Annotated in this window: 110 protein-coding genes, 1 tRNA gene, 1 other RNA gene, 1 pseudogene and 1 riboswitch (2 of these 114 running past the window's edge); of the genes and pseudogenes, 65 read left to right on the plus strand and 48 right to left on the minus strand. The window is 61.2% G+C overall.

Annotated elements, in window-relative coordinates; translation table 11 throughout:
- From ACO08A_RS14365 to ACO08A_RS14385, 5 genes are all read left to right on the plus strand, one after another.
- A protein-coding gene (locus tag ACO08A_RS14365; protein ID WP_422041678.1) for a M3 family oligoendopeptidase crosses the window boundary here: on the plus strand, positions 1-163 show its 3' end. It extends 1,664 nt beyond the left edge of the window; the window shows 163 of its 1,827 coding nt (coding positions 1,665-1,827); the start codon falls outside the window, past its left edge; it ends in the stop codon at positions 161-163.
- Positions 164-183: 20 nt separating this feature from the next.
- Positions 184-1,077 (plus strand): heme-dependent oxidative N-demethylase family protein, encoded by an 894-nt coding sequence (locus ACO08A_RS14370; RefSeq protein ID WP_422041679.1) that lies wholly within the window; start codon positions 184-186, stop codon positions 1,075-1,077.
- Positions 1,078-1,202: 125 nt separating this feature from the next.
- Complete coding sequence (locus tag ACO08A_RS14375) at positions 1,203-2,582, plus strand: ABC1 kinase family protein (protein WP_422041680.1); 1,380 nt, start codon at positions 1,203-1,205, stop codon at positions 2,580-2,582.
- A gap of 160 nt (positions 2,583-2,742) precedes the next feature.
- Positions 2,743-3,024: an aa3-type cytochrome c oxidase subunit IV gene (locus ACO08A_RS14380; RefSeq protein ID WP_421979828.1), complete on the plus strand. Its 282-nt coding sequence runs from the start codon at positions 2,743-2,745 to the stop codon at positions 3,022-3,024.
- Between the two features lie 100 nt (positions 3,025-3,124).
- Entirely contained in the window at positions 3,125-3,796 is a 672-nt protein-coding gene (locus ACO08A_RS14385) for a pseudouridine synthase (RefSeq protein WP_422041681.1), read from the plus strand.
- Here the strand turns inward: ACO08A_RS14385 and ACO08A_RS14390 are convergent.
- From ACO08A_RS14390 to rpsU, 3 genes are all read right to left on the minus strand, one after another.
- Positions 3,793-4,377, minus strand: coding sequence for an NAD(P)H-dependent oxidoreductase (locus ACO08A_RS14390; RefSeq protein ID WP_422041682.1), 585 nt, complete (start codon positions 4,375-4,377; stop codon positions 3,793-3,795). The two genes, ACO08A_RS14385 and ACO08A_RS14390, sit on opposite strands and share 4 nt — an antisense overlap.
- Before the next feature lie 111 nt (positions 4,378-4,488).
- Complete coding sequence (locus ACO08A_RS14395; protein ID WP_421979825.1) at positions 4,489-5,343, minus strand: tetratricopeptide repeat protein; 855 nt, start codon at positions 5,341-5,343, stop codon at positions 4,489-4,491.
- A gap of 169 nt (positions 5,344-5,512) precedes the next feature.
- Positions 5,513-5,740 (minus strand): 30S ribosomal protein S21, encoded by a 228-nt coding sequence (gene rpsU, locus ACO08A_RS14400; RefSeq protein ID WP_306144344.1) that lies wholly within the window; start codon positions 5,738-5,740, stop codon positions 5,513-5,515.
- Between the two features lie 388 nt (positions 5,741-6,128).
- On the opposite strand from rpsU, the gene ACO08A_RS14405 reads away from it, so the two are divergent.
- On the plus strand, positions 6,129-7,526 hold the full coding sequence (locus ACO08A_RS14405; RefSeq protein WP_422041683.1) for an MATE family efflux transporter: 1,398 nt from the start codon (positions 6,129-6,131) through the stop codon (positions 7,524-7,526).
- Here ACO08A_RS14405 and ACO08A_RS14410 read toward each other — a convergent pair.
- The 3 genes and pseudogenes from ACO08A_RS14410 to ACO08A_RS14420 all read right to left on the minus strand — a co-directional run.
- A pseudogene (locus ACO08A_RS14410) lies at positions 7,516-8,613 on the minus strand (5-(carboxyamino)imidazole ribonucleotide synthase); the annotation flags it as partial. The gene ACO08A_RS14405 and the pseudogene ACO08A_RS14410 overlap by 11 nt on opposite strands.
- Positions 8,614-8,629: 16 nt before the next feature.
- Complete coding sequence (gene purE / locus ACO08A_RS14415; protein ID WP_422041684.1) at positions 8,630-9,121, minus strand: 5-(carboxyamino)imidazole ribonucleotide mutase; 492 nt, start codon at positions 9,119-9,121, stop codon at positions 8,630-8,632.
- Between the two features lie 138 nt (positions 9,122-9,259).
- The gene (locus tag ACO08A_RS14420) at positions 9,260-9,457 is read right to left on the minus strand and encodes a YdcH family protein (protein WP_306144298.1); all 198 of its coding nucleotides are present in this window, start codon (positions 9,455-9,457) and stop codon (positions 9,260-9,262) included.
- A gap of 361 nt (positions 9,458-9,818) precedes the next feature.
- Here ACO08A_RS14420 and ACO08A_RS14425 point away from each other — a divergent pair, with 361 nt between their 5' ends.
- Positions 9,819-9,998 carry a YdcH family protein gene (locus ACO08A_RS14425; RefSeq protein WP_306144297.1) on the plus strand — a complete coding sequence of 60 codons (180 nt, stop codon included), beginning with the start codon at positions 9,819-9,821 and terminating at the stop codon, positions 9,996-9,998.
- Positions 9,999-10,062: 64 nt separating this feature from the next.
- Here the strand turns inward: ACO08A_RS14425 and ACO08A_RS14430 are convergent, their stop codons facing one another.
- The gene (locus ACO08A_RS14430) at positions 10,063-11,697 is read right to left on the minus strand and encodes an acyl-CoA synthetase (protein WP_422041685.1); all 1,635 of its coding nucleotides are present in this window, start codon (positions 11,695-11,697) and stop codon (positions 10,063-10,065) included.
- An 86-nt stretch (positions 11,698-11,783) separates the two neighbouring features.
- Positions 11,784-12,548: a sulfite exporter TauE/SafE family protein gene (locus ACO08A_RS14435; RefSeq protein ID WP_422041686.1), complete on the minus strand. Its 765-nt coding sequence runs from the start codon at positions 12,546-12,548 to the stop codon at positions 11,784-11,786.
- A gap of 171 nt (positions 12,549-12,719) precedes the next feature.
- On the opposite strand from ACO08A_RS14435, the gene ACO08A_RS14440 reads away from it, so the two are divergent.
- Together ACO08A_RS14440 and ACO08A_RS14445 are read left to right on the plus strand one after the other, a co-directional pair.
- Positions 12,720-14,627 carry a propionyl-CoA synthetase gene (locus ACO08A_RS14440; protein WP_422041687.1) on the plus strand — a complete coding sequence of 636 codons (1,908 nt, stop codon included), beginning with the start codon at positions 12,720-12,722 and terminating at the stop codon, positions 14,625-14,627.
- A gap of 125 nt (positions 14,628-14,752) precedes the next feature.
- Positions 14,753-15,544 (plus strand): 3-oxoacyl-ACP reductase family protein, encoded by a 792-nt coding sequence (locus tag ACO08A_RS14445; RefSeq protein ID WP_319384156.1) that lies wholly within the window; start codon positions 14,753-14,755, stop codon positions 15,542-15,544.
- 123 nt (positions 15,545-15,667) lie between these two features.
- Here the strand turns inward: ACO08A_RS14445 and ACO08A_RS14450 are convergent, their stop codons facing one another.
- Positions 15,668-16,513, minus strand: a complete 846-nt coding sequence (locus ACO08A_RS14450) for an enoyl-CoA hydratase/isomerase family protein (protein WP_422041688.1) — start codon at positions 16,511-16,513, stop codon at positions 15,668-15,670.
- Between the two features lie 313 nt (positions 16,514-16,826).
- Here ACO08A_RS14450 and ACO08A_RS14455 point away from each other — a divergent pair, with 313 nt between their 5' ends.
- Positions 16,827-17,738 carry a LysR family transcriptional regulator gene (locus ACO08A_RS14455; RefSeq protein ID WP_422041689.1) on the plus strand — a complete coding sequence of 304 codons (912 nt, stop codon included), beginning with the start codon at positions 16,827-16,829 and terminating at the stop codon, positions 17,736-17,738.
- A gap of 26 nt (positions 17,739-17,764) precedes the next feature.
- On the opposite strand, the gene ACO08A_RS14460 is transcribed toward ACO08A_RS14455, so the two are convergent.
- The gene (locus ACO08A_RS14460; protein ID WP_422041690.1) at positions 17,765-19,573 is read right to left on the minus strand and encodes an ABC transporter transmembrane domain-containing protein; all 1,809 of its coding nucleotides are present in this window, start codon (positions 19,571-19,573) and stop codon (positions 17,765-17,767) included.
- Between the two features lie 312 nt (positions 19,574-19,885).
- On the opposite strand from ACO08A_RS14460, the gene rpmE reads away from it, so the two are divergent.
- Positions 19,886-20,110 carry a 50S ribosomal protein L31 gene (gene rpmE / locus ACO08A_RS14465; RefSeq protein WP_008196026.1) on the plus strand — a complete coding sequence of 75 codons (225 nt, stop codon included), beginning with the start codon at positions 19,886-19,888 and terminating at the stop codon, positions 20,108-20,110.
- Between the two features lie 154 nt (positions 20,111-20,264).
- On the opposite strand, the gene ACO08A_RS14470 is transcribed toward rpmE, so the two are convergent.
- Both ACO08A_RS14470 and ACO08A_RS14475 read right to left on the minus strand, forming a co-directional pair.
- Entirely contained in the window at positions 20,265-20,810 is a 546-nt protein-coding gene (locus ACO08A_RS14470) for a DUF1465 family protein (RefSeq protein WP_421984375.1), read from the minus strand.
- Positions 20,811-21,225: 415 nt separating this feature from the next.
- Positions 21,226-21,513: a DUF1192 domain-containing protein gene (locus ACO08A_RS14475; RefSeq protein WP_422041691.1), complete on the minus strand. Its 288-nt coding sequence runs from the start codon at positions 21,511-21,513 to the stop codon at positions 21,226-21,228.
- Between the two features lie 56 nt (positions 21,514-21,569).
- Between ACO08A_RS14475 and ACO08A_RS14480 the strand changes: the two genes are divergently transcribed.
- Both ACO08A_RS14480 and ACO08A_RS14485 read left to right on the plus strand, forming a co-directional pair.
- Positions 21,570-22,574 (plus strand): NAD(P)H-quinone oxidoreductase, encoded by a 1,005-nt coding sequence (locus tag ACO08A_RS14480; protein ID WP_422041692.1) that lies wholly within the window; start codon positions 21,570-21,572, stop codon positions 22,572-22,574.
- A gap of 154 nt (positions 22,575-22,728) precedes the next feature.
- The gene (locus ACO08A_RS14485) at positions 22,729-23,499 is read left to right on the plus strand and encodes a DUF1013 domain-containing protein (protein ID WP_422041693.1); all 771 of its coding nucleotides are present in this window, start codon (positions 22,729-22,731) and stop codon (positions 23,497-23,499) included.
- Positions 23,500-23,577: 78 nt separating this feature from the next.
- Here the strand turns inward: ACO08A_RS14485 and ACO08A_RS14490 are convergent, their stop codons facing one another.
- Together ACO08A_RS14490 and ACO08A_RS14495 are read right to left on the minus strand one after the other, a co-directional pair.
- Positions 23,578-24,054, minus strand: a complete 477-nt coding sequence (locus ACO08A_RS14490; protein WP_422041694.1) for a DUF2141 domain-containing protein — start codon at positions 24,052-24,054, stop codon at positions 23,578-23,580.
- Between the two features lie 13 nt (positions 24,055-24,067).
- Complete coding sequence (locus ACO08A_RS14495) at positions 24,068-24,961, minus strand: sterol desaturase family protein (RefSeq protein ID WP_422041695.1); 894 nt, start codon at positions 24,959-24,961, stop codon at positions 24,068-24,070.
- A gap of 88 nt (positions 24,962-25,049) precedes the next feature.
- Here ACO08A_RS14495 and ACO08A_RS14500 point away from each other — a divergent pair, with 88 nt between their 5' ends.
- Complete coding sequence (locus ACO08A_RS14500; RefSeq protein WP_422041696.1) at positions 25,050-25,640, plus strand: TetR/AcrR family transcriptional regulator; 591 nt, start codon at positions 25,050-25,052, stop codon at positions 25,638-25,640.
- Positions 25,633-26,793, plus strand: coding sequence for an aromatic ring-hydroxylating oxygenase subunit alpha (locus ACO08A_RS14505; RefSeq protein WP_422041697.1), 1,161 nt, complete (start codon positions 25,633-25,635; stop codon positions 26,791-26,793). Before ACO08A_RS14500 ends, ACO08A_RS14505 begins: the two co-directional genes overlap by 8 nt.
- Positions 26,794-27,112: 319 nt before the next feature.
- Here the strand turns inward: ACO08A_RS14505 and ACO08A_RS14510 are convergent, their stop codons facing one another.
- From ACO08A_RS14510 to ACO08A_RS14520, 3 genes are all read right to left on the minus strand, one after another.
- On the minus strand, positions 27,113-27,799 hold the full coding sequence (locus tag ACO08A_RS14510) for a M50 family metallopeptidase (protein WP_422041698.1): 687 nt from the start codon (positions 27,797-27,799) through the stop codon (positions 27,113-27,115).
- A gap of 87 nt (positions 27,800-27,886) precedes the next feature.
- Positions 27,887-28,492 carry a DUF6980 family protein gene (locus ACO08A_RS14515; protein WP_422041699.1) on the minus strand — a complete coding sequence of 202 codons (606 nt, stop codon included), beginning with the start codon at positions 28,490-28,492 and terminating at the stop codon, positions 27,887-27,889.
- Positions 28,493-28,541: 49 nt separating this feature from the next.
- A complete protein-coding gene (locus tag ACO08A_RS14520; RefSeq protein WP_422041700.1) occupies positions 28,542-29,372 on the minus strand; it encodes a 3-methyl-2-oxobutanoate hydroxymethyltransferase in 831 nt (276 codons plus the stop codon).
- Positions 29,373-29,507: 135 nt separating this feature from the next.
- On the opposite strand from ACO08A_RS14520, the gene ACO08A_RS14525 reads away from it, so the two are divergent.
- Positions 29,508-30,539 carry a GlxA family transcriptional regulator gene (locus ACO08A_RS14525; protein WP_422041701.1) on the plus strand — a complete coding sequence of 344 codons (1,032 nt, stop codon included), beginning with the start codon at positions 29,508-29,510 and terminating at the stop codon, positions 30,537-30,539.
- Positions 30,540-30,618: 79 nt separating this feature from the next.
- On the opposite strand, the gene ACO08A_RS14530 is transcribed toward ACO08A_RS14525, so the two are convergent.
- Positions 30,619-31,134, minus strand: a complete 516-nt coding sequence (locus ACO08A_RS14530) for a CGNR zinc finger domain-containing protein (RefSeq protein ID WP_422041702.1) — start codon at positions 31,132-31,134, stop codon at positions 30,619-30,621.
- A gap of 60 nt (positions 31,135-31,194) precedes the next feature.
- On the opposite strand from ACO08A_RS14530, the gene ACO08A_RS14535 reads away from it, so the two are divergent.
- Both ACO08A_RS14535 and ACO08A_RS14540 read left to right on the plus strand, forming a co-directional pair.
- A complete protein-coding gene (locus ACO08A_RS14535; protein ID WP_422041703.1) occupies positions 31,195-31,899 on the plus strand; it encodes an AzlC family ABC transporter permease in 705 nt (234 codons plus the stop codon).
- Positions 31,889-32,191, plus strand: coding sequence for an AzlD domain-containing protein (locus ACO08A_RS14540; protein ID WP_422041704.1), 303 nt, complete (start codon positions 31,889-31,891; stop codon positions 32,189-32,191). The genes ACO08A_RS14535 and ACO08A_RS14540 overlap by 11 nt, the downstream gene beginning before the upstream one ends.
- Before the next feature lie 54 nt (positions 32,192-32,245).
- On the opposite strand, the gene ACO08A_RS14545 is transcribed toward ACO08A_RS14540, so the two are convergent.
- From ACO08A_RS14545 to ACO08A_RS14580, 8 genes are all read right to left on the minus strand, one after another.
- Positions 32,246-33,190: a 3-hydroxyacyl-CoA dehydrogenase NAD-binding domain-containing protein gene (locus ACO08A_RS14545; RefSeq protein WP_422041705.1), complete on the minus strand. Its 945-nt coding sequence runs from the start codon at positions 33,188-33,190 to the stop codon at positions 32,246-32,248.
- Positions 33,190-33,924 (minus strand): SDR family NAD(P)-dependent oxidoreductase, encoded by a 735-nt coding sequence (locus ACO08A_RS14550; RefSeq protein WP_422041706.1) that lies wholly within the window; start codon positions 33,922-33,924, stop codon positions 33,190-33,192. The genes ACO08A_RS14545 and ACO08A_RS14550 overlap by 1 nt, the downstream gene beginning before the upstream one ends.
- Positions 33,924-35,342, minus strand: a complete 1,419-nt coding sequence (locus ACO08A_RS14555) for an aminobutyraldehyde dehydrogenase (RefSeq protein ID WP_422041707.1) — start codon at positions 35,340-35,342, stop codon at positions 33,924-33,926. The genes ACO08A_RS14550 and ACO08A_RS14555 overlap by 1 nt, the downstream gene beginning before the upstream one ends.
- Positions 35,343-35,354: 12 nt before the next feature.
- Positions 35,355-36,290: a 3-keto-5-aminohexanoate cleavage protein gene (locus tag ACO08A_RS14560; RefSeq protein WP_422041708.1), complete on the minus strand. Its 936-nt coding sequence runs from the start codon at positions 36,288-36,290 to the stop codon at positions 35,355-35,357.
- Positions 36,287-37,081 carry an SDR family NAD(P)-dependent oxidoreductase gene (locus tag ACO08A_RS14565; RefSeq protein ID WP_422036751.1) on the minus strand — a complete coding sequence of 265 codons (795 nt, stop codon included), beginning with the start codon at positions 37,079-37,081 and terminating at the stop codon, positions 36,287-36,289. The genes ACO08A_RS14560 and ACO08A_RS14565 overlap by 4 nt, the downstream gene beginning before the upstream one ends.
- Entirely contained in the window at positions 37,071-38,612 is a 1,542-nt protein-coding gene (betC, locus tag ACO08A_RS14570) for a choline-sulfatase (RefSeq protein WP_422036752.1), read from the minus strand. The genes ACO08A_RS14565 and betC overlap by 11 nt, the downstream gene beginning before the upstream one ends.
- Complete coding sequence (locus tag ACO08A_RS14575; RefSeq protein ID WP_422036753.1) at positions 38,609-39,730, minus strand: aromatic ring-hydroxylating oxygenase subunit alpha; 1,122 nt, start codon at positions 39,728-39,730, stop codon at positions 38,609-38,611. Before ACO08A_RS14575 ends, betC begins: the two co-directional genes overlap by 4 nt.
- 128 nt (positions 39,731-39,858) lie before the next feature.
- On the minus strand, positions 39,859-40,749 hold the full coding sequence (locus ACO08A_RS14580) for a LysR family transcriptional regulator (RefSeq protein WP_422036754.1): 891 nt from the start codon (positions 40,747-40,749) through the stop codon (positions 39,859-39,861).
- A gap of 97 nt (positions 40,750-40,846) precedes the next feature.
- Between ACO08A_RS14580 and ACO08A_RS14585 the strand changes: the two genes are divergently transcribed.
- From ACO08A_RS14585 to ACO08A_RS14595, 3 genes are read left to right on the plus strand one after another with little or no spacing between them, the layout of a single operon-like run.
- On the plus strand, positions 40,847-41,713 hold the full coding sequence (locus ACO08A_RS14585) for a phytanoyl-CoA dioxygenase family protein (protein WP_422036755.1): 867 nt from the start codon (positions 40,847-40,849) through the stop codon (positions 41,711-41,713).
- On the plus strand, positions 41,710-42,324 hold the full coding sequence (locus ACO08A_RS14590; protein WP_422036756.1) for an HD domain-containing protein: 615 nt from the start codon (positions 41,710-41,712) through the stop codon (positions 42,322-42,324). Before ACO08A_RS14585 ends, ACO08A_RS14590 begins: the two co-directional genes overlap by 4 nt.
- A 26-nt stretch (positions 42,325-42,350) precedes the next feature.
- Positions 42,351-43,199 (plus strand): 3-methyl-2-oxobutanoate hydroxymethyltransferase, encoded by an 849-nt coding sequence (locus ACO08A_RS14595; RefSeq protein WP_422036757.1) that lies wholly within the window; start codon positions 42,351-42,353, stop codon positions 43,197-43,199.
- A 9-nt stretch (positions 43,200-43,208) separates the two neighbouring features.
- Here the strand turns inward: ACO08A_RS14595 and ACO08A_RS14600 are convergent, their stop codons facing one another.
- From ACO08A_RS14600 to ACO08A_RS14610, 3 genes are all read right to left on the minus strand, one after another.
- A complete protein-coding gene (locus ACO08A_RS14600; RefSeq protein ID WP_319384130.1) occupies positions 43,209-44,243 on the minus strand; it encodes a peptidoglycan -binding protein in 1,035 nt (344 codons plus the stop codon).
- Positions 44,244-44,249: 6 nt separating this feature from the next.
- Entirely contained in the window at positions 44,250-45,239 is a 990-nt protein-coding gene (locus tag ACO08A_RS14605) for a flagellar motor protein MotA (protein ID WP_421979793.1), read from the minus strand.
- A 200-nt stretch (positions 45,240-45,439) separates the two neighbouring features.
- Positions 45,440-47,101: an alpha/beta hydrolase gene (locus tag ACO08A_RS14610; RefSeq protein WP_422036758.1), complete on the minus strand. Its 1,662-nt coding sequence runs from the start codon at positions 47,099-47,101 to the stop codon at positions 45,440-45,442.
- 384 nt (positions 47,102-47,485) lie between these two features.
- Between ACO08A_RS14610 and ACO08A_RS14615 the strand changes: the two genes are divergently transcribed.
- Both ACO08A_RS14615 and ACO08A_RS14620 read left to right on the plus strand, forming a co-directional pair.
- Positions 47,486-48,841: an SWIM zinc finger family protein gene (locus tag ACO08A_RS14615; RefSeq protein ID WP_422036759.1), complete on the plus strand. Its 1,356-nt coding sequence runs from the start codon at positions 47,486-47,488 to the stop codon at positions 48,839-48,841.
- Positions 48,823-51,498 carry a DUF6493 family protein gene (locus ACO08A_RS14620; RefSeq protein WP_422036760.1) on the plus strand — a complete coding sequence of 892 codons (2,676 nt, stop codon included), beginning with the start codon at positions 48,823-48,825 and terminating at the stop codon, positions 51,496-51,498. The genes ACO08A_RS14615 and ACO08A_RS14620 overlap by 19 nt, the downstream gene beginning before the upstream one ends.
- 23 nt (positions 51,499-51,521) lie before the next feature.
- Here ACO08A_RS14620 and ACO08A_RS14625 read toward each other — a convergent pair whose 3' ends face one another.
- Positions 51,522-52,079: a TetR family transcriptional regulator gene (locus ACO08A_RS14625; RefSeq protein ID WP_422036761.1), complete on the minus strand. Its 558-nt coding sequence runs from the start codon at positions 52,077-52,079 to the stop codon at positions 51,522-51,524.
- A gap of 107 nt (positions 52,080-52,186) precedes the next feature.
- Between ACO08A_RS14625 and ACO08A_RS14630 the strand changes: the two genes are divergently transcribed.
- On the plus strand, positions 52,187-52,963 hold the full coding sequence (locus ACO08A_RS14630; RefSeq protein WP_422036762.1) for an SDR family NAD(P)-dependent oxidoreductase: 777 nt from the start codon (positions 52,187-52,189) through the stop codon (positions 52,961-52,963).
- A 295-nt stretch (positions 52,964-53,258) separates the two neighbouring features.
- Positions 53,259-53,918, plus strand: a complete 660-nt coding sequence (locus ACO08A_RS14635; RefSeq protein ID WP_422036763.1) for a hypothetical protein — start codon at positions 53,259-53,261, stop codon at positions 53,916-53,918.
- A 29-nt stretch (positions 53,919-53,947) separates the two neighbouring features.
- On the opposite strand, the gene ACO08A_RS14640 is transcribed toward ACO08A_RS14635, so the two are convergent.
- The 9 genes from ACO08A_RS14640 to tkt form a co-directional block, all read right to left on the minus strand.
- Complete coding sequence (locus ACO08A_RS14640) at positions 53,948-54,748, minus strand: inositol monophosphatase family protein (RefSeq protein WP_306144252.1); 801 nt, start codon at positions 54,746-54,748, stop codon at positions 53,948-53,950.
- 84 nt (positions 54,749-54,832) lie between these two features.
- Positions 54,833-55,396, minus strand: a complete 564-nt coding sequence (gene efp, locus ACO08A_RS14645) for an elongation factor P (RefSeq protein WP_306144251.1) — start codon at positions 55,394-55,396, stop codon at positions 54,833-54,835.
- 158 nt (positions 55,397-55,554) lie between these two features.
- Complete coding sequence (locus ACO08A_RS14650) at positions 55,555-56,658, minus strand: tetratricopeptide repeat protein (RefSeq protein WP_422036764.1); 1,104 nt, start codon at positions 56,656-56,658, stop codon at positions 55,555-55,557.
- Between the two features lie 37 nt (positions 56,659-56,695).
- A complete protein-coding gene (locus ACO08A_RS14655; RefSeq protein WP_422036765.1) occupies positions 56,696-57,337 on the minus strand; it encodes a thiamine phosphate synthase in 642 nt (213 codons plus the stop codon).
- Between the two features lie 118 nt (positions 57,338-57,455).
- Entirely contained in the window at positions 57,456-58,523 is a 1,068-nt protein-coding gene (gene fba, locus ACO08A_RS14660) for a class II fructose-bisphosphate aldolase (RefSeq protein WP_422036766.1), read from the minus strand.
- Between the two features lie 228 nt (positions 58,524-58,751).
- Positions 58,752-59,120, minus strand: coding sequence for a VOC family protein (locus tag ACO08A_RS14665; RefSeq protein ID WP_422036767.1), 369 nt, complete (start codon positions 59,118-59,120; stop codon positions 58,752-58,754).
- 20 nt (positions 59,121-59,140) lie between these two features.
- Positions 59,141-60,334: a phosphoglycerate kinase gene (locus tag ACO08A_RS14670; protein ID WP_422036768.1), complete on the minus strand. Its 1,194-nt coding sequence runs from the start codon at positions 60,332-60,334 to the stop codon at positions 59,141-59,143.
- A gap of 105 nt (positions 60,335-60,439) precedes the next feature.
- Positions 60,440-61,450 (minus strand): type I glyceraldehyde-3-phosphate dehydrogenase, encoded by a 1,011-nt coding sequence (gene gap, locus ACO08A_RS14675; protein ID WP_422036769.1) that lies wholly within the window; start codon positions 61,448-61,450, stop codon positions 60,440-60,442.
- Between the two features lie 142 nt (positions 61,451-61,592).
- Positions 61,593-63,581 (minus strand): transketolase, encoded by a 1,989-nt coding sequence (tkt, locus tag ACO08A_RS14680; RefSeq protein ID WP_422036770.1) that lies wholly within the window; start codon positions 63,579-63,581, stop codon positions 61,593-61,595.
- A gap of 420 nt (positions 63,582-64,001) precedes the next feature.
- On the opposite strand from tkt, the gene ACO08A_RS14685 reads away from it, so the two are divergent.
- The 7 genes from ACO08A_RS14685 (at position 64,002) to ACO08A_RS14715 (ending at position 68,061) form a co-directional block, all read left to right on the plus strand.
- The gene (locus ACO08A_RS14685) at positions 64,002-64,298 is read left to right on the plus strand and encodes a DUF4164 domain-containing protein (RefSeq protein ID WP_319384112.1); all 297 of its coding nucleotides are present in this window, start codon (positions 64,002-64,004) and stop codon (positions 64,296-64,298) included.
- 21 nt (positions 64,299-64,319) lie between these two features.
- Positions 64,320-64,700 carry a cell division protein ZapA gene (locus ACO08A_RS14690; protein ID WP_421979779.1) on the plus strand — a complete coding sequence of 127 codons (381 nt, stop codon included), beginning with the start codon at positions 64,320-64,322 and terminating at the stop codon, positions 64,698-64,700.
- A 91-nt stretch (positions 64,701-64,791) separates the two neighbouring features.
- A non-coding RNA gene (gene ssrS, locus ACO08A_RS14695) (6S RNA) lies at positions 64,792-64,945 on the plus strand.
- Between the two features lie 123 nt (positions 64,946-65,068).
- Positions 65,069-65,575 carry a 5-formyltetrahydrofolate cyclo-ligase gene (locus ACO08A_RS14700; RefSeq protein ID WP_422036771.1) on the plus strand — a complete coding sequence of 169 codons (507 nt, stop codon included), beginning with the start codon at positions 65,069-65,071 and terminating at the stop codon, positions 65,573-65,575.
- A gap of 14 nt (positions 65,576-65,589) precedes the next feature.
- Positions 65,590-66,420 (plus strand): TIGR00282 family metallophosphoesterase, encoded by an 831-nt coding sequence (locus ACO08A_RS14705; protein WP_422036772.1) that lies wholly within the window; start codon positions 65,590-65,592, stop codon positions 66,418-66,420.
- 99 nt (positions 66,421-66,519) lie between these two features.
- Complete coding sequence (locus ACO08A_RS14710; RefSeq protein ID WP_422036773.1) at positions 66,520-67,266, plus strand: YebC/PmpR family DNA-binding transcriptional regulator; 747 nt, start codon at positions 66,520-66,522, stop codon at positions 67,264-67,266.
- A 483-nt stretch (positions 67,267-67,749) separates the two neighbouring features.
- On the plus strand, positions 67,750-68,061 hold the full coding sequence (locus tag ACO08A_RS14715) for a MazG-like family protein (RefSeq protein WP_422036774.1): 312 nt from the start codon (positions 67,750-67,752) through the stop codon (positions 68,059-68,061).
- Here the strand turns inward: ACO08A_RS14715 and ACO08A_RS14720 are convergent.
- Positions 68,053-68,814, minus strand: coding sequence for a sulfite exporter TauE/SafE family protein (locus ACO08A_RS14720; protein ID WP_422036775.1), 762 nt, complete (start codon positions 68,812-68,814; stop codon positions 68,053-68,055). The genes ACO08A_RS14715 and ACO08A_RS14720 overlap by 9 nt on opposite strands.
- 188 nt (positions 68,815-69,002) lie before the next feature.
- On the opposite strand from ACO08A_RS14720, the gene ruvC reads away from it, so the two are divergent.
- The 18 genes from ruvC (at position 69,003) to serA (ending at position 88,776) form a co-directional block, all read left to right on the plus strand.
- Positions 69,003-69,518 (plus strand): crossover junction endodeoxyribonuclease RuvC, encoded by a 516-nt coding sequence (gene ruvC / locus ACO08A_RS14725; protein ID WP_422036776.1) that lies wholly within the window; start codon positions 69,003-69,005, stop codon positions 69,516-69,518.
- Positions 69,515-70,132, plus strand: coding sequence for a Holliday junction branch migration protein RuvA (gene ruvA, locus ACO08A_RS14730; protein WP_422036777.1), 618 nt, complete (start codon positions 69,515-69,517; stop codon positions 70,130-70,132). Before ruvC ends, ruvA begins: the two co-directional genes overlap by 4 nt.
- Complete coding sequence (locus tag ACO08A_RS14735) at positions 70,129-70,374, plus strand: endonuclease (RefSeq protein ID WP_422036778.1); 246 nt, start codon at positions 70,129-70,131, stop codon at positions 70,372-70,374. The genes ruvA and ACO08A_RS14735 overlap by 4 nt, the downstream gene beginning before the upstream one ends.
- On the plus strand, positions 70,364-71,404 hold the full coding sequence (gene ruvB, locus ACO08A_RS14740) for a Holliday junction branch migration DNA helicase RuvB (protein WP_422036779.1): 1,041 nt from the start codon (positions 70,364-70,366) through the stop codon (positions 71,402-71,404). The genes ACO08A_RS14735 and ruvB overlap by 11 nt, the downstream gene beginning before the upstream one ends.
- A gap of 117 nt (positions 71,405-71,521) precedes the next feature.
- Positions 71,522-73,633 (plus strand): methyl-accepting chemotaxis protein, encoded by a 2,112-nt coding sequence (locus ACO08A_RS14745; RefSeq protein ID WP_422036780.1) that lies wholly within the window; start codon positions 71,522-71,524, stop codon positions 73,631-73,633.
- 81 nt (positions 73,634-73,714) lie between these two features.
- The gene (ybgC, locus tag ACO08A_RS14750; protein ID WP_421979770.1) at positions 73,715-74,179 is read left to right on the plus strand and encodes a tol-pal system-associated acyl-CoA thioesterase; all 465 of its coding nucleotides are present in this window, start codon (positions 73,715-73,717) and stop codon (positions 74,177-74,179) included.
- Positions 74,180-74,445: 266 nt separating this feature from the next.
- Complete coding sequence (tolQ, locus tag ACO08A_RS14755; RefSeq protein WP_319384100.1) at positions 74,446-75,153, plus strand: protein TolQ; 708 nt, start codon at positions 74,446-74,448, stop codon at positions 75,151-75,153.
- A gap of 3 nt (positions 75,154-75,156) precedes the next feature.
- Positions 75,157-75,609 (plus strand): protein TolR, encoded by a 453-nt coding sequence (tolR, locus tag ACO08A_RS14760; protein ID WP_421979769.1) that lies wholly within the window; start codon positions 75,157-75,159, stop codon positions 75,607-75,609.
- A 6-nt stretch (positions 75,610-75,615) separates the two neighbouring features.
- A complete protein-coding gene (locus ACO08A_RS14765; RefSeq protein ID WP_422036781.1) occupies positions 75,616-76,545 on the plus strand; it encodes a cell envelope biogenesis protein TolA in 930 nt (309 codons plus the stop codon).
- Positions 76,546-76,630: 85 nt separating this feature from the next.
- A complete protein-coding gene (tolB, locus tag ACO08A_RS14770) occupies positions 76,631-77,947 on the plus strand; it encodes a Tol-Pal system beta propeller repeat protein TolB (RefSeq protein WP_422041763.1) in 1,317 nt (438 codons plus the stop codon).
- A gap of 154 nt (positions 77,948-78,101) precedes the next feature.
- Positions 78,102-78,587, plus strand: a complete 486-nt coding sequence (gene pal / locus ACO08A_RS14775) for a peptidoglycan-associated lipoprotein Pal (protein WP_421979767.1) — start codon at positions 78,102-78,104, stop codon at positions 78,585-78,587.
- A gap of 256 nt (positions 78,588-78,843) precedes the next feature.
- Positions 78,844-79,806 carry a tol-pal system protein YbgF gene (ybgF, locus tag ACO08A_RS14780; protein WP_422036782.1) on the plus strand — a complete coding sequence of 321 codons (963 nt, stop codon included), beginning with the start codon at positions 78,844-78,846 and terminating at the stop codon, positions 79,804-79,806.
- On the plus strand, positions 79,790-81,154 hold the full coding sequence (gene tilS, locus ACO08A_RS14785) for a tRNA lysidine(34) synthetase TilS (RefSeq protein ID WP_422036783.1): 1,365 nt from the start codon (positions 79,790-79,792) through the stop codon (positions 81,152-81,154). Before ybgF ends, tilS begins: the two co-directional genes overlap by 17 nt.
- A 181-nt stretch (positions 81,155-81,335) precedes the next feature.
- The gene (gene ftsH / locus ACO08A_RS14790; protein ID WP_421979764.1) at positions 81,336-83,252 is read left to right on the plus strand and encodes an ATP-dependent zinc metalloprotease FtsH; all 1,917 of its coding nucleotides are present in this window, start codon (positions 81,336-81,338) and stop codon (positions 83,250-83,252) included.
- Positions 83,253-83,426: 174 nt separating this feature from the next.
- On the plus strand, positions 83,427-84,770 hold the full coding sequence (gene glmM / locus ACO08A_RS14795) for a phosphoglucosamine mutase (RefSeq protein ID WP_422036784.1): 1,344 nt from the start codon (positions 83,427-83,429) through the stop codon (positions 84,768-84,770).
- A gap of 215 nt (positions 84,771-84,985) precedes the next feature.
- Complete coding sequence (locus tag ACO08A_RS14800) at positions 84,986-85,780, plus strand: outer membrane protein (protein ID WP_422036785.1); 795 nt, start codon at positions 84,986-84,988, stop codon at positions 85,778-85,780.
- A gap of 155 nt (positions 85,781-85,935) precedes the next feature.
- A complete protein-coding gene (locus ACO08A_RS14805) occupies positions 85,936-87,114 on the plus strand; it encodes a phosphoserine transaminase (protein WP_422036786.1) in 1,179 nt (392 codons plus the stop codon).
- Positions 87,115-87,189: 75 nt separating this feature from the next.
- Entirely contained in the window at positions 87,190-88,776 is a 1,587-nt protein-coding gene (gene serA, locus ACO08A_RS14810) for a phosphoglycerate dehydrogenase (protein WP_422036787.1), read from the plus strand.
- A gap of 116 nt (positions 88,777-88,892) precedes the next feature.
- Here serA and ACO08A_RS14815 read toward each other — a convergent pair whose 3' ends face one another.
- Positions 88,893-89,804 (minus strand): DMT family transporter, encoded by a 912-nt coding sequence (locus ACO08A_RS14815; protein WP_422036788.1) that lies wholly within the window; start codon positions 89,802-89,804, stop codon positions 88,893-88,895.
- A gap of 169 nt (positions 89,805-89,973) precedes the next feature.
- On the opposite strand from ACO08A_RS14815, the gene ACO08A_RS14820 reads away from it, so the two are divergent.
- The 5 genes from ACO08A_RS14820 (at position 89,974) to ACO08A_RS14840 (ending at position 96,900) form a co-directional block, all read left to right on the plus strand.
- Complete coding sequence (locus tag ACO08A_RS14820; protein WP_422036789.1) at positions 89,974-91,245, plus strand: MFS transporter; 1,272 nt, start codon at positions 89,974-89,976, stop codon at positions 91,243-91,245.
- A gap of 195 nt (positions 91,246-91,440) precedes the next feature.
- Positions 91,441-92,733: an adenylosuccinate synthase gene (locus ACO08A_RS14825; RefSeq protein WP_421979757.1), complete on the plus strand. Its 1,293-nt coding sequence runs from the start codon at positions 91,441-91,443 to the stop codon at positions 92,731-92,733.
- A gap of 245 nt (positions 92,734-92,978) precedes the next feature.
- Positions 92,979-94,772 (plus strand): hypothetical protein, encoded by a 1,794-nt coding sequence (locus tag ACO08A_RS14830; RefSeq protein ID WP_422036790.1) that lies wholly within the window; start codon positions 92,979-92,981, stop codon positions 94,770-94,772.
- 71 nt (positions 94,773-94,843) lie between these two features.
- Positions 94,844-94,950: riboswitch (TPP riboswitch) on the plus strand.
- A gap of 230 nt (positions 94,951-95,180) precedes the next feature.
- Entirely contained in the window at positions 95,181-95,936 is a 756-nt protein-coding gene (locus ACO08A_RS14835; RefSeq protein WP_422036791.1) for an ABC transporter permease, read from the plus strand.
- Between the two features lie 22 nt (positions 95,937-95,958).
- On the plus strand, positions 95,959-96,900 hold the full coding sequence (locus ACO08A_RS14840; RefSeq protein WP_422036792.1) for an ABC transporter substrate-binding protein: 942 nt from the start codon (positions 95,959-95,961) through the stop codon (positions 96,898-96,900).
- 117 nt (positions 96,901-97,017) lie between these two features.
- Here ACO08A_RS14840 and rpoH read toward each other — a convergent pair whose 3' ends face one another.
- Positions 97,018-97,908: an RNA polymerase sigma factor RpoH gene (gene rpoH / locus ACO08A_RS14845; RefSeq protein ID WP_422036793.1), complete on the minus strand. Its 891-nt coding sequence runs from the start codon at positions 97,906-97,908 to the stop codon at positions 97,018-97,020.
- A gap of 176 nt (positions 97,909-98,084) precedes the next feature.
- Positions 98,085-99,110 (minus strand): RluA family pseudouridine synthase, encoded by a 1,026-nt coding sequence (locus ACO08A_RS14850; protein WP_422036794.1) that lies wholly within the window; start codon positions 99,108-99,110, stop codon positions 98,085-98,087.
- Here ACO08A_RS14850 and ACO08A_RS14855 point away from each other — a divergent pair.
- Both ACO08A_RS14855 and ACO08A_RS14860 read left to right on the plus strand, forming a co-directional pair.
- Positions 99,109-99,465 (plus strand): hypothetical protein, encoded by a 357-nt coding sequence (locus ACO08A_RS14855; RefSeq protein WP_422036795.1) that lies wholly within the window; start codon positions 99,109-99,111, stop codon positions 99,463-99,465. The genes ACO08A_RS14850 and ACO08A_RS14855 overlap by 2 nt on opposite strands.
- A 152-nt stretch (positions 99,466-99,617) precedes the next feature.
- A tRNA-Glu gene (locus ACO08A_RS14860) sits at positions 99,618-99,693 on the plus strand.
- A 16-nt stretch (positions 99,694-99,709) separates the two neighbouring features.
- Here ACO08A_RS14860 and ACO08A_RS14865 read toward each other — a convergent pair.
- The 4 genes from ACO08A_RS14865 to ACO08A_RS14880 all read right to left on the minus strand — a co-directional run bounded on the left by ACO08A_RS14865 (position 99,710) and on the right by ACO08A_RS14880 (position 103,518).
- Complete coding sequence (locus tag ACO08A_RS14865; RefSeq protein ID WP_422036796.1) at positions 99,710-100,525, minus strand: sulfotransferase family protein; 816 nt, start codon at positions 100,523-100,525, stop codon at positions 99,710-99,712.
- Positions 100,526-100,674: 149 nt separating this feature from the next.
- Complete coding sequence (locus ACO08A_RS14870) at positions 100,675-101,445, minus strand: DeoR/GlpR family DNA-binding transcription regulator (RefSeq protein ID WP_421979750.1); 771 nt, start codon at positions 101,443-101,445, stop codon at positions 100,675-100,677.
- A gap of 57 nt (positions 101,446-101,502) precedes the next feature.
- The gene (locus ACO08A_RS14875; protein WP_422036797.1) at positions 101,503-102,855 is read right to left on the minus strand and encodes a hypothetical protein; all 1,353 of its coding nucleotides are present in this window, start codon (positions 102,853-102,855) and stop codon (positions 101,503-101,505) included.
- A 141-nt stretch (positions 102,856-102,996) separates the two neighbouring features.
- A complete protein-coding gene (locus ACO08A_RS14880; RefSeq protein WP_422036798.1) occupies positions 102,997-103,518 on the minus strand; it encodes a DUF1134 domain-containing protein in 522 nt (173 codons plus the stop codon).
- A gap of 268 nt (positions 103,519-103,786) precedes the next feature.
- Between ACO08A_RS14880 and ACO08A_RS14885 the strand changes: the two genes are divergently transcribed.
- From ACO08A_RS14885 to ACO08A_RS14915, 7 genes are all read left to right on the plus strand, one after another.
- Entirely contained in the window at positions 103,787-104,212 is a 426-nt protein-coding gene (locus tag ACO08A_RS14885; protein WP_422036799.1) for a YHS domain-containing (seleno)protein, read from the plus strand.
- 209 nt (positions 104,213-104,421) lie between these two features.
- Positions 104,422-105,066, plus strand: coding sequence for a histidine phosphotransferase ChpT (chpT, locus tag ACO08A_RS14890; RefSeq protein ID WP_421979746.1), 645 nt, complete (start codon positions 104,422-104,424; stop codon positions 105,064-105,066).
- Positions 105,067-105,199: 133 nt separating this feature from the next.
- The gene (locus ACO08A_RS14895; protein WP_422036800.1) at positions 105,200-107,998 is read left to right on the plus strand and encodes a hybrid sensor histidine kinase/response regulator; all 2,799 of its coding nucleotides are present in this window, start codon (positions 105,200-105,202) and stop codon (positions 107,996-107,998) included.
- Positions 107,995-108,492 (plus strand): chemotaxis protein CheW, encoded by a 498-nt coding sequence (locus ACO08A_RS14900; protein ID WP_421979744.1) that lies wholly within the window; start codon positions 107,995-107,997, stop codon positions 108,490-108,492. Before ACO08A_RS14895 ends, ACO08A_RS14900 begins: the two co-directional genes overlap by 4 nt.
- Before the next feature lie 33 nt (positions 108,493-108,525).
- On the plus strand, positions 108,526-108,891 hold the full coding sequence (locus ACO08A_RS14905) for a response regulator (RefSeq protein ID WP_306144202.1): 366 nt from the start codon (positions 108,526-108,528) through the stop codon (positions 108,889-108,891).
- A gap of 21 nt (positions 108,892-108,912) precedes the next feature.
- Complete coding sequence (locus tag ACO08A_RS14910; RefSeq protein ID WP_422036801.1) at positions 108,913-110,133, plus strand: protein-glutamate methylesterase/protein-glutamine glutaminase; 1,221 nt, start codon at positions 108,913-108,915, stop codon at positions 110,131-110,133.
- Entirely contained in the window at positions 110,130-111,014 is an 885-nt protein-coding gene (locus tag ACO08A_RS14915) for a CheR family methyltransferase (RefSeq protein ID WP_422036802.1), read from the plus strand. The genes ACO08A_RS14910 and ACO08A_RS14915 overlap by 4 nt, the downstream gene beginning before the upstream one ends.
- Before the next feature lie 14 nt (positions 111,015-111,028).
- Here ACO08A_RS14915 and ACO08A_RS14920 read toward each other — a convergent pair whose 3' ends face one another.
- Positions 111,029-111,922, minus strand: coding sequence for a LytTR family DNA-binding domain-containing protein (locus ACO08A_RS14920; RefSeq protein WP_422036803.1), 894 nt, complete (start codon positions 111,920-111,922; stop codon positions 111,029-111,031).
- A 302-nt stretch (positions 111,923-112,224) separates the two neighbouring features.
- On the opposite strand from ACO08A_RS14920, the gene ACO08A_RS14925 reads away from it, so the two are divergent.
- Positions 112,225-112,516: the 5' end (the start) of an MBL fold metallo-hydrolase gene (locus tag ACO08A_RS14925; protein ID WP_422036804.1), read on the plus strand. 677 nt of this gene lie beyond the right edge of the window; 292 of the gene's 969 nt are visible here — the first part of the coding sequence; the start codon lies at positions 112,225-112,227; its stop codon lies beyond the right edge, outside the window.

The following is a 112,516-nucleotide window of genomic DNA, read 5'->3' on the forward strand; positions in this document are numbered from 1 at the left end:
CCAGGAGAAGTATTTCGAGCTTTTGAAGGCCGGTGGCACGAAGCATCATTCGGAACTGCTGGCACCGTTCGGCCTGAGCGCTACGGACCCCGACTTCTGGAAAAAGGGTCTTTCCGTCATCGAACGGATCATCGATGAGCTTGAAGAGCTGGACACGGCGTGAGGTAAACGGATCGCGCGCCGATGCCAGTTCCCAAAGAGCCACCGTTCCGGCATCGTCCCTATGACGGATCGACGCGGCCCTTCACCGTCGGACTGAAACCGATCGGCGAAGAGGCCTGGCTGGAGCCGGACCCGTTCCTGGACGTGCATCTGGTGGAAAAGGAACGCCTTTTTTCCAAGGACATTGCTGCCGTTTTCCGCGCCGAGCAGGATACGCTCGACGTTCAGCGTGAAGTGCTGGACCTGGTCACGGACAACCTGAAACGGTTTCACGGTCAAACGCATTCCTTCAAGACGGGCACGGTGGCGATCACCGGCACCGGTCGGAGGATCGCGCTGGATGGTGATGATGCCCTGCTGACCGCGTCCAGACTGGTGCAGGAAGACCTTGTGGTCATGCGCAAGGGACCGGACGGCTACCGACTTGTCGCGGCGTCTGTGTGTTTCCCGTCATCGTGGCGGCTTTCGGAAAAAATCGGCCGGTCCATGTCCGGGATCCACGAGGGCGTGCCGGACTTCAACGGTGCGCGCATGGGGCAGGTCGTGGAACGGCTGTTCCAGAACCTGACAACGGATCAGCTGGTGTGCCGGTTCAACTGGTCGATCTATCCCGACAGCAACCTGCATCACCCGATGCCGGAGCGTATTCCGTTTGGCGTGACGCAAGAAACGTTCGCGAGGCTGTTTCTAAGGGTGGAGCGGCAGACGCTACGCAGGCTTGCCGGAAGCGGAGATATCCTCTTCACGATCCGGATCCATCACGATCCGCTGGCGAAGCTGGCAGAGCAGGACGACCGGAAACGCATTGCGTCCGACCTGCGCGATCAACTGATGGATCTGTCGGAAGACCAGCTCGACTACAAGGGAATGACCCGGGCCCGGGATGAAATTGCCGCAGCGCTTGAGCGGATGTAAGTTTCGAAAGCGGCGTTTTGTCGACTGGTCCAGCTGGATTTCTATGCCGTAGGTCATATGTGTTGGATTATTGATTTCCGGCCGGATGGCGCAAACAGGATCAGGCGCAGGGAGTAGCTTGCCGAATGGCACAGTCAAAAGATCGCGAAAGCAACCGGTTCACCGCCCGCATGGGGCGCTATGCCAAGGTCGGCACGAACATGAGCGGCATCGCCGCCAAGTTCGCCGGGGCCCGGTTCTTCGGGATGAATCTCGATAACGCCAAGAACGCGGCAGAGCTTGCGGAAGCGCTGGGCGGGCTCAAGGGGCCGCTGATGAAGGTGGCGCAGCTCCTTTCCACCATTCCCGACGCGCTGCCGCCCGAATACACCACCGAACTCGCAAAGCTGCAGGCGAGTGCGCCGCCGATGGGATGGGCATTCGTCAAGCGCCGGATGCGCGCGGAACTCGGTGCGGACTGGCAGGGCCGGTTTGCCGAATTCGGTCGTGAGCCGGCGGCGGCCGCATCGCTTGGACAGGTGCACAGGGCCACCGCCCACGACGGGCGCGTCCTGGCCTGCAAGCTCCAGTACCCGGACATGGCCTCGGCGGTCGAAGCCGATCTTTCGCAGCTGCAGATGCTGTTCTCGTTGCACAGGCGCATGAGCCCGGCGATCGATACGCGCGAAATCGCGAAGGAAATCAGCGCCAGGGTGCGCGAGGAACTCGACTATGCGCGCGAAGCAGCGCATATCGCGATGTATCAGGAGATCCTGTCCGACACCGAACAGATCCGCGTTCCCTCGGTCGTCGACGAATTGTCAACGCGCCGGCTCCTGACCATGGGCTGGCTCACCGGCAAACCGCTGCTGGACTACAAGGAACATGACCAGGAAGACCGCAATCACCTGGCAAAAACCATGTTTCACGCCTGGTGGCACCCTTTCAGCCACTACGGTGTGATTCATGGCGACCCGCATCTTGGAAACTACACCGTGTTCGAACAGGAAGGCCGGCCGGCCGGGATCAACCTGCTCGACTATGGCTGTATCCGGGTGTTCCCGGAATCCTTTGTCGAAGGCGTGGTCAATCTCTATCTCGGCCTGCTGGAGGAAGACAACGACCGGGTCGTGTCGGCCTATGAGCGCTGGGGGTTCAAGAACCTCAAGAAGGAAGTCGTCGAGGTTCTCAATATCTGGGCGCGGTTCATCTACGGCCCGCTGCTCAGCGACCGGGTGCGTTCGATCGCGGACGGTGTTTCCGCCGCCGAATACGGCCGGAAAGAAGCCTTCAAGGTGCATTCCGCGCTCAAGCAGCTTGGCCCGGTCACCGTGCCGCAGGAATTTGTCTTCATGGATCGTGCAGCCATCGGGCTTGGCGGTGTTTTCCTGCATCTGCGCGCCCAGCTGAATTTCTTCCAGCTGTTCAACGAGCAGATCGAGGGCTTCGAGGCGGCGAAGGTCCGGCAGCGCCAGGATGATGTGCTCCGCGGTGCCGGCCTTGCGGGGGCGTCGAACGCGGCCTGACCGGGGCGCCAGGGTAAAATTCGCTCCCGGCAAGCCTGTTTGTCCCGCCTAGGCCAAAAAGTCGCGTCAAACCTGTCGGATTATGTGTTTGCCGACATTGCGGACCCCGAAGTCTTTATTGTATGAAGTCATCCAACTGTTGTTTTTCCTGGGGATCTGAATGTCTGACGAAAAAGCGCCCGCGATGGACTATGACGCTCACGAGCGGACTTACGAAGGCTTCATCAACTTTTCCAAAGTCGGCACCATTGCCGTCATCAACATCGTCATCTGCCTTATCCTGTTCGGCTTTGGCGGCACCACTGCCGTCGTGTTCGGATGGTTGATGCTGATTGCCACCATGGTCGCTTCCGCCATTGGTCTTGCTCTTGGCGATTCCGGCTGGATCCCGCCGACCGCCGTGACCGTGCTGACGATCATCCTGGCGATCCTGACAGTCTGAACCGGCTCCGAAATCAGGGCGTGGCCGCGCCCGTCTTTGTGCAAAGGCGCGGTTCGGAACTGCGCCTTTCGTTTATCCGGAAGGGCGCGGAAAACTGGCGATGACGACCGCGGTGCCTCAGTCTTTCGATTACGATCCCCCGATGGATCCCTTCCTGCCGGTGATCCATTCGGATGCAGATCTTCTGGTCATCGACAAGCCGAGCGGCCTTTTGAGCGTGCCGGGCAAGGCACCCGAACACGGGGACTGCGTGGAGAGCCGGTCCCGCGGGGTTTACGCCAACTCCCGCATCGTGCACCGCCTCGACATGGATACGTCCGGCGTCATGGTGCTTGCGATGAACCCTGCCGCGCAGCGCCACCTCGGCCTGCAGTTCGAGCGCCGCAAGACCCGCAAGACCTACATTGCCGACGTCTGGGGCCATCTGGACACAGACACCGGCGAGGTTGACCTGCCGCTGATCTGCGACTGGCCCAACCGTCCGAAACAGATGGTGTGCTTCGACAACGGCAAGGCGGCACTCACCAGGTGGGAGGTCATCGGCCGGTCCGAAAGAGCGACACGCGTCAGGCTCTTTCCCTATACCGGCCGTTCGCATCAATTGCGGGTGCATATGCTGGCGCTGGGACATCCGATCCTCGGCGACCGGTTCTATGCCGAAGGTGTTGCACTGGCGGCATCGGACCGCTTGATGCTTCATGCGGAGAGCCTTGAGCTGCATCATCCGACCGGCGGCGAACGGGTCACGTTCCGCTCGACGTGTCCGTTCTAGATCGCTCTTTCACCCAGCGTTTCCATCGTCTTCAGCCAGCGGCCGACCTGTGCCGGTTCGGCGTGTTCGACCATGCCGAACACCGTTGATCTGACCGGTTTGAACCCAACGAAGCCGAGGATGTTCCGCTTCAGGCTCTTCAGGCTGTGCGCGCCGTACCAGAGCCTGTAGGCGAGGGCCGGCATGCCTGCGGTCAGGATGATGCGTGCGGATTTTCCGCGCATCTTGCCCTTCGGCCAGCGGTCGTTCGCAGAGCGTTCGAACGCCGTGTCGTAGTGAAGAAGCTGTTCCAGAAAACCCTTGGTGTAAGCCGGCAGCGTTCCGAGCCAGAGGGGATAGATCAGCACGAGATGATCTGCCTCCAGCAGAGCGTCACGCGCTGGCCTGACGGCCTCGGGGCTCGGCTCATCGGTGAAATCCGACGGTTTGCGCAGAAGGGGAAAGTCGAGATCCGCGATGCGGACAAGGTTCTGGCGATGCCCCGCGCGTTCCGCACCGGTGGCATAAGCGTGCGCGAGCGCATGACACAGATGGCCGTCGTCGGGATCAGGGTGACCGTCCAGTATCAGGATGGTTTTCATGAGACCTCCCGTCAGTTTGAGAACGGCTGCAGGCAGGTCTCAATGATAGCGCGAGGGCACGTCTTCGCGTTGATCTGGATCAGGCGGGTTGCCTGGAGGGGGCGGGTGGCTTCAGCCCTGGCCGACGCGGCCGAGGCCCTCGCGGGCGATCTTGTTGGAGTTGTCCAGCGACATGGCGCGCGAATAGTTGCGGCGGGCGTCCTTGGGTTTGCCGAGAAGTTCCAGCGCGAGACCGCGATTTGCCCAGGCAATCGCCGATTCCCGGTCGAGATTCACGGCCATGGACAGGTCTTCGAACGCGGCATTCGGGTCGTTGACCGCGAGATAGGAAATGCCCCGGGCGATATAGGGTGCGCTTGCCTTCGGGTTGAGGCCAATTGCAGTGGCGAAATCCTCGATGGCAAGACTGTCCTGCTTCTGAGCCTGGTAGATCAGGCCCCGGTTGTAGAAGGCGCGGGCGTCACTGCTGTCGCGGGCGATCACGGAATTGAAGTCGGCAAGCGCAGCGTTGTAGTTGCCCTGCTGACGATAGATGTTGCCGCGGCCGACATAGGCGACGTCATAGTCAGGCTTGATATTGATCGCGCGCGTATAGTCCGAAACGGCCAGATCGTTCTTGCCCTGGCGGCGATAGACGAGCGCCCTGTTGGCATAGGTCTGGTAGGACTGGGGATTGAGCTGAAGGGCGCGGTTGAAATCCTCGATCGCCTGGTCGAGTTTGCCGGCCTGGCCATAGGCGATGCCACGCGTGCTGTAGGCCGTCGCGTCCGAAGGGTTCGATTCGATCACGGCCGTCAGCGAAGCAATGTTGGTCGAGGATCCGGCCGACTTGTTGACTGGCACGTCATCATAAACGCCGGCGGTGTTACACGCGGCCAGGAGCGTTGCAAAGGCGAACAGGGTCGCGTGTGGCAGGAAGTTGCGCATGCGGCACATATGCTCTCTGACATTCAAGCGTTCGGACATGCCGTTCATCGACCTCCAATAGGGCGGGAATGTGGCTGCCGTTGCCCTACGGTGTTTCCGTCCGGCATATTCTTTGTAAAACGCCAAAAGCCGACCGTGAACCCGGTCGGCCTTGCGGCAAATCTGCAAAAGAGAAGAGGCCTTTCAGCCGGGTGCACTCAAGCCGCGGTTAGCGGCGAGCGGACTTGCCTGGAAGCAGACCTTCACGCTGTGCACGCTTGCGGGCCAGCTTGCGCGCGCGGCGCACGGCTTCGGCCTTCTCACGGGCTTTTTTCTCGGACGGCTTTTCGAAGTGGCCGCGAAGTTTCATTTCACGGAAGATGCCTTCGCGCTGCATCTTTTTCTTCAGCGCCTTCAGCGCCTGATCGACATTGTTGTCGCGAACCAAAACCTGCACGCGTTTTTTCCTGTTCTCGATGCCCTGCAGCCAACCCGCGGGCAAATTAAAACCTTGATTAAAGACGCCTTATCAGCCCTTCAATCGATCGTCCCGAACGCACAGCGTGACGTGCCAATGCAGCACCGGGCTGCCATGCATTCACTTGTGTACAGAGACCTGATCGCCGCTGACGCGTCGCTCACATGAGGGCGGTACATACCAGAGGCGGCATCACCTGTCCACAGCCATTCGCAAATAATCCGGGCGAAATCAGACCCTGCACCATGTGCCGGACCAGAAGAAAGATGGACACAAGAGCGATTGAAGACTAGAGGTGATTTTCTCACCAGAACCCAAATGCCTCGTTCAAGAAGGCGGTTCAACGCCCCGTTTGTTGGAGGAAGCAATGGCGCATCCCGCGTCAAGGGAGCCCGATTCGGCGCAGTCAAAGTCGTTGTGGCAGAGTGACATCCTGCCGACGCTGTCGCTCGGCATGCCACTCGCCGGCGCACAGCTGGCGCAGATCGCGATCAACACCACCGACGTCCTGATGATCAGCCGCCTCGGAGCGGTGGAGCTTGCCGCCTCCGTGCTGGCGTTCAATTTCTACATGCTCCTGTGGTTCTTCGGCATGGGTATCCTCCAGGCGGTCATTCCGCTTGCGGCGCGGGCGCGCGGTCAGCGGCGGCCCCGTGACTTGCGGCGCGCGGTCCGCATGGGGTTCTGGATCTCCGTGATTTTCTGCGTTCCTGTCTGGATCATCCTGTTCTTCACCGAATCGATCCTTTTGTTGCTCGGCCAGGAGCCGGAACTGGCACGGCTTGCGGGCATCTACATGCAGGTTCTGCAATGGACCATGCTGCCTGCCCTGCTGATCATGGCCATCCGGGGGTTCCTGACCGTCATGGAGCGCACCCAGGTCGTGCTTTGGGCAACAATAGCCGGTGCGGTTGCCAACGCCATCCTGGACTACCTGCTCATCTTCGGACATTTCGGGTTCCCGAGGCTGGAGCTTGTCGGCGCGGGTTTCGCGTCCGTCCTCAGTGCAACGACCACGTTCCTGTTCCTGCTCGGCTATGCACTGCTGCATCCGAAACTGCGCCGATACAATCTTCTCGGCCGCATCTGGCGGTCCGACTGGCCGGTCTTTTTCCAGATCCTCCGGCTCGGCACGCCGATCGGGCTGACGATCGTGGCGGAAGGATCGCTGTTCACGGCCTCGGCCATCATGATTGGCTGGCTCGGTACCGTGCCGCTGGCCGCACACGGCATCGCGCTTCAGATCGCATCGATCACGTTCATGGTACCCGTCGGGCTCTCCATGGCAGCGATGACGCGTGTCAGCCTTGCGGCCGGCCGTGGCGACCGGGCGGGTATCGGACGGGCCGGGTGGACATCGCTCTGGGTCACCACGTTCTTCATGGTGTGCTTTGCGATTGTCTTCTGGACGATCCCCGAGACATTGATCGGGCTTTATCTCGATTTTTCAGATCCGGAAGCGCTGGAGGTTCTTGCCTACGGCGTTTCCTTCCTGCTGGTCGCGGCGCTGTTCCAGCTTGCCGACGGCGGGCAGATCATCGGCGTGAACAATCTGCGCGGTCTGGGGGACACGACAATACCCTTGCTCTACGCGTTGTTCGGCTACTGGGTCGTCGGCATCAGCCTGTCGCTTGGGCTCGGTTTCCTGGCGGGCTGGGGCGGCGTCGGCGTCTGGCTCGGACTTGCCGGCGGCCTGGCAAGTGTTGCGCTGCTGGCCAACTACCGGTTTGCGCGCAGGGAAGAGCTGGGTCTGGTCAGGATCTAGGTGTGATCCGGTTGACGTGCCCCATCTTGCGGCCTGCGCGGGTTTCGGCCTTGCCGTAAAGATGAAGCCGAGCGCCGGGGTCCTTCAGCACGTCCGTCCAGGTGTCGGCTTCGAAGCCGATCAGGTTTTCCATGACGGCGTCCGAATGCCGTTCCGCAGAGCCGAGCGGCCAGCCCGCGACGGCACGGATATGCTGGTCGAACTGCGATGTCAGGCAGGCGTCCTGCGTCCAGTGGCCGGAATTGTGAACGCGCGGCGCGACTTCATTGACCAGAAGTTTTTCTCCGCCTTGGTCCCGGACAAGAAACATCTCGACGCCCATGACACCGACATAATCCAGGCCGTGAACAATCTGCTCGGCCATCTGACGGGCTGTCTCCGCGGTCCGGGCCGACACGCCGGCGGGAACCGTGGAGGTCTTGAGAATATGATTTTCGTGGTGGTTGCGTGCGATGTCGAAGCTGCGGGATGTGCCGTCAAGATCACGGGCGACAATGACGGAGACCTCGCATTCGAAAGCGATCAGCGCCTCAAGAACAGCGGGCACGGCGCCGATCCCGTCAAATGCACCCTCCGCATCGCCCGGTTCCCGGATCATCAACTGGCCCTTGCCGTCATAGCCGAAGCGCCGGGTTTTCAGAACGCCCTTGCCGCCAAAATCCTTCAGGGCGCTGTCCAGGTCCGATTGTGAACCGATATCCGCGAAGCCGGCGATCGCGATGCCGGTCTCCGACAGGAACCGTTTTTCAAAGAGACGGTCCTGGGAAACTTCCAGCGCGCGCGCACCGGGGCGCACCGGAACCCTCGCACCCAGATGCGCAGCGGTCGGTCCGGGTACGTTCTCGAATTCGTAGGTGACGACCGAAACGGCATCCGCAAACCGGTTCAGCGCATCGATGTCCTCGTAGGGTGCAATGGTGAAGGTTGCGCTCACGTCGAAGGCGGGACTGTGCGGGTCGGGGCAGTAGATATGGGTCTTCAGTCCGAGACTGGCCGCAGACTGAGCAAGCATGCGGCCGAGCTGGCCTCCGCCAAGTATACCGACGGTGTCGCCCGGGCTTAGCCGTTTGTCGCTCATCTTCGAAGTCTCGCGTTTTCTGGTTTCAGATGTCGTCTGCCGGGAACTCGGCGACGTCCGCCGTGCGTTCGGCGCGATAGGCGTCAAGTGCCGCCTCGATTGCAGGATCGCCGAGGGCGAGCACGGCGGCGGCAAGCAGCCCGGCATTCGTTGCCCCGGCCTTGCCGATGGCCAAGGTGCCGACCGGAATGCCGCCGGGCATCTGCACGATCGACAGCAGGCTGTCCTCGCCGGACAGGGTGCGGCTCTCGACGGGAACGCCGAACACGGGCAGCGGGGTCAGCGCGGCCGTCATACCGGGAAGATGCGCTGCGCCGCCGGCCCCGGCAATGATCACCTTGAAGCCTTCCGCCTTTGCGCCCGTGGCAAAGTCATACATGCGCTGAGGCGTGCGGTGTGCCGAGACGATCCGGGCTTCGTAGCTGACGCCGAGCTGGTCGAGCGTTTCGGCCGCGTGTTTCATCGTCGGCCAGTCCGACTGGCTTCCCATAATGATCGCGACATCCGCATTTGCCATTGCTTGCTCCACATGCCCGGGGCTCAGAAAGGCGCGGAGTATAGGCAGAGCGGCCAGCATCGCAACCCCGGAAAGGCGCGGATGCCAACAAAAACGCCCGCGGCCGGTTCAGCCTGGCTGACCTGCCCCTTGCAGGGGTTATGCAATGATGTCCGGGAAAAGCTGATCCTCGAGTGCGGAGATGCGATCCTTGATCAGCAGCTTCTTCTTCTTGAGGCGCTGCAGCTGCAGGACGTCATGATTCGATGTTGCCGCAAGCGCCTCCACGGCGACGTCAAGGTCCCTGTGTTCCTGACGAAGCTGCGCAAGCTCCATTCGCAAAGCATCCGTGTCCATTTGGCCCTCTGTTCCCCAACGCCCAGGAATCAAGTCCTAGTCTATTTTGCCCGTTGCGGGCAAGATAGCATCTTTCACGCCCGCCAACCTGCCGGCAGCCGCGATGCGAGGCGGGATGGCTCCACAATTGTCCAATAATTGTTCACAGCGTGATTTCCTCAGCCGGCGAAGTAAACAGGCGCGATTATCGTGCGATTTTAGACAGTTAATCGACGGGCGTTCTTTAGGGTTTTCTAAGGATAGATGTACGAATGCATATTTTGTCGGCGAAATGGATCAGATATGCGGATTCTGCAATCGACAAGGCCAGATTTCATGTGGCACGATGGTAATGTTGAGCCAACAGACAGGAGGTTTATCCATGTCAATGCAGTCGCATCTCGAAGAACTTGAGCGCCGTCACGCGGAAATGAAGCGCAAAATCGAAGACGCTCTTATGCACCCGAGTACAGACTCACTGGAATTGGCCGACATGAAAAGACAAAAGCTCAAGATCAAGGACGAGATTGAGCGAATAAGGCATGACAAGACGCTTCACTAGACAGTTTATAACTGTTTGAGGAAGGTTTGGATCGCCGCACATTGTGCGGCGATTTTGTTTTATCTCACAGCTGCTTCGCCTGCTCGCGCAGGGCAAACTTCTGGATCTTGCCGGTCGATGTCTTCGGCAACTCGCAAAAGACCACCGTTTTGGGCGCCTTGAAACCGGCCATGTGCTCCCGGCAGAACGCGATCAAGTCCGCTTCCGTAACCGTTGAGCCGCCGGCAAGCTCGACGAAGGCGCAGGGTGTTTCCCCCCATTTCTCGTCGGGCCTGGCAACCACCGCCGCTGCCTGGACATCCGGGTGCTTGTAGAGCACATCTTCCACCTCGATGGAGGAGATGTTCTCGCCGCCCGAAATGATGATGTCCTTGGAGCGGTCCTTGAGTTGGATATAGCCGTCCGGGTGCATGACGCCGAGATCGCCGGAATGAAACCAACCGCCTTCAAAGGCGCTCGCGGTTGCGTCCGGGTTCTTCAGGTAGCCTTTCATGACGACATTGCCGCGGAACATGACCTCGCCGAGGGTGGTGCCGTCAGCCGGGACCGGGGCAAGCGTCTCCGGGTCGAGAACCTTCAGGTCCTCCAGGGCGACATAGCGGACCCCCTGGCGCGCCTTTTTCTGGGCCTGCTGTTCCAGCGGCAGGACGTCCCAGTCCGATTTCCAGTCATTGACGACGGCGGGACCGTACACCTCGGTCAGACCGTACAGGTGGGTGACGTTGAAGCCGGCCGTTTTCATCGCCGCAAGCACGCTTTCGGGCGGCGGGGCCGCCGCGGTGAAGAACTCGACCTCACGCTCCAACTCGCGTTTGTCGTCCGGTGATGCATTCAGCAGTGTGGACATGATGATCGGCGCGCCGCACAGGTGGGTGACGTTCTCGTCGGCGATCAGGTCCCACATGGACTGCGGGCGCACCCAGCGGAGGCAGACATGCGTTCCGGCGACGATGGAGATCGACCAGGGAAAACACCAGCCGTTGCAGTGAAACATCGGCAGGGTCCACAGATAGACCGGGTGCTTTGCCATGGACGCGGTGATCACATTGGCCTGCGCGAGCAGGTAGGCGCCGCGGTGGTGATAGACGACACCCTTCGGATTTCCGGTCGTCCCCGACGTGTAGTTCAGCGTGATCGCGTCCCATTCGTCACCCGGCAACGACCAGTCGAACTCCGGATCTCCCGACTGCACGAACTCTTCGTAGTCGCTCGTGCCCAGGCGCTCACCGTCCTGCGGGAATGCCGGATCGGAATAGTCGATGACCACCGGTTCGACGGTGGCGATCGACAGGGCCTCCTTCACGACGGGGGCATATTCGCGGTCCGTGATCAGGACCTTGCAGTCGGCATGGTCGAGCTGAAAGGCAATGATGGCGGCATCCAGACGGGTGTTCATGGAGTGCAGCACCGCCCCGGTCATCGGCACGCCATAGTGCGCTTCGAGCATCGGTGGCACGTTGGAAAGCATCACGCTGACCGTGTCGTTCTTGCCGATGCCAAGTCCCGACAGGGCCGAGGCGAGCTGGCGGGAGCGGCGGTAGAAGGTCCGGTAATCGGTGCGCTGGCCGCCGTGAACGATGGCGATCTTTTCCGGAAAGACGTCGGCCGCACGCGCCAGAAAGCTGAGCGGAGACAGCGCAGCGAAGTTTGCAGTGTTCTTGTCGAGCCCCTGTTCGAAGGGGCTGAGGCCGGCATCCATGACTTTCCTCCCAGCTATTGCCCTGTTTTGTCTATCAAATCCGGAAACGCCGGTCCGCGCAATCTCCCGTTTGAATTTGGTGCGGGCTAGGCAAGCAGGTTGGTGAGCCCGTCATAGGTGAGCTTGGCGCCGATCAGGCCCATGAAAACGTAGATGAGCTTGTAGAAGGTTTCCGCGTTGATGATCCTGATCAGCCGCACGCCGGCGAGGGTTGCGACGAGGGCAAGCGGCATGAGCACCGCCGACGTGGCAAGGTTCGTGGTGTCGAACTGACCGAGCAGGAAATACGGGACGACCTTGATGGCGTTGACCGCGGCAAAGAAGATGACGGCCGTGCCGGCGAACAGCAGCTTCGGCATTCTGAGTGGCACGGTGTACATCTGATAGGGCGGCCCGCCTGTGTGACTGATGAAGCTGGTGAACCCGGCAACACCGCCCCAGAAGAAACCCCATGCCGGTTTGTGCCCGCTTGCCGTCTCCTGCTTGCGCCGTTTGAAAACATAATCCGCAACGAAGGCAAGCGAGGTCACGCCCACCAGCAGGGTGATGAAATTGTCGTTGACCCAGGCTGCCGCCGCCCAGCCGATGACGATGCCGACGACGGCGGCAGGCAGCATGATGGCAAGGCAGGTCCAGTCCGCGCGTCCGCGATAGGCGAGCAGCGCGACGACATCCATCAAGAGGAGGATCGGCAACATGATCCCGGCCGCCTGAATGGGGGATATCGCCAGGGTCAGGATCGGAACCGCCAGCATGGCCAGCGTACCGCCGAAGCCGCCCTTGGAAAGGCCGACGAGAATGACGGCCGGAAAAGCGGCGAAATAGAACCAGGGATCGGTAATCGGTAACATGGGACGGAAAGCTGTCTCGGGTGCTGGGCAGGAGGGCGGAAACAAGCACGCCAGAGAGATTACGTAAAGACCCGACCACCTAATTGCTTACGCCAGCGCACTTGCATTTCCGCATTGTCTTACAGCAGTGTAGTCACAAATTGCCGAGACGGCTTTTCGGGAGGATTTGACATGGCAAGCCGGTATCACGAGGTCTACCAGGGCTGGAAAAACGATCCGGAGGGTTTCTGGAAGTCTGCGGCCGCCGAAATCGACTGGATTTCGACGACGGACACGGTCTTCGATCCGGACCAGGGGCAATACGGCCGATGGTACCCGGACTGGGAGTGCAACACCTGTTACAACTGCCTCGACCGGCACGTGGAACGCGGCCGACCCGGCCAGCCCGCGCTGATCTACGACAGCCCGATTACCGGCAAAAAGGCGACCTACACGTTTGAGGAACTGCTCGATGAGGTCGAGGCCTTCGCGGCCGTTCTTGCCGACAAGGGACTGACAAAGGGCGACCGGGCGATCATCTACATGCCCATGATCCCGCAGGCGGTGATGGCGATGCTCGCCTGTGCGCGTCTCGGTGTCATTCACTCCGTCGTCTTCGGCGGGTTCGCAGCCAACGAACTGGCGACCCGGATCGATGACGCTTCCCCCAAGGCGATCATCGCGGCCTCCTGCGGCATCGAGCCCGGGCGCGTGATTGCCTATAAACCGCTTGTCGACCAGGCGATCGAATTGTCCGCGCACAAGCCGGACTCGTGTTTCGTGTTCCAGCGCGAGGAACTGGAAGCAGAGATGACGGAGGGCCGGGATCACGATCTCGGACGCCTCATGGACGAGGCCAGGGCAGCGGGACGGACAGTCGCTCCCGTGCCGGTCAAGGCAACCGATCCGCTCTACATTCTCTACACGTCCGGCACGACCGGGCAGCCGAAAGGCGTTGTCCGGGACAATGGCGGGCACATGGTCGCCCTGAAATGGTCAATGAGCAATCTCTACGACATCCAGCCGGGCGAGGTGTTCTGGGCGGCATCGGACGTGGGCTGGGTCGTCGGCCATTCGTATATCTGCTACGCACCGTTGCTGCACGGCTGCACCACGGTGCTGTTCGAGGGCAAACCGGTCGGCACGCCGGACGCCGGTGTCTTCTGGCGCGTCATATCGGAACACAATGTCGTGTCGCTGTTCACGGCACCAACGGCCTTCCGCGCCATCCGCAAGGAGGACCCCGAAGGCGAGCTGATCAAGAAGTACGATCTGTCCCAATACCGGTCTCTGTTCCTCGCGGGCGAGCGTGCCGACCCCGAAACGGTCAACTGGGCGATCGATCAGCTGCAGGTGCCGGTGATCGACCACTGGTGGCAGACCGAAACCGGTTGGTGCATCGTCGGCAATCCGCTCGGCCTCGGCCAGTTGCCGGTCAAACCGGGATCCCCGACGGTGCCGATGCCGGGTTACGATGTCCAGGTGCTTGACGATGCCGGACATCCGCTGGGGGCGAACACGCTGGGCAACATCGTGGTCAAACTGCCGCTCCCGCCGAGCGTTCTGCCGACGCTCTGGAACGCGGACCAGCGTTTCTTCGATGCCTACCTTGCCGAGTTCCCCGGTTACTACAAGACGTCGGATGCCGGCATCATCGACGAGGACGGATACCTTTCGATCATGGCGCGGACCGACGACATCATCAACGTCGCCGGACACCGCCTTTCAACCGGCGGCATGGAGGAGGTTCTGGCAACGCATCCCGATGTTGCCGAATGCGCCGTCATCGGGATTGCGGACAAGCTGAAAGGGCAGTTGCCCTGCGGCTTCGTGGTGCTGAAATCGGGCGTCGACCGCGATCATGCCGATATCGAGCGTGAGCTCGTCAAACTGGTGCGCGAAAAGATCGGGCCGGTCGCCGCCTTCAAGATCGCCATCACGGTGGAGCGGCTGCCGAAGACGCGGTCGGGCAAGATCCTGCGGGGCACGATGCGTCAGATTGCCGATGGTGAAAGCTACAAGATGCCGGCGACGATCGACGATCCGGCGATCCTGGATGAAATCACTGACGCGTTGAAATCACACGGGATTTCCGCCTGACAAGCGAAAGTTCCGCTACTGGAGGACCTCATCGGCCATCGACAGCGCCGGTTTTGAGACTTATGGTCGGGCCGTCGCGGGCGCGTTCCTGCGCCGCTTTTGGTCAGTAAACCGTGAGGTTTTTCGTGTCTTTGGAAAATAAGGTTGCGATCGTTACCGGTGGAGCCAGAGGGATCGGTTTCGCCATCGCCAAACGCTTTGTGAGCGACGGAGCCAAGGTGGTCGTCGCCGATATCGACGACGCGGCAGGCGAGGAAACGGTCGAAGATCTCGGCAGCCTCGGGGATGTGACATATATCCACTGCAATGTCGGTGAACGTCTGGACGTCCGCAACATGGTGGCCGAAACGCTCAACGGTTATGGCGACATCGACATCCTGGTCAACAATGCGGGCATTGTCGGCGGAGCCGACTTTCTCGAATTGGAAGAAGAAGATTTCGACCGGATTCTCGCGGTCAATCTGAAGGGCGCCTTCCTGTGCTCACAAGCCGTTGCCCGGCACATGGTCGAGAAAGTCGAAAACGGCGGCGAACCTGGCTGCATCATCAACATGTCGTCGATCAACTCGGTGCTCGCGATCCCGAACCAGATTCCCTACTGCGTGTCCAAGGGCGGCGTGTCGCAGCTGACCAAGGTCACCGCGCTGGCGCTGGCGCCCCATGGCATCCGGGTCAACGCGATCGGACCGGGATCGATCATGACGGACATGCTGGCGGCGGTGAACAGCGATCCGGCGGCGAAGAAACGCGTGATGTCACGGACACCGCTCCAGCGCATCGGCGAACCTTCCGAAATTGCCGGAGTTGCCGCGTTTCTCGCGTCGCGTGACGCCAGCTACGTCACCGGCCAGACGATCATGGCCGATGGCGGAAGAATGCCGCTCAACTACACCGTTGCGGTTCCCGACGACGACTGACGCGTGATGCCTGCCGCCGCAGGCAACGAAGATCCCTTCATGCGATGGCCGCCGGTGTCCGCCGGCGGCCATTTTCCGTTCGGGGTCGTCTACGTGGCCGTCTTCGTCCCCGGGGCCGGCCGCTCAGTTGATCTCCTGAACCTTCATGACGAGATCGGGCCAGTTGCGCTGGTTCTCGATATCATGTTCCAGCCCCTGCTCGTCGGCGATGGTGAAGCGCTTGACGGCCGGTGTCTTGCTGGTCGCCTGGTAGAGCCAGTAGGCTTCGGCCTTGAGCGCGTCATGGATCGGCCGGTCGATGGATTCATAGACCATCTGCTTGCAGGCATTGATGGATTCAGCGGGGAAGCTGGCGATGCGTTTTGCCAGATTGTCCACATACGCGCCGATCTCGTCAGGCTCCAGCGCCTTGTTGATCGTGCCCATTGCTTCCGCCTCGTCGGCGTCGAAGTCACGGGCGCTGAGGATGATTTCAAGGGCCCGGCCCAGGCCCGTCTGACGCGCCATGCGTGACGCGCCGCCGCCGCAGGGCAGGATGCCCATGCCGACTTCCATCTGCATGAACTTGAACTTGCCGCGGGCGGCAAAGCGCATGTCGAGCGCCAGCGCGAGTTCGTGGCCGCCGCCGCGCGCGAACCCTTCCAGCTTGGCGATGGTCGCCTGCGGTACCTTGCTGATGCGCTCGCACACCGCCTGAAGGTCGAGAAGCTCGGCCTCGTCGCGGGAAACCGCCTCGGTGGACATGTCCTTCAAAAGTTCAGTGTCGTAGTGGCAGACCCAGATCTCGGGGTTCGCGGACTGGAAGACGACCACCTTGGTTTCCCGGTCTCTCTCGAGCCGCATGGCCAGGCTGTTCAGGTCGGCCAGCATTTCCTGACCCTGCACGTTCACGGTGCCGAAATCGAAGGTCACCGTTGCGATAGCGTTTTCCACCTTCACGTCGAAGGTTGTGAAGTTGTCGTATTTCATCGAGACGATCCTTGTCCAAAAGCGATGCTTGGGTGCGTTCCCGGCAGACTGATCCAGGACGGCTCGGCGCTGGGGAAGAGTTCAGCGCCTCACGACAGAACATCTAGTTCAATCGGGAATTGGACTTAATCTGGCAAAAACTGGTTTCAGAATTCGGATTTTGTTATGAATTGACACTCAAGCCCTGAACTGGCGGACGCCGGCTGCGGCACCCGGGTTCAGTCCCGGCATCGGACTCTGTCCAGGTGCCGCATTCACCCGGTGTTTGGATCTACGCTCCGAAGGGCTGTCCGACAAAGCGAAAAGGACCGAGATGATGGATACGGATTGCATAAGGCTCTTCGTTCTTGCGGCCGACATGCTGAACATCAGCGCGGCGGGGCGCCAGCTCGGGCTGGCGCAGGCGGTGGCGAGCGCGCGCCTGTCCAAGCTGGAAAAGCAGGTCGGGTCCGACCTGTTGCACCGGTCGACGCGCAAGGTGTCCCTGTCGCTTGAAGGTGCGGAGTTTCTTCCCTATGCCCGGGAAATACTGGCCCAGGAGGATGCCTTTCTCGCGGCGCAGGGGCATCAGGGCAGGGAGGTCAAGGGGACGCTGCGCTTCGCGGCTCCGAGTTCGTTCACGCAGCTCTTCATTGCTCCGGTCCTCGGCGAGTTTCTCGACCGGTATCCGAAGATCGATCTTCAGCTGCGGCTGTCCGACACGCAGATGGACCTGATCGAGGGCGCGTTTGATCTGGCGCTGCGCAACTACGCGATCGAGGACAGCAGCCTGAGAGCGCGCAAGCTGTCTGACGACAGACGTATCCTGTGTGCGTCGCCCGGCTATCTGTCCCAGCATGAGTTGCCGGCGACACCTGAAGACCTGCGCAGGCATCGGCTACTGGTTTTCCGGGATGGCCCGCCGCGGAAGCTGGAGGCACAGGAGACCGGGGCCGCTGCCATGTTCCCTCCGGCGGGTTCCGAAAACCGCCTGGTTTTCGATGATGGCACCTGCATGCGGGTTGCCACCGTGAACGGTGCGGGGATTTCCATGAATTCGGTCTGGAGCGTCCACGATGATCTCAAGAAGGGAACGCTGGTTCGGGTTCTGCCGGACTACGAAGTTCGCGACGGATCGGCCGTCTGGCTGGTTTATCCGCGCTCGAACGTGCTCACCGCGAAGGTCCGCGTCTTCATCGATTTCCTGATCGAGAAGATCGGCAAGCCTCCTGTCTGGGAAGCCTGAAACCGGTTCTGCACAGGTCGCGAGTTTCAGGCCGGTTGCTTTTGCGTTTCCGCACCGAACTGTAGACGCGCGAGCTTGGCATAGAGACCGCCGGCGGCACTCAGTTCCGCGTGCGTGCCCGTTTCGACAATCCGTCCGTCTTCCATGACCACGATCCTGTCGGCCTTCAAGACGGTGGCGAGCCGGTGGGCGATGACAAGCGTCGTACGGCCTTCCATCAGCCGTTCGAGGGCTTTCTGGACGAGGTTCTCGCTCTCGGCATCAAGCGCGCTGGTTGCCTCGTCCAGCAGCAGCACCGGAGCATTTCTGAGAACGGCACGCGCAATGGCAATCCGCTGGCGCTGACCGCCGGACAGCGTGATCCCGCGTTCGCCGACAAGGGTGTCATAGCCGTCGGTCATGTTCTCGATGAACGGGGCGGCCAGCGCGGCATTGGCGGCGGCAACAATTTCGTCGCGTGATGCGTCGGGCCGGCCGTAGGCGATGTTCTCGGCAACGGATGCGCCGAAGATCGCGGTGTCCTGCGGAACGAGTGCGATATGACTGCGCAGATCCACCGGGTCGAGGTCCTGAAGCGCAACGCCATTCAGGCGAATGACGCCCGATGTCGGGTCGTAGTAGCGCATGAGCAGGCTGAAGAGGGTCGACTTCCCGGCACCGGAAGGGCCGACGACGGCGACGGTTTCTCCCGGCGTCACCTCAAGGGTCAGATCCCTCACCACGGGCATGGTCTCGCTGTTGCGGTAGGCGAAGGAGACGTCCTGGAAGGATATGGCGCCCTGTCTGGTTTCCGGCAGCTTCGCGGGGACCGGAGGGGCCTTGATTTCAGGCTCGATTTCAAGAAGCTCGGACAGCCGTTCCGCTGCGCCGGCCGCCTGGGACAATTCCCCCCAGACCTCGGAAAGCGCGGCAAGAGAACCGGCAGCCAGGATGGAATAGAGCAGGAACTGGCTGAGTTCACCACCGGTGATCCTGCCGGCGAACACGTCGCTGGCGCCGATCCACAACACGGCGACGATGCTGGAGCCGATGACGAAGATGGCAAAGCCGGTGAGGGTGGCCCGTGCCACGATCGCCTGGCGCGCGGCGGTGAAGGCCGCCTCGATGTCGGATGTATAGCGGTTGGCGCTGCGCTGTTCGTGGGTGAAGGCCTGTATCGTGCGGACGGAACCCAGCATTTCACTGGCATAGGCAGATGCATCGGCAAGGGTGTCCTGGGCGAAGCGGGATCTTTTGCGCACCTTTCTGCCGAACCCGAGTACCGGGACGAGAATGACGGGGATGGCGGCCAGCACAAAAACCGAAAGGCGCGGGCTGGTGACCACCATCATGACGGACGCGCCGGCAAACATGATCAGGTTGCGCATGGCAAGCGAGGCACTCGCGCCGAAGGCCGCCTTGATCTGGGTGGTGTCGGCTGTCAGGCGCGACAGGATTTCACCGGATTTTGCGCTGTCGTAGAAGGACGGGCTGAGGCGGGTCATGTGGTCGAAGACGTCCGACCTGACCTCGGCAACGACGCGCTCTCCGAGCCACATGACCAGGAAGTAGCGGATGGAGCTGGCCATCGCCAGGGCACAGACGACCCCGATCAGAACGGCAAAGTAGGAATTGACCAGGGCAGGATCGTCCGCTCCGAAGCCGTAGTCGATCATCCTGCGAACGGCGGCCGGCAGCACAAGCGTGATCACGGCAGCGGAGAAAAGTGCCGCGACGGCTGCTGCCACCATGCCCCGGTGTTTGGTGAGATAGGGCAGCAGGCGCGTCAGCGGCCGAAGCGAGCGCCGGGTCCTTTTCTCGTTTTCGTCAAGCTCTGATGCAATCGCGTCCGCCAACCGGCCTCTCCTCCTTGTCCGCGCCGTCCGGCGCGGTCCCATCCGTCTTTATCATGTTCTATCGTGTGTACAATGCCTGCCGCATTGCTGCGGACGACGCAATTTGCCGTAAAGCCGGGGCCGCGTCCTTGATCAAAGCCAAAGCCCGATTGCAGGAATTTGCCCCTTGTCTTGCCTGCCGCCTTGAGGTATATCCCCGCCTCAGTTTCTGAGGGCGGCGTCCGCATCCGGATCGGCGGCCCTTTATCTCGTTTTGCGCCCGACGCTTTGGCTTTCCGTGAAAGCCGGCCGTGGCGCCTGAAAGGACCGGTCATGAAAGCGGATATTCATCCCGACTATCACACCATCAAGGTCGTCATGACCGATGGTACCGAATTTACCACCCGCTCCACCTACGGTGCGGAAGGCGACACGCTGCAGCTGGACATCGACCCGACGTCCCATCCGGCATGGACCGGCGGCGACCGTCAGCTGATGGACCGCGGCGGCCGCGTGTCCCGCTTCAAGAACAAGTTTGCAGGTTTCCTCGGCTCCTAAGTGCTGCAGCGACCGCGCAGAACAAAAAACCCGGCCAATGGCCGGGTTTTTTTGTTTGATGCCGTGTGGCATGCGGAGCTGGCAGACGGACATCATGCAGACGAAAAAAGCCGCCTCGCGGCGGCTTTTCAGAACCCAGTCCTGAGCGTGTGGATCAACCCAGTTTGGCGAATGCCGCGTGGAGCTGGTTGAGCTGCGAGGCGACAGGATTATCGTTGATGGCCGCTTCTTCGACCGTCTCTTCCTCGCCCTTGCGGTACAGCATCTTGTCGAGGTGCACGACGCGCTCCTGCAAACGGGTGGAGCGTTCGATCAGGTCACGCAGCGTGTGCGGGAGTTCGTCCCAGGAGGGGCCACCGGTCGCGCTGCTGAGTTTGTCGAGCCGTACCTTGTTCTTTTCGCTTCCCGCCTGTTCGCGGGACATTTCGCCTTCGTTCACGGCGCGCTGAAGCAGGAGCCAGGATGCCAGCTGCATCAGGCGGGTGGTCAGACGCATGGACTCGGTCGCATAGGCAAGCGATGCAGGGCGGGGCAGTTGCTTGGCTTCTTCCCGGCCTTCGCCGTCGAGATACATGGCGGTCTCCTCGACGAGAGACATGCCTTCCTGAAACAGGTTCTGGAAGTTGTCCGAGTTTGCAAGATGGTGAGCAATGTGCACCGCACTTGCAGGACCTTCGGCTTTTTTCTTGTCTTCCGTCATGGGATAACTACGCCTCATCTACTCTTCCGGTTCCAAGCGCATCCGCCTTTTGTGTCCCGTGTCGAAACATCTTGCCAAAGATGTCCCGTATCGGAACGGAACGCGCTGTCATGCCATCTACCGAGCAAGCGTCATGCCAGACGGTCGCAGGATCGACGGTTAACCAGAACCATTCGAGGATACTATGCGTGCGAAGCAAAAAAAAGAGCCGCACGGTTGCGGCTCTGAGTCTTTAACAGGGAGGCGTCAAACAGAGTGGACAGGAGCCACTCAAATCCAGATGACTGGATAGCCATATTTATACTTTGGAAAGATTAATGAGTGGTAAACGCGTAAAAATTTACCTAGCTCATTTACCAGAATGCCGGTAAAGATCTGAATTAATTCGAATTTATCGCAAATAATACCAAGGCTATCAGCGAAATACAGAGTTCGCGGCATCGCGAATAGTGCTGCGTTGTTCCAGTTCCTGCCTTGTACGGTTAATTTCTTCCTGAAGGGCCGTAATGCGTTCGGAAAGCTCATCCTCCGACAAACGCGCCAGATCTTCGCCAACCGTGATCTTGCCGGCCTCCGGCTTTTTGGGGATATCTTCGTCAAAAACTCCCATCGCTTCGCTCTCCGAACCGTGCCGTTGCAAAAAATCCGCACCCGGATTTTCCAGTCCGTCTTTCCTTCCACCGGACCGACGGTTATTTACCATAGGCTACACATGCAACCGCCCGCCAGTCCCAAAATGAACCAACAGGAACCGTTTTGATGCAGAATTTGCCGGACGAAATGACTGCCATTGCAATTTCGGAACCCGGAGACGCGGATGTTCTGATTTTGGAAAAGCGCCCGCTGCCTGAGCCCGGTCCGGATGATATCCTGATCAAGGTGCACGCCGCCGGCGTCAATCGTCCGGATGTTCTTCAACGCAAAGGGGCCTATCCGCCGCCGAAAGGCGCGTCCGACCTGCCGGGCCTTGAAGTCGCCGGTGAGATCGTGGCCTGCGGCGCGCAGGTCAAACGCTTCCGTATCGGAGACAAGGTGACGGCGCTGGCGCCGGGAGGCGGGTATGCGACCTATTGCAAGGTGAACGCCGGTCATGCGCTGCCGATCCCGAACGGCATGGATATGGTTGAAGCGGCGGCGCTTCCCGAGACGTTCTATACCGTCTGGACCAACGTGTTCGATCGCAGCGGTCTTGTTGCCGGGGAACGGTTCCTGGTTCATGGCGGCACGTCCGGCATCGGCACGACCGCGATCCAGCTTGCAAAGGCTTTCGGCGCGGAGGTGTTCACCACGGTCGGTTCCGAGGCCAAGGCGGAGGCCGTGCGCAAGCTCGGGGCAGATCATGTGATCAACTATCGCGACGCCGCCTTCGAGAAGGTCATCCTGGACATCACCGGCGGCGAGGGGGTCCACGTGATTCTCGACATGGTCGGCGGTGACTATGTCGAGCGGAACTGGAAGGCGGCCGCTGTGGAGGGCCGCATCTGCCAGATCGCGACGCTCAACGGTGTTGCGGAAAACGTCAATTTCTCACGCCTCATGGTGAAGCGGCTGACCCATACCGGTTCCACGCTGCGCCCGCGCAGCGACGAATTCAAGGCCGCCATAGCGGCAAGCCTGGAATCGCGGGTCTGGCCCCTGATCGAAGCCGGTAAAGTGAAGCCAGTCATGGATTCCACGTTCCCGCTCGAACAGGCTGCGGATGCGCACCGGCGGATGGAAAGCTCTGGGCATATTGGTAAAATCGTCCTGACAGTCGACGTGTGAACAGAGACGGTCATGCGCCGAAACAACCGGTTGCGGACTCCATTTGCGTTTCCGCGGCGTTCGGCATATATTCGCGCCACTTTCCATGAAACAGAACTAGAACACCGCTTTTTCGCCCTGCCGGGCGGGGGAGCACACGAGAGGAATTTATCTGATGGCGAACACGCCGCTTATGCCGAAGGCCACCGCCGTCTGGCTCGTGGACAACACGGCCCTGAGCTTCACGCAGATCGCGACGTTCTGCAAACTGCACCCGCTTGAAGTCAAGGCGATTGCCGACGGTGAGGCGGCCCAGGGCATCAAGGGTCTGGACCCGATCCTGACCGGCCAGCTGACGCGTGAAGAAGTCGAAAAGGCGCAAAACGATCCCAAGTACCAGCTCAAGCTTCAGGGGTCGAAGGTTGTCGTGCCTGAAACCAAGCGCAAGGGACCGCGCTATACACCGGTGTCGCGCCGCCAGGACCGTCCGAATGCGATCCTGTGGCTCGTGCGCAACCATCCGGAAATGAAGGACGCGCAGATCATGCGCCTTGTCGGCACCACCAAGCCGACAATCGCGGCGATCCGTGACCGGACCCACTGGAACTCGGCCAACCTGACGCCGTCGGATCCCGTTACGCTGGGGCTGTGCAGCCAGCTCGAACTGGACATGGAAGTTGAAAAGGCCGCGAAGAACGCACCGCAACCTGTTGCCGGCGAGCCCGTCGAAACGCTGATGCCGGTCGAAGACAGCACCAGCGAAGACGCTATCGCGGCTGCCTTCTCGCTCGACCCGAGCCAGCCGGTCAGGCGCGAAGAGGAAGAGGAAATCGACGCGGACGCCGTGTTTGCGAAGCTGAATTCGCTGAAGGGCGACGATGACGCAGAGGCTTCCGATGGGGAGGCTTCTGACACCGAGGCTGCTGGCGAAGAGGAAGCCAAGTAAGGCATCCCTGATCGCTAATGAATGACAAACCGCCGGCTGGTGACAGCCGGCGGTTTTTTGCTGGCCTCTGCAAACGCTTCAGTTCAGGTAGTGCACCCGCAGTCTCCTGGACCGTTCATCGCTGGCGGCCCTTTCGAAGGCAGGTTCGTCAAAGGCATCCTTCGCGCCCGTAACGGCGTAGCCCTCGCGGGGGATCGTGCCGTTCATGTCCAGGTCCCGGTTTCCATTCTCGTCGTGGAACGCAACGGCCGCATAGGGGCCAGATGTCAGGCGGGGAAAAGAGACACTCAGCGTGCCGGTCGAGGCCGGGACTTCCCTGTAGCCGACGGCAGCGCCATAATCGGACGTGTTGTAGGCGTCCGCGTCATCGAAAACAAAGACGATCACGTGCCCGTCACTGTTGCGGACGCCTTCAAAGGTGATCTCCAGGGCTTTCCTGGTGCCGGTTTTCTGCTCGGCCTCCGCCGAAGGAACCAGACTGGCGGCAAATGCCCCGCCGGCAAGAAGGACGGCGCTGATCAAGATTGCCGAAATGCGTTGTGCCGTGGTTGGCATCGTGTGTCTCCTCTCAGTCTGACGGTGTTCGCGGGTTTTCTTTCGGCTGCCAGCCCGGCGGGTTCACCAGGACACGGACCTTGTTGACAAGGCCGGGTGTCTGCCAGGTCTCCCGGGCAAGGCGCTGGAAGCCGTGCAGGAAGGCAATGATGGGGTTCACCGAGTTGATGGGATGAACCAAACCGTAGGTGACCTGTTCCCTTTCGGCCGCAAACGTGCCGAACATGCGGTCCCAGATGATGAAGATGCCGCCGTAGTTCTTGTCGAGATAGTCCGGGTTCGAGCCGTGGTGAACCCGGTGATGCGATGGCGTGTTCATCACCGCTTCGACGGGACGGGGCAGCTTGCCGACGGCCTCGGTGTGAAGCGCGGTCTGGTAGACCTGAACGATCACCTCTGCAAACAGGACGACGATCGGATTGAACCCGAGCAGAACCAGCGGCAGATGAAAGAAAACCGGCCAGAAGGAATCCATCGGGCCGAAGCGGTAGGCGACGGATATGTTGAAGAAGGGCGAGGAATGGTGCACCGAGTGGGTCGCCCAGCCCAGGTTGACCCGGTGCAGGAAGCGATGCTCCCAATAGTAGACGAGGTCTGCCAGCACGATACAGATCAGCACCGTCAGCCAATTGATCTCGATATCGAAAATCGCGAACTGGAAAACAAAAAAGAAGGCGGCAACGTAGAAGGTTCCGAGCGCCAGAACCGTGATGGCGATGAAGAGCGCAAGCGTGACATAGTTCGTCAGCGTATCGCCGATCAGCATCCAGCTCAGTTTCCTGACGACCCGGTAACGGATCATTTCGAAGCCGAGAAATGCCAGCGCCAGGACGAAGAACCAGTCGTTGATGAAGACTTCCAACTCCAGCAGCCAATCAGTGCTGAGCGGGGCAAGCAAGATTTCCAAGAGATTGCTCCAAAATTATCAAACTTGACAATTAAATGCGATCGGCTAGATTGATTGTCAAGAATGAAAATTTATCAGGAGGTGCGGATTGGCACGGCCCGAGATCAAGGAAGACCGCCGGGAACAGATCCTGGATGCGTTCGAACACTGTGTCGCGCGCTACGGGCTTGAGGGGGCGACGCTGGGCAAGACGGCCGAGATCGCCGGTCTGGCAAGGCCGCTCATCCGGCATAATATCGGCAACAAGGAGGCCCTTCAGGAGGCCCTGGTGGAACGGTTTCTCGCGCGCAGTAGAACGGCGATGGAAGACCTGGTGTCATCACTGCCGGACGAGAAACGCCTCGAGACGCTTCTGAATATCCTGTTCGACCCGCGTGGCGCCAATCCGCAGCTTGTCCTGGTATTCAATGCTTTGAGCGCGGCCGCCCCCGGAGATCCGCTGCTCGCTAGGCAGCTGCAACACTGGCTGGACGATTTCGTCAAGCGCCTTGAAGACGTCCTTGCGCGCAGCTGCCCGCGTGCGCCTGCCGAGCTTCTGGAAACAGTCGCGGCGGGACTGTCCGGCATCTACTTCAACGTCGAGGCGCTCTATCCGATCGGCATTAACGCACGGTTCGTCACTTCTTCCAAATCCGCCGCAAAGCTTCTGTTGACCGCACTGGAGGTCCACAATGACTGACGCCAAGCGTCTGCGCCCGGACGCCTATTTCAGCCAGGACCGGTTCATGCTCGAACGCGCGACGCTGTTTCGCGATGCCTGGGCATTTGCCGGCACGACCCGTGACTTCGCCGAACCCGGAGACTACCGGCTTGTGGAGGTCGGAGCGTCCGTGGTTCTGGTAGTTCTGGACAAGACCGGGACCCTCAACGCCTTTCACAATTTCTGCCGCCACCGTGGTTCGACCTTGCTGGACAATGCGACGGGGAATACCGGTGGCACGATCGTGTGCCCCTATCACCGCTGGACCTACGGCCTTGACGGCGCCCTGCGGGGCGTTCCAGACATGCGCAGCTGTTTCGCCGATCTCGAGCGGACAAATCTCGGCCTGAAACCGGCGGCGGTCGGTGTCTTCAAGGACCTTGTCTTCGTCAATCCGAATGCCGGGGCCTCCTTCGAAGCCTGGGTGAAGCCGATTGCAGACAGGGCCTGGCCGCACGACCTGTTTTCCAGTGATGTCAAGGAGGCCGTTCCGCTCGTCTATGACCTCAAGTGCAACTGGAAGGTCTTTGCCGAGAACGCCCTGGACGGGTATCACCTTGCCTATCTTCACGAAAACACGCTCGGCGGACCCGCGCCGGACAAGAATGTCTGGGTAGAGGCCGGGGATCACATGATCTGGTATGCCAACGAAGAAGGGGTGCGGCACCGCCTGCCGCAGAAGATCCGCGAGGAGGCGGGTTCCTCGGGTCGCATCGAAAGCGCGTCTGAGCCAGGATATGGCGGCGTCTTTTTTCTTTTCCCGCTCACCTTGATCGTGCCGACGCCCTACGGGTTCTCGATCACTTCGCTCAAGCCCTACGCCCCAGCAAAGACGCGGCTGGAGGTCCGCCAGTGGGTCGGCCCGTGGCAATGGACGGACGAGCGCGACTCCATTCCGGGTTACGACAAGAAGACAGGGGTGATTTCCTCGGACAACTGGACCAGGCCGGCTCTGGAAACCGGTGACTTTCAGACAGAGGATATCTGGATCTGCGAAAAGACCCAGCGCGGTCTGGAAATGCCCGGTTTCGAGTTCGGGCCACTCTCGCGCGGTCCGGGGGCGGAGGACCCGATCCGGTGGTTCCACGCCAGTCTCGCCGAGTGTATGGGCCCGATGGCGGCAGAAGCTTAGGTGATGGACCCAAAAATGAGACTGAAATGGCATGGGAAATGGCGAGATCCCGTCAGGAAGGGTGTGCGGAGCGGGCTTCCTGCCCGGTCAAGCACGCTGACGCCACGGGGTGAAGCCATTTCCATGTCCTTCGGATTTGACCGGATTACGCCTCCCCGGCGTCGCGAAAGGCTCGAAAATGAACCACATTTCCTGCGCTTCCGCTCCTTGAGGAGAAGTAATCCGCCTCAAACCTTTCGGCCTCATTTATGAGTCCATCACCTAGCAGGTCCTGCTGCGGGCATTCCCCGGGACCGGTCACCGTCCGGAAAAGCCGGGCTTACTCTCGGGTCTTTTCGCGGAATGAGAGGTTGCTGTCGGCGCCGAGACCGTACCGGATGCAGCAGAAAATCGCGGCGAGGCTCAGGAGGAGCCACAGGCCACCCCAGAACAGGGTCGTTCCGCCGAACTCGTCGGCCAGCATGTAGGCGTCGGAACGGGCACCGGACCGGCGGATCGTGTCGTCGAAAATGTCATAGGGCACGTAGATAATGCTCGACAGACCGATCACGCGCAGCACCATGTCGTTGACGGGCCGGCTCAGGTAGCGCGCGATCGCGAGCATGCCAAGGCCGGTGACCCCGCAGAACAGAAGCGCAAACCCGTCCCGGACGTAAAGAACGGTAACGAGAAGGGTCAGGCAGCCGAAGATTGCCAGGACGGCGCGGTCGGCATGCGTTCGAAGGGCGATGACCAGTAGCACGATACCGATCACGAGCGAGCCGAGATAGCCTGCCGACAGGGTGATGAAGCGGTTGCCGCCTCTCGAAATCACGTGTCCGCCCTGGTTGGGAGACACCGAAAGATCGACCACCGACCCGCCGGTCAGCACGGTGGCAATGGCATGAGCGAGTTCGTGCAGGAACACGATCAGGATCTTCAGCGGGATCACTGCCGGCGTGTTCCACAAGAGGAACAGGACAAGCGTTATCGCGATGAGTTGCCAGTGACCCTTGAGAAGCTGCATGGGTCTGATTGGACCGGGGGCAGGGCGGAAGTCAAGAGGACCGTTTTCGCGAGAGCCAACAGCTTCTTCTGAGCTCCTGAGGGGCGGTTAGAGCCCGCGTTCGATCCACCAGGTCTCGTTGAAATAGTCGCTGCTCAGCTTTTCGCGAGCCTCATCGGTCGACCAGTCGTCGGTTCCCATCAGTTCCTCGATCAGGTCAAACCACCGGTCTGCGAGATCCTCCGGCAGTTTCCGGCCGCTCCACGGGCAATGGCTGATGGTGCGCAGTGCGGGTCCCCAGGTCTCCTTGAGGCCGAAGCGCCGGATCGACGGATCGTAGAGGATCGGGGTCTGCGGATTGCAGGCCTGCGTCAGGAGTTCGGGAAAGGTTTCGTAGAGGGCGGAGTTGCGGGGATCGAGGCCAAGCTGTTCCAGCACGTGCCGGTTGTCGATCGCAATGCCGGTGAGGGCGCGATCGTGATAGACGTCCCAGGCCCTTTCCTCTTCCGTCTCGACAAAAGGACGTTTTTCGCCGCGGGAAGCGGCTTCCTTCTCGGCCTGCTCGCGCTTGGCCTCCTGCGCGTCCGCCGCCACACAGAATTTTTCGTGAAGATCCAGCCCCCGGCGCAACAGGACGGTATCGCGCTCGATGGTCCGTTCGAGTTGTTCGACGAAAGTGTCCGGATCGGGCGTTTCAGCGTCAGAGTCTGACATGACGTTTCCTGTTCAAAGTCTCGGGTCTGTCCGGGGGATCAAACGCCTTTCAGGTGCCGGATTCGCGCGCGATGCGATCCATGAATTCCGAAAGCGCCTGATCGTCGATATTCGCCGTTTCCGGACGAGCCGGGAAACTGCCCGAGTGAACGGCCTCCCTGAAGGCGCTGAGCGCGGACCGGCGTTCAGCACGGATCTGTTCCTGAAGCGCATGAATATTGCCAAAGGCTCGTGCATGTCTCGGGCGCTTCGTGTCTTCGCCGCAAATGTCGTTCTGGAAGAGATAGATGACATCGCCACCACTCCCCGAGCCGAGTGACATCGTGACCAGCGACGTGCGGCGGCTGATTTCTTCCATGACCGGGGCCGGTATGACTTCCGCCTCGACCGAGAACGCCCCCGCGTCTTCCATGCGGCGGAAGGCTTTCCAAAGCTCCACGGCCTCGTCTGCGGTCCGCCCGATCGCGCGCAGTCCACCATGCCACCCGCACCTGCGCGGAACCAGTCCGAGATGGCACATGACCGGGATCTGCTCTTTTGCCAGAAGTTCAACAACATGAGGTCCGCGCGCGGTATAGACCGAATCCGCGCCGTCCTTCATGGCCTCGAACGCCGCGCTCAGGACATCGGCCTCGGTCGGAAAGTCAGGCAAGGCGATCGCGGCGGTGAAAAACAGATGCGGGGCACCTTCGCGCGCTGCCTTTGTGTTCTGGGCGTTGCCCATGATCAGATCGATGCCGGCGTCCGCTGCGGCGGCTGCTTCTTCCACGGAATTCGCCGTCGTCTGTGTCAGTTTCTGCTTTCCCTTGAGCGCACGCAGGTCTGCGGCGGTGTAGTTGCGGAGCGAAAAGCTGGCGTCCCAATCATAGATGCGCTTCATGGTCGATTGCCCGGAATGATTTCGAATGTCGTTTTGGGCACATTAGCAAGATTTGGCAGGTCCACGCCACGTCGGCCGATAGGCGTTGTTACCGTCTCATTTGATTTTTTCGGCCGCATGAATACAAAATTCGCCATGTCCGTTGATCAGGCCGACCCCGTCAGGATCGTCATTCTCGTCACGCCGCACTTCAACGTGTCGGCGACAACCTCGTTCATCGACCCGTTCCGGGTCGCCAACTATCTGAGCGGAACGGCCCGGTTTTCCTGGACGGTCGTGTCCGACCGGGGCGGGCCTGTTCCGTCGAGCAGCGGGCTAAGTGTCGACACCAAGGCGATTGCCGATCTGGACGCGGCAAAACCCGACCTGGTTCTCGTCAGCACGAGCTGGACCCCGGAACGTCACTACACGGATCGGGTGCTCGGACCGCTGAAGAAATGGGCGCGCGAAGGCGTGGTCGTCGGCGGGCTCGATACCGGGGCGTTCGTGCTCGCGAAGGCCGGACTTCTGGCCGGAAGAACCGCCACCGTGCACTACGAGCATATCGACGCCTTGATCGAAGTCGCCCCGGAGACAGCCGTCAGCGAGGATCTCTTCGTCATCGACGAGCGGGTTTTCACCTGCTGCGGCGGTTCGGCGTCAACCGACCTGGCGCTGCATTTCCTGCGACGTCAAGCCAGCGTCAGCATTGCGAACGCCGCGTCCCGGTACCTGTTTCATCATCACATCCGGGGTGAAGGACATTCGCAGAATCCGAAGGGACCCGAACCGACAGGTCACGCAACGCCGGGCACCGTGAGGCGCGCGATCGATCTGATGGAGCAAAATCTCGAAGACCCGCTTTCCATCCCGGACATCTGTGCACGTCTTCATGTGTCACAGCGCCAGCTCAGCCGCCTGTTCAGACACTATGTGCGCCGGTCACCGGTCGAATACTACCGTGACATCCGGCTCGACCGGGCGCGCGGGCTGGTGACACAAACGGAGATGAAACTCAGCGAAATCGCTGCTGCGTCCGGTTTCAACAGCCAGGTGCATTTCAGCCGGTCTTACAAGCAGCGCTTTGGGCTCTCGCCGGGGAGCGACCGGATCGAAGGCCGGGTTCCCTTCGAGTTCCGCGCCTGGCCGATGCACAGTCCCGGGCCGGATACGCAGGGATCGGAATAGGCGGCTATCAGCCGGTCACCGGAGGGGTGTGAGGCGCTGGGCGATGCGCGCGCTGCCGGATTTCACCTCTGCTGCGAGACTACCGGGACACGGTGCTTTTCCTGGTGCGCTGATAATGCCTTGCGGCCTTTGCCCTGTTGCCGCAGCTTTCCATGCTGCACCAGGTCCGCCTGCTGTTCCTGGTCTCATCAATGAACAGCCAACCGCAGTTGTTGCCCGGACACATCTTGAGGCGGCCATGCTCCCTGGGATCGGCCAGTATGGAGATCGCAGATGCGGCCAAGAGGCCTTCCAGCAGAAGTGGCGACCCCGTCCTGGTGCCAAAGTCCAACTCCCTGACAGCGTTCAAGGTTTCGGAGCTCTTCCCTTCCAGAATCATCGCCCGAAGATCGGATCTGAGAGATTTCAGCTGATCCAGTGTGCAGCCACAGCGCGCCTCTATCTGCAGCGCCCGCAGCCAGACGTCGAGATCAGTCAGGCAGTTCAGTTTCTCGTGTGCTACATCGGCGTTCGCTGTCCAATCGGCCGTGTTGACAAAATCAAGCGCAAGGCGTCCGCCGACGGCGCGAACGGGATGTCCTTCAGAATAGCTCATGGCATTTTCTAACCTCTATACAGGTTGACAGGCAAGCTGTAAGGATATCTAACCTTTATTATGGTTAGACATTCGCAAAACGTGATGCTGTCGATGTCCGGCGTCTTGCGCGGCATGATGCGGCTGTTGCCGATTTGCCTGTTTGTCATTCCCTTCGGCATCGCGTTTGGCATTGCTGCGACAGACAGCGGAATCAGCCCGATCAAGGCGACGCTGATGAGCAGCTTCGTGTTCACGGCAACGGCGCAATTCGCTGCACTCGACTTTCTCCAGGATCCCGTGGCCTTCTTTTCCCTCGGCCTGGTTGCGCTGGCGCTGAGCGGCCGACACCTGATCATGGGTGCCGCTCTGGCCCGATGGGTCAACCGGCTTCCGGCAGGCAAGCGTGTCCTGACACTGATGTTTCTGAGCGATGCAAACTTTGCCGATACGCAAACGCTCCTGCGGCGCGGAGAAACAGATCTCGGGCCGCTCCTCGGGGGCGGCCTGATGCTCTGGATCACATGGGCCGGCAGCACGGCCGCCGGGGCTTTCGGGGGAAACCTGCTCGGCGATACGGATGCCTTCGGCTTTGGTGTCGTGATGCTCTGTTTCTTCGCTGCAACCGCATTTGGAATGGTGCGCTCGACGCCATCCCTTCGGTTGCCGGTCATCGTCGCAATCGGTGCGTCGGTGACGACGCTGCCCTATCTCCCCAATGGCTGGAACATCATTCTGGCCGCACTCCTCGGCGGCAGTGTCGCCGCGATGCGTCATGCTGAGTGACAGTTCCTATTTCGTTGCCATCGCGATTCTCGCGCTGGTCGCGCTCGGGACACGGCTCTCCGGCGCCATGCTCATGGCCCGGGTGACGATGACGCCGCGCATCGAGAGGTTCCTAGGGGGAGTGTCGGTTTCCGTCATTGCGGCTCTCGTGGCCTCGTCCCTTGCCACGATGGACCTGAAGGCATTTGCGGCGACCGTCTGTGCGGTCTTCGTTGCTGCGTTTTCCCGGAATGTCATCTGGGCGATGATCGCGGGAATGATTGTGGCGGCTGCCTATCCGCAGGTCTTTTAGCCAGGCAGTGCCAGGTCGCAGATCGCGAAATTGCGGCAAACGACCTGGCGTTCGTCACTCCGAAGCCCGGTCCCTGAGCGACCGGGTCGCGGCCTGGAGCGCGACCAGCATCCTGTCCCGCTCTTCGGAAAGCTCCCGGGGACTGCGTCCCCGCGCCTGCTCGTTCATCCCGGCAACCAGTTTCCCGATCACGTCCTCGTCCAGGCGCGGATCGCCGAGGCCCTCCCACCAGCCGTTGAACGTCTCCCTGAAATGATCGCAGAAGGCCTGAAGGCCGCCGTCGCCGGCGCCCAGGTGAAACAGCATTGTCGGTCCCATCGCCGCCCATCTGAGGCCGGGTCCGGCCCACATCGCCTTGTCGATGTCTTCCACGCTGGCAACGCCTTCGACGGCCATGTAAACGGCCTCGCGCCAGACAGCCGCCTGCAGTCGGTTGGCAACGTGACCGGGCATGCCCTTCCTGATGCGGATCGTGACCTTGCCGATCGCTTCGTAGAAGGCTTCCGTCCTATCGAGCGCCGCCGGATCGGTCCCTTCGTTGGCCGTCAACTCAACCAGAGGAATGAGATGCGGCGGGTTGAACGGGTGCCCCAGAACGAAGTTCGCAGGGTTCTGCCATCCTTCCTGCAAGGCTTCCAGCGTCAGGCCGGATGTGGAACTGGACACGATGGCGGTCCTTGAAAGAACCGGCTCGATTTCAGCGTAGATCGCGTGTTTGAGCGGCAGCCGCTCGGGCACGTTTTCCTGGATGAAATCCGCGCTGGCAGAGGCTTCGGCGGCGGTGCTCGAGAACGAGACCCGTCCGGCCGTTGCTCCAGATGTGAGACCGAGGGCTTCCAGGGATGGCCAGGCGGTCTCAATGTAGGTCTTCACTTTCGTCTCGGCGTCCGGGGCCGGATCATAGACGGTGACGTCACGCCCGGAGGCGAGAAACAAGGTGGTCCAGCTTGCGCCGATGACACCGGCGCCCAGAACTGCAACATTTGAAATCTGGTTCATCAGAACAGTCCCGGATTGAGCGGTGAGGCGGCGGTCATGCCGCCGTCGACCGTGAAGAGTTGACCGGTGGCGAAGCCGGCCTCGTCCGAGGCAAGCCAGACCGCCATGGCGGCAATGTCGCGCGGCTGTCCGAAGCGCCGCACAGCGTGACGCTGAAGTGCATCGGCCCTGGCTCTTTCCCGATCGTTCGCAAGGTCGAACCCGGCGTCGAGCATTCCGGTCTCGATCCAACCCGGACAAATCGCGTTGCAGCGGACCGCAGGTCCGTGGTCGACTGCGATGGATCGTGTCAGCCCGTGGACGAAGGCCTTCGATGCATTGTAGAGCGCCATGGACGGGTCAGCGACATTGCCCGATATCGAGCCGATATTGATGATCGATCCACCCGCGCGCATCAGCGGAATGAAGGCGCGGCAGGTGTTGAACACGCCGCGTGCATTCGTGTTCATCACGTGGGCCCAGTCTTCGTCCGTGCTGTCGACAACGGTCTTTTCCACCTGGACGCCGGCATTGTTGACCAGGATGTGGAGCGTTTCGAAGGACGCCGCCGCAGCCGTGACAGCCTCGGCATCCGCGACATCCAGGGTCAGCCAGTCCGCCGGATACCCGGCAGGTTTCCCGCCGCGGCCGCAGGCTGTGACATGAGCGCCCTCGGCCAGAAAGGCATCGACAATGCCCTTGCCGATCCCCTGCCTGCCGCCAGTCACAAGGGCTTTCTTTCCGGCCAGGCGCATCAGTGGGCAACCATGACGTGACGGATCGATGTATAGGCGTCGAGCGCATAGACGGACATGTCGCACCCGGAGCCCGAGCCCTTCATCGCGGCCCAGGGCATTTCCGGCGTTGCCATGCCGTGGGTGTTCACCCAGGTGAAGCCATAGCGCAGTCTGGACGTCATGCGCATGGCAAGGCCGATGTCGCGGGTCCAGACCGAGGACGCGAGACCGTAGGATCCGGCGTTGGCGATCTTCAGGGCCTCATCGGCATCGGAAAACCGCGACACCGTGACGACCGGCCCGAAGACCTCGTCGCAGGCGATTTCCGACGCATTGTCGACATCGGCAATCACGGTGGGATCATAGAAAAACCCCGGCCCGCTGCCAGCGCTCCCGCCAAGCACGATCTCGGCGCTTGCCCCGGCACGCTCGACGAAGCCCGCCACCCTGTCCCTTTGTGCCGCCGAGACGAGGGGTCCCATCTCGGTTCCATCTTCCTTCGGCGCTCCTGTCCTGATCTGGCCGACCTGGTCGGCAATGGCGGCGACAAGGCGGTCATAGGCCCTGTCGGCGACCAGCACGCGGCAGGGCTGGGCGCAGTCCTGACCGGCGTTGAAATAGCTGCCATAGCGGATGGTTTCCGCAACTGCATCCAGATCCGCATCGTCAAAGACGATGACCGGAGCCTTGCCGCCGAGTTCCAGATGGACGTGCCGTATCCGGCTGGATGCTGCCCGCATGGCGGCCATGCCCGTTGCAGGTGACCCCGTGACGCTGATCGCTTCCATGTGCGGGCTGTTCATCAGCGCGCTGCCAACCAGCGGACCGCGCCCGTGGATGATGTTGACAACACCCCTGGGCACCACGTCCTGCAGCAGTTCGCCAAGCTTCAGGGTCGACAGGGGCGTGAGTTCGGACGGCTTCAGAACCACGGAACACCCGGCGGCGATCGGGGCTGCCAGTTTCCAGCTTGCCATCATCAGAGGGTAGTTCCACGGGGCTATCGCGGCAACGGGGCCGACGGGATCGCGCCGGATCATGGAGGTGTGCCCGGCAATATATTCGCCTGCTGCCGAGCCGGTCATCGTGCGGGCTGCGCCAGCAAAAAAGCGGAACACGTCGATCGTCAGCGGCATCTCGTCGTCAAGGGCGGACGGCCAGGGCTTGCCGACATCGAGGCTTTCCAGCTCTGCCAGTTCCCGGCTGTTCTGCTCGATCACGTCCGCGATCTGCAGAAGCAGCGCCGAGCGTTCCGCCGGCGATGTTGCACAGAATGTTTCGAAGGCCTCGGCTGCACCGCTCACCGCCGCGTCGATCTGGTCTTCGCCGGCTTCCTTCACGGTTTCCACGGTCGCTTCGCTGGCAGGGTTCAGGACCGCCAGGCCCTCACCGGTTCCTTCCACCAGCTCCCCGTTTATCAACATGCGTGTCTGCATATCCAATCCTCCCTAGAAGCCGACCTTGTCGCCACCCTTGAGCGCCAGCCGTTCGCGCGCCTCCGCCGGTGTGGCGATGGACAGGCCAAGATTTTCCAGAATGTCGCGAATGCGCCTGACCTGTTGCGCGTTGGAGGTCGCAAGTTCGCCCTTGCCGATGAAGAGGCTGTCCTCCAGACCGACACGCAGGTTGCCGCCCAGCATCGCGCTTTGCGTTGCAAACGGCATCTGGTGGCGCCCGGCGGCAAGCACCGACCACTCATAGTTCTGCGGACCGAAGAGCTCGTCCGCCTTCTTGTGAAGATGCAGGAGGTTGTCCGCGTCCGCGCCCATTCCACCGAGGATGCCGAACACCAACTGGATGAAGAACGGCGGCCTGATCAGACCCTGATCGACAAACCATTTGACGTTGTAGAGATGGCCGAGATCGTAGCATTCGAACTCGAATTTCGTTCCGTGATCGCCGCCCAGTTTCTCGATCGCATAGCGGATCGTGCGGAAGGTGTTGGGGAAGATGAAGTCCTCGGTCATCTCCAGGAATGGCCGCTCCCAGTCATGCTCGAACTCCGTGTATTTCTGCAGCATCGGAAAGATGCCGAAATTCATCGAGCCCATGTTGAGGGACGCCATTTCCGGGCTGGCCGTGGTCGCGGCCAGCAGCCGCTCGTCCATCGTCATGCCGAGACCGCCGCCGGTCGAGACGTTGATGACCGCATCGGTGGACTGCTTGATCACCGGCAGGAACTGGTTGAACGTTTCCGGCCTCGGATCGGGCTTGCCGGTTTCCGGGTCGCGCGCGTGCAGGTGGATGATGGACGCACCGGCTTCGGCAGCCTCGATGCTGGCGGTTGCAATCTCCGCCGGGGTGACCGGCAGGTAGGGCGACATGGACGGTGTGTGGATGCCGCCGGTCGGGGCACAGGTGATGATAACGGATCTGGGCATCACAGCCTCATCTGCTGAACTTGGGCCGACAGGCCGCCATCGAGGACCCAAAGCTGCCCGGAGGCATAGCGCGCTTCGTCCGAGGCCAACCAGTTGACCAGATTGGCAATGTCTTCCGGAGTTCCGTAGGTGCGCATCGGATGCACGTCCCGGACGGCCTGCTGCAGGGTTTCGATGTTGCCGCCACCGCCGCCCGAGCCGTCTCCGTTGAAGAAGCTCTGCAGCATGGGCGTGTCTATATAGCCGGGGCAGATCGCGTTGACGCGGATGCCTTCCGGTCCGTGATCACAGGCCATGGCCCGGGTGAGCGCATGCACGGCGCCCTTGGTGGCGCAATAGGCGGCAAGCCCGGGATCTGCGATGAAACCGTCATAGGAGCCGAAATTGATCAGGCTGGCGCTTGCCCCCGATCGGGCTGCCCTGCGCAAAAGCGGGAGCGCGTATTTCGATGTCAGGAAGGTGCCGGTCACGTTGACCGCGAACGAGCGGTTCCACTCTTCAAGGGACGTGTCCTCGATGGTCTTCTCGATCTCGATCCCGGCGGCGTTGACAAGTATGTCGAGCTTGCCGTCTTCCTCCCGGATCTGTTCCATCGCATTGATGGCATCGGCCTCGCTGGTCACGTCCAGTTTGAGGAAGCGGCTGCCGTCGTCTTCAGCAACGTCAAGAGAACCCGCAGGGCTGAGGTCGGCGGCATGGACCTTGGCGCCTTCCTTCACAAAACGCGCGACGATCGCGCGGCCGATCCCGCCCCTTGCGCCCGTCACGAGCGCGACCTTGCCATCAAGCATCATTCTTTTTCTCCTTCAGCGGAGGGTAACGGTAGCGATTGGCGGCAACCGTCCAGTCCATGTGGTTCCGGACATATTGCTGGCTGGCATCGGACGGCGGATTGTAGTCCCAGGCTTCACCGGCGCCCGCTTCCATGGCCGCGTGCAGCGCGCGGCGTGACTTTTGGGTGGCCATGACCTTGCGGCGCAGTTCCACCCCGTCCCAGCGCCGGGCGACCTCATCGGCAAAGCGCGCGGCGATGTCAGCATATTGCGGGTCCGCGGCGAGGTTGGTTCTTTCTTCGGGATCGCGTTTCAGATCGTAAAGTTGCGGCGGGTCGCTGTCGCAGTGAATGTATTTCATCGAACCGCAGCGGATCATGATCACCGGGTGGGCCGTCATTTCGGCGCAGTATTCGCCGATGGCCTCGTCCATAGGGTCCTGTTCACCGCGCGCCAGCGGAAGCAGGCTGCGGCCATCGATCGGCTCTCCGAGCATCTCCGACGTGCCGCCTGCAATCTCCAGGAAGGTCGGCAGCAGATCGACCAGGGAGCATGCGTTCTTCGCATGGCCGTTTGCGATGCCGGGCCCGGCCATGACAAGCGGCACGCGCGCGGAGTATTCAAAGAAATTCATCTTGTACCAGAGGCCGCGCTCGCCGAGCATGTCGCCGTGATCCGCCGTCACGATCACGATCGTGTTGTCCAGCTCGTTGATCTCATCAAGGGTTTCGACGATCTCACCGATCTTGCTGTCGAAATAGCTGACGTTGGCGAAATAGGCCTGGCGCGCCCGGCGCACTTCCTCCTTGCTCAGCGGGACATAGGACGCTTCGATCCCGTCCATGAGCCGGCGCGAAAACGGGTCCTGGTCTTCAAGGCGCGGAACATCGGCGGGAAGCGGAATGTCCGCATCCTCGTAAAGGTTCCACCATTCCGGCCGCGCAACATAGGGATCGTGGGGATGAATGAAGCTTGCCACCAGCGCGAAGGGCGATCTTTCCCCTACCGTCCTGTCGCGCGCCCGGTCGAACAGCCAGCGGCGGGCCGCGAAACCGACCTCGTCGTCGTAGTCGATCTGGAAGGTGGCATGGGCAATGCCGCTTTCCTTCACGGTCTGCATGTTGTGGTACCACTTGTCGATCCGCTCGTCCGCGGCTTCCCAGTCCGGCGTCCAGGCAAAATCGGAAGGGTAGATGTCCGTCGTCACCCGGTCCTGGAAACCGTGCATCTGGTCCGGTCCGACAAAGTGCATCTTGCCGGAGAGGCAGGTCCGGTAGCCGAGCGCCTTCAGGTAATGGGCGAAGGTCGGGATGGAGGCCCTGAATTCCGATGCATTGTCATAGGCGGCAATGCGGCTGATCAATTGGCCGGACATGAAGGCAAAGCGCGACGGTGCGCAGAGCGGCGAGTTGCAATAGGCGGCATCGAAACGCATGCCGCGCGAGGTCAGCGCATCGAGATGCGGTGTCTTGACCAGGGGATGCCCGTAAGCGCCGGTAAAGTGCGGTGCCAGCTGGTCGGCCATCACCACGACAATGTTGGGCGCCGTCACGCGGCGCCCCTTGCATAGGCATCCAGCACCAGGCCATGAAAATGGTGGACCGCGTGTTCCGATTTCCCCGATCCGTCCGGGTCGTGAACGATGCGGCCTTGCGTGAAGGCCGGGGTGTTCATGCCGCGCTGCACGCTTTCGACAAGGCCGATATCCTCGACCTGCAGAACCTCGTCGAGATAGCGGATCGCATCGCGTTCCATGTCGTTCGGTTCCGGCGTTTCCAGGAAGAAGTCATAGGTCTCCAGCGTACGGTCCGGTCCGACCGGGATGATGTTGAGCACGATCATGCTGGACCGGCCCGGATAGCGCATCAGGCACGTGGTCGGCCACAGCCACCAGACCGCATGGGTCCTGACACTGGCATTGGAGACATCATACGCGCTGTTTGCAGCGTTGCCCGCATCCGCCATGTGGCTGGAATAGATGCCGTGTGTCGTCACCTTGTAGGTCTCCATGTCGACCAGATCGCAGAAATCCTTGTGTGCCGTCGGGCAATGGTAGCACTCGAGGAAATTGTCGACGACGTTCTTCCAGTTGGACTTGATGTCGTAGGTCAGGCGATGGCCGAAAGTCAGCTGATCGATGTCCGGGGCCCAGTGCCTGATCTCGGTTTCCAGGTCCCCGGACTGTTCCGACAGGGTTCGTGCGTGACGGTCCAGGTTGACGAAGACGAAGCCGCAAAACTCCTCGACCCGGACTTCGTCGAGACAGATGTCCGCGGTGTCGAAATCCTGGAGCGACTCCGTGTGCGGTGCCCGCACGAGCTGTCCGTCCAGCCGGTAGACCCAGGCATGGTAGGGACACATGATCCGTGTGGTCGAGCCTTCGCCGGACAGGAGTTCATGTGCCCGGTGCTTGCAGACATTGTAGAAGGCGCGCAGAACGCCGTCCTTCGCACGCACCACCGCAATCGGATGACCCGCGATCTCGACGGTCACGTAGGATCCCGGTTGGCGTGTCTTTTCGACATGGCACACCCATTGCCACGTCCGTGCGATGATCGCGTTCACGTCGGATCTGAACCAGTCCGGTTCCACGTAGGCCGCCGCCTGAAGTGAACTGGAACGCGACGGATCGGGGTCGTAACCGGATGCGATTTCTGTTGTCTCGGACACGCCGTTTTCCTCCCAAAGGCTCCTTTCAGCTTGCCTGCTGCGGCGTCAGGGCAATAAACTTTTCTCGCCGTGATTTTAGCTTTTTTCGCCATCAGCCACTCAGCCACCTGGGATGTGGCGGAGGCTTGCTATGGATCCAGTGTCCGGCGCGTTTTCCCGGCTTCGCCGCAAATCCAAGAAAGAAATGCCTTCGCGTGGGGATCGAGCAGGGCACCAGCCGCATGAAGGACGTGATACTCCTCGACCCCGCGCATGCCGAAGTCCGGAAGGCACGGTACAAGCCCATATCTTGCGACCAGATCGTCGCTTGCCGGCGGGCGCGCGAGTGCAATGCCGCCACGGGCGCCGGCAAGCGAAAGGGCACTAAGCGTCGTGTCGACATAGGTCACGCGCGCGCTGCCCGGGAGTACCTCGCCGCCAAAGATCTGGGTCCAGTTGCGCCGGTGATCGGCAACTTCGATCAGGGGATGCGCGAGGGCATCGTCGAGCGTGCGGACCTGCGCGGCAATCTCAGGATGGGCGACCGGTTCGAGCCGCTCACCAAAGAGGGCTTCTCCTTCTGTCCCCGGCGGGGGCGGCCCGAATGCGATCCAGAGCGTCGCGGTTCTGGGTGGGGTTTCCGGACGGCCAAGCAGGGAATGGAGTTCGAGCGTCACGTTGGGGTGCGCCGATGCGAAGGCGGGAAGCCGCGGGATCAGCCAGCCGACGGAAAACGCCATTGAAACGCCGACCACCAGCGGCGGTCCACCGGGAGCGGCCAGAGAGGCCGCCGCCATTTCCATCCGCCCGAGCGCATCACCGACGACACCCAACAGGCCGCGGCCGGCTTCTGTCAGCGAAACGCCCGCTGCCGCCCGTTCAAAAAGGGGGCGGCCCAGGTGTGCCTCCAGGGCACGGATCTGCTGGCTCACGGCCGGAGGCGACATGGCGAGGTTCTCGGCAGCCCGCGCGAAACTGCCGGAGCGCGCGGCGGCCTCGAACACCCGCAACCAGTTCAAAGAGGGAATGCGTTTGGTCATGATTTTAGCATAAGCTCAGCTTATTCTGATGGGCAAGAGATCTGTCTTCTCATCGTGGTTTCAACCTGTAGCTTCAGGCGAAATGGAGGAGACCCTGATGCTTGATTTCACGCCAAGCCATCTCAACGATTATCGCCAGAACGGGTTTGTCGCCGGCCTTCCGGTTTTTTCCGCAAGCGAAGCCGCATTGCTGCGCCGGCAGATCGAAGCGCTTGAGGCCGAACATGGTGACGGCGCCGGCGGACACGACCTTGCCCAGTTCTTCCGGGTCAACGGACACGTGGTCATCCCGATGCTTGCCGAGGCCGCCCGGACACCCGCCATTCTCGACGCGGTCGAGAGCGTGCTCGGACCGGATCTGCTTGCCTGGTCGGTGGAACTCTTCATCAAGGAACCGGGGACCAAGAAGACCGTCTCCTGGCACCAGGACATCACCTATTGGGGGATGGGGGAGACCGATGACGAGGTGACGGCCTGGGTTGCCTTGTCGGACGTCTCCGTCGAGGCGGGCTGCATGCGCTTCCTCCCGGGCAGCCACAAGGGCCGGATCGCCGAACACGAAGACACGTTTGACGCGGACAATCTCCTGTCGCGCGGGCAATCGATTGCGGGCGTCGACGAGACCGCTGCCGTGCACGGGCCCCTGAGGCCGGGGGAAATGTCGCTGCATCACGGACGCTGCTTTCACGCGTCCGGCGCCAACAACAGCCGGGACCGCCGGATCGGGCTCGCCATTCGCTACGTCACCCCCGCCGTGCGCGATCATGCGCCCGGGCGTGACTGGGCCATGCCGGTCCGGGGAGAAACGCCCCGTGGCGGCTGGGACTGCATCGCCGGACCGCGCGGGCTCTTTCATCCGGCCGATCTTGCGCTTTATGATCGGATACTCGCAGGCCAGGCCGAAACACTTTCCGCGGGCGCTGAACAGACCGTCGAGTTGTATGCACAAGGAGATGCCACATGAGCCAGACCGTCAGCTTCACCGCGATGAAAGACGGCACGAAGGAAGATTACGACCTTCTGGAAAAGCTGGAAAAACCGTTCCTGGCCCTGACGGCGGACCGTGTGCTCGACGAGCTGCGCAGGGCGGGGGAAGCAACGCTCGAGGGTTACAAGATCACCCGTCTCGAACATGGCCTTCAGTCCGGAACGCGGGCGCTCCGGGACGGTGCGGACATCGACTGGGTCGTCGGCGCCCTGCTGCACGATGTCGGCGACGGGCTTGCGCCGCAGAACCACGACAAGATGTCGGCGGAAGTGATCCGTCCCTTCGTCAGGTGGGAAGTCGCCTGGACGGTCGAGCATCACGGCATCTTCCAGACGCTCTATTTCGGTCATCATTACGGCTGGGACCGCAACGCGCGTGACCGCTATCGGGACCACCCGCTATTCGACACATGCGCGGCCTTTTGCGAACACTGGGACCAGTCCAGCTTCGATCCGGACTATGTGAGCGAACCGCTGGAAAGCTTCGAACCGATGGTCCGCGAGGTGTTCTCCCGCAAGGCCTACGATCCGGCCGTGATCCGCGAAAACCAGATCACCGGACTTCCGGAACAGCTCACAAAAGCCTGACCGGCCCCGGAAAAGGAACCGACCCCATGAAGCGGATCTACGACTTCAGCCGAAACCCGGCGAAGCGCAACTACACCGTGGCCGACCTGCGCGCGCTGAAGGGATCGGGACGCACGCTGTCGATGGCCAATCCGGCCGACAATGATGAATTGCGTGCCTGCGTCGAGGCGGGCATCGACCTGTTCGTGGTCGGCGCGGACCAGATGGAGGATGTCCGGCGGATCGCGCCGCATCACTTCACCGGCGCAGGATCGACCTGGGCGCAATTCGGCTCGGATGACGAGATCATCGCCCATGCCTACGAGACCATGCGCAACGGCGCGGACATGTACTACACGCTGCGGTCCTTCGACGTGATGGAGCGGATGGCGCGCGACGGCATCCCGGTTCAAAGCCATATCGGTCTGATCCCGACCTTCAGCCATCATTGCGGCGGCCTGCGTGCCTGGGGCCGGACCGCCGGTGAGGCAATGAAGATCTTCGAAACGCTCAAGCGCATGGAAGATGCCGGGGTGTTTGCCGTGGAAGCGGAATGCATTGCGGAAGAGGTTCTGGCCGCGATCAACGACAAGACCACCATCGTGACCTTTTCGCTGGGGTCGGGAAAAGCGGGCGATGCCATCTTCTCCTTCGTTGCGGATATCTGCGGCGAGGCAAGCGAGGAAGAAACACCGCCGAAACACGCCTACGCCTTTGGTGATGTCGGACGTCTGCACAGGCAGATCCACGAAGAGCGCGTGGCTGCGCTCGGAAAATTCCACACCGAGGTCACGGCACGGAATTTTCCCTACAGCCAGACGAATATCGGCATGCATGAGGGCGAGCATGAAAAGATGCTTGAGGCGCTGGACAAATGGACACCGACGCATCGGTGACCGCGGCGGTCATCGCTCGGTGAGCTTCAGCTCGATGCGGCGGTTCCTTGCAAGGACCTCGGGTTCCTCGCCCTCTTCCAGTGGCTGGAATTCACCGAAACCGGCGGCGACCAGACGTTTCGGATCGACGCCCTTTTCGATCAGATAGCGCACGACGGAAATCGCGCGGGCCGCGGACAGTTCCCAGTTGTTGCGCAGGCGTCCTGTACCGGACAGCGGGCGGGCGTCCGTGTGCCCGTCGACCCGGAGGACCCAGTTGATCTCGTCGGGGATCTGGGCGCTGAGTTCCTGAATGGCTTCCGCCAGCTTTTCCAGTTCCTGTTCACCGGCCGGGTTGATGTCCTCGGAGCCGGAATCGAACAGGACTTCCGACTGGAACACGAAGCGGTCGCCGACCACGGAGATGTCGGAGCGTTGCGACAGGATTTCCCGCAAACGACCGAAGAAGTCGGACCGGTAGCGCGACAATTCCTGCACGCGCTGGACGAGGGCCGCGTTCAGCCGGCGGCCCAGACTGGCGATCTTGGCCTGACTGTCGGCTTCCTTGGCCTCGGAGGCTTCCAGAGCCGCGTTGGCTGCCGCGATCTGCCGCCGGAGCGCCGCGATCTGCTGGTTCAGCAGTTCGACCTGGGCAAGGGCTTCCTGGCTGACCTGGCGCTCGTCGTCCAGCAGGTTTTCCAGTTGTGCGGCCCGTCCGCCGGCGGCATCGGCCGCGCCGGAACTGCTTTCCAGAAGTCCAAGCAAGCGGCTCTGTTCCGTTTCGGCATCGGAAAGGCTCGCCTGCAGGCCGAGAATCGTGTCCTCCAGCTCGCCGGAGGCTGCGCGTTCCAGCGCCAGAAGTTCCGTCAGTTCGCTGATCTGGGCATTCAGCCTGTTGAGCACCGTGTCGCGCCCGGACAGCTGCTGCGACAGGAAAAACTGCGCGATCATGAATATCGACAGGAGGAAGATGATGACAAGCAGGAGGGTTGCCATCGCATCGACGAAGCCGGGCCAGTAATCCGTTGTCTGGGCGCGGCGCCGGGCGCGCAATCCTGCGGCCATCAGAGCTTACTCCTTCGCGCGATCGAACGCGGCTGAGATCGACGTCAGCAGCCCTTCGATGCGTTTCTGCTGTTCGCCCTGCGCTTCCGCCCAGTCCCGCATCATCTGCTGTTCGGAGCGGACATGCTTGACCAGTCCCTGGATGCCTTCGGCGAGATTGGCCATGGCCTGCGCCGCGTTCTTGCCGCCGCCGTCCTCGACGCTTTTCTGAAGTGTCTGGATCGAGGCCTGTATCTGTTCGACGCCCGGCGCATCGGGCGCATTGAAGAGACCGTCTTCCGGATCGATGTCGGTGACGGTCGAAAGCCAGTCCTCAAGTTCGTTGTAGAACCGGTTCTGGGCCTGGCCCGCCTGCAGGTCGAGAAAGCCCAGGACAAGGGAGCCGGTGAGGCCGAAGAGCGAGGATGAAAACGCGGTGCCCATGCCGGAAAGCGGGGCTTCGAGCCCGGCCTTGAGATCTTCGAAGATCACGTTGGCATCGCCCGAACCGACGTCGAGCGACTGGATCGTCGCGCCGACCGAACTCACGGTCTGGAGCAGGCCCCAGAAGGTGCCGAGCAGACCGAGGAAGACGAGCAGGCCGGTGAGGTAGCGCGACATCTCGCGGGATTCCTCCAGGCGCATGCCGATGGAATCGAGGATGGAGCGTGCCGTCGTCGGCGTCAGCGCCATGTCCCCGGCCTTGTTGCCGAGCAGGGCCGCCATCGGTGCGAGCAGGACGGGCGAACGGGTGTCGAGCGCCGGGTCGCCCATCCGGAAACTGTTCACCCAGGAAATTTCCGGAAACAGCCGGATGACCCTGCCGAACAGCAAGAGCACGCCGAACACGCCGACCAGCACGATGAGCCCGTTCAGCCCGGGATTGCTCATGAAGGCGACGGAAATCTGCGGAAACAGGATGAAGGCGATGAAGGCGACGATCACCAGGAAGATGATCATGAAGGTCAGATACGCCCTCGGGCTGGACAGACTGTAAGGGTCAAATTCACGGGCCATATTGCGCAATCAATCGCCTGTTTCAGAGGTAACCCCTTGATAGCGTGATTTTTAACACCTTGGAAACCTCTTATCGCCGTCGGGGCTCAATAATGTCTGGAAAGCTTGGATTCCCTGGCTTTCGGCGCGAAGCCGTGCAGCGTGCCTCCGCGCGCGGCACACGCCCGATTCGGAGCCTGTGGAAGCGCTTCGACATAAGATCAGTTGGAACAGCCGTTCTGGAACCCGAGGTCGCAATGGGCCTTCAGGCGTTGCGTGTCCGCATCCGTCCAGCCTTCGGGCGCGGTCACCTGGACCCAGGGCTCGATATAGTCCTGCGCATAATAGGCATGGCCGTGTCCGGGTGGGGCCCCGAAAGCCAGCGCCATATCGAGCGCGAGCTGGAACTGGGTGACGACCGGAATGAAGGTGAGATGCTCCGATGCGTCCGGGGCCGGCGGATCGTTCATCCAGGGCGGTGCGCGCCAGAGCGAGAAAGGATCATAGAAGACGATCGGATCACTCGAATACTGCAGGAAAACGATGCGCATGCCGCCCCAGCCGGCGGGCGCTTCCGACGCGTCGGCATAATGGGAAGCGTAGCGCACGAGCGAACCGTCTCCGATCTCCGGCAACACCCATGGCGTGCCCGGGTTGCGTGCGTTCTGCACGTAGTTCCAGAGATCGGAGGGAAACGGCGGACCGGCCCAGAACGCGCCGTCAATCGGATCACCGACCATGCGGAACAGGTTGGTGCCGTACATGGAGGACCAGGCTCCCAGGCTGAGGCCGTGGGCGTAGAGCCTCGGGCGGCTGTCCTTTGGCAAGGTCTTCCAATGGTCGTGCACGACTTCCAGAAGGGCGGTTGCCTGGTCCAGCCCTGTCCGCGTTTCCAGGATCAGCGCAAGGGGCGATTGCAGGTAGGAGTACTGGGCGCTGACCGTCGCGATGTTGCCGTCGTGCATGTATTCGAGCGGATCATGGGACCCCGGATCCATCCAGCCGGTCCCGGTCGGACTGGTGACGATCAGAACCTTGCGCTCGAAGGCGTTGAGCCGCTTGAGTTCCTCAAGCGCCAGCTTTGCCCGGTCTTCCGGCGTCTCTGCGTTCGCCCGGCCGACATAGACCCGGATCGGGTCCATGGCCGGTTTGCCGGTGAAGGCGGAGATCGCTTCCCTGTCCGGTCCGGACAACACGAAATCACGCCCGGGCTTGCCCATGGCGGCCCAATCGACCCGCGAGGCGGAGGAGCCGGTATGGCGCGGATCATCCGGCGGCGGCGGGGCCGCGTCGAAGAGCTGTTGCGCCGTCTCGTAGCTTTCGTCGAGACCGGTCACGACACGATCGAGAATGCCGTCGCGCGTCACCACGAACAGGATCAGGATCACCGCGACAACACCGAGAACATTGGCCCGGCGCGCCGGCATGAAGCGGTAGAAGCGGGACCGGATCCAGCGGAACAGGGCAACGACGAGCGCCCCGATCAGGTAGGCGACGACAAAGGTGAGCGTTGCACTGACCAGTATCGTCACGAGATGTTGAGCTTCCGCGGGTTCAAGGCCCATCTTGATCCGCAGTTCGTTCTGCCATTTCAGACTGGATGTTGCGGTCCAGAGAATGAACAGGAGCGTAGCGGCGGCGAGCACGAGATTGGCGCTCAAGGCGGCCTTGCCGCGCAGGCGGGGCAGGTCTGCGGCGCGCCAGACCAGGTCGACGATCTTCCCGAGCAAGTAACCGAGCGCGATGACGATGCCGCCTAGAATGCCCTGGACCAGCGGGCCGCGCGGAATAAGGGAAGGGGTCAGTGAAGCGGCGAAGAACAGGAGCCCAAGCATGAGACAGGGAACAGACAGACCCGTCACCAGTGAGCGAAGCCAACCCATTGCACTCATCCCCGCAAATGTTGCTGCGTACGCGGCCGGGCCTGCCGTGTCTGAAGGCCCGGCCGTTCGACGATGGCCGCCGTCGTGATGGCCTTTTCGCGCGCTGCAGCAAGAAACTGTTTGGACAAGCTTAGCGTAAGCCATCTGAAAGTTAAGAGAAATCTCGGCCAGCGCCGTTGTACGCATGGCTGTCCGTCCGGGGAAATGTCCGCGTCTTCGTTGAAACACGGGCTCACGAACGGCAACGGCTGCCGTTCGAAAAGGTTCGCCGGCGCGCGCGCCCTAGGAACTTATGACAATTGTTAGGATTTATTTTCATCCCGTTTTAATTGAAATGCGCCACAAGACTGCGACTTGCATTTTTGTTTGACGGGGTCCCCTCCATTGCCCGCGACCGACAAAACCTACCGATATTCGGCAGCTTCCGGGTTCCAGGCGAATGCGGGTGAAACCCGGCTGTCCCTGGCATCCGATTGCGGTGTTTCGCCGTCGAACTCCGGACGGTTCCTGAGTGCCCGCGTGCTTTATCCCGATGTCACCGCCAAGGGGCTGCGCGCCGTCTCCGAAACGGTGGCCGCACGCTATTATGTTCCGCCCGCCATGCTCGCAAGGATCCTGCGTGAGGCCGATCCCGTGGCAACCGTCAGTCCCGGAGCGGTGCGTTTCGAAGGTTTTTCGGCCTGCTGCAGCGTCTATGCCAGGATGGATCTGGTGCCGGGTGCGCTGGATGTCAGCCACGCCAGCAACGGGACAACGAATGTCGATTTCGGGGCCGAATTGCGGAGTGCGCTGGCGAATGTCGGCCGGGAGGCAGAATTCCACCTCGACATCGAGGCGGACCGCGTCGGTGTCACGCGTGACGCCAAGACCTTTGTCGAGCGCAAGGTGGCGCTGCCGTTGCGCTGGATCAGGGGATTTGCCGAAGTCCAGGTTGTCCAGGCGCAGATGCGGCCTTTCTTTCGTCTGCCGCGCGTTGCCGCACAGCGTTTCCTTCGTGCCTTGCCGCGCGGCAAGGACGACAGCGTCCAGTGGGTGAGCGCAACCGGAGGTGTCGCCAGACTGTCGTCCCGCCCGGTCGAAGGTGCGCTCATGCTGCGTGGCGGTCACCGGCTGCGGATCCTGGAGACAATGATCAGCCGCTCCAATGGCCTGGAGGTTTTCAGCGCGCCGGCGACAGGGGCGAGCGCATGGTCGCTCGATTTCGGAAGCCAGCGTTTCTGGCTGGTCCTGAACGCGGAACCCTGGCGCGGATTTTCCGGTGACGGCGGCACCCTGTCGGGACTGGCAGCGTCCTCGGGCGACGCGGTTGCAGCTGTCCGTGCGCAGCTCAACTGGCAGGACAGGATCGATGTTGCAACACTGGCATCCGCGACCGGACTTGAGGCGGACACCGTCGAGAGTGCGCTTGCCGAGCTCGCCGCCAGAGGTCTCGTCGGTTTCGATCTCGGCCAGAGCGGCTATTTCCACCGGGTTTTGCCGTTTGATCTCGCGCCGCTGGACGACCTCAATCCGCGGCTGAAGGCGGCCCAAGCGCTTTGCGACACCGGTGCGGTCACGCTGGGCCAATCTGCGGCGCGCGTCATGAGCCGGGACGTTGTCCACACAGTCGAGCGGGACGGAGATGGCTGGCGCTGCACCTGTCCCTGGTTTGCCAAACATGGCCGTCAAAGAGGGCCCTGCAAGCATGTGCTGGCGGTTGAAATGCAGCTTGAGAGGTCGGCATGCGCGAAGACGAACTGATTTCGATCCTTACGACGAAAAAGGCGCGTTCCGCGCTTGAGAGCCTGGCCGCGATCCCGCAGGCCGACAGGCGGCCGCATGCAAAGGCGGTCTCGAAGCTCTATTCGGACCATGTGCTGTTCGGGTTCGAGCAGCGTGGGGACAATGGCACAAAACCGCGTGACCGTGATGCGGTGATCATTGGCCTCTTTGCGACGGCGACCCTTTCGGAACTGAAGAAACTGGGCTTCGTTCCCGTTCCGGCATCGGTGCCGATCCAGGATGTTTTCAGGGTTCTGGAACTGGATTTCGCCCAGGGCCTGGTCGACTATCTCGTGGAACAAAATCCGCATGCCATCGCCAACGCGGCTCCACTCTGGCAGGCGGGCCTTGCAAAAAGACCGGAAAGCGACGGCATCATTCTCGGCTATTACGGCATCTGGCACGAGCGTTGGGGAGCCGATGAAGAGGTTCTGCTTTCCAGGGACGTCTGGCGTTTCTTTGAAGTCGAGGGCGGGGGCGAGTTCAGTCTTGCCAATCATGACAAGTTCGCAAAGCAGGGCACGCCGACATGGTCAGACCGGCTGATCGGTTACGCGGAAGCCGGCCTGCTTGACCGCCAGAGGCTCCTCGACGCTTCGATTGACGCCCTCGAGCGCGACTTCGGCCAATATCGCGCGGGCTGGTATTCCCGCTTCCACACGGCGCTGGCACCAACGACGGAGGAGATTGACGCGCGGGCCGGACGCTATCTCGGGCTGCTGTCTTCTTCCGTCCCGCCGACGGTGTCCTTCGCGCTGAAATTCGTCAAGGCGGCGGACGCCTCGTCTCCTCTGGACGCCGGGACACTGCTCGCAAGTCTGGAGCCTGCGCTGCAGGCGCGCTCCAAAGGGTCTGTTCTGGCCGCCCTGAAGCTTGTCGAACGGGCGGCCGCGCGTGACGAGCGTTTCCGCTCGGCGGCTCTGGAGGCAACGGCGCTGGCGCTGGTGTCGGAAGATGCCGGGGTTCAGACCGCTGCCCTTGATCTTGTCGGGAAACTGGGTGGGGGCGATGAAGCGCATGTGCAGGCACTTCTCGCCGACTATGTGGACCTTGTGGTGCCGTCACTTCGCAGCCGGATTGCCGACATGGCCGGGAGCCCTGCTCAGCCGGGTGCCGACGCAGCGCCAGTCCCTTGCGCGCCAGCGCAGACCGCCGCAATTGCACCGGTCAGAATCCCCGCTGAAGCGCTGTCGCTTTACCTTTCGGTGCTTGAAACGCCACGCGACCCGTTTGATGTCGAACGCGCCATTGACGGGATCTCACGGTTTGGTACCGAATTGCGCGGGAGCGAGACGCTCCTGTCGCCGCTGAAGAAACGGGCAAAACAGATCTGGGCGAAGCCGGGTGGCGTTGGCGTGCGGGCCGTACTTGCGCTGACCGGGCGCGGACTTTGCGAAGGACGGCCGATTGCCTCCCTGACAGGCGACGAGGGCGGGCGTGAAAGCGCGTCTCTTGTCGAGGATACCTGGTTGCAGTCCCTCCACGTTGACCGGAACAGCGAAATGCTCGACCGGGTTCTGAGCGGTGTGTCAGTCCCGCTGCTTTCGCTGCCGGGCGACAGCAGCGGCATGATTTCGGCTGCGGACCTTTCCCAGAGACTGCAGCACTATTCAGCTGCGGGTGTCTCGCCGGGAGTTGCGGACCTGACGCTTGCGCTCCTGCGCCTTGATAAGCAAACGCCGGTTCCGATCAAAAATCACGATCTGAACTGTGAGCCGGGGCGCGCGTTCGCCTATGCCCTGGGCCAAGATGTCGAGGTCGGACCGACGCCGAACCTGTGGGCCGCTGCGTGGTGCGCGCGCCGGCCGGTCCTTGAAGACAAACGCGTTGCCGGGCTGTTCGGAAAGTCCTTTCCGGAATGCGGTGTCCAGGCGGAGATGGCGCTTGATGTCGTTCGCAAGGACAGCAAGTGCGGCGCCTATTTCTGGGTCGACGTGGCGGTTCCGATCGCGCCGGCGATCGAAGGAGAGGGCGGAGGCTGGCGGTCGATCATGCCCCGGCGGGAAGTGAAGACACCTTACACGCTTCGCCACTGCGGCAGGTCTTTTGCCGACGTCGCCTGGGCGTCGCTTGTCCGGCCGAATGCGCCCGATCTGTTTTTCCGGCAAGGGCTCCTCGACCAGGATGTCTGGCAAAAGCTGAGCGACAATCACACGCGCGCCTATCTCGAACCCTTCTTCCGTCCAGGTCCGGGCATCAGTCCGCTGGGCGCAGGTGTTTTGGCCTACTACATGGCGGTGGAGGACAAGTCGGTCACCTCGCTCGCGGTTGAAGCTGCGGTGGAGACTCTGTTGGACGGGCGTCTTGCGACCCGTGACTTCGCCGAGGCGGTCAAGGCTTTCCTTCTGTCCGGTGCCTTGCCGACGGCTCGATGGACAAAAGGATTTGCCGCAATGGCCGGGACAGGTGCCGCTGGTCACGTGCGCGAGGCAATCGGTCTGATCCTTGATTTTCTGCCCGGACAATGTCCGCGGGACATTGGGGGCATGCTGGAACTTTACTACGAGCTTCACGTGGATGCGGGCACCGTCCCGGAGCGGCCGGAAACGCTCGCCTGTCTTGCGTCATTGCCCGGCGGTGGCAAGACCGCGAAGTTCTCCAGGAAGCTGCTGGGGCTCGCCAGAGAGGCGGCGTGAAGCCGACAAACCTGCCGCCGGGTTCACGTCTTCCCAGTAACTTCCAGTGCAACACGGCCGAGCCGGATGATCTCCGCCTGAAGCTGTTCGGGTGACTTGTCGGTCAGACCCTCAAGCTGGAAATTCTTGCGCATCAGGGCAACGCCGAACAGGACGGCGAGCAGCAGGGCCGCACGCTCACGCACTTCCGGCCCGTCGATCCTCTCCGTCAGCGGGTCGGCCAGTTTCGTCTGCACCAGCCCGCGGATCATGCCGCCCATTTCCGGATCGATGACATTGGCCAGGAGCATCGTGAACACGTTCGTGGCATCCGTCACGGGATCAAACGGGTGCGCGAAGCTTTCGGCTGCCTTCTTCAGAAGCGCGTCCGGTTCGGCAGTCAGCGCCTCCCATGGCGGGATCTCGGCCAGGGTTGCCTCGAAGAGCCCCTGCTTGCCACCGAAATAGCGGGACACAAGCGCGGCATCCACGCCTGCTTTTCCCGTGATGTCGCGGACTGAGACGTTCGAGTAGCCGCGTGTCCAGAACAACTCCCGGGCCGCGGCAACAAGTTTTTCCTTGGTGGAACTGGATTTGCTCATGGGTCCCAACTAGACGCCGGGAACATTTTTGTCAACAAGTGTTGACTTTTCGTTTTCCTCACCCTATCTGCTTCGTCAACAGTTGTTGACTTTCAAAGGAGCACGTCATGTCGCACACTGCACTGATTACCGGAGCGTCTTCCGGCATCGGGATGGAATTCGCGCGCTACCACGCCAGACGCGGTGGAGATCTCGTCATTGTCGCGCGTCGGCTGGAACCGCTGGAGGCCCTGAAGAGCGAACTTGAAAGCGCCCACGGCGTGACAGTCACCGTTGTCGCACAGGATGTCGGATCGCCGGCGCAGGCGACAGCGCTCTACGAAACGGTCAAGGCGCAGGGCATCGACGTTGACATCCTGATCAACAATGCCGGATTCGGCGGGCACGGTGCCTTTCTCGATCGTGACCTTGCCAAGGACCAGGCCATGATCGATCTGAATATTTCGGCGCTGGTGACACTCAGCCATCACTTCGGCAATGACATGAAGCGCCGGAACGGCGGCCGGATGCTGCATGTTTCTTCAACGGCCAGCTTCATTCCGGGACCCTACCAGGCGGTCTATTTCGCAACGAAAGCATTCGTGACGTCGTTCAGCCAGGCGATCGACCAGGAAATGCGCAAGGACGGGATCACGTCCACAGCGCTGTGTCCGGGTCTGGTCGAAACGGAGTTCGTGGCAACGGCGGATCTGGGCGGCACCGGGCTGGCAAGGCAGAAGGGCGCAACACCGGCTTCCGTCGCCAAACGCGGCTACGATGCGATGATGAACGGCGATCTGATCGCGGTCAACGAACCGCGTCTGTCTTTCATGCTGAACTGGGTGACGCCGCTCATGCCGCGCCGGCAGGTCCTCAAGATGGTCGCCGGCATGCAGAGCAAATAGGCGAAGCAATTCAGGAACCCGATGCGCACTGCAGGTGCCGCCGGCCGATCGGCCTCTCCAGTGCCAAACGGGTGAGCGAACCCATCAAGAATTGAAATTTGATGGCGTTTCCCGTTTTGAGTAAATTACTTAACGGAAGTTCTCATGCTCGGTCCCGGCGACCGCGCATGTGACTTTCCGGCTGCTCTCGCGGACAACCCGGAAGGCAGCGGGCGCTGATTGCGCCACTCTGATTGATTGATTGATAGTTTTTTTAAATATTTGGATGGTCCCGAGATGCACAGAAGAACTTTTTTTGCTCGGAGCACTTTCGCTCGGTGCCTGCCAGTCCGGCGGCACAACCTTCAACGGCATACAGCGTCCGACGCCTGCAAATTACGACGATAGCGGCAGCGATGTCCTTCACGTGCGGGATGTCAGCCGCACGGATCTCGGCGGTACGGTGATCTATGACGAAGTCATCCCATTCGATGCAGGCCAGTACACGCCTCCGAACGGGTCAAACGGTCCCACAGGGTCCGGTGGCAGGATCAAGGGGGCCGTTCAGAGCCGGGTGGTTCGCTCGACCAACACCAATACCCTGATCTTCGCCTACCGGTTCCGGGACATGGTCTTCTTTCCCGGCACAGGGCCTCAACAGAAGGGCGGCCAGCTGGTGAATGTCGAGATTGTCACTCTCACGGGTTTTCCCAGGTCCGCGTTCCCGGTCGAAGTGTATAGGCTCGACACAAGCCAGAGCCTTGGCGCCGAAACACTGCCGGGATCCTACCGCGGCAACGGCCGGTTCGAGTTCAACACATTCCTGACTGAGCCGGACGTGACGACGTTCTTCGAGGTTCTGACCAAGGCGACCAGGTTCAAGACGGGCCGGTACCTGTCGCTTGAAGTGGATGCGCGCGGCAACGGCGGCGGACAGCACACCGCGAACCTGAACCGGATCGCTGTTCCGGTCTGAGCTTTGCGGTCGTTTGCGGCTGCCTGGCTTCAGGCCGCCGTTTCGGCCTGCTTAAGAAGACGCAGAAGAAGCCGGTGGGCGTATTCGTTGCCGACGAGGACGTCGCCGGTTTCCAGCATCTTGTTCTTGCCCTGCAGGTCGCTCACGAAACCGCCAGCCTCGCGCACCATCAGGATGCCGGCGGCGATATCCCACGAATTGAGATTGTGTTCCCAGTAGGCATCGAGCCGTCCGGATGCAGTCCAGGCGAGATCAAGCGATGCGGCACCGGCGCGGCGGACACCGGACACTTCCGGCATGACGTGGCGCAGCTCGCGCAGGGCACGGCCATGATCGCCCTTGCCGATAAAAGGAAGGCCCATGCCGATCAGCATTTCCGGCAGTTCGGTGCGTCCGGCGACCCGCAGGCGCCTGTCATTGAGAAAGGCACCGCGTCCGCGCTCGGCGGTGTAGAGTTCGTCCATGACCGGATTGAAGATGACGCCCGCGACGATTTCCCCTGCCCGCTCGAGCGCAATGGAAACTGAAAAGATCGGAATGCCGTGGAGAAAATTCGTGGTGCCGTCGAGAGGGTCGATGTGCCAGCGATGCTGGCCGTCGGTGCCTTCCACGACGCCGCTCTCTTCCATGACAAGACCATAGGTCGGGCGTGCCTTGGTCAGTTCTCCACTCAGGATTTCCTCGGCGCGGCGGTCGGCGGCGGAAACGAAATCCCCGGGCCCCTTGCGGGACACCTGCAGGTTTTCAACTTCGCCGAAGTCGCGGACCAGACTGCGTCCGGCCTTGATTGCGGCTTGTACCATCACATTGAGGATTGCTGTGCGGGCCATGGATTGTCACTTGTTGTTGGGCAGCGCCCGAGGAAGCCGGGCGCGCCAGAATTGGTGTTCACAAAAAAGGTGCTCGTCACGCGCCTATTCAGCGCGGCGAACGTATTCCAGTGTGCCCGTGTCGACGATGATCTTTTCCCCGGCTGTGATGAAGGGGGGCACCATAACGCGAACGCCGTTTTCCATCAGTGCGGGCTTGTAGGAAGAAGACTGGGTCTGACCTTTCACAACCGCGTCCGCTTCGCTGATCTCGAGCGTCACGTGCTGCGGCAGGGTAATGCCGATCGGGCGTTCCTCGTGCAGTTCCACGGTGACCATCATGCCGTCCTGAAGAAAGGCGGCGCGATCGCCGACAAACTCAGATTGCAGCTCGAGCTGTTCGTAGGTCTCGGTGTCCATGAAGATCAGCATGTCATCCTGGGTGTAAAGGTACTGAAAGTCCTTTTGTTCCAGGCGGACGCGTTCGACCTTGTCTTCCGAGCGGAAGCGCTCGTTGAGTTTGCGGCCGTCGATCAGGTTCTTCATCTCGACCTGCGCGAAGGCTCCGCCCTTGCCGGGTTTCACATGCTGGACCTTGACGACCGCCCAAAGGGTGTCCTGATGCTGAAGCACATTGCCGGGCTTGATTTCGTTACCGTTGATTTTCATGGAACGACCGATTTTATGAATTGTTAGGATCTGGAGCAGTGCGGTCTCCGGCGGATCGCCGAAGGGCCAGAAATTGCTCGCGCCTGTCCACCACAAAAGCGGGCGGGATTCAAGGGAAAAAGGCAATTTCTCCTAGGTTTGACCCACTCTGGGACGAATTACGGGGATTCCGCTGCCGGATCTTCGCTCGGTGCGAGCAGCGTCGTTGTGTGCTGTTCGGCCAGTGTGCGCGCATCCGTCATCGTCTTTTCATCGAGCGTTTCAACGATCCGGTCCAGATTGAAGTCGGGCACGCCGTTCGAGCGCGCCGCCAGATGCCAGCCGGCGGCTGCCGTGAAATCCTGTTCCCGCCCGCGACCGTAGGCGTAGATCCTTGCCAGTCGGTTCATGGCGACCGGATTGCCGGCGATTGCGGCTCTCTCGAACCAGTCGGCAGCCTCGGCTTCGTTCGGATCGACACCTTTGCCCTGATGCCTCAGGATTCCGTAGTAGACCTGCGCGGACGTGTGCCCGCGGCGGGCGGCGCGTCCCAGCCAGAATGCGCCCTGGCCGGGGTCATTCAGGCCGGTTTGCGATTCCAGGTAGGACAGGCCAAGCGAATATTGAGCTTCCGGATCGTTCTTTCGGGCTGCCTCTTCCAGAAGTTCACGGGCCTTTTCCTCGTTGAACGGCCGTCCTTCGCCCTCCTGGTAGAGGACTGCCAGATTGTAGAGCGCCGAGGCGTTTCCGGCATCCGCTGCCTGTTCGAACAGATCCGCTGCCTTTGCCTTGTCTGCCTCCACCCCCGTTCCGAGGAGGTAGAACTGCGCCAGCTGCAAGGCCGAGCCATTGTCTCCGGCAGCAGCGGCCAGCGAATACCAGTCGGCTGCCTTGGACTTGTCCAGCCGGATGCCGAGCCCCTTTTCGTGCAGCACCCCAAGAAGCGCCTGAGCCGCCTTGTCGCCCTGCTCGGCAAGCGGCGTTGCCAGCCCGAGTGCGGTCAGGAACCAGCCGCGCTGAAAGGCGGAATAGGCCATGTCAGCCGTGACCTCGACCGTGTCGTCAAGGTCGGGCGGCCCGGCGTCGATGATGCCAAAGAGTGTCTTTTCGTGCGTTGTGATGTCGATGACGGCAGGTTCGGTGACAACCACCAGTTCCGTTTCCGCCTCCGGGCTTTTTTCCTGGGCCCGGGAAGACGTGACCGGCAACAAGGGCAGGAGCGCGCCTGCGAGCGCGCAGATGGCGATCTGAAAACGGCAGGGACGGGCGCTTTGCTTCAGCATCGTTGCAACTCCGTGTTCAGCAGACGGCGCTTGCCGTCTATTGCACCTCCGGGAACGGGTGCGCTTCCAGAATATCGTTGGCCCTGGTGACAACCTCGGATATCGCCGCTTCCGACCGCCAGGCCGCATCCTTCAGGGCGACGAAATCCGCGCCGGTCGCGGCAACTTCGGGCAAGGTGTCGAGCGTGTTGCCCGCCAGCGCGACACAGGGCGTTTCGAAGAGTTCGGCCCACCAGGCGGCCCCGGCAAGGGTTTTCTCGTGCGCCCTGTCGCGCTCGTCCAGATCGAGCTTGCCGAAAAACAGGTAGTCGACACCGGTTTCCGCCCACTCCATCGCGTCATGCTTGAGCTTGGTGCCGCCCGTGCCGACGATCCGTTCGGGCTGGAAACTCTCCACGGCAAGCCTGACGTCTTCAAGGGAGGTGTCGACGTGAACGCCGTCTGCGTTGCTGCGTCCGGCTGCCTGGGTGTCCCTATAGACGAGGGCGGCGGCGCCGCCTGCCTGGATGACCGGAACCAGCTTGTCCGCGGCCTCCTGGACGGCCTTGGTGCTTGCACCGGGCATGTAGATCAGGATGCACGCGATATCGCCGCCGGTAAACGCCTGTTCGATTTGCGATGCCATGTCATCGGTATCGAACTGGGGCGGCGTTACGAGAAAGAGGCGGGGTCGGTTCACGTGTCGGATCCTGAAGGAACAGTTCTTGTCATCGGATCCATCACCTAAAGACGGCGAAAGAGGGACGCAAGGCCCCTCTTTCAACAAAACACCAAACTCGGCAGTGAAAACCGGTGCGTTATCCGATTTTCGGGTCGAGACTTCCGTCTGCATAGCGCGCAGCCATGTCGGAAAGCGTGATGATATTGGTGATCTTCGCGGCCTGACCGGCCGTGTTGAAGGCTTCCAGACGCTCAACGCAGAGTTTCTGCATGGCCTCACGGGCCGGCTTCAGGTATTTGCGCGGGTCGAATTCACCCGGATTTTCGCTCAGGACGCGGCGGATCTGGCCGGTCAGCGCCATGCGGTTGTCGGTGTCGATGTTGATCTTGCGGACACCGTTCTTGATGCCGCGCTGGATCTCCTCCACCGGCACGCCCCAGGTCTGGGGCATTTCACCGCCATACTGGTTGATGATGTCCTGCAGATCCTGCGGCACGGAAGAAGATCCGTGCATGACCAGATGGGTGTCCGGCAGGCGCCGGTGAATTTCCTCGATCACGTGCATGGCCAGGATTTCGCCGTCCGGCTGACGCGTAAACTTGTAGGCGCCGTGACTGGTGCCCATGGCAATCGCGAGCGCATCGACCTTGGTTTCCTGGACGAACTTGACCGCTTCGGCGGGGTCGGTGAGCAGCTGGTCGTGGCTGAGCTTGCCCTCGGCGCCGTGTCCGTCTTCCTTGTCGCCCATGCCGGTTTCGAGCGAGCCGAGCACGCCGAGTTCGCCTTCAACTGAGATGCCGCCGAGATGTGCCATGTCCGTAACCGTTTTGGTGACGCCGACATTGTAGTCCCAGTTGGCCGGGGTCTTGCCGTCCGCTTCCAGGGACCCGTCCATCATCACCGATGTGAAGCCGGCCTGGATGGCGGTCATGCAGGTCTGCGGCGCGTTGCCGTGGTCCAGGTGGACGCAGACCGGGATATGCGGGTAGATCTCGACAACGGCGTCCATCATGTGCTTCAGCATCACGTCGTGGGCGTAGGCACGCGCGCCGCGGGAAGCCTGGATGATGACGGGCGAATCTGTCTGATCTGCCGCCGCCATGATCGCAAGAGCCTGCTCCATGTTGTTGATGTTGAATGCGGGAACGCCGTAGTCGTTCTCAGCAGCGTGATCAAGCAACTGGCGAAGGGTAATTCGAGCCATCAATTGTCTCCCGGTATCGGTTTTCCGCCTGCCGCGGACCCTGGAAGTCTGAAATACGTCGCGGCAGGACGTCAATCTGTGGTCGTTCTAGCAAGATTCTCAAGCTTGGAAAGAGCGGCGCGTCCGCTTAAATCAATTAAAATACAAGCGCATGGCGAAAATTTGCGAGCACAATTAATTCGGATCACGAATTAATTTCAGGCGGAAGACCCTCGAAAACCGGGCACGTCAAATGAGCGAACTGATGTCGACAAACGTTCCCGCGGGGTCCCTCAGGACCATGCGGCGCTGGCCGTAAGGCATTTCCCGCGGCGGCTCGATGATCACGGCATTTGCGGCGCGTGCCTTTTCGTAAACTGCGTCGCAATCGTCCACGACGAATGTCAGCATGATCCCGGCCGGCGCCTTCTGGGCCCTGGCCGGAACGATCTCGCTGGTCTGTTTCAAAATGCCGATTTCGATGGCGTCGTTGTCCGGGTCCGCAAGATTGACGAACCAGTCGGCGGAAAATTTCGGCGTCATGCCGAGCAGCGTCTCGTAGAAGGCGGCAGTTGCCGCGACTTCTTCGGTCAGGATGTTGGCAAAACAGCGCTGCATTCTTTCCTCCTCTTCGTGTCTCAGGCTTCCAGGGCCTTGACGCCCGGCAGTTCCTTGCCTTCCAGCCATTCCAGGAAGGCCCCGCCTGCAGTGGACACATAGGAGAAACCTGCCGCTGCGCCAGCGTGATTGAGCGCTGCGACCGTATCCCCGCCACCAGCAACGGAATTCAACTTTCCGGCCCCGGTGTTCTCAGCCGCGTGCCGGGCAGCGGCGACTGTCGCCTTGTCGAAGGGTTCGATCTCGAATGCGCCGAGCGGGCCGTTCCAGACGAGGGTCCTGGCGGCATCGATCTTCGACGTGACGGTCCCGATCGACGCAGCGCCGACATCGAGGATCATGGCGTCGGCGGGAATGGCGTCCAGCGAGACCGTTTCGTTGTCCGCGCCGGCCTTGAATTCCCTAGCAACGACGGCATCGTCGGGCAGCACGATTTCGCAGTTAGCCGCGTCGGCCGCGGCCATGATCTTCTTGGCGGTGTCCGCAAGATCATGTTCGCACAGCGATTTGCCGACATCGGTGCCCTTCGCGGCCAGGAAGGTGTTGGCCATGCCGCCGCCGATTACCAGCATGTCGACCCTGGAGACGAGGTTTTCCAGCAGATCGATCTTGGAAGAAACCTTCGCGCCGCCGACAACGGCCAGCACCGGCCGGACCGGCTCGCCGAGCGCGGAGCCGAGGGCCTCGAGTTCGGCCTGCATGGTGCGGCCCGCATAGGCGGGAAGCAGTTTTGCGATGCCTTCGGTTGAGCCATGGGCGCGGTGCGCGGCGGAAAAGGCGTCGTTGACATAGATGTCGCCGTTCGCAGCCAAGGCCCGGGCAAACTCCGGATCGTTCTTTTCCTCGCCCTTGTGGTAGCGGGTGTTTTCCAGGAGCAACACGTCGCCATCCGACATTGACGCAATTGCGGTCGCGGCCGGCTCGCCAATGCAGTCCTCGGCAAAGGCGACCGGCTTTGCGAGCAATTCCGCGACGGCCGGGGCAACGGGTGCGAGCGACATTTCCGCGACGCGCTCGCCTTTCGGGCGGCCGAAATGGGCGAGCAGGACAACCTTAGCGCCTTTGCCGGAGAGTTCGCGAATGGTCGGCAGCACACGTTCGATGCGCGTCGTGTCGGTGACCCTGTCACCGTCCATCGGGACATTCAAGTCGACACGCACAAGCACACGCTTGCCGCTGAGGCCGGACAGGTCGTCGAGAGTTTTGAAAGCCATGAGTTTTTCCTGGAGTCAGACAAGGGTCGGACAAAAAAGGCGGATGCGTTGAAGCCGCATCCGCCGTTGGCGCTATTTCGAATGGTCAGCCATCCGCTCTGCGTCTCAGATGAGCTTCGCCATGGCAATGGCCGTGTCGGCCATGCGGTTGGAGAAGCCCCACTCGTTGTCATACCAGGACAGGATGCGGACGAAGGTGCCGTCCAGAACCTTGGTCTGGTCCGTGTGGAAGACCGAGGAGTGGCTGTCGTGGTTGAAGTCCATCGACACCAGCTTGTCGTCCGTGTAGCCGAGGATGCCCTTCAGCTTGCCGTCGGCAGCCTCGCGGATCGCGCTGTTGATTTCCTCGACGGTCGTCGGGCGCGAGGCGATGAAGTTGAGATCGACGACGGAGACGTTCGGGGTCGGAACGCGGATCGCGACGCCATCCAGTTTGCCGTTGAGTTCCGGCAGCACCAGACCGACCGCCTTGGCTGCACCCGTCGATGTCGGGATCATGGACATGGCCGCGGCACGCGCGCGGTAAAGATCCTTGTGCATGGTGTCCAGCGTCGGCTGGTCGCCGGTGTAGGAGTGGATCGTGGTCATGAAACCGTGCTCGATGCCGATGGCTTCGTTCAGCACATAGGCGACCGGGGACAGGCAGTTGGTGGTGCAGGATGCATTGGACACAACGAGGTCATCGGCGGTCAGAGCGCTGTCGTTGACGCCAAAGACGATGGTCTTGTCGGCACCGGCGGCCGGAGCGGAGACCAGAACGCGCTTGGCGCCGGCGTCCAGGTGCATTGATGCCTTTTCCTTGGCGGTGAAGATGCCGGTGCATTCCAGGGCGACTTCAACGCCGAGTTCGCCCCAGGGCAGCTCTTTCGGGTCGCGGATCGCCGTGACCCTGATCGGCTTGCCGCCGCCGACCGCGATGGTGTCGCCGTCGACCACGACCTCGGCCGGGAACCGGCCATGCACCGAATCGTACCGCAGCAGGTGCGCATTGGTTTCAACCGGCCCCAGATCGTTGATCCCGACAACTTCGATATCGGTCCGGCCGCTTTCCACGATGGCCCGCAGAACATTCCGGCCGATGCGGCCGAAACCGTTGATTGCTACCTTGGTAACCATTTTCCACTCCCGCAATCCTGAGCGTCCTTGGAAGAACCGGACGCCGAATGGTGAACCACCTGAGGGTGGTTGCGATTGAGAGCACTCATGTGCTCAGGTCCCGGCCCCTCTTGGAGGAAAAGCGACCGGGCATTGAATTTACTCAGGCTTCGAGCCTTGCCTTCACCGAGGCGACAACCGCGTCCTTGGTGATGCCGAAATGCTCGTAAAGCGCCTTGTAGGGGCCGCTTGCGCCGAAGCCTGTCATGCCGATGAAAATGCCGTCGTTTCCGATGAAACGGTCCCAGCCCATGCGGATGCCTGCTTCGACGGCGACCTTGACGGGACTGTTGCCGATCACGTCAGCCCTGTAGTCGTTGGACTGGGCTTCGAACAGTTCGAAGGACGGCACGGAAACGACCCTTGCGGCGATGCCGGCCTCGGCAAGTTCCTTCTGCGCGTCGACCGCGATTTCCACTTCGGACCCGGAGGCGAACAGCGTGACGGCCGCGTCATCGTCCGTGTCCACGAGCACATAGGCGCCCTTCGAACACAGATTGCCGTCCTCGTAGGTCTTGCGGACGGACGGAAGGTTCTGGCGGGTGAGCGCCAGAACGGACGGACCGTTCCGGTCTTCCAGTGCAAGCTGCCAGCATTCCAGGGTCTCGGTGATGTCCGCCGGGCGGTACAGCGTGAGGTCGGGGATCGCGCGCAGCGCCGCGAAATGCTCGACCGGCTGGTGTGTCGGTCCGTCTTCGCCAAGGCCGATGGAATCGTGGGTCATGACGTGGATGACGCGCTGCTTCATCAGGGCGGCGAGGCGGATCGACGGACGGCAGTAGTCGGAAAAGATCAGGAAGCCGCCGGAATAGGGGATCAGTCCGCCATGCAGCGCCATGCCGTTCATCGCGGCCGCCATGCCGTGTTCACGGATCCCGTAGTGAATGTAGCGGCCCGAGAAATCGTCGGGTGTCACCGGCACGGTCTGCGAGGTTTTGGTGTTGTTGGAACCGGTCAGGTCGGCGGAACCGCCGATTGTCTCCGGGACCACGTCGTTGATGACGTTGAGGACGGCTTCGGACGCCTTGCGGGTCGCCATGGTCGGCTGGTCGGCGGCAAGCTGTTTCTTGTAGTCCAATACCGCCTGGGTGAACGTGGACGGCAGATCGCCGCGGTTGCGGCGTTCGAATTCGGCGCGGGCTTCCGTATCGGCGTCCGCAAACCGCTTTTGCCAGTCCTTGTGCGCATGGGCGGATCTCAGACCGGCAATGCGCCAGGCGTCCAGGATGTCGCTCGGAACCTCGAAGGGTTCGTGCGGCCAGTTGAGCGCTTCGCGGGTCAGCGCGATTTCGTCGGCACCGAGCGGTGCGCCGTGCGCCTTGGCGGTTCCGGCCTTGTTGGGCGCACCGAAGCCGATGGTTGTCTTGGCGGCGATCAGGGTCGGCCGGTCGCTTTCCCGGGCCTGGCGGATGACAGCGGCGATCGCCTCCGGATCGTGGCCGTCGACGCTCAGGGTGTTCCAGCCCGAAGCTTCGAAACGTTCCAGCTGGTTGGTGCTGTCGGTGATCTCGACCTTGCCGTCGATCGAGATGCCGTTGTCGTCCCAGAAGACGATCAGCTTGTTCAGCTTGAGGTGGCCGGCAAGTGTCAGGGCTTCCTGGCTGATGCCTTCCATCAGGCAGCCGTCACCGGCAAGGACATAGGTGTAGTGATCGACAAGCGACTTTCCGAAGCGGTCGGCCTGGAGCCGCTCCGCGATGGCCATGCCGACGGCGTTGCCGAAACCCTGACCGAGCGGACCGGTCGTGGTTTCAATGCCGGCGCCGTGACCGTATTCGGGGTGACCGGCCGTGCGCGAACCGAGCTGACGAAAGTTTTTCAGTTCGTCCAGCGTGAAGTCTTCGTAGCCGAGAAGGTAGAGCAGGCTGTAAAGCAGCATCGAGCCGTGCCCGGCAGACAGAACGAAGCGGTCCCGGTCCGCCCAGTCCGGAGCCGTGGGGTCGAACTTCAGGAATTCGGTAAACAGCACCGTTGCGATATCCGCCGCGCCCATCGGCAGCCCGGGGTGACCGGATTTCGCTTTTTCCACCGCATCAATTGCAAGAAAGCGGATCGCGTTTGCCATGCGATGGTGTTTTTCAAGATCGGTCATCACTATCCCGTTGCTGCTGTGAAGCCTTCGACGCCAGGCTGGTGCCGGGCGCGGTAAATTGCGGTGCATTCCGGAAATGACGGCTGTCAGTTCCGCTCAGGCGCCAGACAAATATCAGGAACGCGCACCGAGTCAATAAAGCTGCGGAAAGCACACGCAGTTATGAAAACGGGAAGTCGGGGAATACAGAGTTGAGGATTCTGCCAATGGTGCCATTGACTGGGGCAAGTCCCGTTGCCTAATCTCGATATTCTGACGAGGATTTGCTTTTTCACCATGGCAAGCGAGCTCTCACGCGCCGGGCAGCGCGGGTTGGAGCGGTTGATCGCTTCCTGAGGTGAAGACATCAAGATTCCTTCAAATTAGGACGGGGATATCAAAGCGGGCCGCCGCACGAAAACATCAGGACGGCTTAAAATAATGGCGGAAATCGACTTCGTTGAAAAAACCAGCCTGGCAGATGCGGTAAAGCGGCTCGATGCGGCTGTCGGGCATCTGGAGACAGCGGTCCAGCGCCGCATGGATGCGGACAGGTCGCTGAATTCCCTTCAGGACGACTTGCAGCGGTTGGGCGAGGACAGGTCCCAGCTGGCCGCGTCTCTGGACGAGAGCCAGGCAAGGGCCTCGCGGCTCGAGGAAGCCAACAAGGATGTATCCAGACGGCTCGTTTCCGCGATGGAGACAATACGAAGCGTACTGGATGCGCACGGGGGCTGACCCAAGGGAGAGCGACGACGCATGGCGCAGATAACGGTCACGATCAACGGCAAGGCGTTCCGGATGGCTTGCGACGACGGCGAGGAAGACCGGTTGATGGGTCTGGCCGCCCGCTTCGACGGCTGGATCAATGAACTCAAGGGGGCGTTCGGAGAAATCGGTGATCAGCGACTGACGGTGATGGCCGGCATCATGGCAACGGACCAGTTGTCGGAGCTTGAACGCAAGCTTGGCGAGCTTGAAACACAGCTCGCCGAAGCCCGGCAGCAGCAGGTCGACGCGCTCGACAACATGAGCCAGAACGAGGAAGAGCTTTCCCGCGCCGTCAACACCGCTGCCGCCCGCATTGAAAGCCTTGCCGAGGGCCTGACCAACAGCTTGCGGCCCCAGGATCCTTCCTGAGCCGGTCGCGATCCACGGCGAAAACACTTTCACGATCGATGACGCCGAACGCGCACTGGTAATTCATCTGGTGCGGGGCTATATGCGGTACCTGCGGCTGCCCGATACGTCAGGAATATTTCCCCGGGGCCTTACGCATTCCCTCGGGAGCTGTCCCTGCTCCGGGCCGTGGTCCGTTGCACACGGCGCCCACCTACATTGTAGGTTTCCCGGGATTGCAATTCCAACGGTCGGACGGCTGCGCTCACTCCATGGCGACCAGAGTTTTCAATGCAGACCGGGATCTTTTCACAGGCATGAACGACGTTTCTACTCCTGGAGCCGTGAAAGCCGGCCTCAGAAAAGAGGTGCTTTCCCGGCGAAAAAACATGGATGCGCTGGAGCGAATCGAGAAAAGTCTTCAACTGGTCGATCACGGCCACAAGCTCCCCTTGCCGGCAGGCGCGGTTGTTGCCGGGTTCTGGCCCATCCGCGACGAGATAGACCCCAGGCCGCTGCTCGACCTGTTGCGCCAGAAAGGCCACAAGCTGAGCCTGCCCGTCATGAGCGGGCCGAGCCTGATTTTCCGTCACCTTGAAAGAGACACGGAGCTGGTCGAAGCCGGCTTCGGGTGCCGGGAGCCGAGTGAAGCGGCGGAAGAAGTCCATCCCGATGTGCTCCTGATGCCGCTGGCCGGGTTCGATGGTGCCGGGAACCGCATCGGCTACGGCAGGGCGTTCTACGATACGGCCATCGCAACGCTTCAAAATTCCGGACCGGTCTTGTGTATCGGTGTCGCGTTTTCGCTTCAGGAGGTTGACCGCGTGCCTGCGGAAGCGCATGACAAGCCTTTGAACGGAATTCTGACCGAACGGGGCTACCGGTCGTTCGGCTGATCTGGCGAGGATATATGCGTATCTTGTTTCTTGGCGATCTGGTCGGCCGGACCGGGCGCACTGCGGTGATCGAGCGCCTGCCTGGCCTGGTTGAGGACAACCAGCTCGATTTCGTGATCGTCAACGGCGAAAACGCGGCCGCCGGGTTCGGCATCACCGAAGCGATCCTGAGAGATGTTCTCGATGCGGGCGCCGATGTCGTGACTACGGGCAATCACGTCTGGGACCAGCGCGACACGCTTGTCTATATCGAGCGCCAGGACAGGCTGCTGCGTCCCGTGAACTATCCTGTCGGCACACCCGGGCGCGGGGCCCATCTTTTCACGGCCCGCAACGGTGCCCAGGTGATGGTGGCGAATGTCATGGGCCGGGTCTTCATGGATGCGATGGACGATCCCTTCGCCGCCATCGACCGGGTGGTCAATGACTGTCCCCTCGGCGATGTCGCCGACGCGATCATCATCGACATGCATGCGGAGGCGACCAGTGAAAAGCAGGCCATGGGACATTTCCTGGACGGTCGGGTCAGCCTCGTCGTCGGCACCCATACCCATGTTCCGACGGCCGATCATCAGATCCTGGAAAACGGCACCGCCTACATGTCGGATGCCGGCATGTGCGGCTCCTATGACAGTGTTCTGGGAATGGAAAAGGACGAGCCGGTGAACCGGTTCCAGCGCAAGATCCCGGGCTCGCGTTTCGCGCCCGCATCCGGGGTGGCGTCCATCTGCGGCGTGGCTATCGAGACCGATGAACGGACGGGTCTCGCGGAACGGATCGCGCCGGTTCGCATCGGCGGCCTTCTGGAGCCGGTCCTGCCCGATTTCTGGACCGGTACGGACTGATCGGGCCGGTCATCGCGAGGGCGCTGGATTTTCAGTGTCATTTTGCCTATAAGCGGCGCAGTTTTCGTCAAGATCAGATCCAAAGAGCCGAGAAGAGCCATGGCAGGCCATTCAAAATTCAAGAACATTATGCACCGCAAGGGCCGCCAGGACGCGGCGCGGTCCAAGATGTTCTCCAAGCTTTCCAAGGAAATCACCGTCGCCGCCAAAATGGGCGATCCGGATCCGGATTCGAACCCGCGCCTGCGCCTGGCCGTGCAGAACGCCAAGGCGCAATCCATGCCCAAGGACAATATCCAGCGGGCGATCAACAAGTCCCAGTCCGGTGACGGCGACAATTACGAAGAGATCCGTTACGAGGGCTACGGGCCTGCAGGCGTTGCCGTTGTCGTGGAAGCGCTGACAGACAACCGCAACCGGTCGGCCTCCAATATCCGGTCCTATTTTACCAAGTGCGGTGGTTCGCTCGGCGAAACCGGCTCCGTTTCCTTCATGTTCGATCGCGTCGGAGAGGTGATCTACAAGCCCGAGGCCGGTGAGGCGGAAGCCGTGCTTGAAGCTGCCATCGAGGCAGGCGCTGAAGATGTTCAGTCCGACGAAAGCGGTCACACGATCTACGCGGCCTTCGAAGATCTGAACGAGGTCGCCAAGGCGCTTGAAGAAGCGTTGGGCGAAGCCGACTCCACCAAGATCATCTGGAAGCCCCAGAACCTGACGCCGGTCGATGCGGACAAGGCGCAGACCCTGATGAAACTGATCGACATGCTCGAAGACGATGACGACGTTCAGAACGTCTATTCGAACTTCGATGTCGACGAGGAAACCATGGCGGCGCTCGCCTCCTGAGGATGCTTCGTCTCAGCTTGAAAGCCCCGGCTGTGCCGGGGTTTTGTTTTTGAGGACAGGTTTCAGGTGTCGTTAGTCGCTTAGTGCCGAAATGCCGGGAACCCGTCATTCCGGACAAGTGCAGCGCAAGCTGCGCGCTGATCCGGAAACCAGATGTATTTCGCGCTGAAGGCGCGGCTTATTCTGGTGGTATCAACAAGAGGGTTCGCTTCGCTCACGCTGATTTCTGGATTCCAGATCAGCATTCGGCATTGCCTCACTTGTCTGGAATGACGGTCGTGGAACGTCACACCCTCCACCCTTTTGCGAACACAGTGAGATGCCGGGCTGAACAGCAGTGGATCACGTCTGAAAAAGGTGGCTGATTTGGGCTCATTTCGACGACGAGCCCAATCGTGTTCATATGAGTTGATGACACTCCGTTCCGGCCCGTTTTGCCGTTGCACATCCAGCGCTATTGCTCCGACCTTTTCAGAGGAACTCATGAACAATATCTATGATCTGACGAAAGCCGACCCGAAATCGCTGCAGGAGCGGGCGCTGAAACTGTCCGAGGAGGCAGGTGAGCTCGCGCAGGCGGTCCTTTCGGTGACCAGGGCATCGGGAAGCGCCTACAAGAACCACTCGCTTGCCGATGTGCGCGAGGAAGCGGTCGATGCAGCGATCGTTGCACTGGCCCTTCTGGCGCACGCCTCGGCCAGCCGGGAGGAATTCGAAGCCGAACTCGACAGGCTCATGACGCTCAAGTGCGCGAAGTGGAGCGAAAAGGTCGAGAGCCAGAAAGCGTCATCGTAGCAGAGTGTCGAGCGCGGGCATGCTGGTCAGCGCGGCGAGCGCGATCAGGACATAGGCGGTCTTTCTGTAAAAACCCGGCCGCGCCTTGCCGAACCCCCGGGCCCCGAGAAAGATCGCCAGTGCATAGACCGGAACGGCGACGATCAGCAGGCGGGCGACTTCAGCGGTGAAAAACCCATGCATCAGATAGGCGGCGAAGGTTCCGACACTTGCCAGGGCGAAGAAGACGATCAGGTTGGCCCTGACAACCTGCGGATCGCTCGAACTTGAAAGCCACATGGCAACAACCGGCGGTGCAGAGACCTGCGAGATGCCGCCAAGCACGCCCGACACGCCGCCCGTTGCAAATGACACCGCCGGGTGGGGCGGACGCTGATAGCGCCAGCCGGAGATGAGCAGCGCCAGAAGACAGACCACGATCGCGCAAATGATCCACCGCAGCACCAGGACGTTGGTGGTCGCAAGCAGCCAGGCGCCCAGGTGAACAAAAAGGATTGCTCCCAGAACGGCGGGCAGCACCGTTTGCCAGATGCAGCTCCTCATCGCGCGGACGAGCAGCGGCAGGGTGACGATGCTGTCGACGAAGAGAAAGGTCGCTGCGGCAACTGCAGGCGGCACGACGCTGGTGGCAATCGGAATGAAGATCATGCCCGCGCCGAAGCCGGTGAAGCCGCGCACGCATCCGGCGACAAACAGGACCAGGGCGAGGAACACGAGCAGGTCTGGTGGAAACGTGTCGAACAGTCCGGACATCAAGGCTCTCGAGGTGTCGGAATCAGGGCGATGATCATGCCATCATTGATCGCTTTTTCCACGATTTCGACCAATTCCCGGGGAACTTCGCCGATCGGGCGCCGCCGGACCGGTTTTGGACAGTCTTTCGGCTCAACGTTCCCGCTTTCGCTGGCGTCCGTGCTCAAGTTTTGTTACCGCTTTGTTCCATGACACATGCGATTCGATTGCTCGGCATTGATCCGGGATTGCGGCGCACCGGGTGGGGCATGATCGAGACGGCCGGAAACCGGTTGTCTTTCATTGCGTCCGGCACGGTCACGTCCGACAACAGGAAAAGCCTGGCCGAACGGCTTGTCGAACTGCATGACGGGCTGTCCAGTATCGTCCGCCAGCACGATCCGATGGAAGCGGCCGTGGAGCATACCTTCGTGAACAAGGATGCCGGGGCGACGCTGAAACTCGGGCAGGCGCGCGGGATCGCGCTGCTCGTGCCTTCCCTTGCGGGTTTGCCGGTCGCCGAATATGCGCCCAACCTGGTCAAGAAGACCGTCGTCGGCACGGGCCATGCCGAAAAGGAGCAGATCCGGGCGATGGTGAAGATCCTGATGCCCAAGGCGACCTTCAATTCCGACGACGCCGCAGATGCGCTTGCCATCGCGATTTGCCATGCACAGCACCGCGGCAGCGGTTCAGCACGCCTGATGGCGCAGGGGGCGGCATGATCGGCAAACTGAAAGGCACCATCGACAGTTACGGCGAGGACCACGTCATTCTCGATGTGCATGGCGTCGGCTACCAGGTGCATTGCCCCTCCCGCATCCTGCAGGGGCTGCCGAGGCCGGGCGAAGCCGCGGTCCTGTTCATCGAGACCATCGTGCGTGAAGACATGATCCGCCTCTTCGGTTTCGGCCATGAAGCGGAGCGGGAATGGTTCCGCATCCTGATGACGGTGCAGGGTGTCGGTGCCAAGGTCGCGCTGGGCATCCTGGGTATCCTGAAGGCAAGTGAGGTCGCCAACGCGATCGCGCTCGGCGACAAGGCGACCATATCGCGGGCCCCCGGTGTCGGCAAACGCGTTGCCGAACGTATCCTGAGCGAGCTCAAGGATAAGGCGCCGGCCCTTGCCAGCGTCGACCAGGGCACGATCGCGGTCTCGCAAAGCGTCTCGGACAATGTCGCCGCGCGTCCGGTGGCGGAAGCCGTGTCCGCCCTGGTGAACCTGGGCTACGCACAGGCGCAGGCGAGTGCGGCGGTCGCCAAGGCCATGCAATCGGCCGGGGAGGAGGCCTCTACGGAAACCCTGATTCGTCTCGGCCTGAAGGAGCTTGCCGGATGATCGCTCTTGCCTATGCCGTGATTGCTGTCGTCTTCGTTGTGCTCGGCATTGGCGGGATCATGTTTCTCGACCACAAGTTTTCGCAGTCGGTCGGGGACCGGCAATTTGCCATAAAGGGACGGCGCATCGAAACGGATGATCCTTTTGTGCGCAGCCAGTTCCGCAAATTCTACGCGCTCAGGGTCGCGTGGTCGGTCCTGCTCATCGTGCTCCTGTTTGTTGTGGTAAGCCATGTCGGATGAACCCCGGATCGTGACGCCTGAAATTCGCGGCGACGAAATCGACAGCACCATGCGCCCGCAGGCGCTGGATGACTTTGTCGGCCAGGCGCAGGCGCGGGCAAATCTCAAGGTGTTCATCGGGGCAGCCAAGGCGCGCGGTGAAGCGCTCGACCATGTCCTGTTCGTCGGTCCGCCCGGCCTCGGCAAGACGACGCTGGCCCAGATCATGGCACGGGAACTGGGCGTCAATTTCCGGGCGACCTCCGGTCCCGTCATCGCCAAGGCCGGGGACCTGGCCGCGCTGCTCACCAACCTGGAAGAACGGGATGTTCTCTTCATCGATGAGATCCACCGACTCAATCCGGCGGTCGAAGAAGTGCTCTATCCGGCGATGGAGGATTACCAACTCGACCTGATCATCGGCGAGGGGCCAGCGGCGCGCTCGGTGAAGATCGACCTCGCCAAGTTCACACTGGTCGCGGCGACGACCCGTCTCGGACTGCTGACGACACCCTTGCGGGACCGCTTCGGCATCCCGGTCCGTCTTCAGTTCTACACGGTCGAAGAGCTGGAACATATCGTCAAGCGGGGCGCATCGATCCTCGGCATCGGCATGGCCGAAGACGGCGCGCGCGAGATCGCGAAACGCTCGCGCGGGACGCCGCGGATCGCCGGCCGGCTCCTGCGCAGGGTCCGGGATTTCGCCGTCGTGGAGGGCATCGATCGCGTCGACTGCGCCCTTGCGGACAGGGCGCTCCTGCAGCTTGAGGTCGACAGCGCCGGTCTTGACGGTCTTGACCGCAGATACCTCAACCAGATTGCCGTCAATTTCGGCGGCGGTCCCGTCGGCATCGAAACGATCGCAGCCGCGCTCTCCGAACCCCGGGACGCGATCGAGGAAATCGTCGAGCCCTATCTCATCCAGAACGGGTTCCTGCAGCGCTCTCCAAGGGGGCGCCTGCTGACACCGATGGCGTTCGCGCATCTCGGCCTTGCCATTCCCGAGAAGTCCGATATTTCGCAAATGGGCCTCTTCACCGATCCGGAGTGACCTGTCCGCATGCACCAAATCGCCGCTGCCATCGCCCGATTACACGGATGAGTGGTATGGTTAAGCATTTGTTGGCGAATTTATTCGTATTGTCCCTGTAATTATTCGGGGGACACGATGCGCAAACGCCTTTCATCCAAACTGGCTCTCATGTTCTTGGCCGGTGCGCTCACCATGTGTGTGGCGATCGTAACAGTGACATCCACGTTGTCGCGGGATGTCGCGAACGGTCAGGCGGACAACAGTCTGCAGAGCGCGACCAAGGCAAAACAGAAAGTTCTCGAGCTGGCGCTCGACCAGATTCTCTACAGTGCCAAGTTCTTTGTCTCGCTTGAAGAGGCCAAGGACAGCCTCATGAAGACAATGGTCGGCTGGAAAAACCTTAAGGAGGGTCAGAAAGAGACGCTCCGCAAGATCTTCGTGGCAGACAATCCGCATCCGCCACACGAACGTCACCTTCTGACCGAGCCGGAGGAGTCCAACTACTACGTGAACAACCACAAGGTCGTTCACCCGGTCTATCAGGACGTGATCTCGCAGGGCCTCTTTTCCGATGCGGCGCTCGCCAACCCGGACGGCTTCATCACCTACACCTACAAAAAGGGACCCGAGTTCGCCTTCCATGTCGAAGAGGCGGACATAAAGGGCAGCCCGGTGCAACTGGCGATGGGCAGCCTCTATGAGGCGGCCAAGGCCGAGACCCTTGCAGCCGGACAGATCTATTCCTCCGGCTTCGTGGCCGGTGCCGACGGGTCGGTATCACTTGTTCTGGCCGCGCCGGTGTTCTATCTCGACCGCTTCTTCGGTGCTGTGGCGTTCACTGCCGACATGCAAAAACTGGCTGCGCTGCTGAACGAGCCGACCGGTATCGGTGAAAGCGAACAGATCTTTCTCGTGGATGCCTTCGGCAAACTGGTCAAGCTCGACGCAACCGGAAACGCTGCCATCGTTCACACCATGGCGGACATCTCGTCGGGTGACAGCCTGATCAGTCTGGACGACAGCGATTACCGGTTCGCCAAGGCCACGAACACGTTCGAAAGCACACCCTACGGCGTTGTCCAGGCGGTCAAGCAGACCGAACTTGCCGCAGCGGCAGACCGGATCACCTATGGTGCCGTCATCTCCGGCTTCCTGTGTCTTGTGCCGATCGTCGGCCTCATCTGGTGGGTCACGCGCCGCATGTTCGCGCCGCTGGAGAACCTCGCGGTGGCTGCGAGCAGGATCGCGGACGGCGATCTCGAGGTTGCCGTGGAGGCGACAGAGCGGCAGGACGAAATCGGCCGGATGGCGCGCTGTATCGAGGTCTTCAAGGACAATTCCGTGGAGCGCGAGCGTCTCGCGGCCGAGCGCAAGGTCGGTCATATCGCCCGCGAAAAGCGCGAGAAACTGATCGATTCCCTGATCGCGGATTTCCGGGCCGAATCTCAGTCGGTGCTGGAGCTGGTGGAAACCAATATCGCCCGTGTTGAGGACGTGTCCTCGGCGCTCAACGAACGCTCGGCCTCTGCATCCGAACAGGGCGAAACGGCGGTTTCAACGTCGGAGAACGCCTCTTCGAACGTTCAGGCGGTGGCCTCGGCAACCGAAGAGCTGAACGCCTCCATTTCGGAAATCTCACGGCAGGTCGAGACCACGGCGTCGATCGTCGAGCAGACGACGATGGCGGCGCAAAGCTCGAACTCCAAGATCTCGGGTCTCGCCGAAGCGGCAAACAAGATCGGCGACGTCCTGTCGCTCATCTCCGAGATTGCGGAACAGACCAACCTGCTTGCGCTGAACGCGACCATCGAGGCCGCGCGGGCGGGCGATGCCGGCAAGGGTTTTGCGGTTGTGGCGTCCGAGGTGAAGTCGCTTGCCGGCCAGACGGCCAAGGCAACGGAAGAAATCTCCGCGCAGATCTCCGCGATCCAGGCGTCCACGTCGGAAGCGGTCGAGGAGATCGCCCGCGTTTCGGAGTCGGTGGAAGAGGTCAATTCCTACACCACGACGATTTCGGATGCGGTTCAGCAGCAGGGCTCGGCAACCAGCGAGATTTCCCGGAATGTCGCCGAGGCAGCGGACGGAACGCGCAGCGTGGCCACGACCGTTGTCTCCCTGAACCAGGGCGTCGCGGAAAACTCGGCCGCTGTCGGCGACATGCTGCAGGCGACCATCGAGATGAAGCAGCAGGCGGAACATCTGCGGGCCTCCGTCGAGAAATTCCTCTCCGAGGTTGCAGCGGCGTAAGTCAGCGCCTAGCTATGAAAGGGCCGCCCGGGCAGATGACCGGGCGGCCCTTGTCTGTTTGAACAAGAGGACCGTACCGCAATGCATTGGCCGGACTTGTCTGGACGCCTCGAAGACGGCGGTCACGTGTTGCCCGTCCGTGTCTACTACGAAGACACCGACTTTACCGGCATTGTCTATCACGGCGCCTATGTCCGTTTCTTCGAACGTGCGCGCTCGGACTTCCTGCGCCTCATCGGCATCCATCACAAGGCGCTCGCCGACGGCCGGTACGGCGCTCAGCTTGCGTTTGCCGTGCGTGGGATGACCATCGACTTTCAAAAGCCGGCCCGCATCGACGACACGCTCGAAATCCATACCAGCCTGTCCGAATACCGCGGGGCGAGAATCAAGCTGGATCAGCTGGCTTACCGGGGCGAGGAACTCCTGGTTTCCGCCGCTGTGACCGTGGCCGTGATCACCAGCGAGGGACGGCCGACCCGGTTGCCGGTGTCGCTGTCGGAAAAACTCGCCGCGCACGCTCCCAGCGATTTTTCCGTAGAATGAATGATTTTGCCGAGAGTTATGGCCAACTAGCCCATAGATCTCGGTAAAATGTTGTAAAACAGATCGCCGCGTTAATCTTGCAGTAACCTTAATTGATTCCTTTTAAGAAGGACGCGCTTTACGCGGCAAAGTCCCAGTTTTGACAAATTCAAACGTCACAGAGGCGGCTGGCGATCGAATGCTGGCGTACTGAGTCCGGCCTGTTGCGGCAGAGCCCGGAGACATAGGAAAAGACAACGTCAGACGGCCAAGGGGTCATTGAATTTATGGAAACACTTGTCCAATCGACATTGGCGGCGCCGGAAGGCGATATTTCTTTTTTCTCGCTGTTCTGGCAGGCGCATTTCGTCGTGAAGGTCGTGATGATCGGTCTCCTGGCAGCATCTGTCTGGTGCTGGGCGATCATTGTCGACAAGGTCCTGCTGATGGGCCGCACGCGGCGACAGATGACCCGGTTCGAAACGGTGTTCTGGTCCGGCCAGTCCCTGGAGGAGCTCTACGGGACCCTGCACAACCGGGTCAACCACTCCATGGCAGCCCTGTTCGTCGCGGCGATGCGGGAGTGGAAACGCAGCCACGAAGGCGCCAAACCTGCGATCGGGTCCCTGCAGCAGCGCATCGACCGGGTCATGGACGTGACCATCCAGCGCGAGGCCGAGCGGCTGGAAAGCCGCCTGCTGATCCTTGCGACCGTGGGATCCGCGGCTCCGTTCATCGGTCTGTTCGGAACGGTCTGGGGCATCATGACCGCGTTTCAGGCGATCGCGGCATCGGAAAGCACGAACCTTGCCGTTGTCGCGCCGGGCATTGCCGAAGCGCTGTTTGCGACCGCGCTCGGGCTGCTGGCCGCGATCCCCGCCGTGATCGCCTACAACAAGTTTGCCTCCGATGTCGGCAAGGCCGTTGCCCGCATGGAAGGTTTCGCGGACGAGTTCTCCGCCATCCTGTCCAGACAGATCGACGAAAGGGGCTGATGCATGGCCATGCAGGTCGGTAGCGGGCAGGCTGGAGGCGGGCGCCGGGGGCGCCGCCGCAGACGTGCGGTTCTGATGACCGAAATCAACGTGACGCCGTTCGTCGACGTTATGCTGGTGCTTCTCATCATCTTCATGGTGGCGGCACCGCTGTTGACGGTCGGTGTGCCGATCGACCTGCCTGAAACGCAGGCCACTGCGCTTGAAGGCGATACGGAGCCGATTACCATCTCCGTGAATTCCACCGGCGAAATCTTCATTCAGGACACGCCGATTGCCATTGACGAAGTGGTGCCGAAACTCGAGGCCATCGCGGCCAATGGATACGAGGAGCGTATCTATGTGCGCGGTGACCAGGATGCCGATTACGGAACAATGATGAAACTCATGGGCCGCATCAATGCGGCCGGTTTCAAACGCTTGGGCCTTGTCACTCTGGAAGAACGGGACTCGTAACGCGTCATGCGCGCAGGTCTCATCGCGTCTTTGACCGGTCATACGGTTATTTTGGTCTGGGGCCTGGTGGCCTTGCCGGGCGCGGAGAGCTTTCCGGAACCCGTTGTCGATTCCCTTCCGGTGGAACTGGTGTCGCTGAGCGAACTTACCGAAATCCAGATCGGTGAAACCGACGGCGACATCGAAGCCGCTCCGGCACCGAAGCCCGTCGAAACGCCGCAGCCCGAACCTCCCGAGCCTGCCGAAACCGTGGCTCCCGAACCTGAGCCGGTCGCGGCCACGCCGCCGCCGCCGACACCGGCCCCCGCTCCCGCACCGGCACCGGAACCCGTGACAGCGCCCGATCCGGAACCCGCACCGGCGCCCGCCCCCGTGGCGGAACCCGCGCCCGAGCCGGAGCCGGCCGAGGAGCCGCAACAGGCACCGCCCGAACCGCAGCCGATCGTCACGAGCGCGGTTCCGCGTTCCAAGCCCGCACCGCCGACCCGCACGGAACAGAAGCCGGAAGAAATCCAGGTCGCCGACAATCCGGATCTCCTGAACAAGGTCAACCAGGCGCTGGCGAACACGTCCACATCGCAGGCGCCGGCATCGGCCGGGACGCGGAACGGTGTTCAGCATGCCGGGCTGTCGGCCAACGAAAAAGACGTGATTGCCCAGATGATCCGTGAGAAATGGAGCCGCCTGCCGGACCAGTACCCGTCGGATCTGAAGGTGATCATCCGGTTCAAACTGTCGCCGCAGGGAAAGCTCTCCGGTGCGCCGACGGTGGAAAATTCTCATCCCGATCCACGATTCCAGGCACTGGCATCGGCCGCACTCAGAGCGGTGTACAGGGTCGATGCGGAAGACGGTTTCTCGATCCTTCCGCGCGAAAAATACGACGGACCGAACGGTTGGAACACAATGCAGCCAACATTGTATCCAAATGGCTAGGACGCGCATGCGGCACGGAACGCGCTTGAATGGCAGGAGGCCAGGCTTGACAATGAAGACCAACAGCTTTGATCGAATGGGTGCGATGACGACTGCGGCATCACGAACCCTCGCCGTTGCCCTGGGCATCCTCCTGCTTGCGCTTCAATCGGCCCACGCACTCGTGGAAATCGATATTCGGGGCGGAAACATCGAGCCCCTGCCGATCGCACTTCCCGATTTTTCGGCCGAGGGAGGGGACAGCAAGCTGGCGGCGGACATGACGGGCGTCATATCCGCGGATCTCAAGCGCTCCGGTCTGTTCAACCCGCTGGACCCGGCCAGTTTCATCCAGAAGAACATGAGCGTGAATTCGACGCCGCGCTTCGGAGACTGGCGCCAGATCAGCGCGCAGGCGCTTGTGACCGGAACCGTGATCAAGCAGCCGGACGGCCGCCTCAGGGCCGAGTTCCGCCTGTGGGACGTGTTCGCGCAGGAGCAGATGCTCGGGCAGCAATTCTACACGACGCCGGAGAACTGGCGCCGCCTCGCGCATATCATCTCCGATGCCATCTACGAGCGCCTGACTGGTGAAAAGGGATATTTCGACACGCGCATCGTCTTCGTCGACGAGACCGGAACGAAGGACAAGCGGGTCAAGAGGCTCGCGATCATGGATCAGGACGGTGCCAACGTGCGTTACCTGACCCGGGGCGACGATCTCGTGCTGACGCCGCGGTTTTCGCCGACCAGCCAGGAAATCACCTACATGTCCTACGGCGGCGCCGATCCGAGCGTCTATCTGCTCAACATCGAAACCGGGCAGCGGGAGATCGTGGGCAACTTTCCGGGCATGACCTTCGCGCCCCGCTTCTCGCCGGACGGTCAAAGCGTCGTCATGAGCCTTCAGCAGGGCGGCAATGCCAACATCTTCATGATGGATCTCCGGTCGCGGAGAACAACGCGCCTGACCAACACGGCCGCGATCGACACGAGCCCGTCCTTTTCGCCCGACGGGCGCCAGATCGTGTTTGAATCCGACCGGGGCGGCAGCCAGCAACTCTATGTCATGAATGCCGGCGGCGGCGAGGCCCGGCGCATTTCCTTTGGCCCCGGGCGCTACTCGACGCCGGTCTGGTCTCCTCGCGGAGATTTGATCGCCTTCACCAAGCAGCACCAGGGCCGTTTCATGATCGGCGTCATGAACCCGGACGGCAAGGGAGAGCGGATCCTGACCGAGGGCTATCACAACGAAGGGCCCGCCTGGTCTCCCAATGGCCGTGTGCTGGTGTTTTTCCGCGACACGCCGGGCGCCAATGGCGGACCGCAGGTCTGGACGGTTGACCTTACGGGATACAACGAACAGCGCGTGGACACGCCGGCCTTTGCGTCCGATCCGTCCTGGTCGCCGCTGATCAACTGACACCGCGTCATGGCGCCGGTTCGGAATCCGGCGTTTCATGTGCTGTTAACCATGTTTGAAAAGACGCCCTTAACCAGGTTTGGCTAGAAAGCGTTTACCTAAAACCGGATGGAACCGAAGTCGGGTTGACGGGCTGGGGATGTAGGAGACGGGAATGTTGAACAAAGAATTTGCCGGCCAGGGAGCAAGATGGCTTGTCGTCTGCTTTGCGCTCCTGTTTGCGGCCGCATGTGCCCAGACAAAGCCGGATGGGCTTTCCAGTAACGTGAAGCCCGGTACGGGCCAGGATTTCGTCGTCAATGTCGGCGACCGGGTTTTCTTCGAAGAGGATCAGTCGGTGCTGAACGCCCAGGGGCAGGCAACCCTGTCAGGTCAGGCCAAGTGGCTCAACAAGTACTCGCAGTACACGATCCAGGTCGAAGGGCACGCGGATGAGCGCGGAACCCGCCAGTACAACATTGCCCTGGGTGCACGCCGCGCCCAGGCGGCACGGGACTACCTCGTCGCACAGGGTGTGAGCGCATCGCGGATCAAGACGATTTCCTATGGCAAGGAACGCCCTGTCGCCGTGTGCAACGACAACAGCTGCTGGTCGCAGAACCGGCGTGCGGTCACGGTGCTGAGCAACGCCACGAACTGAACCGCGCTGATCATGACGACATGACGGGGCCGGCCTTTCGAGCCGGCCCTTTTGTATTCCGGGGTGCAAATCGCCGCTTTCTGCCGTTCAGAACGCGGATCGTCAAAATTTGGCCGAAGTCCGGGCGCTCTGTCCCTTGAGTGCAGAGCCGGGCATGGCTAAAACTTGTTTATGCAAGGCGGTTGCTTGGATGCAGGACAGATCCCTGCTGCAACGCTCACGTCTTTGCCCACGCGTCTGTGACCCGGAGGACCGAATGCAGAAATTCAAGGCACTGGCCGGCATGTTCGTGATGCTGGCCCTTGTTGTGTCGGCGAGCCCGTCCGAAGCCCAGCTTTTCGGACGGAAGAAGGACGATTCATCCGTGCGGATCGGCCAGCTGGAAGAACGTATCCGCGCGCTGACCGGACAGATCGAGCAATTGTCCTACCAGATGCGCGAGATGCAGGATCAGATGCGCCGCATGCAGGAGGACAATGAATACCGGTTCCAGCAGCTGGAAGGCGGAACACCGGGCAAGCGGTCGGAATTCTCGCCGACAGGTGCGCCGGGCAGCACGGCCCCCGGTCTGGCGGCTGACGGAACACCGCAGACCGGGACGCTGGTCGCTCCGAATGGCGGCGTTGCCACTTTGCCCGCCAACGGATCAGGCGACGGCGCCTGGGACCAGAGCGGTGGTTATGAGGAGCAGCCCGGTCTTCCGGGCGATGGTCCGATTGACCTGTCCGCGCTGGCGAACGGTCTGGAAACGATCCCGGGGACCGGGCAGGAACTCGTTCCCGGCCCATCGATCGGAACGGAAGACGACGCGATTGCCAATATCATCGGCAGCGGCGACCCGAACTCCGATTATGACGCTGCGTATTCGATGGCGGTCAACGGCGACTATCCAGGTGCGGAGCGTGGGTTCAGAACCTTTCTGGAGACCTACCCGGACAGCAGTCTCGTCGCGAATGCGCAGTACTGGCTCGGCGAAAGTCTTCTTGCCCAGCAGGATTATCGCGGCGCGGCCGATGCCTTCCTCAAGACCTACACGGACTATCCCGGCAACGACAAAAGCCCGGACAGCCTCTTGAAGCTCGGCGTTTCCTTACGCGGGCTCGGCGAAGCCGATGCCGCCTGCGCGACGTTTTCGGAACTGTTGAACAAGTTCCCCAATGCGGCACCGGCAGTTCTGTCTCAGGCACGGGATGAACGCGTCCGTGCACAATGTTCCTGACAACGGCCGCGAACCGGGCGGGCTTTCCGCTGACGAGGCCGATGCGCTTTTTTCAAGACTGAATTCGATTTCAAATCTTGCACTCGCCGTGTCCGGCGGGGCGGATTCCCTTTGTCTCATGGTTCTGTTTGACGAGTGGCGTCAGCGCAATCGATGGAACGGCTGCGCGGAAGTTCTTGTCGTCGATCACGGGCTGCGCCCGGAAAGCGCCGCGGAAGCGCTGTTCGTTTGCGATACCGCCCGCCGGCACGACCTTGAAGTCAGTACCCTGCGCTGGGAGGGGATCAAGCCGGTCAGCAACGTGCAGGATGCGGCGCGGCGGGCACGCTACGCTCTGATGGCGCGCCGGATTGCCGAAACGGGTGCCGAGGCGCTTGTTCTCGGGCATCATATGGACGATCAGGCCGAAACCTTCCTCGACCGGCTGACGCGCGGCAGCGGTGTATCAGGGTTGAGTGCCATGGCAATCGATGAACCCGGCGGTCCGGAAGGCTTGCGGCTGCTGCGCCCGTTTCTCGGCGTGCGCAAGAACCGGCTCGAAGCCAGCCTGCGGGAACGCGGCCACAGCTGGTGCGAGGATCCGACCAACGACGACGGGAAATACAAAAGGAGCCGGCTGCGCCGGATCATGGGTCTGCTCGCGGACGAAGGCCTGACGGCGGACCGTCTTGCCGAAACCGCGGGCCGGATGCGCCGGGCACGCGTGGTGCTCGACGGCGCCGTGCAGGACATCGCCTCCAGACTTCTGGAACATCACCCCGCCGGACCGGCGCGCCTGAACCGCGCCGCCTACAGGGCGCTGCCGGAGGATCTGCGCCAGCGGTTGTTGAAGGACATGGTCCGGATCGTCACGGGCCGCCGGCCGGGCCCGCGCCTCAGGCAGATTGAAACCCTTGACGATCTGTTCTGTTCCCCTGAGTCCGGCCGGCAGACGCTTAGCGGCGCGATGTTCGAGGCGGACGACACGTTGGTGTGGAGTTGGCGCGAACCGGGGCGGGTCCCGCCGGAAACGCTGTCGGACCCTGTCGGTACCGGCGTGTGGGATCATCGATACCGATACGCTGTCCCTGACACCGGTCCTGCCGAGGCGCGGGACATCGGATTGCGGCTCGGACCGCTGATGCATGCCCCCGTCAGTTCGAAAGACATCATCTGGCCACAGGGATGGCCTAAGTCGGCTTTCGAGTGTTCACCCGCAGTGTGGAATGCCCAAGGCGGGCTTCTGGAACAAGCTGTCTCCCTAAAAACGGGCACTGGTGAAAATAACCATAGCTGCAGCTTGGATTTGGAGAGACTGCCGATACGGGGTAAATTATTGGATGGCAGGGACGGTCAAGAGGACCTGTGAAGGGGATTCTGCGGTTTTCCTCTCCACGAACTTCTGATAGAGGTCCGGGCTTAATAAATTAGTCAGCGCATATGCGCATTATGGCGCACCGCCTTGGCAGCGGGCCTTGGGCGACCTATCTTCGCTCTAAGAGAAATGTAACCGCGTGCAGTAAGTCGCGTTGGGCGGTTAAGGGAACGAAATGAACGCACATTTTCGCAACTTTGCTCTTTGGGTCATCATTGCCCTTTTGTTGATCGCATTGTTCCAGCTGTTTCAAAGCCCTGCGCAGCAGGGTGCCACGAATGACATCGCCTATTCCGACTTCATGAGGCAGGTCGACAATGGCGAGGTCAGGTCGGTCACGATCCAGGAACAGAAAATCACCGGATTGTACAACAGCGGTGGCGCGTTCCAGACCTATGCGCCGGACGGAGCGCAGTACGTGGACGAGCTGCGCGGCAAGGGTGTCTTGATCAAGGCCAACCCGCCTGCGGAGAATTCTCCGCTTCTTGGCGCCCTGTTCTCATGGCTGCCGATGCTGATCATCCTGGGTATCTGGATCTTCGTGATGCGCCAGATGCAGGGATCCGGCGGCAAGGCGATGGGTTTCGGCAAATCCAAGGCCAAGCTTCTGACCGAAGCGCACGGACGCGTGACGTTCGAAGACGTCGCCGGTATCGACGAAGCCAAGGAAGACCTTCAGGAAATCGTCGAGTTCCTGCGCGATCCGCAGAAATTCCAGCGGCTTGGCGGCCGTATTCCGCGCGGTGTGCTGCTTGTCGGTCCTCCGGGAACGGGTAAAACGCTGACCGCGCGCGCGGTGGCAGGCGAAGCCAACGTTCCGTTCTTCACGATTTCCGGCTCGGACTTCGTCGAGATGTTCGTGGGTGTCGGTGCCTCGCGTGTGCGCGACATGTTCGAGCAAGCGAAGAAAAACGCGCCCTGCATCATCTTCATCGACGAAATCGACGCGGTCGGTCGTCACCGTGGCGCCGGACTTGGCGGCGGCAACGACGAGCGCGAGCAGACACTCAACCAGTTGCTGGTCGAGATGGACGGTTTCGAGCCGAACGAAGGCATCATCATCATCGCCGCGACCAACCGTCCGGACGTCCTGGACCCGGCACTGCTGCGTCCCGGCCGTTTCGACCGCCAGATTGTCGTGCCGAACCCGGACATCACAGGGCGTGAGAAGATCCTAAAGGTCCACATGCGGAAAGTGCCGCTGGCTCCGGACGTCGACGTCAAGACGCTTGCACGCGGTACCCCGGGCTTCTCTGGCGCCGATCTCATGAACCTCGTCAACGAGGCCGCCCTCCTGGCGGCGCGGCGCTCCAAGCGTCTCGTGACTATGGCGGAGTTCGAGGACGCAAAGGACAAGGTGATGATGGGTGCGGAACGCCGTACGCTCGTCATGACCGAGGAAGAGAAGAAACTGACGGCCTATCACGAGGCTGGCCACGCGCTGGTCGCATTGCACCAGGAAGCATCGGACCCGATCCACAAGGCGACCATCATTCCGCGCGGACGTGCGCTCGGCATGGTGATGCGGCTTCCGGAAAAGGACCAGGTCTCCCTGACCCGCGCCAAGTGCAAGGCGGACCTTGCGGTGGCCATGGGTGGACGCGTTGCGGAAGAAATGATCTTCGGCTACGAAAAGGTCACCTCCGGCGCATCGGGCGACATCCAGATGGCGACGAAGCTCGCCCGCGCCATGGCCACCCAGTTCGGCATGTCCGACAAACTCGGGCCGCTTCTCTACGGCGAAAACCAGGAAGAGGTATTCCTGGGACATTCCGTTGCGAAGAACCAGAGCGTGTCGGATGAAACCCAGAAGATCGTCGACGCGGAAATCAAGTCCTTCGTCAATCAGGGCTATGAAACCGCGAACAAGATCCTGCGCGATCACGAAGACCAGCTTCACACGATCGCCAAGGGCCTTCTGGAGTATGAGACCCTGTCGGGTGACGAGATCAAGGATCTGCTCGACGGCAAACCGCCCGTGCGCGACACGGACGACGATCAGCCGATCGGACGTTCCTCCGCGGTTCCGACCGCAGGCGCAAAGCGCGGCGGCGACGAGCCGAGCGGCGGTATGGAGCCCCAACCGTCCTGAGGCCTTCCTGCCTGAAAGAAGAGATTGAGACTGCCCGGCATTGCCGGGCAGTTTTATTTTGAGCGCGGTTGTGGATCGTCAGTGAATAGTAATATTTGCTCACATATTTTGAAGAACGCCCGCTTCCTTTTGCGATAAAAGGGCGCAGACGACGTTTTCAGATAGGCATGACAGATGCGCAAGTTTTTCGGCACCGACGGCATTCGCGGAAAAGCCAATTCCTACCCCATGACCGCCGAAATGGCCTTGAAGGTCGGCATGGCGGCAGGCCTTGTCTTCAAGAACGGACGCCACCGGCACCGCGTTGTCATCGGCAAGGACACGCGTTTGTCGGGCTATATGCTGGAAACGGCCCTGGTTGCCGGTTTCACATCTGTCGGAATGGATGTTTTTCTCCTTGGTCCGATGCCGACGCCCGCCGTCGCAATGCTGACACGCTCGCTCAGAACCGACCTCGGTGTGATGATTTCAGCGTCACACAACGCCTATCACGACAACGGGATCAAGTTCTTCGGTCCGGACGGTTTCAAGCTGAGCGACGAGATCGAACGGAAGATCGAGGAGCTCATCGAGGGCGATCTCACGTCGACCCTTGCAGGGCCGGGAGATCTCGGGCGGGCAAAGCGGATCGACGGCGCGCAGCAGCGCTACATCGAATTCGCAAAGAGAACGCTGCCCCGGGAAATGAGCCTGGAGGGTCTGAGGGTCGTGATCGACTGCGCCAACGGGGCGGCATACAAGGTGGCACCCGAAGCCCTGTGGGAGCTGGGTGCCGACGTTATCTCCATGGGCGTGACACCGGACGGGTTCAATATCAACAAGGAATGCGGCTCGACATCGACCGACGCGCTTTCGAAGAAGGTTCACGAGGTGCGCGCGGATATCGGCATTGCGCTCGACGGCGATGCGGACCGGGTCATCATCGTTGATGAAAACGGCCAGGAAGTGGACGGCGATCAGCTGATGGCGGTCGTCGCGCAATCCTGGCAGGCGAGCGAGCGGCTTTCCGGTTCGGGCATCGTTGCCACCGTGATGTCCAACCTCGGACTGGAACGCTATCTGGACAGCATCGGTCTCGATCTCGCGCGCACCAGGGTCGGTGACAGGTATGTCGTCGAACACATGCGCGCCAACGGGTTCAATGTCGGCGGCGAACAGTCGGGTCATATCGTGTTGTCGGACTTCGCGACCACGGGCGACGGCCTGATTGCCGCACTTCAGGTGCTGGCCTGCGTCAAGGACCAGGACAAGCCGGTATCCCAGGTCTGCCGGCGTTTCGAACCAGTTCCTCAGATCCTCAAGAACGTGCGCTACAGCAGCGGCAAGCCCCTGGAACAGGAGCGGGTCCGGACGGCCATCGAGGACGGTGAAGCACGGCTGGGAACATCGGGCCGTCTGGTCATCCGGGCTTCGGGTACCGAACCGCTTATCCGCGTCATGGCGGAAGGGGATGATGCCGATCTCGTCAAACAGGTCGTCAATGACATTGCCGGGGTCGTCGCGACAGCCGCTGCCTGAAGAAAACCCAATTGGAACAAGTTGATCTCCCGTGACGCAGCGGAGCTGCGCTGCGGGTATTCGCGTTTTCTTTTCGGATTAAGCTTTTGTTAAGGTAAAAAAACACGGTTAAAGAACAGAGTTAAGCCACCTTTAATGAATTCGCGTCAGTATGCTTCCAAGTTTGATGTGTCCGGCAATCATAAAGCGGACGCTCACTGGAAGAGGACGAGGACATGAAATCATTTTTCAAGCGTTTGTCTTTGACCGGCTTTGCAGTCGCGCTTTCCACAACTGGTTTTGCCGCGGATCTGCCGACCCCGGTCATCGAACATATCCCGGAAGTGCCTGCCGTCGGTGGCTGGTACCTGCGCGGTGATATCGGATACAAGATCTATCAGGCCCCCGACATCAAATACGGCACGATCGATTTCTTCGACGAGGAAATGGACGGAACCTTCATGATCGGCGCCGGTGTCGGTTACAAGTGGAACAACCACTTCCGCACGGATCTGACGATCGACTACGAATTCCCGACCGAAGTCAGCGCGAAAGCCGATTGTAGCAGCGTGTGCGGATCGCCCGGATACTCGGTCGAGAAAGCGGACATCGACGTCTGGACGTTCATGGTCAACGGCTATGTCGATATCGCCACCTGGAACCGGTTCACGCCTTATGTCGGTGCCGGTATCGGTGCGTCCTACGTGTCGACAAGCGATATCAATTTCCGCAACCCGGACGGTTCGACCGGTACCTATGAGAGCGATGGCAAGTGGAATTTTGCCTGGGCGCTGATGGCAGGTGCCAGCTACGACATCACGCAGAACTTCGCGCTTGATGGCGGCTATCGCTACCTGAATATCGGCGACGCCCAGTCCAAGACCTTCACCACCGCAGGCCAGACCTCGCGCATCGAGTATGAAGATCTGTCCGCGCACGAGTTCCGTCTCGGCGCACGCTACACCTTCAACACGACGCATGCTCCGGCACCGATCATCTACGACAAGGGCCCGATCAGCAGCAATTTCTGATTCAGGTCGCTTCGAAGCTGCAATGGCCGGTCCGTCAGACCGGCCATTTTGCGTTTGACCGGGAAGTGAATTGACCCCGGCGGCGGAACGTTCTATTCCCGCAGGTGGGACACCCCTCCCCAACGAGGGGCAACTATCTGCGAGGGTAGACAGATATGACAGAGCTTGCCGTAAAGCCGGACATGCGTCCGGCCAATCCCCATTTTTCATCCGGACCCTGCTCCAAGCGACCCGGCTGGTCGCTGGAAGGGCTTGCCGATGCACCGCTCGGCCGTTCGCACCGGGCCAAGCCCGGCAAGGCGAAGCTTGCCGAAGCGATAGATCTCACCCGCAAGGTGCTGGAGGTCCCAGAGGACTACAGGATCGGTATCGTGCCCGCATCGGATACCGGTGCCGTTGAAATGGCGCTGTGGTCGATGCTCGGCGCGCGCGGTGTCGAGATGCTGGCCTGGGAAAGCTTCGGCAAGGGCTGGGTCACGGATGTGGTCAAGCAACTGAAGCTTGAGGACGCAAGGGTTCTGGAGGCTGCCTACGGTGAGCTGCCCGACCTCGCGTCCGTCGATTTTTCCAAGGATGTCGTGTTCACCTGGAACGGCACCACGTCCGGTGTTCGTGTCCCCAACGGCGACTGGATTCCCGCCGACCGGCAGGGGCTGACGATCTGCGATGCCACGTCGGCAGCCTTTGCGCAGGAGCTGCCGTTCGACAAGCTCGATGTGGTGACCTTCTCCTGGCAGAAGGTGCTGGGCGGGGAAGCCGCACATGGTGTGCTGATCCTGAGCCCGCGCGCGGTGGAGCGCCTCGAAACCCATACGCCGGCCTGGCCGATGCCGAAAATCTTCCGCCTGACCAAGGGTGGAAAGCTGATCGAGGGCGTGTTCAGAGGCGAAACGATCAACACGCCGTCGATGCTCTGCGTCGAGGACTATATCGATGCGCTGAACTGGGCCGACGGCATAGGCGGGCTTTCCGCGCTGAGAGGCCGGGCCGATGCAAACCTCAAGGTTCTGGCCGATTGGGTGGGTCAGTCCGCCTGGGCCGAATTCCTGGCTTCCGATCCGGCGACGCTCTCCAACACCTCGGTGTGCCTGAAGATCACCGATCCCGACATTCTCGCCCTCGACGACCAGGGACAAGCCGCCTTTGCCAAGTCGGTGGCGGCCTGTCTCGACCGCGAAGGGGTCGCCTTCGATATCGGTGCCTACCGCGATGCCCCGTCGGGCCTCAGGATCTGGGCCGGTGCAACGATCGAGGCAGACGATCTGAGGGCGCTGACCGCATGGCTCGACTGGGCGCATGCAAGCGAAAAGGCGAACCTGTCTCAGGCAGCCTGAGCACGTCTCCAATCATGACAGACCATCCGGGCGGCGCGCCGTCCGGCACACCTTTGCATTCAAGGAGACGTCAACATGGCTCCCAAGGTACTTATTTCCGACAAGCTTTCACCCGCCGCCGTACAGATCTTCAGGGACCGCGGCCTGGATGTCGATTTCCTGCCGGATGTCGGCAAGGACAAGGAAAAACTGCTGGAGATCATCGGTCAGTATGACGGGCTGGCGATCCGGTCCGCGACCAAGGTGACCGAAAAGATCATCGCAGCCGCCGACAATCTCAAGGTCGTCGGCCGGGCCGGTATCGGTGTCGACAATGTCGACATCCCCAAGGCGACGGCCCGCGGCATCATCGTGATGAACACCCCGTTCGGCAACGCCATCACGACGGCCGAACACGCGATCTCGATGATGATGGCCGTGGCGCGCCAGATCCCGGCGGCCGATGCGTCCACGCAGGCTGGGAAGTGGGAAAAGTCCCGCTTCATGGGGCGCGAGCTCACCGGCAAGACGCTCGGCCTGGTCGGTTGCGGCAACATCGGATCGATCGTCGCTGACCGGGCGATCGGCCTCAAGATGAAAGTCGTCGCCTTCGACCCGTTCCTCACACCGGAACGCGCCGTTTCTCTGGGGGTGGAAAAGGTGGAGCTGGACGATCTGTTTGCCCGCTCCGATGTCATCACCCTGCACACACCCCTGACCGACAAGACGCGCAACATCATCAACGCCGACGCGATTTCGAAAATGCGGACCGGCGCCTACCTGGTCAATTGTGCCCGTGGCGGTCTCGCGGACGAGGCGGCTGTCAGACAGGCCCTCGACGAGGGCAAGCTCGCCGGTGCCGCGTTCGATGTCTTCGTGGATGAGCCCGCGCGCGACAACATCCTGTTCGGAGCGCCGAATTTCGTATCCACCCCGCATCTCGGCGCATCCACGTCCGAGGCCCAGGAGAACGTGGCGCTGCAGGTTGCCGAGCAGATGTGCGACTATCTGCTGGAAGGCGCCGTGCGCAATGCGCTCAACATGCCCTCGATCTCCGCCGAGGAAGCGCCCAAGCTCGCGCCTTTCGTGCGTCTTGCCGAACAGCTCGGGTCGTTTGCGGGCCAACTGACCGAGACCGGCATCGAGGGCGTCAAGATCGAATATGCGGGTGCCGTCGGTGAGATGAACGTCCAGGCCCTTACAGCGGCGGCCATCACCGGTCTTTTGACGCCGCTGCTGCAGACGGTGAACATGGTTTCAGCGCCGATCCTGGCAAAGGACCGCGGTATCAAGGTGGAAGAAATCCGCCGCGACAAGCAGGGTGCCTACGAGACCTACATTCGCCTGACGGTCATCACCGAACGGCAGGAACGCTCGGTTGCCGGGACTGTTTTTGCCGACGGAAAGCCGCGCATCATTCAGGTGAAGGGCATCAACATGGAAGCCGAACTCGGCGAGCACATGCTTTACATCACCAATGAGGACAAGCCGGGTTTCATCGGTCAGCTCGGCATGGAACTGGGCAACAGCGGTGTCAACATCGCGACGTTCAATCTCGGCCGGCAGGCCCCGGGCGCCGATGCGATCTGTCTCGTGGAAGTGGATGGAAAGGTCGATACCGCGGTCATGAAGCGGCTGGAAGCGGTTTCGCACGTCAAGCAGGTGAAAGACCTGAGGTTCTAGCCACTGTGCGCTATCTAAGGCCGTCTTGGTGACAAGGCCCGGAGAGGGCCTTGTCCCGCGTGCTTTTCCTGCAGGGCATACCGCAGGAAAATGAAGTGGCAGGAGCGAAGGCTGCGTCAGGTCCCGTCGCCACCGGCAGATGCCGGTTTCGGCCGGCGGAACACCCGGCCGTCCAGAGCGACAAGGCCGATCAGGAGAACCGCGAAGCCGGCCAGCTGAAGAGCACTGAGGTTTTCCCCCAGGATAAGCCATCCGAACAGCAGGGCGCTGGCCGGAACGATCAGCGTCACGAGCGAGGCGTTGGTGGCACCGGCATCGCCAAGCAGCTGAAAATAGATCAGGTAGGCAAGTGCGGTCGCAATGATGCCGAGGGCGGCCACATTGGCCCAGGCCGTCAGGCTCGTTTCGGCGATGCTCCAGCCGGTTCCGAAGTAAAGTGCGACCGGCAGCATGATCAGGCTCGATCCAAGCAACTGACCGGCTGCGGAAACCTGGGGGCGGATTCCCTTGAAGCGACGGGCATAGGTGGCCGCGCAGGCATAGGAGACGGCCGCTCCGAGACAGCTCAGCTGTGCCCAGACGGGATCATTGGCAACACCGGACAGGCTGCTCGACAGCATGATTGCAACGCCGGCGACGCCGAGGAGAACGCCGGCGATCTTGTTCAGCGGCAGGCTTTCCTGCCCGGTCAGCAGCCCGGCGACGATCACGGTGAAAATGGGTGTCGTCGCGTTCAGGATCGAGGCAAGTCCTGCACCGATTTCCGTCTGGCCGAGAAACAGCAGCGAAAAGGGTATGGCATTGTTGAGAAGGCCCATGAGCAGGAAGGGCACGGCCAGGCCCGGCTTCAACTGTCCAAGCAGGTTCTGATGCCAGAGGACGACGAGCAGGACGGCGCAGGCGCTGGATACGCGCAGGAACACGAGAACGAAGGGCGGAATTTCGGCAACGGCGACCTTCGCAAACAGGAAAGATCCGCCCCAGATGGCGCCCAGAATTGCCAGCATGACCCAGTTTCGAAGTGACATCTGATTTATCATTCCCGGTTGATCTGCTCCCCGGTTATCACGATGGTGCGCCGGCAGACACCCGAAAAACGAGCCGATCCCGGAGGAGCGGCTTGCGCAATGATCTCAGTTCGGCAATGTAGTCGGATGTCTCCTGCCGGTCCCGGCAGCTTCAGGAACCTTCTTTCCCATGACGCAGACCGATCGATCCTCCGAGAGCCCGGCACAGGCCGGGCGGCTGTATCCGTTGCTGATCGCGGCGGCCTGCCTGCTGGGCGCCAACGGCTTGTCCATGACGATGATCGCCGTGCGCGCACGTGTCGAGGGGCTTCCGGACACAAGCATCGGTCTTCTGGGGTCGCTCTACTTCGCCGGGCTCATTTCCGGCGTTCTGCTTGCTCCGTTCCTGATTGCCCGGGCAGGCCATATCCGGGTCTTCGCCGCGCTTGCCTCCATCAGCGCGATCGCCGTCCTCGCACTTGCCTTCGCACCCGCCGGATGGCCGTGGATGCTCGCACGATTCGTCAGCGGAGCGGCCTTCTGCGGGACGGCGATGGTGCTGGAAAGCTGGCTCAACTCGATTGCCTCCAATACGTCGCGCGGACGCATTCTTTCAATCTACCGGATCGTCGACCTGGGCGCGGTCATGGGCGGACAATTCATCCTTCCGGTTTTCGGGGCATCCGGTTCCGACATCCTGATGGTTCTCGCCGTTCTGTTCTGTTTCGCGGTCGTACCGATTTCGCTCGCGCGTGGCGGCAACCCGCCCGCGCCACCCGCAAGGCTCGTCAATCCCCTGATGCTGTGGCAGGTTTCCCCGGTCGCCATTGTCGGCATATTCACCATTGGCCTAACGAATGGTGCGTTTCGCATGATCGGCCCGATTTATGCTGAGAGTATCGGTCTCGGGCTCGAGACGGTTGCGGCGTTCATCGCAATCTGGGTTTTTGCAGGCGCGATTTTCCAGTATCCGGCCGGGTGGGTTTCGGACCGGGTCGACAGAAGGTTCGTTCTGATCACCTTCACGGTTGGTGCAGGCGCCGCGTGCCTTTTCATCGCGCGGTCGATGACGCAGACCGACTTGTTCATCGGCGTCTTCCTGTTCGGCGGATTCGCGCTGCCGCTCTATTCGCTCTCGGCTGCGCACGGCAATGACCACGCCAAACCCGGCCAGTTCATCGATGTTGCCGCCGGGATCATGCTCGCCTTCGGCACCGGGGCGATGATCGGACCCTTCGTCGCCTCCCTTCTCATGGGCGCTTTCGGGCCGGCTTCCTTCTTCGTCTATACGGCAACGCTGCATCTCATGCTGGTTCTGTTCATCATTGTGCGCATGTTCCGCCGTGACGCGGTTCCGGCCGATCAGAGGCGCCGTTTCGTCTGGTTGCTGAGAACATCGCCGATGATTAACCGGCTGGCGCGGGGCGAAAAGTCCGACGAAAACGGCTCTGCGCCCAAATGACGCCAAAGATGCGTTTATAAGCAGTGTCTAAATGCATCCCGGCACGTCATAAACTGCGCGCGCGGACTCGCATGCTCGCACAAACCTGTCTATAGTCCGCGCCGTTTGCCCCGGTCCGGTTGCCGGGGCTTGTCGTGTTGGCGCACCGGACCAGCTCCGGGGGTGCAGATCTGCTTTCAGGAGAGCAAAGACTAGATGGCGAATGTGGTTGTTGTCGGTTCGCAATGGGGTGACGAAGGCAAAGGCAAGATTGTCGACTGGCTGTCGGAGCAGGCTGATGTCATCGTGAGGTTCCAGGGCGGTCACAATGCCGGGCATACGCTCGTCATCGATGGTGTCAGCTACAAACTGTCCCTGTTGCCGTCGGGCGTCGCTCGTCCCGGGAAGCTTTCCGTCATCGGCAACGGTGTCGTGCTCGACCCGCACGCCCTTGCCGAAGAGGTGGAACGGCTGGCCGGGCAGGGCGTCGTCGTCACACCGGAGACCCTGCGTGTCGCGGAAAACGCAACACTTATCCTGTCGCTCCACAGGGAATTGGATGCGCTGCGCGAAAACTCGAACACCGGCACCCGGATCGGCACGACCAAGCGTGGCATCGGCCCGGCTTACGAAGACAAGGTCGGCCGCCGCGCGATCCGGCTGATGGATCTGAAGAACCTGACCACGCTGCCGGCAAAGATCGACCGCCTGCTGACCCACCACAACGCGCTTCGCCGCGGACTGGGCCAGGACGAAGTGTCGGCCCAGGCGATCTACGACGAACTCGCGAGCGTCGCGGACAAGGTTCTGCCCTACATGGACAAGGTCTGGTACCTGCTCGACGACCTGCGCCGCAAGGGCAAGCGGATCCTCTTCGAAGGCGCGCAAGGCGCCCTTCTCGACATCGATCACGGCACCTACCCCTTCGTGACGTCTTCGAACACCGTCGCAGGCCAGGCGGCGACCGGTTGCGGCCTCGGGCCTGGTTCCGTCGATTTCGTCCTCGGGATCACCAAGGCATATACGACGCGTGTGGGCGAGGGGCCTTTCCCGACGGAACAACAAAACGAGGTCGGGGAGTTTCTCGGCACCCGCGGCCATGAATTCGGAACCGTGACCGGCCGGCGCCGGCGCTGCGGCTGGTTCGATGCCGTTCTGGTGCGCCAGACCGTATGCACCTCCGGCATCAATGGGATCGCCCTGACGAAGCTGGACGTTCTCGACGGCCTTGACGAGATCAAGATCTGTATCGGCTACGATCTGGACGGTGAACGGATCGACTATCTTCCGGCCTCGCAAGGCGCCCAGGAACGCGTCATTCCGATCTATGAAACGCTTCCCGGCTGGAAGGAATCCACCGAAGGTGCCCGGACATGGGGGGAGCTGCCCGCGCAGGCCATCAAGTATGTGCGTCACGTCGAGGAACTGATCGGTGCACCGGTCGCGCTGCTGTCCACCAGCCCGGAAAGAGATGACACAATTCTTGTGCAGAATCCTTTCCAGGATTGAGATCTGAGGTTGAACGCGGTCAATATCAATTGGCTGAGACAAAACTGCGAATCACCATTCGCAAGAAACGAGTGCTTGGACGCATCGTCGAAATGCGTCCTTTAGACTGTGATAGAATAAAGCCGAGCATGGTTTTCAGTTCATGCAAGTATGAAGAGTTGGCACCGGTCTTCAAAAACTTGCTATAAGCCTGAAGTGATTGGGCTGGCGGGAATGATTCATGCACGTGGCCGGTAGGCAGGAAGATGGCTGATTACTATTCAATACTGAAGAAAACAATCGCGTCTTTGCCCGAAAGCAACGGTGCCGCGCGCCGGAGCGTCTACAGCCGTGCACGCAATGCCATCGTCAACCAGTTGAAGGCCTACGAACCACCCCTGTCTCCATCCGAGATCACCGCCGAACAGCTGCGGCTCGAAGAGGCGATCCGGAAGGTCGAGGCGGAAGCTGCGCGTGAAAGCCTCGGTCTGACACCGGCGGCCGTCGCCGCTGCTCCCGCAACGCCTCCGCCGGTGGAAACACCGGAAACTGCGCCGGTCGAAGCGGAACCGGCAGCGACTGAGCCGTCCGCGCCCGTGGAAGCAGAACCCGACGTTCCGTCCGAGCCGTCCGCCGGCGTACCCGAAGCGGCGGCCGACGCTGCTGGCGCGGAAGATATTCCCTCTCCGTTGAAGGAGACCTTGTCGGAAGCCGAATCCCTCGGCTCGGCTGCCAACCAGGCTGTCCAGAACGCGAAGGAAGCGGTCGAGACGACGGAAGCCAGCGCCGCGCCACCGGTTCCAGAGCCGCGCCAGGAGCCGGTCTTTTCGGATGAGGCGCCCGCAGATCAACCGGTGTCCGACAACACGGGCGACGTGACCGCTTCCGACGAACCGCCGCTTTATGCGGACGGACCGGATGGAGAGCCGGAACCCAGGACCCGCCCGAAGCGCGAGCGGCCGCGTGCATCCGACGCGCTGAAGGGTGGTTCGTCTTCCAGCCGCGTCGTGCCGATCTCGCTGGCGGTCGTCGCGCTGGTGGTCCTGCTGGGTGCCGGTGCCTATTTCTTTCTCCCGCTCGACAATCTGATTTCGATCAATCGGGAAGAGGCCGGTACAACCGAAACCCAGTCAACGGATACATCCCAGACCGGCGTATCGACATCCGAACCGGCTCCGGTCGCAGAGTCGGATCCGGACTCGGGTACCAAGAACACCGATCGCCTGCTTGACGGCGGCGATGAAGAAGTGATTGCGCCCGATGCGCGTACAGTGACGACAACGACGATCAATCCGCAAACCAACGAGCCCGTACCGGCTCCGGCCGAACCCGCGATCACCGCAGGAAACCAGCAGGTTCCAGCGCTTGTGCAACCCGTGCCGGTGCAGCCGGAGGCCGCCGTGCCATCCGGCCAGGGAACCGAGGCTGCGCAAGCGCCTCAACAGAGCGATGTGGCGGCGGTGGATACGCAGCAGCAGGCTGCTCCGGCGCCGTCTTCGGCAGCTCCTGCGGGCGATGGTGCACAGCGCTCGATCCTTTATGAGGAAGGCGAAGACGCCGGCGGCGCAGGAACCGCTTCTCAAGGTGCCGTTGTCTGGGGCGTTGCCGAAGAGACCGATCTCGACGGTCAGCAGCAATCGGTCCTGACCGCTTCGATCGACATTCCGGAGCGTGATGTGAAGGTCGACATTCGCATCAAGCCGAATGAAGACACCTCGCTTCCGGCCAGCCACTTGGTCGAGATCAAGTATGATTTCCCGGAAAGCTTTGCTGCCGGCGATGTCGTGAATGTTCCCGGCCTGGTGATGAAACCGACCGAGGAAGCGCGCGGCGACGCCCTGATCGGTGCGTCCGTCAAGGTGCAGCCGGGCTTTTTCTGGATTGCCCTGTCGAATCTTCCGAACGAGCAGTTGCGTAACCTGAACCTTCTGCGGGAACGCGGCTGGATCGATATCCCGATGCTCTACGAGAACGGCAAGCGCGGCATTCTGACCCTGGAAAAGGGTGCGGATGGCTCGGACGCCGTGGAACGGGCCGTTGCCGCCTGGCAAGCGGGATAGGGTCCGTACCCTAGTTCTCTAAATCTGCTGTTTGACGGCTTGCCTTTTTCTCCCGGGCAAGGCATGGTCCGTCTTGGTCCGAGGGGTGTTCCGGTTTCCGGAACTGAGATGGCGTGGCGCCGAACCCTTAGAACCTGATCCGGGTCATGCCGGCGAAGGGACGGAATCCTTAGCCTATTCCCGGATCTCCAATGTCAATTTCGGCCGTGTCGGCGGAAGCATGATCGTGTCGGATCGTGTGCCTGTCCGAGGCGGTCCAGGGGTCGGAAAATCTCGCGTCAGATGCAATGCGAGAAGCGCCGGTTCCCGGACGGGAGATCCTTTGATGTGTTCAGATCTGGCATTTTGTCAGTACCTGGCCGTTGATGCAGACGCTGATGTTCCGGCTCCTTCGGAAGGCGCCGGAACATGAAGGCCTTTGTTTTCTCAAGCGCCAAGGCGGCCGTCGGTCTGGTCATCTGCATTGCGCTGTGGGCGCTGCTCGTCCGGACGCTGAACATAGAACCCTACATGCTGCCCGGCCCGGAGCGGGTCTGGTCCGCCTTCGCGTCGAAGCCGGACTTCTTCCTGCATCACGCCGGCATTACCGCTTACGAGACGGTTCTGGGGCTCGTGCTGGGGGTTCTGGCCGGGGCGTTCAGTGCCATTCTGCTCTGGACGTTTCCCGTGACACGCCCCGCGCTGCTGCCTTTGATCCTGGTGACGCAATCCCTTCCCGTTTTCGCGATCGCGCCGATCCTGGTGCTGTGGCTAGGCTGGGGCCTGGCCTCCAAGATCGTCATGGCTGTCCTGGTGATTTTCTTCGCCGTGACTTCAACCATGTATGACGGTCTGCGCCGGATGGACCCGGGCCTGGTCGACCTTGCCCGCCTGTACCGGCTGCCCCGTCTTTCCGAACTTTGGATGCTGCGCCTTCCCGCCGCCCTGCCAGCGCTCGCTTCGGGTATCCGCATCGCGGCAGTCTTTGCCCCGATCGGGGCGATCGTCGGCGAATGGGTGGGCGCGAAGGGAGGGCTTGCCTTTGTCATGCTGCACAGCAATGCCCGCGTGAAAACCGATGAAACTTTCGCGGCCCTCATTCTGCTGGCGGTGATGGTTCTTCTGCTCCGGGCCGCGGCTGACGCGTTTGCCCGGATGATTGTCCCATGGCAGGTCGAAAACTGACTGCCTTTTCCTGGAGGAATGAATGAAAAACAAAGTCCTGTCCCTGGCTCTTGCGGCCGGCCTGCTTGCAACCACTCCGGTCCACGCCGCGGACAAGCTGACCGTTCTGCTCGACTGGTTCACCAACCCGGACCACGCGCCGGTCATCACCGCGCAGACGAAAGGGTTTTTCGAGGCAGAGGGTCTGGAGGTCGAGCTGATCGAGCCTGCCGATCCCGCAATGCCCCCAAAGCTGGTTGCGGCCGGGCAGGGCGATATCGCGATTTCCTATCAACCCACATTGCATGCGCAGATCGAGGAAGGCCTGCCGGTTGCCTGGATCGGCACGCTGGTCGAGACGCCGCTGAATTCGCTGATCGTGCTGGAAGACGGTCCGATCAAGACGCTTGAGGATCTCAAGGGCAAGACAATCGGGTATTCGGTTTCGGGATTCGAGGACGCAATGCTCGGACAAATGCTGAAATCGGTCGACCTGAGTGTCGATGACGTCGAACTGATCAACGTCAATTTCTCGCTGTCGCCGGCGCTCATGTCCGGGCAGGTGGATGCCGTGATCGGCGCATACCGCAATTTCGTGCTTACGCAGCTTGAAATCGAGGGAAAAAAGGGCGTCGCGTTCTTTCCGGAAGAAAACGGCGTGCCAATCTTTGATGAGCTCATCTATGTCGTGAACAAGGACAAGACGGACGATCCGCGTTTCGCGAAATTCCTCGCAGCCATCGAGGCTGCCACGGTCTACCTGACGAACCATCCCGACGATGCCTGGGATGCCTTCATCGAGGCCTATCCGGAACTGAACGACGAACTGAACCGGCGCGCCTGGGCGGATACGCTGCCGCGGTTTGCCAAGCGTCCCGCAAGCCTGGACGAAGGCCGTTATCAGCGCTTTGCCGAATTCATGGCGGAGGCGGGGCTCATCAGCAAGGTGGTTCCGGTGGAGACCTACGCGGTCGAGATCAGATGACACGCGGGCCGCGGGACGTCCGGTCACTCACCTGACCGGCCTGCAATCGCCGCCACAAACAAAAACGCCGGGGCTTTGCCCCGGCGTTTTTTTGTCATTGTTGCCTTCGTGCTGCCGTCAGGCGACAGGCTGCTGGTGCTCCTGTGCCCGTGCGTTGTTGCGCACCGCCTTTTGAACCTTTTCGAAGGCCCGCACCTCGATCTGGCGCACTCGCTCGCGGCTGACACCGAACTCACCGGAAAGATCTTCCAGCGTCATCGGGTCTTCCGACAGGCGGCGGGCTTCGAAGATGCGGCGTTCGCGCTCGTTGAGGACATCCATGGCATCGCTCAGAAGCTTGCGGCGCATGTCCAGCTCTTCCTGGTTGGCCAGCAGGGTTTCCTGACTGTCGCTTTCATCCACGAGCCAATCCTGCCATTCGCCGGCGTCGGCTTCGGCGCGCACCGGTGCGTTGAGGCTGGCATCGCCGCCGAGACGACGGTTCATGGACACCACTTCTTCCTCGGAAACACCAAGGCGCGTGGCAATCTCCTTGACCTGATGCGGCTTCAGATCGCCCTCATCGAGAGCCTGGATCTTGCCTTTCAGGCGCCGCAGGTTGAAGAACAGGCGCTTCTGGTTGGCAGTCGTGCCCATTTTCACCAGTGACCAGGATCTCAGGATGTATTCCTGGATGGCCGCCTTGATCCACCACATGGCGTAGGTTGCCAAGCGGAACCCCTTGTCGGGCTCGAAACGCTTGACCGCCTGCATCAGGCCGACATTGCCTTCCGACACGACTTCGCCGATCGGCAAGCCGTAACCGCGATAGCCCATGGCTATCTTGGCAACCAGTCGAAGGTGAGAATTTACGAGGCGTTCCGCAGCTTCAGGGTCTTCATGCTCCTTGTAGCGCTTGGCGAGCATGTACTCTTCCTGCGGCTGCAGCATGGGAAACTTGCGAATCTCGTCCAGGTAGCGGCTGAGGCCACCTTCCCCGGCTGTGAGCGTCGGTACGTTTTGGGCCATATCATGCACCCCCTTTCGTCATGTCGCATCCTCCCTGCCTCCAGCTGCTCCGGTTTACGCAAGCACTCCATGTCAGAGGAAAGGCGGACGCAGAATCGTGTCCGTTAAAGGCACACAAGAGAGTCTAATATAGGTTGGAAATTGCCGATTGCATGGCAGGTTCGCGCAAATCCATCCTAAAATTTTCGTAACGAAGTCAAAAGTTCTTCAAAATCAGCAGGATAAGGGCTCCCAAAGCGCAGGGTTTCACCGCTTGCCGGATGCTCGAATGCCAGCAATCCGGCATGAAGTGCCTGCCTTTTGAACCCGGATACGACGGATTTGAGAGGGCCTTGGAGCCGATTGATCTTGGTCTTGAAACCGGAGCCGTAATCCTCGTCGCCGATCAGGGGATGTCCGATATGTGCCATGTGAACGCGGATCTGATGGGTGCGGCCTGTTTCCAGCCGGCATTCCATCAGTGAGGCGAGGTCCGCCTGTTCGGCGGGGCTGAAGCGCTCCTTGACCTGCCAGTGAGTGACGGCATGCCGGCCGCTGGTCTTGACCACCGCCATTTTCTGCCTGTTGCTCTGGGAACGGGCCAGGTTGGCGTTGATCGTGCCTTTCAGGCTGGCAGGGGCGCCCCAGACGATCGCGGAATAGGCCCGCTCAAGGGGGCCGCTGCGGCCATGATCGGCAAACTGGTCGGCGAGGCCCTTGTGGGCCTGATCGGTTTTCGCCACCACCAGCAGGCCCGATGTGTCCTTGTCGATCCGGTGCACGATCCCCGGCCGGCGGACGCCGCCTATACCGGACAGGCTGTCACCGCAATGATGGATCAGCGCGTTGACGAGCGTGCCCGTCCAGTTTCCAGCGCCCGGATGGACGACAAGCCCGGCAGGTTTGTCGACGACGATGAGATGTTCGTCCTCGTAGACGACCTTGATCGGAATGTTTTCGCCCTTCGGCTCGGGATCTTCCGGCTCCGGCAGCGTCAAGGTGAGTGCATCTCCTTCATTGACCCGGAATTTCGGTTCCACTATTTTCGCGCCGCCGACGGTGACGTCTCCGGACTTGATGAGGGACTGGATCCTGTTGCGGCTCAGCGCGTCCAGATGCGCTGCCAGAACCGCATCCAGCCGTTTCCCGGCATCGGCTGCATCTACTGTCAATCTGAAATCCGTGTCGGGGCCGACCGGATCTTCATGGGAAACATCTGTCATGTCACACCCTGACTTACGGGACGAGGACCAGAACGAACCGCCGCTCGATCCGGCTGCCGAACGCATCCAGGCAAGACTGAAGCGTCTGCTATTCGGTTCGTCGCTGATCATGTTCGCAGGCTTGTTTGCTGTCTTTGCAGCAATTCTCTACAAGATCAACACCGACGATACCGATATTTCCCAGGATGCCTTCGCGTCGACGATCGTTGTCGGTCCTGACGCCGAGGTGCTGCAGGCAACCGTCTCCGACGGCGTCGTTTACGTACTAGTCCGCGAAGGAAGCAAGACAGCTCTTCTGCGCGTGGATCCCGTCAGCGGAAAACAGATCGGCCGCACGGATTTCGTTGCGCGTTAGCCGGCGATGCGAGCAGAGCGGTCGAGGCTGCTGCCGTTTGACAGGAATTGTGGGGGCCGTGACGGGAAGGCGAAAAAAGGGGTTGCGTCTTTCGGCGCGCGGCCTTATACGCACGGACCTCGGCTTGATGCACACACGTTTCGAGCCATTGCGCGCCCATCGTCTAGCGGTCTAGGACGCCGCCCTTTCACGGCGGAAACACGGGTTCGAGTCCCGTTGGGCGTGCCACTCTCTTCCAGGAAATTCATCCGTCCGGCGCGGTGCACCAGGTGTTGTCGGCTTCATAGCCGAGTTCGATCAGCTCGTCTCCGGCAATTTCGTGGAACATTTCCCTTGTCACCCTGGGCCAGCTTTTCCAGCGGCCGACGGGATTGAAATCATCCGGCCGCGCGACGGTGACCTTGGCGAAGTCACCGGTCTCGTCATGCCCGAATTCGGAAGATCCGAACACCGGCAGACGGCCCGCGTCGACATCATTGGATGTGTCGCGACGGGTATCCAGATAGAGGGCGATCCGGTCAAGGACGGTGTCCGGCGCTTCGACGGCGTCTTCGTAGCGGACCCAGAGAGGCCGCGTTGCACCGGTGCCTCCGGTCCGGCTCTTTTCATCGTGACGCAGCATGTGCCGAACCCTCGTCGACCAGAAGCGAACGCTCTCCTCAAGGTTCTTTTCGTATCCGGCCCTGAGCCTGGAAAAGCAGGTGTCCCGGCCGTCGCGTATCAGGAAGATCACTCTTGCGCCGGGGAACATGATTTTCAGATTTTCCAGGTTCCGGGTGCTCGGTGTCTTCAGGATGGTTCGCTTGCTGCTACCCGTCGCTGCGAGCCCTGCAAGCACGTTGCCGAAGCCTTCCAGGATCTCGTTGCCTGTTGCGCGGATCTCCCGTGACCTTGTGCCGTCGCTGGCATTCGTCCAGTGATGCGCGAGTTCCGAAATGTAGCTCTGCAGATGGTCGGATCCGTGAACAAACCAGTCCTCGCGCCGCAGCACCGGGTGCGAGGGAACTGCACAAAGTCCGGCGGCAACGATGAGATTTCGGAGATAGTTGGACCCGGACATGCCGATCGGCGACAACAGGAAAACGAGGCGACCGGACGCCGGCTCTCCTTGCGCGTTTGGGTGTTCTTCCCTGGTCAGCTTGTCCTCCGGCCGGCTGGTCTTTCCCGTCGGTGCGTTGCGGTCCGAACCGGACGGCAGTGCGCCGGGGATCAGAAGGTCTGCTGCCCCGTTTCGATCAGCTTGACCTCCGCATCGCGGGCGATTTTCGCAAAATTCGGATCCGGACAATAGTCTGTCACGAATGTAGACACCTGGGAAAGATGCCCGACCCGAACGGGCGCCGTCCGCTCGAATTTCGTGCTGTCGGCGGCGAGAATCACATGGCGGGCGTTGTCCATGATGATCTTGGTCACCTTGACCTCGCGGTAGTCATAATCGAGCAGCGATCCGTCCGGATCGACCGCCGACGCGCCGATGACCGCGAAGTCGACCTTGAACTGGCGCATGAAGTCCACCGCCGCCTCGCCGACAATGCCGCCATCGGAATGACGCAATACACCGCCTGCGATCACCACTTCGATCTGGGAGTAGCCGCGCATCAGGCTGGCGACATTGATGTTGTTCGTGATCACCATAAGGCCGCGGTGCTGAAGCAAGGCCTGGGCCACGGCTTCCGTCGTCGTGCCGATATTGATGAAGATGGAGGTGTTATCGGGAATGAGCGCGGCGACGCTTTCGCCGATATCCGCCTTTTCCTTGCTGGAAATGATACGGCGGGCTTCATAGCCGACGTTCTCGATGCCCGAGGACAAAAGTGCGCCGCCATGCGTTCTGGCGAGCAAGCGCCGTTCGCAGAGTTCGTTCAGATCCTTGCGGATGGTCTGCGGGCTGACATCGAACCGTTGTGCCAGATCGTCAACGCTCACGCGTCCCATCTGGCGCGCGAGTTCGAGTATTGCATTGTGACGTTCAATCAGCATTCAGGGGAGGCTTTCAGGAGAGTGATCCGACGTCGCGCAACCCCGTGATCGCGACGGTCAAGCAACATCTTTCTTGTTTTGTTTGGTGGGTCTGTCTTCGGGGTCGGTTTCCGGCGTGGTATCCGCCTTGCTGTCGGTGTCCGGCGCAAGTTCCGACGCCGCGTCTTTTTCCTGGGTATCTTTCTTGCGATTGGAGGCTACGATTCTGCTCACAAGCGCCTCTGCGGCCGTCGCGATCTCGGAGGACTTGGCAGAGGACGCATCTTCCGTTTTCTTTCCGGGCGCAATTTTCGTTGCCCTGACCTTGATCGATCGCGGCTTGGTGGATTTGCTGTTTGCCACGACCACCTGGCGCGTCCTGTTCTTCCCCGTTTCATCGCTGCTGCCGGCAGTTGCGTCCTGTGCGTCCGGTCCGGTTCCGGCCGATGCCTGATTGGTTGCGGTGCCGGCAAGTCGGGCGGCGAGGGCCTTGAACTCCTGCCGGAGATCCATCAGGCCGGGCGCCTGCACGAGATCGCTGCGAAGCTTCTCAAGCTGACCGGCCATCCTGTCCAGCGAGCGATCCTTTGCGACGAGTTCGGCCTTTTGCTGGACATTCACACGTTTCAACTCGTCGATTTCTTCCAACTGTTCGCCGGAAGGTGCGCCGCTCTCTTCAGGCTGGCCGGGCGGGTCGAGCGGTTGTCCGGCATCCAGCAGCAGGGAAAGCCTCGTGACTTCGGCCTGCGCCGTCACGTATTTCGATTCCGTGTCGACAAGTTGCGCTTCCAGTTCCGCAAGCCTGGAGATATGCGGGCTGTTTTCCGTCGTGTCCGCCTGCAGGCTTCCAACCGGCTCATACTTGGACAAGCGCGACTTGAGCGTGGCGACTTCCGCTTCCAGTCCGGTTATCTGGGCAAGCGCCATGGTGCCTGCTGCGGGAAGCCAGTCGGTGCCTTGTCCGGACGTGTCTTCAAATTCCTGAGCAGCTGCTTCAGGCGCCTGTGTCTTCCAGCTCTCGGCAAGCGCGGATTCCGTTTCCGCAAGCTTTTCCTTGAGTGCTTTCACCTCGGAGGACAGGAGATCGACGGCTTTCTGGTCGCCGTGCAGTTCGCCAAGCCTGGTTTCCAGCCCGGATACCTGGGCCTTGTGCCCGCGGTTCAAGCCATCGATTTCCGTTCGCAGGCGCGAGACTTCCAGGTGGTGCTTGGCGGCTTTCGCGCGTTCCCCGTCAAGCTGACGTTCAACACGCCTGAGTTCGATGGCGTGGCGCGCCCTTGCCTGGTCCTGCGCAGCCCTGACCTCGGCGTAACTGGACGGATTGACGGCGCGCAGGGCTTCTTCGGTCAATCGGGAGGCCCTTCGGTAGAAGGCAGGGAGTATCGCAAGACCGATCAGGCCGGCCGCGCAAAACCCCAGTGCAATATACATGACCGCTTCAATCACGTCGGGTTCCCGGTGGTTCTCCCAATTCCATATTCAATCATTAGACGACACAGGCCGTTTCGCCAAGAGCCGACGAATGCCTGCAGGATCAAACCGCTGTTTGTCCAAGGTGGTGGAACCGGCCGATCAGAACGGGTTCCAGGTCGGTTTCGGCGTGAATTTCAGATAGCCCATGTTCAGGCCGAGGCGCGCGCCGACACCCGCTTTGACGGGAACGAGGATCGTCTCGTTCCGCAACAGGACGGTCATGCCGGCACCGCCAACCAGATAGGCGGACCCGTTGACACCCGCAAACCGGTCGTAGATCGAGTCCACGGTCGGCAGCTTGTAGACAAGCATCATAACCCGTGCACCGTCGGCGCCAAAATCCCATCCAAGTGACGGCCCCTGCCAGAAGACCTTGTGGTTTCCCGCGTTGCGCGTGTAGAGATGACCTTCGCCATAGCGGGCGCCGGCGACAAACGCTCCGGATCCTTCTTCACCCAGAATGTAACCGTTGGGTTCTCCGTATCTGGAAAAGGCCCGTTCGATGACAGAAGCGAGACCGCCGGAGACGGAGCCGAAGAACTCGTGGCCGGTCTTGAGGATCTCGTCTTCATCGTAGGTCTGGGCGCTGTCGATCGGTTCCGCACCGGACGTTTGAGCCATGGCGAAGTTGGGTACGGCAATCAGACAAAAGCACAAAAACGCAGCTTTCAACAGGGATGCCACTTGCCGGTCTCTTTTTGCCATTAATTGGGACTCCTCATCATCTGCCGGATGAGGCGCATTGTTTTCAAGTGCCTCAGCCCGTACGCTGGATCGCAATAGAATCAACTGATTCGCGCAAGCCTCGGTACCCTACATAGCCGAATCGATGAAAAGCTGGCCTGAAAAAAAGACATGGATATGTCTTTCCGTCGCGATGGGTGCCCTTATGGGTGCTTTTGTCTATGAAGTCGGCGCGCGTCCCCAGCTTTTCGTCCCTGACCCGATTACCGGATATGCCATCGGAGGGCACGACCCGGTCAGCTATTTCGTCGACGGACGCCCGCGCAAGGGCGACAGGGAAAATGAAATCGCCTGGGGCGGCGCGGAGTGGGTGTTTGTCAACGAAGGCAACATGGCCGCCTTTCAACGCAATCCGGAAACCTATGCGCCCATGTTCGCCGGTTGCGGCGGGTACGCGCTGTCCGAAGGATTTGCCACGGCCGGAAATCCCTTCATCTACGCGGTCGTCGAAGGCCGGCTGGTCTTTTTCCATTCCGTCGTAAATCGCTTCCTGTTTGTGACCAACGGGGCGCAGCTGGCCAAGGAAGCACAATCCAATGCGCGCAGCACCGGCTGCACGCCCGCGTTATAGACTCATTTTCCGTTCAATTTTCGGAGCGCAGATTCCGCTCAAGGCCGGTCTTTTCCGCTGAAATCCGGGAAACAGGCAACTTTCATCTGGATGATCCCGTTTGCATGGCGGCGTTGTCTTGGCAGCGGCTTTGCGGATGTGTAACGCTTGCGCAAAGCAACGCGAATCAGCATTTCGCTTAGACCCTTTCAGAAGAGCCTTACAACGTCATGTCAGCACTTAAAGAGCTTTCCTCTCTGGACCTAGCCGCTTTGGTTGCCAGCCGCGTCTGCCACGACATCATCAGCCCGGTGGGCGCCATCACGAACGGTCTTGAGGTCCTTGACGAAGAGGGCTCCGAAGACATGCGCGATTTCGCAATGGATCTCATTCGAAAGAGTGCACGCCAGGCATCGGCGAAACTGCAATTCGCGCGCCTTGCGTTCGGCGCAGCCGGCTCCGCCGGTGCCGAGATCGACCTGGGCGATGCCCAGGTTGTTGCCACAGGCTTTATGGAAAACGAAAAATCCGATCTAGTTTGGCAAGTTTCCCGGCACCTGATGCCGAAAAATTATGTCAAACTTTTGCTTAACCTCATTCTCATCGCCAATCAGTGCGTCCCGCGCGGCGGCGAAATCAAGGTCGAGATGGAGGGTGATCCGCAGTCGCCGTCCTTCACTCTGTCAGCCAGCGGTCTCAATCCGCGTATCCCGCTCGGAATGAAGGAAACGCTTGACGGGGAGGAGCCCGAACGGATCGATGCCCATTCGGTTCAGCCGATCTATACTTTGCTTCTGGCGCGTGAATCGAACATGGTATTAACAATAGATAAACAAGAAGAATTGGTAAAAATTACGGCCCTGCCAAAGGTCTGATCGACGTCGACAAAAGTGTCCGCTCGTTTCAGCGTATCTTAACTCTTTGCCGTCAACCTACTCTCATGGACTTTCCGGTCCAGACATCCGTTTCAGGATGCGGAACCAGTAACAAGTCGGGTGAGAGCAGGCCATGGACGACCTCCTCAGGGAATTTATTACCGAGACGAACGAGAGTCTCGATGTTGTTGACGTAGAGCTCGTTAAATTCGAGCAGGAACCGAACAACGCGACTATTTTGGATAATATCTTCCGTCTGGTGCATACCATCAAGGGCACCTGCGGATTCTTGGGTCTTCCCCGGCTTGAAGGTATTGCGCATGCAGCTGAAACGCTCATGGGCAAGTTTCGCGACGGCGCACCGGTCACGCAGGAAGCCGTGTCCCTGATCCTGATCTCCATCGACCAGATCAAGGACATTCTCGGCGATCTCGAGGCTGCCGAGGGCGAGGAACCGGAAGGCGACGACAGCGAACTGATCGGCAAGCTTGAGAACATGTCGGCCAAGGCGGATGCAGCCATGGCCGGCGAGACGGTCGAGGAAGCCGAGGCAGCTCCCCAGGAAGCCGAAGCCGAAGAGCCGGCTGGAGAAGATGCTTCCGAGCAGACACTTGAACGCCCGCTAAGGCCAGGCGAAGTCTCTCTCGACGAACTGGAACGCGCTTTCCAGGAGACCGAGATCGAGGTCGAGGTTGCCGAAGCGGAAGTCATCGAGGCCGAGGAAGCGCCCGAAGAGGCAGAAGAGCCTGCCCCGGCGCCTGCGGCCGCCAAGGCCGAACCCAAGGAACAGCCGAAAAAGGCAGCTGCCGCGAAAAAAGCCGGCGGCGAAGGCGGCGAGAAGAAAGCTGCCGGCGGTGGGGTTTCCAACCAGAGCATCCGCGTTGCGGTGGATACGCTTGAGCATCTGATGACCATGGTCTCGGAGCTTGTGCTGACGCGCAACCAGCTTCTTGAAATCGTGCGCCGGCACGAAGACAGCGAATTCAAGGTGCCGCTGCAGCGCCTGTCCAACGTGACTGCCGAACTGCAGGAAGGTGTCATGGCGACACGGATGCAGCCGATCGGCAACGCCTGGCAGAAACTGCCGCGCATCGTCCGCGACCTGAGCCAGGAACTCGAAAAACCGATCGACCTGGAAATGATCGGCGCGGATACCGAACTTGATCGTCAGGTCCTTGAAATGATCAAGGATCCCCTGACTCACATGGTCCGCAACTCGGCCGACCATGGCCTTGAGCGACCGGAAGAGCGGCGCGCCGCCGGGAAGCCCGAGAAGGGCATCATCACCCTGGCTGCCTATCATGAAGGCGGACACATCATCATCGAGGTTCGCGACGACGGCAAGGGCATCGACGTCGACAGGGTGAAGGCCAAGGTTCTGGAACGCGGGCTGGCCTCGGAATCCGAAGTCGAAAAGATGACGGATTCTCAGATCCACAAATTTATCTTCCACGCCGGGTTCTCCACCGCCGCCGAAGTCACCAGCGTCTCGGGACGCGGTGTCGGCATGGACGTGGTGCGCAACAATATCGAGCTTATCGGCGGCACCGTCGACCTGCGGTCGGCGACGGGCAAGGGTTCCAGCTTCATCATCAAGATCCCGCTGACGCTTGCGATCGTTTCCACGCTGATCGTCGAGGCCGGGGGCGACCGTTTTGCCATCCCGCAGCTGTCGGTCGTGGAGCTTGTGCGCGTCCAGACCAATTCGGAACACCGGATCGAGCGGATCAAGGACACGCCGGTCCTGCGCCTGCGCAACAAGTTGCTGCCGCTGGTGCATCTGTCCCAGCTTCTGGGCATCTATGAAGGCGAGGATGTCGACAAGGCGATCGACGAGGACAACGGTTTCATCGTCGTCATGCAGGTCGGAAGCCAGACATTCGGTGTGGTCGTGGACGGTGTCTTCCACACGGAGGAAATCGTCGTCAAACCGATGTCGACCATGCTCCGCAACCTCAACATGTTCTCCGGAAACACCATTCTGGGCGACGGTTCGGTGATCATGATCATCGATCCGAACGGTATTGCCGGCGCGATGGCGAGCCACGCATCGAGTTCGGTCGCCGAGTCCGAGGAAGAAGAGCAGGACGACCTGCACCGCAAGGCAATGACGGGACAGAATTCGATTTCGCTGCTCCTGTTCCGCGCTGGTGCGCCGGAACCCAAGGCGGTGCCGCTGTCGCTGGTCACGCGCCTCGAGGAATTCGAGGTGTCGAAGATCGAGCGTTCCAACGGCCGGGATCTCGTTCAGTATCGCGGCGCGCTCATGCCGCTGGTCTATGTCAACGACGGCGATTGCCACAAGACGGAAGGGACCCAGCCGATGCTGGTCTTCTCCGACGCCGGCAGGTCCATGGGTCTGGTCGTCGACGAGATCGTCGACATCGTCGAAGACCGCATGAACATCGAGGTTGGATCGGAACGCCCGGGCATTCTCGGCTCCGCGGTCGTCAAGGAACGCGCGACCGAGATCATCGACCTTGGTTACTACCTCCCGCAGGCTTTCGAAGACTGGTTCATGCGCAAGGAGATGGATATCGAGGCGTTGACGAAGAAAGTTCTCTTCGTGGACGACAGCTCCTTCTTCCGCAACATGCTGACACCGGTTCTGAAAGCGGCAGGATACGACGTGACAACGTGTAACGGCCCGCAGCAGGCATTCGAGCTGCTGGAAAACGGCGACAAGTTCCACGCGATCGTCAGTGATATCGAGATGCCCGAAATCAACGGTTTCGAGTTCTGCGAATCCCTGCGGCGCGACCCGCGGTTCCGCGATATCCCGATGCTCGCGCTGTCATCGCTGGTGACGCCGGCGTCGATCGAGCGCGGCCGCCAGGCCGGGTTCGACGATTATGTCGCGAAATTCGACCGGCCCGGTCTGATTGCCGCCCTGAAAGATGTCTTCTCCAATGAACTGGGAGTAGCAGCATGAGTGTGCTGGAACACAAACTCAATGCGGACACGGATGAGAACGCCGCCAGCGACATGATCCAGTATGTGACCGTGGTCATCGGCGGACAGCTGTTCGGTCTGCCGATCTCCCAGGTTCATGATGTCTTCGTGCCGGAGAGCGTGACGCGCGTCCCGATGTCGGCCCCGGAAGTGCAGGGTGTTCTCAACCTGCGTGGCCGGATCGTCACGGCAATCAACATGCGCCGCCGTCTGCATCTGCCGCCGCTCGAAGACGAGCAGATGATGGCGGTCGGCATCGAGTACAAGCAGGAAAGCTACGGGCTCGTCATCGATACGGTCGGAGAAGTCCTCAATCTTCCGGCCGCGTCGGCGGAATCGAACCCGTCGAACCTGGATCGCCGCTGGGCGGAAATTTCAGGCGGTGTCCACCGCCTCGACGGTCAGCTGATGGTCATCCTGGATGTCGACCGTCTTCTTGGCGCGATGTTTACCGAACCGATGGCAGCAGCGTAACGGGCCAAAGGCCCACGAGTGGAGTAACAGGTGATGAAACAGTGCCTCGTCGTTGATGACTCGAGTGTCATCCGTAAAGTGGCCCGCCGGATCCTCGAAGACATGAACTTCGAAATCGAAGAAGCGGAAGACGGGCAACAAGCGCTCGACGCCTGCCGGAAGACAATGCCGGACGCGATCCTGCTGGACTGGAACATGCCGGTCATGGACGGTTTGGAGTTCCTGACCAGTCTCCGGACGGAAGAGGGCGGCGAAAACCCCGTGGTCGTTTTCTGCACGACGGAAAATGACGTCGCACATATTGCCCGCGCCATTCGCGCCGGGGCGAACGAATACATCATGAAGCCGTTCGACAGGGAAATCGTCGAAGCCAAGTTTCAGGAAGTCGGTCTTATCTAGTTTTGAGTTTGGGCAGTCTTTATGGCATTAGCGCAAAGAAGTGCTCCTGTGGGCGCTAACCCCGGCAGTGACCCCATCAAGGTCATGGTCGTCGACGACGCGGTCGTCATTCGCGGTCTCCTGACCCGCTGGCTCGGAGACGACAAGGGTCTGAAAGTCGTCAGTTCTCACCGGAACGGCAAACTCGCCGTCGAGGATATCGAAAAAAGCAATCCGGACGTCGTTGTCCTGGACATCGAGATGCCGGAAATGGACGGCATGACCGCGCTGCCGCTCATGCTTGCCAAGAAGCGCGACCTGGTTGTCATCATGGCCTCGACGCTCACCAGGCGGAATGCGGAAATCAGCCTGAAGGCGCTGTCGCTCGGCGCTGCGGACTATGTTCCGAAGCCCGAGTCCAATTCCGAAGTCACCACCTCCGTCGATTTCCGGCGTGAGCTGATCGAGAAAGTCAAGGCACTCGGCGCACGCGCGATCCGGATGCGTGGCCCGGCGCGGACCATGCGCGCGGAAACACGCGCGGGCAAGACCACTCAGCCGGTCAGACCTGTTTCGGCGCGTCCCGCAACGGATACAAGGGCAAGTTTCCGCGGCGCTGCGCAGCCTGCCGCCGCCGCAGCTGCACCGAAATTCAAGACACGGCCGTATTCTTCGGCGCGCCCGCGTATTCTGGCGGTCGGATCGTCGACCGGCGGTCCGCAGGCGCTTCAGGAGATGATGAAGGAGGTCGGCACGGCGATGAACGACGTACCCGTCGTCATCACCCAGCACATGCCGCCGACATTTACGTCGATCCTTGCCGAGCATCTCGGGAAAGCGGCCCTCAGGCCTTCCAAGGAAGGCGAGGACGGAGAAGTCCTCAAGCCCGGTAACATATATGTCGCTCCCGGCGGCAAGCACATGATTGTCGAGAAGGACGCAGGTGCGGTCAAAATCCGCCTCACGGACGGTCCGCCGGTGAACTTCTGCAAACCCGCGGTCGACCCGCTGTTCGACAGTGTTGCCAAAGCCTACGGATCGGCGAGCCTTGCGGTCATCCTGACGGGCATGGGCCACGACGGAGCGGACGGTGTGAAGACCATCGCCTCGGGCGGAGGCAGCATCATTACGCAGGACGAGGCGACGAGCGTCGTCTGGGGGATGCCCGGCGCCGCCGCGGCGACCGGGGTGTGCTGCGACATTCTTCCGCTGAACCAGATCGGTCCCAAAGTATCACGCGTTTTGAAGGGGAATACACGATGACTCCCGGTGAGTTCGAATTCCTCAAGACGTTTCTCAAGACGCGTTCTGGCCTGGTTCTGTCCAATGACAAGCAGTATCTTGTCGAAAGCCGTCTGCAGCCGATCGCCCGCAGCTCCAAGCTCGAGACCTTGAGCGCGGTCATCCAGACCTTGCAGCGCGGTGGCAACAGGGCGCTCGAAACGGAAGTCATCGAAGCGATGACGACCAACGAGTCGTTCTTCTTTCGCGACAAGACACCGTTTGATCATTTCAAGGACACGATGCTTCCGGCTCTTCTGGATGCGCGCAGCACGCGCCGCCAGCTGAAGATCTGGTGCGCAGCCGCGTCGACCGGCCAGGAACCCTATTCGCTCGGGATCTGCCTCAAGGAAGAGGCAGCCAAGATGCCGGGCTGGCGGACACGGGTGCTTGGAACGGACCTGTCCCAGGAAGTGCTTGAAAAGGCCAAGACCGGCCTTTACAGCCAGTTCGAGGTTCAACGCGGTCTGCCGATCCAGATGCTGCTGAAATATTTCGACCAGAAGGGCGACATGTGGCAGATCAATGCCGGCATGCGCGCCATGATCGAATGGAAACAGCTGAACCTGCTCGAAAGCTTCACGCATCTCGGGGAATTCGACATCGTGTTCTGCCGGAATGTCCTGATCTATTTCGACCAGGCGACCAAGTCCGAAATTCTCGGCCGGCTTTCCAGGACGCTTCCGGATGACGGCTATCTGGTCCTAGGCGCGGCCGAAACCGTGGTCGGCCTGACGGATGCCTTCAAGCCGGTCCCCGGTAAACGCGGCCTCTTCCAGAAGAAACAGGCCGTCCAGGCGGCGGCCGGGACACCGGCCGGGCCGCGGCTTGCCGCCGGTGGCGGCGGCGCTTTCCGGCGATAAGGAACAAGGGGCGGTCAGGTGGCCGCCCTTTTTGCTTCCGGTGCCAGTGCATCAACCTTCCCGCGCACGTCGTCAGCATATTTCCGGCTGACAGGTATACGCTCACCGTCCGTCAGTTCCAGCCAAAGCCGGCTGTCATCCTTGACCAGGCGGTCCATGGCCTCGTACGCCACCCAGTGACTGCGATGCACCTGCATTCCCGTTTCGTCAGGCAATTCGGCAACGATGTCGTTGAAGCGATAGAGCACCATCCGGTTTTCCGTGGCGGTGGTCAGACGGACGTAGTGTTCCTGGGCTTCGGCGCGCAGGACCGGCATTGTCAGGGGCGGTTCGAGATGACGCTGAAAGCCGCTTTCAGGTACAGGTGTTTCTGCGTCCGGGTTCCCGGCAGACTCGGTATCGTCTCCGAACGTTGCGGTGCCGGGGGCCGTTTCTGCGGATTGCGCGTGCCCTGCCTGGAAAAACAGCGGGATCGACAAAAGGGCGCAAAGGACAAAATGGTTGTCGGACAGATAAATGACTTCCAGCAGGAATGAGCCGATATGGGTTTGGCCGACGGATTGGGTGCTGCCTGCCGCCGCCGAGGATGCACTGGTTCTGACCATTTCGTTGAGTTCCGGCAGGCCGAGTATGAGGTCGAACGCAGTCACGGCGAGCGCAAACGGAACCAGGCTGACCAGCGCCGCCAGAACGATGGACCAGCGGGTCTGGCCCAGGGCGCCGGGCAACCTTGCGAACACCTCCAGGAAAACAACGAACAGACCGGCTTCCAACAGAATCCGGATGCTCCAATAGAGATAGAGCCCCGCGAGCGGCCAGCTGTCCGGCCGCTGGATCTGTGTCGACGCAAGCAGCCAGGCGGCGGCGAGCGCCAGAAGGAAAGCCTGAATTATGTAGTTCCGGTTCATTGAGGGACTTTCGATTTCGGCTGCCGAAGTATGGCGAAACCAGCGCGTCATTCAAGAAGCATGAAATTCATTTCATGTAATCTATTGAAAAAAATGAAATTTTTTTGACGCGCATTTGGTTGAAGAAGTCGCGAAATAACACGTCTTTGAAGAAGAAGCGGGTTTCCTTTCGCCGCTATTGCGCCAATTTGACCGCAGGGGCGACGTGCTCAGCAAGAAGCAATCCTGAAATTGAACTGGCCTCGGGTTGTTTCTTTTCGGTCGTCCAGGTTGAAAATGTCGAGGCTGCCGGAGAAACTGTAATGGGATTGAAAGTTGAACTGACGCGCCGGGCCGCGCTTCTGGGCGCCGGTGGTGCGATCGCCGGCGCAAGCCTGACGACAGCAGGTGTCGCGCATGCCGCAGCGGAGAAGCAAGGTGCCATGACCGCGCCTGTCGCCAGATACAGTGTCGGCGATTTCGAGGTGAACACGCTTCTGGACGGCGCCGTCACGGTCGGCGAACCGCAGAAAACATTCGGCATGAATGTCGAGCCGGATGCCTTTGTGGCTCATTCGGACGACAATTTCATTCCCTCCGACACGTTCAGGGCCT

The sequence above is a fragment of the Roseibium sp. genome, from assembly GCF_965232425.1.
Classification (GTDB): Bacteria; Pseudomonadota; Alphaproteobacteria; order Rhizobiales; family Stappiaceae; genus Roseibium.

Coding starts and splice junctions, on each gene's coding strand:
- ACO08A_RS14430 (WP_422041685.1), bottom strand. CDS start 11,697: ATGGATGCCGGCCTCAGCCCCTTCGAACAGGGGCTCGACAAGAACACT.
- ACO08A_RS14870 (WP_421979750.1), bottom strand. CDS start 101,445: ATGCTGATTGAACGTCACAATGCAATACTCGAACTCGCGCGCCAGATG.
- ACO08A_RS14590 (WP_422036756.1), top strand. CDS start 41,710: ATGAGCCAGACCGTCAGCTTCACCGCGATGAAAGACGGCACGAAGGAA.
- ACO08A_RS14880 (WP_422036798.1), bottom strand. CDS start 103,518: ATGGCTCAAACGTCCGGTGCGGAACCGATCGACAGCGCCCAGACCTAC.
- ybgC (WP_421979770.1), top strand. CDS start 73,715: ATGCATTGGCCGGACTTGTCTGGACGCCTCGAAGACGGCGGTCACGTG.
- tolB (WP_422041763.1), top strand. CDS start 76,631: ATGACGACTGCGGCATCACGAACCCTCGCCGTTGCCCTGGGCATCCTC.
- rpmE (WP_008196026.1), top strand. CDS start 19,886: ATGAAAGCGGATATTCATCCCGACTATCACACCATCAAGGTCGTCATG.
- ACO08A_RS14800 (WP_422036785.1), top strand. CDS start 84,986: ATGAAATCATTTTTCAAGCGTTTGTCTTTGACCGGCTTTGCAGTCGCG.
- ACO08A_RS14650 (WP_422036764.1), bottom strand. CDS start 56,658: ATGCTGAAGCAAAGCGCCCGTCCCTGCCGTTTTCAGATCGCCATCTGC.
- ACO08A_RS14485 (WP_422041693.1), top strand. CDS start 22,729: ATGGCGAACACGCCGCTTATGCCGAAGGCCACCGCCGTCTGGCTCGTG.
- ACO08A_RS14820 (WP_422036789.1), top strand. CDS start 89,974: ATGACGCAGACCGATCGATCCTCCGAGAGCCCGGCACAGGCCGGGCGG.
- ybgF (WP_422036782.1), top strand. CDS start 78,844: ATGCAGAAATTCAAGGCACTGGCCGGCATGTTCGTGATGCTGGCCCTT.
- rpoH (WP_422036793.1), bottom strand. CDS start 97,908: ATGGCCCAAAACGTACCGACGCTCACAGCCGGGGAAGGTGGCCTCAGC.
- purE (WP_422041684.1), bottom strand. CDS start 9,121: ATGGCAAATGCGGATGTCGCGATCATTATGGGAAGCCAGTCGGACTGG.
- ACO08A_RS14765 (WP_422036781.1), top strand. CDS start 75,616: ATGCGCGCAGGTCTCATCGCGTCTTTGACCGGTCATACGGTTATTTTG.
- ACO08A_RS14665 (WP_422036767.1), bottom strand. CDS start 59,120: ATGCAGCGCTGTTTTGCCAACATCCTGACCGAAGAAGTCGCGGCAACT.
- ACO08A_RS14900 (WP_421979744.1), top strand. CDS start 107,995: ATGAGTGTGCTGGAACACAAACTCAATGCGGACACGGATGAGAACGCC.
- ACO08A_RS14555 (WP_422041707.1), bottom strand. CDS start 35,342: ATGCAGACACGCATGTTGATAAACGGGGAGCTGGTGGAAGGAACCGGT.
- fba (WP_422036766.1), bottom strand. CDS start 58,523: ATGGCTCGAATTACCCTTCGCCAGTTGCTTGATCACGCTGCTGAGAAC.
- ACO08A_RS14600 (WP_319384130.1), bottom strand. CDS start 44,243: ATGGCCGCAGGATTGCGCGCCCGGCGCCGCGCCCAGACAACGGATTAC.
- ACO08A_RS14545 (WP_422041705.1), bottom strand. CDS start 33,190: ATGAACCAGATTTCAAATGTTGCAGTTCTGGGCGCCGGTGTCATCGGC.
- ACO08A_RS14605 (WP_421979793.1), bottom strand. CDS start 45,239: ATGGCCCGTGAATTTGACCCTTACAGTCTGTCCAGCCCGAGGGCGTAT.
- ACO08A_RS14390 (WP_422041682.1), bottom strand. CDS start 4,377: ATGAAAACCATCCTGATACTGGACGGTCACCCTGATCCCGACGACGGC.
- ACO08A_RS14685 (WP_319384112.1), top strand. CDS start 64,002: ATGGCGGAAATCGACTTCGTTGAAAAAACCAGCCTGGCAGATGCGGTA.
- ACO08A_RS14375 (WP_422041680.1), top strand. CDS start 1,203: ATGGCACAGTCAAAAGATCGCGAAAGCAACCGGTTCACCGCCCGCATG.
- ACO08A_RS14425 (WP_306144297.1), top strand. CDS start 9,819: ATGTCAATGCAGTCGCATCTCGAAGAACTTGAGCGCCGTCACGCGGAA.
- ACO08A_RS14510 (WP_422041698.1), bottom strand. CDS start 27,799: ATGCAGCTTCTCAAGGGTCACTGGCAACTCATCGCGATAACGCTTGTC.
- ACO08A_RS14550 (WP_422041706.1), bottom strand. CDS start 33,924: ATGCGCCTGGCCGGAAAGAAAGCCCTTGTGACTGGCGGCAGGCAGGGG.
- ACO08A_RS14475 (WP_422041691.1), bottom strand. CDS start 21,513: ATGGTAAATAACCGTCGGTCCGGTGGAAGGAAAGACGGACTGGAAAAT.
- ACO08A_RS14700 (WP_422036771.1), top strand. CDS start 65,069: ATGGATGCGCTGGAGCGAATCGAGAAAAGTCTTCAACTGGTCGATCAC.
- ACO08A_RS14920 (WP_422036803.1), bottom strand. CDS start 111,922: ATGAACCGGAACTACATAATTCAGGCTTTCCTTCTGGCGCTCGCCGCC.
- ACO08A_RS14625 (WP_422036761.1), bottom strand. CDS start 52,079: ATGAGCAAATCCAGTTCCACCAAGGAAAAACTTGTTGCCGCGGCCCGG.
- ACO08A_RS14490 (WP_422041694.1), bottom strand. CDS start 24,054: ATGCCAACCACGGCACAACGCATTTCGGCAATCTTGATCAGCGCCGTC.
- ACO08A_RS14520 (WP_422041700.1), bottom strand. CDS start 29,372: ATGAAGCGCATCTATGATTGGGACGCCAGCTTTTCGCTCCGCAACTAC.
- ACO08A_RS14595 (WP_422036757.1), top strand. CDS start 42,351: ATGAAGCGGATCTACGACTTCAGCCGAAACCCGGCGAAGCGCAACTAC.
- ACO08A_RS14440 (WP_422041687.1), top strand. CDS start 12,720: ATGGCAAGCCGGTATCACGAGGTCTACCAGGGCTGGAAAAACGATCCG.
- chpT (WP_421979746.1), top strand. CDS start 104,422: ATGTCAGCACTTAAAGAGCTTTCCTCTCTGGACCTAGCCGCTTTGGTT.
- ACO08A_RS14815 (WP_422036788.1), bottom strand. CDS start 89,804: ATGTCACTTCGAAACTGGGTCATGCTGGCAATTCTGGGCGCCATCTGG.
- ACO08A_RS14405 (WP_422041683.1), top strand. CDS start 6,129: ATGGCGCATCCCGCGTCAAGGGAGCCCGATTCGGCGCAGTCAAAGTCG.
- gap (WP_422036769.1), bottom strand. CDS start 61,450: ATGGTTACCAAGGTAGCAATCAACGGTTTCGGCCGCATCGGCCGGAAT.
- ACO08A_RS14480 (WP_422041692.1), top strand. CDS start 21,570: ATGCAGAATTTGCCGGACGAAATGACTGCCATTGCAATTTCGGAACCC.
- ACO08A_RS14505 (WP_422041697.1), top strand. CDS start 25,633: ATGACTGACGCCAAGCGTCTGCGCCCGGACGCCTATTTCAGCCAGGAC.
- ACO08A_RS14915 (WP_422036802.1), top strand. CDS start 110,130: ATGACTCCCGGTGAGTTCGAATTCCTCAAGACGTTTCTCAAGACGCGT.
- ACO08A_RS14745 (WP_422036780.1), top strand. CDS start 71,522: ATGCGCAAACGCCTTTCATCCAAACTGGCTCTCATGTTCTTGGCCGGT.
- ACO08A_RS14840 (WP_422036792.1), top strand. CDS start 95,959: ATGAAAAACAAAGTCCTGTCCCTGGCTCTTGCGGCCGGCCTGCTTGCA.
- ACO08A_RS14535 (WP_422041703.1), top strand. CDS start 31,195: ATGGTTAGACATTCGCAAAACGTGATGCTGTCGATGTCCGGCGTCTTG.
- ACO08A_RS14735 (WP_422036778.1), top strand. CDS start 70,129: ATGATCGCTCTTGCCTATGCCGTGATTGCTGTCGTCTTCGTTGTGCTC.
- tolQ (WP_319384100.1), top strand. CDS start 74,446: ATGGAAACACTTGTCCAATCGACATTGGCGGCGCCGGAAGGCGATATT.
- glmM (WP_422036784.1), top strand. CDS start 83,427: ATGCGCAAGTTTTTCGGCACCGACGGCATTCGCGGAAAAGCCAATTCC.
- ACO08A_RS14580 (WP_422036754.1), bottom strand. CDS start 40,749: ATGACCAAACGCATTCCCTCTTTGAACTGGTTGCGGGTGTTCGAGGCC.
- ACO08A_RS14380 (WP_421979828.1), top strand. CDS start 2,743: ATGTCTGACGAAAAAGCGCCCGCGATGGACTATGACGCTCACGAGCGG.
- ACO08A_RS14855 (WP_422036795.1), top strand. CDS start 99,109: ATGTCACACCCTGACTTACGGGACGAGGACCAGAACGAACCGCCGCTC.
- ACO08A_RS14835 (WP_422036791.1), top strand. CDS start 95,181: ATGAAGGCCTTTGTTTTCTCAAGCGCCAAGGCGGCCGTCGGTCTGGTC.
- ACO08A_RS14910 (WP_422036801.1), top strand. CDS start 108,913: ATGGCATTAGCGCAAAGAAGTGCTCCTGTGGGCGCTAACCCCGGCAGT.
- ACO08A_RS14640 (WP_306144252.1), bottom strand. CDS start 54,748: ATGGCCCGCACAGCAATCCTCAATGTGATGGTACAAGCCGCAATCAAG.
- ruvB (WP_422036779.1), top strand. CDS start 70,364: ATGTCGGATGAACCCCGGATCGTGACGCCTGAAATTCGCGGCGACGAA.
- ACO08A_RS14565 (WP_422036751.1), bottom strand. CDS start 37,081: ATGATGCTTGATGGCAAGGTCGCGCTCGTGACGGGCGCAAGGGGCGGG.
- ACO08A_RS14710 (WP_422036773.1), top strand. CDS start 66,520: ATGGCAGGCCATTCAAAATTCAAGAACATTATGCACCGCAAGGGCCGC.
- ruvC (WP_422036776.1), top strand. CDS start 69,003: ATGACACATGCGATTCGATTGCTCGGCATTGATCCGGGATTGCGGCGC.
- ACO08A_RS14525 (WP_422041701.1), top strand. CDS start 29,508: ATGTCCGTTGATCAGGCCGACCCCGTCAGGATCGTCATTCTCGTCACG.
- ACO08A_RS14885 (WP_422036799.1), top strand. CDS start 103,787: ATGGGTGCTTTTGTCTATGAAGTCGGCGCGCGTCCCCAGCTTTTCGTC.
- ACO08A_RS14455 (WP_422041689.1), top strand. CDS start 16,827: ATGATGGATACGGATTGCATAAGGCTCTTCGTTCTTGCGGCCGACATG.
- ruvA (WP_422036777.1), top strand. CDS start 69,515: ATGATCGGCAAACTGAAAGGCACCATCGACAGTTACGGCGAGGACCAC.
- serA (WP_422036787.1), top strand. CDS start 87,190: ATGGCTCCCAAGGTACTTATTTCCGACAAGCTTTCACCCGCCGCCGTA.
- ACO08A_RS14905 (WP_306144202.1), top strand. CDS start 108,526: ATGAAACAGTGCCTCGTCGTTGATGACTCGAGTGTCATCCGTAAAGTG.
- ACO08A_RS14630 (WP_422036762.1), top strand. CDS start 52,187: ATGTCGCACACTGCACTGATTACCGGAGCGTCTTCCGGCATCGGGATG.
- ACO08A_RS14395 (WP_421979825.1), bottom strand. CDS start 5,343: ATGTCCGAACGCTTGAATGTCAGAGAGCATATGTGCCGCATGCGCAAC.
- ACO08A_RS14585 (WP_422036755.1), top strand. CDS start 40,847: ATGCTTGATTTCACGCCAAGCCATCTCAACGATTATCGCCAGAACGGG.
- ftsH (WP_421979764.1), top strand. CDS start 81,336: ATGAACGCACATTTTCGCAACTTTGCTCTTTGGGTCATCATTGCCCTT.
- ACO08A_RS14705 (WP_422036772.1), top strand. CDS start 65,590: ATGCGTATCTTGTTTCTTGGCGATCTGGTCGGCCGGACCGGGCGCACT.
- ACO08A_RS14435 (WP_422041686.1), bottom strand. CDS start 12,548: ATGTTACCGATTACCGATCCCTGGTTCTATTTCGCCGCTTTTCCGGCC.
- ACO08A_RS14370 (WP_422041679.1), top strand. CDS start 184: ATGCCAGTTCCCAAAGAGCCACCGTTCCGGCATCGTCCCTATGACGGA.
- ACO08A_RS14620 (WP_422036760.1), top strand. CDS start 48,823: ATGCGCGAAGACGAACTGATTTCGATCCTTACGACGAAAAAGGCGCGT.
- ACO08A_RS14420 (WP_306144298.1), bottom strand. CDS start 9,457: ATGGACACGGATGCTTTGCGAATGGAGCTTGCGCAGCTTCGTCAGGAA.
- ACO08A_RS14895 (WP_422036800.1), top strand. CDS start 105,200: ATGGACGACCTCCTCAGGGAATTTATTACCGAGACGAACGAGAGTCTC.
- tkt (WP_422036770.1), bottom strand. CDS start 63,581: ATGACCGATCTTGAAAAACACCATCGCATGGCAAACGCGATCCGCTTT.
- ACO08A_RS14530 (WP_422041702.1), bottom strand. CDS start 31,134: ATGAGCTATTCTGAAGGACATCCCGTTCGCGCCGTCGGCGGACGCCTT.
- pal (WP_421979767.1), top strand. CDS start 78,102: ATGTTGAACAAAGAATTTGCCGGCCAGGGAGCAAGATGGCTTGTCGTC.
- efp (WP_306144251.1), bottom strand. CDS start 55,396: ATGAAAATCAACGGTAACGAAATCAAGCCCGGCAATGTGCTTCAGCAT.
- ACO08A_RS14875 (WP_422036797.1), bottom strand. CDS start 102,855: ATGTATATTGCACTGGGGTTTTGCGCGGCCGGCCTGATCGGTCTTGCG.
- ACO08A_RS14805 (WP_422036786.1), top strand. CDS start 85,936: ATGACAGAGCTTGCCGTAAAGCCGGACATGCGTCCGGCCAATCCCCAT.
- ACO08A_RS14385 (WP_422041681.1), top strand. CDS start 3,125: ATGACGACCGCGGTGCCTCAGTCTTTCGATTACGATCCCCCGATGGAT.
- ACO08A_RS14450 (WP_422041688.1), bottom strand. CDS start 16,513: ATGAAATACGACAACTTCACAACCTTCGACGTGAAGGTGGAAAACGCT.
- ACO08A_RS14830 (WP_422036790.1), top strand. CDS start 92,979: ATGGCTGATTACTATTCAATACTGAAGAAAACAATCGCGTCTTTGCCC.
- ACO08A_RS14825 (WP_421979757.1), top strand. CDS start 91,441: ATGGCGAATGTGGTTGTTGTCGGTTCGCAATGGGGTGACGAAGGCAAA.
- ACO08A_RS14610 (WP_422036758.1), bottom strand. CDS start 47,101: ATGGGTTGGCTTCGCTCACTGGTGACGGGTCTGTCTGTTCCCTGTCTC.
- ACO08A_RS14690 (WP_421979779.1), top strand. CDS start 64,320: ATGGCGCAGATAACGGTCACGATCAACGGCAAGGCGTTCCGGATGGCT.
- ACO08A_RS14515 (WP_422041699.1), bottom strand. CDS start 28,492: ATGTCAGACTCTGACGCTGAAACGCCCGATCCGGACACTTTCGTCGAA.
- ACO08A_RS14470 (WP_421984375.1), bottom strand. CDS start 20,810: ATGACGGAAGACAAGAAAAAAGCCGAAGGTCCTGCAAGTGCGGTGCAC.
- tolR (WP_421979769.1), top strand. CDS start 75,157: ATGGCCATGCAGGTCGGTAGCGGGCAGGCTGGAGGCGGGCGCCGGGGG.
- ACO08A_RS14540 (WP_422041704.1), top strand. CDS start 31,889: ATGCTGAGTGACAGTTCCTATTTCGTTGCCATCGCGATTCTCGCGCTG.
- ACO08A_RS14720 (WP_422036775.1), bottom strand. CDS start 68,814: ATGTCCGGACTGTTCGACACGTTTCCACCAGACCTGCTCGTGTTCCTC.
- ACO08A_RS14670 (WP_422036768.1), bottom strand. CDS start 60,334: ATGGCTTTCAAAACTCTCGACGACCTGTCCGGCCTCAGCGGCAAGCGT.
- ACO08A_RS14715 (WP_422036774.1), top strand. CDS start 67,750: ATGAACAATATCTATGATCTGACGAAAGCCGACCCGAAATCGCTGCAG.
- ACO08A_RS14865 (WP_422036796.1), bottom strand. CDS start 100,525: ATGTCCGGGTCCAACTATCTCCGAAATCTCATCGTTGCCGCCGGACTT.
- ACO08A_RS14850 (WP_422036794.1), bottom strand. CDS start 99,110: ATGACAGATGTTTCCCATGAAGATCCGGTCGGCCCCGACACGGATTTC.